General features: G+C 66.0%; 95 protein-coding genes and 1 tRNA gene (2 of these 96 only partly in view). 58 read left to right on the plus strand and 38 right to left on the minus strand.

The features are described 5' to 3' along the window. A protein-coding gene (locus GRI99_RS05085; RefSeq protein WP_160770970.1) for a nuclear transport factor 2 family protein crosses the window boundary here: on the minus strand, positions 1 to 108 show its beginning. Its footprint begins 513 nt before the window's first position; 108 of the gene's 621 nt are visible here — the first part of the coding sequence; it begins with the start codon at positions 106 to 108; its stop codon lies off the left edge, out of view. A 63-nt stretch (positions 109 to 171) separates the two neighbouring features. Beyond that, complete coding sequence (locus GRI99_RS05090; protein WP_160770971.1) at positions 172 to 2,466, minus strand: sulfatase-like hydrolase/transferase; 2,295 nt, start codon at positions 2,464 to 2,466, stop codon at positions 172 to 174. A gap of 101 nt (positions 2,467 to 2,567) precedes the next feature. Between GRI99_RS05090 and GRI99_RS05095 the strand changes: the two genes are divergently transcribed. Further along, positions 2,568 to 3,464 (plus strand): LysR family transcriptional regulator, encoded by an 897-nt coding sequence (locus tag GRI99_RS05095; RefSeq protein ID WP_160770972.1) that lies wholly within the window; start codon positions 2,568 to 2,570, stop codon positions 3,462 to 3,464. A gap of 38 nt (positions 3,465 to 3,502) precedes the next feature. Here the strand turns inward: GRI99_RS05095 and GRI99_RS05100 are convergent, their stop codons facing one another. Beyond that, positions 3,503 to 3,814: an ArsR/SmtB family transcription factor gene (locus tag GRI99_RS05100; protein ID WP_160770973.1), complete on the minus strand. Its 312-nt coding sequence runs from the start codon at positions 3,812 to 3,814 to the stop codon at positions 3,503 to 3,505. 136 nt (positions 3,815 to 3,950) lie between these two features. Here GRI99_RS05100 and GRI99_RS05105 point away from each other — a divergent pair, with 136 nt between their 5' ends. From GRI99_RS05105 to GRI99_RS05120, 4 genes are all read left to right on the plus strand, one after another. Next, positions 3,951 to 4,466 carry a CinA family protein gene (locus GRI99_RS05105; RefSeq protein WP_160770974.1) on the plus strand — a complete coding sequence of 172 codons (516 nt, stop codon included), beginning with the start codon at positions 3,951 to 3,953 and terminating at the stop codon, positions 4,464 to 4,466. A 119-nt stretch (positions 4,467 to 4,585) separates the two neighbouring features. Further along, on the plus strand, positions 4,586 to 6,946 hold the full coding sequence (locus GRI99_RS05110; protein WP_160770975.1) for a glycosyltransferase: 2,361 nt from the start codon (positions 4,586 to 4,588) through the stop codon (positions 6,944 to 6,946). Further along, positions 6,891 to 8,207: a glycoside hydrolase family 130 protein gene (locus GRI99_RS05115; protein WP_160770976.1), complete on the plus strand. Its 1,317-nt coding sequence runs from the start codon at positions 6,891 to 6,893 to the stop codon at positions 8,205 to 8,207. Before GRI99_RS05110 ends, GRI99_RS05115 begins: the two co-directional genes overlap by 56 nt. Before the next feature lie 60 nt (positions 8,208 to 8,267). After that, positions 8,268 to 9,557, plus strand: a complete 1,290-nt coding sequence (locus GRI99_RS05120; RefSeq protein ID WP_160770977.1) for an MFS transporter — start codon at positions 8,268 to 8,270, stop codon at positions 9,555 to 9,557. On the opposite strand, the gene GRI99_RS05125 is transcribed toward GRI99_RS05120, so the two are convergent. Further along, positions 9,554 to 11,194 carry a GMC family oxidoreductase gene (locus GRI99_RS05125; RefSeq protein ID WP_237438156.1) on the minus strand — a complete coding sequence of 547 codons (1,641 nt, stop codon included), beginning with the start codon at positions 11,192 to 11,194 and terminating at the stop codon, positions 9,554 to 9,556. The two genes, GRI99_RS05120 and GRI99_RS05125, sit on opposite strands and share 4 nt — an antisense overlap. Positions 11,195 to 11,213: 19 nt before the next feature. Between GRI99_RS05125 and GRI99_RS05130 the strand changes: the two genes are divergently transcribed. Together GRI99_RS05130 and GRI99_RS05135 are read left to right on the plus strand one after the other, a co-directional pair. Continuing rightward, positions 11,214 to 11,684, plus strand: a complete 471-nt coding sequence (locus GRI99_RS05130; protein ID WP_160770978.1) for a DUF3237 family protein — start codon at positions 11,214 to 11,216, stop codon at positions 11,682 to 11,684. Then, on the plus strand, positions 11,684 to 12,193 hold the full coding sequence (locus GRI99_RS05135) for a nuclear transport factor 2 family protein (RefSeq protein ID WP_160770979.1): 510 nt from the start codon (positions 11,684 to 11,686) through the stop codon (positions 12,191 to 12,193). Before GRI99_RS05130 ends, GRI99_RS05135 begins: the two co-directional genes overlap by 1 nt. Before the next feature lie 174 nt (positions 12,194 to 12,367). On the opposite strand, the gene GRI99_RS05140 is transcribed toward GRI99_RS05135, so the two are convergent. The 7 genes from GRI99_RS05140 to GRI99_RS05170 all read right to left on the minus strand — a co-directional run bounded on the left by GRI99_RS05140 (position 12,368) and on the right by GRI99_RS05170 (position 19,481). Next, a complete protein-coding gene (locus GRI99_RS05140; RefSeq protein WP_160770980.1) occupies positions 12,368 to 13,156 on the minus strand; it encodes an SDR family oxidoreductase in 789 nt (262 codons plus the stop codon). 60 nt (positions 13,157 to 13,216) lie between these two features. After that, complete coding sequence (locus tag GRI99_RS05145) at positions 13,217 to 14,407, minus strand: cytochrome P450 (RefSeq protein ID WP_160770981.1); 1,191 nt, start codon at positions 14,405 to 14,407, stop codon at positions 13,217 to 13,219. Positions 14,408 to 14,501: 94 nt separating this feature from the next. Continuing rightward, complete coding sequence (locus tag GRI99_RS05150; protein ID WP_160770982.1) at positions 14,502 to 14,819, minus strand: hypothetical protein; 318 nt, start codon at positions 14,817 to 14,819, stop codon at positions 14,502 to 14,504. A gap of 22 nt (positions 14,820 to 14,841) precedes the next feature. Further along, complete coding sequence (locus GRI99_RS05155; protein WP_160770983.1) at positions 14,842 to 16,161, minus strand: spinster family MFS transporter; 1,320 nt, start codon at positions 16,159 to 16,161, stop codon at positions 14,842 to 14,844. Next, on the minus strand, positions 16,158 to 17,210 hold the full coding sequence (locus GRI99_RS05160) for an amidohydrolase family protein (protein WP_160770984.1): 1,053 nt from the start codon (positions 17,208 to 17,210) through the stop codon (positions 16,158 to 16,160). The genes GRI99_RS05155 and GRI99_RS05160 overlap by 4 nt, the downstream gene beginning before the upstream one ends. Continuing rightward, on the minus strand, positions 17,207 to 18,514 hold the full coding sequence (locus tag GRI99_RS05165; RefSeq protein ID WP_160770985.1) for a fumarylacetoacetate hydrolase family protein: 1,308 nt from the start codon (positions 18,512 to 18,514) through the stop codon (positions 17,207 to 17,209). Before GRI99_RS05165 ends, GRI99_RS05160 begins: the two co-directional genes overlap by 4 nt. Continuing rightward, positions 18,504 to 19,481, minus strand: coding sequence for an MBL fold metallo-hydrolase (locus GRI99_RS05170; protein ID WP_160770986.1), 978 nt, complete (start codon positions 19,479 to 19,481; stop codon positions 18,504 to 18,506). Before GRI99_RS05170 ends, GRI99_RS05165 begins: the two co-directional genes overlap by 11 nt. 110 nt (positions 19,482 to 19,591) lie before the next feature. On the opposite strand from GRI99_RS05170, the gene GRI99_RS05175 reads away from it, so the two are divergent. Beyond that, positions 19,592 to 20,257 (plus strand): TetR/AcrR family transcriptional regulator, encoded by a 666-nt coding sequence (locus tag GRI99_RS05175; RefSeq protein ID WP_160770987.1) that lies wholly within the window; start codon positions 19,592 to 19,594, stop codon positions 20,255 to 20,257. 20 nt (positions 20,258 to 20,277) lie between these two features. Here GRI99_RS05175 and GRI99_RS05180 read toward each other — a convergent pair whose 3' ends face one another. The 8 genes from GRI99_RS05180 to GRI99_RS05215 all read right to left on the minus strand — a co-directional run bounded on the left by GRI99_RS05180 (position 20,278) and on the right by GRI99_RS05215 (position 33,591). Then, complete coding sequence (locus GRI99_RS05180) at positions 20,278 to 21,225, minus strand: fumarylacetoacetate hydrolase family protein (RefSeq protein ID WP_160770988.1); 948 nt, start codon at positions 21,223 to 21,225, stop codon at positions 20,278 to 20,280. Further along, entirely contained in the window at positions 21,225 to 22,343 is a 1,119-nt protein-coding gene (locus GRI99_RS05185; RefSeq protein ID WP_160770989.1) for an FAD-dependent oxidoreductase, read from the minus strand. The genes GRI99_RS05180 and GRI99_RS05185 overlap by 1 nt, the downstream gene beginning before the upstream one ends. Before the next feature lie 22 nt (positions 22,344 to 22,365). Next, on the minus strand, positions 22,366 to 23,274 hold the full coding sequence (locus GRI99_RS05190; protein WP_160770990.1) for a VOC family protein: 909 nt from the start codon (positions 23,272 to 23,274) through the stop codon (positions 22,366 to 22,368). A 26-nt stretch (positions 23,275 to 23,300) separates the two neighbouring features. Then, positions 23,301 to 25,757 (minus strand): TonB-dependent receptor, encoded by a 2,457-nt coding sequence (locus GRI99_RS05195; RefSeq protein WP_337192869.1) that lies wholly within the window; start codon positions 25,755 to 25,757, stop codon positions 23,301 to 23,303. A 95-nt stretch (positions 25,758 to 25,852) separates the two neighbouring features. Beyond that, positions 25,853 to 27,562 carry a bifunctional metallophosphatase/5'-nucleotidase gene (locus tag GRI99_RS05200; protein ID WP_160770991.1) on the minus strand — a complete coding sequence of 570 codons (1,710 nt, stop codon included), beginning with the start codon at positions 27,560 to 27,562 and terminating at the stop codon, positions 25,853 to 25,855. 97 nt (positions 27,563 to 27,659) lie between these two features. Beyond that, a complete protein-coding gene (locus GRI99_RS05205; protein WP_160770992.1) occupies positions 27,660 to 31,112 on the minus strand; it encodes a TonB-dependent receptor in 3,453 nt (1,150 codons plus the stop codon). A 222-nt stretch (positions 31,113 to 31,334) separates the two neighbouring features. After that, positions 31,335 to 32,258 carry an isopenicillin N synthase family dioxygenase gene (locus tag GRI99_RS05210; RefSeq protein ID WP_160770993.1) on the minus strand — a complete coding sequence of 308 codons (924 nt, stop codon included), beginning with the start codon at positions 32,256 to 32,258 and terminating at the stop codon, positions 31,335 to 31,337. Positions 32,259 to 32,277: 19 nt separating this feature from the next. Then, a complete protein-coding gene (locus GRI99_RS05215) occupies positions 32,278 to 33,591 on the minus strand; it encodes a NupC/NupG family nucleoside CNT transporter (protein ID WP_202392959.1) in 1,314 nt (437 codons plus the stop codon). 114 nt (positions 33,592 to 33,705) lie between these two features. Between GRI99_RS05215 and GRI99_RS05220 the strand changes: the two genes are divergently transcribed. After that, positions 33,706 to 34,365 carry a queuosine precursor transporter gene (locus tag GRI99_RS05220; protein ID WP_160770995.1) on the plus strand — a complete coding sequence of 220 codons (660 nt, stop codon included), beginning with the start codon at positions 33,706 to 33,708 and terminating at the stop codon, positions 34,363 to 34,365. Here the strand turns inward: GRI99_RS05220 and malQ are convergent, their stop codons facing one another. Then, on the minus strand, positions 34,366 to 36,273 hold the full coding sequence (gene malQ / locus GRI99_RS05225; protein ID WP_337192870.1) for a 4-alpha-glucanotransferase: 1,908 nt from the start codon (positions 36,271 to 36,273) through the stop codon (positions 34,366 to 34,368). A gap of 213 nt (positions 36,274 to 36,486) precedes the next feature. On the opposite strand from malQ, the gene GRI99_RS05230 reads away from it, so the two are divergent. The 7 genes from GRI99_RS05230 (at position 36,487) to GRI99_RS05260 (ending at position 47,721) form a co-directional block, all read left to right on the plus strand. Then, positions 36,487 to 38,901 carry a glycogen/starch/alpha-glucan phosphorylase gene (locus GRI99_RS05230; RefSeq protein WP_337192871.1) on the plus strand — a complete coding sequence of 805 codons (2,415 nt, stop codon included), beginning with the start codon at positions 36,487 to 36,489 and terminating at the stop codon, positions 38,899 to 38,901. Further along, positions 38,898 to 41,063, plus strand: a complete 2,166-nt coding sequence (glgB, locus tag GRI99_RS05235; protein ID WP_160770997.1) for a 1,4-alpha-glucan branching protein GlgB — start codon at positions 38,898 to 38,900, stop codon at positions 41,061 to 41,063. The genes GRI99_RS05230 and glgB overlap by 4 nt, the downstream gene beginning before the upstream one ends. 24 nt (positions 41,064 to 41,087) lie before the next feature. Beyond that, positions 41,088 to 42,347, plus strand: coding sequence for a glucose-1-phosphate adenylyltransferase (gene glgC / locus GRI99_RS05240; RefSeq protein ID WP_160770998.1), 1,260 nt, complete (start codon positions 41,088 to 41,090; stop codon positions 42,345 to 42,347). After that, positions 42,344 to 43,795 (plus strand): glycogen synthase GlgA, encoded by a 1,452-nt coding sequence (gene glgA / locus GRI99_RS05245; protein WP_160770999.1) that lies wholly within the window; start codon positions 42,344 to 42,346, stop codon positions 43,793 to 43,795. Before glgC ends, glgA begins: the two co-directional genes overlap by 4 nt. 17 nt (positions 43,796 to 43,812) lie before the next feature. Next, positions 43,813 to 45,423, plus strand: a complete 1,611-nt coding sequence (locus GRI99_RS05250) for an alpha-D-glucose phosphate-specific phosphoglucomutase (RefSeq protein WP_237438209.1) — start codon at positions 43,813 to 43,815, stop codon at positions 45,421 to 45,423. Next, positions 45,420 to 47,246: a glycogen debranching protein GlgX gene (gene glgX, locus GRI99_RS05255; protein WP_160771001.1), complete on the plus strand. Its 1,827-nt coding sequence runs from the start codon at positions 45,420 to 45,422 to the stop codon at positions 47,244 to 47,246. The genes GRI99_RS05250 and glgX overlap by 4 nt, the downstream gene beginning before the upstream one ends. A 79-nt stretch (positions 47,247 to 47,325) precedes the next feature. Further along, complete coding sequence (locus GRI99_RS05260; protein ID WP_160771002.1) at positions 47,326 to 47,721, plus strand: response regulator; 396 nt, start codon at positions 47,326 to 47,328, stop codon at positions 47,719 to 47,721. 18 nt (positions 47,722 to 47,739) lie between these two features. Here the strand turns inward: GRI99_RS05260 and GRI99_RS05265 are convergent, their stop codons facing one another. The 5 genes from GRI99_RS05265 to GRI99_RS05285 all read right to left on the minus strand — a co-directional run bounded on the left by GRI99_RS05265 (position 47,740) and on the right by GRI99_RS05285 (position 51,612). Beyond that, the gene (locus GRI99_RS05265; RefSeq protein ID WP_237438157.1) at positions 47,740 to 48,786 is read right to left on the minus strand and encodes a sensor histidine kinase; all 1,047 of its coding nucleotides are present in this window, start codon (positions 48,784 to 48,786) and stop codon (positions 47,740 to 47,742) included. Between the two features lie 190 nt (positions 48,787 to 48,976). Further along, a complete protein-coding gene (gene arsH, locus GRI99_RS05270) occupies positions 48,977 to 49,741 on the minus strand; it encodes an arsenical resistance protein ArsH (RefSeq protein ID WP_160771003.1) in 765 nt (254 codons plus the stop codon). Further along, a complete protein-coding gene (arsB, locus tag GRI99_RS05275; RefSeq protein WP_160771004.1) occupies positions 49,738 to 50,805 on the minus strand; it encodes an ACR3 family arsenite efflux transporter in 1,068 nt (355 codons plus the stop codon). The genes arsH and arsB overlap by 4 nt, the downstream gene beginning before the upstream one ends. Positions 50,806 to 50,808: 3 nt before the next feature. After that, the gene (arsC, locus tag GRI99_RS05280) at positions 50,809 to 51,246 is read right to left on the minus strand and encodes an arsenate reductase (glutaredoxin) (protein WP_160771005.1); all 438 of its coding nucleotides are present in this window, start codon (positions 51,244 to 51,246) and stop codon (positions 50,809 to 50,811) included. Positions 51,247 to 51,267: 21 nt separating this feature from the next. Further along, positions 51,268 to 51,612: an ArsR/SmtB family transcription factor gene (locus tag GRI99_RS05285; RefSeq protein ID WP_160771642.1), complete on the minus strand. Its 345-nt coding sequence runs from the start codon at positions 51,610 to 51,612 to the stop codon at positions 51,268 to 51,270. 426 nt (positions 51,613 to 52,038) lie between these two features. Here GRI99_RS05285 and GRI99_RS05290 point away from each other — a divergent pair, with 426 nt between their 5' ends. Both GRI99_RS05290 and GRI99_RS05295 read left to right on the plus strand, forming a co-directional pair. Then, positions 52,039 to 54,627 (plus strand): TonB-dependent receptor plug domain-containing protein, encoded by a 2,589-nt coding sequence (locus tag GRI99_RS05290; protein ID WP_202392960.1) that lies wholly within the window; start codon positions 52,039 to 52,041, stop codon positions 54,625 to 54,627. 78 nt (positions 54,628 to 54,705) lie between these two features. After that, a complete protein-coding gene (locus GRI99_RS05295) occupies positions 54,706 to 55,881 on the plus strand; it encodes an Sb-PDE family phosphodiesterase (RefSeq protein ID WP_160771007.1) in 1,176 nt (391 codons plus the stop codon). 125 nt (positions 55,882 to 56,006) lie between these two features. Here the strand turns inward: GRI99_RS05295 and GRI99_RS05300 are convergent, their stop codons facing one another. After that, complete coding sequence (locus tag GRI99_RS05300; protein WP_160771008.1) at positions 56,007 to 57,041, minus strand: ABC transporter substrate-binding protein; 1,035 nt, start codon at positions 57,039 to 57,041, stop codon at positions 56,007 to 56,009. 72 nt (positions 57,042 to 57,113) lie between these two features. Here GRI99_RS05300 and GRI99_RS05305 point away from each other — a divergent pair, with 72 nt between their 5' ends. The 6 genes from GRI99_RS05305 to GRI99_RS05330 all read left to right on the plus strand — a co-directional run bounded on the left by GRI99_RS05305 (position 57,114) and on the right by GRI99_RS05330 (position 66,526). Then, entirely contained in the window at positions 57,114 to 57,782 is a 669-nt protein-coding gene (locus tag GRI99_RS05305) for a response regulator transcription factor (protein ID WP_160771009.1), read from the plus strand. After that, positions 57,779 to 59,164, plus strand: a complete 1,386-nt coding sequence (locus tag GRI99_RS05310; protein ID WP_160771010.1) for a sensor histidine kinase — start codon at positions 57,779 to 57,781, stop codon at positions 59,162 to 59,164. Before GRI99_RS05305 ends, GRI99_RS05310 begins: the two co-directional genes overlap by 4 nt. Positions 59,165 to 59,238: 74 nt before the next feature. Next, positions 59,239 to 62,073, plus strand: coding sequence for a TonB-dependent receptor plug domain-containing protein (locus GRI99_RS05315; RefSeq protein ID WP_160771011.1), 2,835 nt, complete (start codon positions 59,239 to 59,241; stop codon positions 62,071 to 62,073). A 43-nt stretch (positions 62,074 to 62,116) separates the two neighbouring features. Further along, positions 62,117 to 63,619: a CapA family protein gene (locus tag GRI99_RS05320; protein WP_160771012.1), complete on the plus strand. Its 1,503-nt coding sequence runs from the start codon at positions 62,117 to 62,119 to the stop codon at positions 63,617 to 63,619. A gap of 41 nt (positions 63,620 to 63,660) precedes the next feature. Continuing rightward, complete coding sequence (locus tag GRI99_RS05325) at positions 63,661 to 64,992, plus strand: tripartite tricarboxylate transporter substrate-binding protein (RefSeq protein WP_160771013.1); 1,332 nt, start codon at positions 63,661 to 63,663, stop codon at positions 64,990 to 64,992. 40 nt (positions 64,993 to 65,032) lie between these two features. Further along, complete coding sequence (locus tag GRI99_RS05330; RefSeq protein WP_160771014.1) at positions 65,033 to 66,526, plus strand: tripartite tricarboxylate transporter permease; 1,494 nt, start codon at positions 65,033 to 65,035, stop codon at positions 66,524 to 66,526. A 20-nt stretch (positions 66,527 to 66,546) separates the two neighbouring features. Here the strand turns inward: GRI99_RS05330 and GRI99_RS05335 are convergent, their stop codons facing one another. Continuing rightward, positions 66,547 to 66,846: a hypothetical protein gene (locus GRI99_RS05335; RefSeq protein WP_160771015.1), complete on the minus strand. Its 300-nt coding sequence runs from the start codon at positions 66,844 to 66,846 to the stop codon at positions 66,547 to 66,549. 89 nt (positions 66,847 to 66,935) lie between these two features. On the opposite strand from GRI99_RS05335, the gene otsB reads away from it, so the two are divergent. Genes otsB through GRI99_RS05355 form a run of 4 tightly spaced genes read left to right on the plus strand, consistent with a single transcriptional unit; the run spans position 66,936 to position 71,326 of the window. After that, positions 66,936 to 67,658 carry a trehalose-phosphatase gene (gene otsB, locus GRI99_RS05340; RefSeq protein WP_237438158.1) on the plus strand — a complete coding sequence of 241 codons (723 nt, stop codon included), beginning with the start codon at positions 66,936 to 66,938 and terminating at the stop codon, positions 67,656 to 67,658. Beyond that, the gene (locus tag GRI99_RS05345; protein ID WP_160771016.1) at positions 67,655 to 69,451 is read left to right on the plus strand and encodes a glycoside hydrolase family 15 protein; all 1,797 of its coding nucleotides are present in this window, start codon (positions 67,655 to 67,657) and stop codon (positions 69,449 to 69,451) included. Before otsB ends, GRI99_RS05345 begins: the two co-directional genes overlap by 4 nt. Next, positions 69,448 to 70,854, plus strand: a complete 1,407-nt coding sequence (locus GRI99_RS05350; protein ID WP_160771017.1) for an alpha,alpha-trehalose-phosphate synthase (UDP-forming) — start codon at positions 69,448 to 69,450, stop codon at positions 70,852 to 70,854. The genes GRI99_RS05345 and GRI99_RS05350 overlap by 4 nt, the downstream gene beginning before the upstream one ends. A gap of 10 nt (positions 70,855 to 70,864) precedes the next feature. Next, the gene (locus tag GRI99_RS05355; RefSeq protein WP_160771018.1) at positions 70,865 to 71,326 is read left to right on the plus strand and encodes an MgtC/SapB family protein; all 462 of its coding nucleotides are present in this window, start codon (positions 70,865 to 70,867) and stop codon (positions 71,324 to 71,326) included. Between the two features lie 18 nt (positions 71,327 to 71,344). On the opposite strand, the gene GRI99_RS05360 is transcribed toward GRI99_RS05355, so the two are convergent. Further along, entirely contained in the window at positions 71,345 to 72,205 is an 861-nt protein-coding gene (locus GRI99_RS05360) for a hypothetical protein (protein WP_160771019.1), read from the minus strand. Between the two features lie 86 nt (positions 72,206 to 72,291). Between GRI99_RS05360 and GRI99_RS05365 the strand changes: the two genes are divergently transcribed. From GRI99_RS05365 to GRI99_RS05385, 5 genes are all read left to right on the plus strand, one after another. Further along, the gene (locus tag GRI99_RS05365; RefSeq protein ID WP_160771020.1) at positions 72,292 to 73,587 is read left to right on the plus strand and encodes an SLC13 family permease; all 1,296 of its coding nucleotides are present in this window, start codon (positions 72,292 to 72,294) and stop codon (positions 73,585 to 73,587) included. 993 nt (positions 73,588 to 74,580) lie between these two features. Continuing rightward, the gene (locus tag GRI99_RS05370; protein ID WP_160771021.1) at positions 74,581 to 75,315 is read left to right on the plus strand and encodes a topoisomerase DNA-binding C4 zinc finger domain-containing protein; all 735 of its coding nucleotides are present in this window, start codon (positions 74,581 to 74,583) and stop codon (positions 75,313 to 75,315) included. A 201-nt stretch (positions 75,316 to 75,516) separates the two neighbouring features. Further along, complete coding sequence (locus GRI99_RS05375; RefSeq protein ID WP_160771022.1) at positions 75,517 to 75,780, plus strand: hypothetical protein; 264 nt, start codon at positions 75,517 to 75,519, stop codon at positions 75,778 to 75,780. Between the two features lie 52 nt (positions 75,781 to 75,832). Next, complete coding sequence (locus tag GRI99_RS05380; protein ID WP_237438159.1) at positions 75,833 to 76,465, plus strand: nucleotidyl transferase AbiEii/AbiGii toxin family protein; 633 nt, start codon at positions 75,833 to 75,835, stop codon at positions 76,463 to 76,465. Positions 76,466 to 76,536: 71 nt separating this feature from the next. Continuing rightward, positions 76,537 to 77,583: a hypothetical protein gene (locus tag GRI99_RS05385; protein ID WP_202392961.1), complete on the plus strand. Its 1,047-nt coding sequence runs from the start codon at positions 76,537 to 76,539 to the stop codon at positions 77,581 to 77,583. Between the two features lie 351 nt (positions 77,584 to 77,934). Here the strand turns inward: GRI99_RS05385 and GRI99_RS05390 are convergent, their stop codons facing one another. After that, positions 77,935 to 78,420 (minus strand): Arm DNA-binding domain-containing protein, encoded by a 486-nt coding sequence (locus GRI99_RS05390; protein ID WP_237438160.1) that lies wholly within the window; start codon positions 78,418 to 78,420, stop codon positions 77,935 to 77,937. A gap of 177 nt (positions 78,421 to 78,597) precedes the next feature. Then, a tRNA-Leu gene (locus GRI99_RS05395) sits at positions 78,598 to 78,684 on the minus strand. Positions 78,685 to 78,880: 196 nt separating this feature from the next. Between GRI99_RS05395 and GRI99_RS05400 the strand changes: the two genes are divergently transcribed. Continuing rightward, complete coding sequence (locus tag GRI99_RS05400; RefSeq protein WP_160771024.1) at positions 78,881 to 79,810, plus strand: complex I NDUFA9 subunit family protein; 930 nt, start codon at positions 78,881 to 78,883, stop codon at positions 79,808 to 79,810. 412 nt (positions 79,811 to 80,222) lie between these two features. On the opposite strand, the gene GRI99_RS05405 is transcribed toward GRI99_RS05400, so the two are convergent. The 5 genes from GRI99_RS05405 to aptA all read right to left on the minus strand — a co-directional run bounded on the left by GRI99_RS05405 (position 80,223) and on the right by aptA (position 83,772). Beyond that, the gene (locus GRI99_RS05405; RefSeq protein WP_160771025.1) at positions 80,223 to 80,669 is read right to left on the minus strand and encodes an NfeD family protein; all 447 of its coding nucleotides are present in this window, start codon (positions 80,667 to 80,669) and stop codon (positions 80,223 to 80,225) included. Further along, positions 80,669 to 81,685 carry an SPFH domain-containing protein gene (locus tag GRI99_RS05410; RefSeq protein ID WP_160771026.1) on the minus strand — a complete coding sequence of 339 codons (1,017 nt, stop codon included), beginning with the start codon at positions 81,683 to 81,685 and terminating at the stop codon, positions 80,669 to 80,671. Before GRI99_RS05410 ends, GRI99_RS05405 begins: the two co-directional genes overlap by 1 nt. A 112-nt stretch (positions 81,686 to 81,797) precedes the next feature. Then, positions 81,798 to 82,085 (minus strand): antitoxin Xre/MbcA/ParS toxin-binding domain-containing protein, encoded by a 288-nt coding sequence (locus GRI99_RS05415; protein WP_160771027.1) that lies wholly within the window; start codon positions 82,083 to 82,085, stop codon positions 81,798 to 81,800. Further along, on the minus strand, positions 82,082 to 82,315 hold the full coding sequence (locus tag GRI99_RS05420) for a hypothetical protein (protein ID WP_160771028.1): 234 nt from the start codon (positions 82,313 to 82,315) through the stop codon (positions 82,082 to 82,084). Before GRI99_RS05420 ends, GRI99_RS05415 begins: the two co-directional genes overlap by 4 nt. 131 nt (positions 82,316 to 82,446) lie before the next feature. Then, positions 82,447 to 83,772, minus strand: coding sequence for an omega-aminotransferase AptA (aptA, locus tag GRI99_RS05425; protein ID WP_337192873.1), 1,326 nt, complete (start codon positions 83,770 to 83,772; stop codon positions 82,447 to 82,449). 176 nt (positions 83,773 to 83,948) lie between these two features. Between aptA and GRI99_RS05430 the strand changes: the two genes are divergently transcribed. From GRI99_RS05430 to GRI99_RS05460, 7 genes are all read left to right on the plus strand, one after another. After that, positions 83,949 to 84,269 carry a DUF485 domain-containing protein gene (locus GRI99_RS05430; protein ID WP_160771029.1) on the plus strand — a complete coding sequence of 107 codons (321 nt, stop codon included), beginning with the start codon at positions 83,949 to 83,951 and terminating at the stop codon, positions 84,267 to 84,269. Next, entirely contained in the window at positions 84,266 to 85,969 is a 1,704-nt protein-coding gene (locus tag GRI99_RS05435) for a cation/acetate symporter ActP (RefSeq protein WP_160771030.1), read from the plus strand. Before GRI99_RS05430 ends, GRI99_RS05435 begins: the two co-directional genes overlap by 4 nt. A 146-nt stretch (positions 85,970 to 86,115) precedes the next feature. Next, complete coding sequence (locus GRI99_RS05440; protein WP_160771031.1) at positions 86,116 to 86,817, plus strand: TorF family putative porin; 702 nt, start codon at positions 86,116 to 86,118, stop codon at positions 86,815 to 86,817. A gap of 30 nt (positions 86,818 to 86,847) precedes the next feature. After that, entirely contained in the window at positions 86,848 to 88,197 is a 1,350-nt protein-coding gene (locus GRI99_RS05445; RefSeq protein WP_160771032.1) for a glutamine synthetase family protein, read from the plus strand. An 8-nt stretch (positions 88,198 to 88,205) separates the two neighbouring features. Next, positions 88,206 to 89,480: an NAD(P)/FAD-dependent oxidoreductase gene (locus GRI99_RS05450; protein ID WP_160771033.1), complete on the plus strand. Its 1,275-nt coding sequence runs from the start codon at positions 88,206 to 88,208 to the stop codon at positions 89,478 to 89,480. After that, positions 89,477 to 90,829, plus strand: coding sequence for an aspartate aminotransferase family protein (locus GRI99_RS05455; RefSeq protein ID WP_160771034.1), 1,353 nt, complete (start codon positions 89,477 to 89,479; stop codon positions 90,827 to 90,829). The genes GRI99_RS05450 and GRI99_RS05455 overlap by 4 nt, the downstream gene beginning before the upstream one ends. Further along, positions 90,829 to 92,208 carry a glutamine synthetase family protein gene (locus GRI99_RS05460; protein ID WP_160771035.1) on the plus strand — a complete coding sequence of 460 codons (1,380 nt, stop codon included), beginning with the start codon at positions 90,829 to 90,831 and terminating at the stop codon, positions 92,206 to 92,208. The genes GRI99_RS05455 and GRI99_RS05460 overlap by 1 nt, the downstream gene beginning before the upstream one ends. A 39-nt stretch (positions 92,209 to 92,247) precedes the next feature. Here GRI99_RS05460 and GRI99_RS05465 read toward each other — a convergent pair whose 3' ends face one another. Next, the gene (locus GRI99_RS05465; protein WP_160771036.1) at positions 92,248 to 93,150 is read right to left on the minus strand and encodes a LysR family transcriptional regulator; all 903 of its coding nucleotides are present in this window, start codon (positions 93,148 to 93,150) and stop codon (positions 92,248 to 92,250) included. A 177-nt stretch (positions 93,151 to 93,327) separates the two neighbouring features. Here GRI99_RS05465 and GRI99_RS05470 point away from each other — a divergent pair, with 177 nt between their 5' ends. The 10 genes from GRI99_RS05470 (at position 93,328) to GRI99_RS05515 (ending at position 106,559) form a co-directional block, all read left to right on the plus strand. Next, positions 93,328 to 94,452, plus strand: coding sequence for an ABC transporter substrate-binding protein (locus GRI99_RS05470; RefSeq protein ID WP_160771037.1), 1,125 nt, complete (start codon positions 93,328 to 93,330; stop codon positions 94,450 to 94,452). Between the two features lie 22 nt (positions 94,453 to 94,474). Then, positions 94,475 to 95,377 carry an ABC transporter permease gene (locus GRI99_RS05475; protein WP_160771038.1) on the plus strand — a complete coding sequence of 301 codons (903 nt, stop codon included), beginning with the start codon at positions 94,475 to 94,477 and terminating at the stop codon, positions 95,375 to 95,377. After that, positions 95,374 to 96,237 carry an ABC transporter permease gene (locus GRI99_RS05480; protein ID WP_337192875.1) on the plus strand — a complete coding sequence of 288 codons (864 nt, stop codon included), beginning with the start codon at positions 95,374 to 95,376 and terminating at the stop codon, positions 96,235 to 96,237. Before GRI99_RS05475 ends, GRI99_RS05480 begins: the two co-directional genes overlap by 4 nt. 6 nt (positions 96,238 to 96,243) lie before the next feature. Continuing rightward, positions 96,244 to 97,368 carry an ABC transporter ATP-binding protein gene (locus tag GRI99_RS05485; RefSeq protein WP_160771039.1) on the plus strand — a complete coding sequence of 375 codons (1,125 nt, stop codon included), beginning with the start codon at positions 96,244 to 96,246 and terminating at the stop codon, positions 97,366 to 97,368. Positions 97,369 to 97,478: 110 nt separating this feature from the next. Continuing rightward, positions 97,479 to 98,909: a gamma-aminobutyraldehyde dehydrogenase gene (locus GRI99_RS05490; protein ID WP_160771040.1), complete on the plus strand. Its 1,431-nt coding sequence runs from the start codon at positions 97,479 to 97,481 to the stop codon at positions 98,907 to 98,909. A gap of 1 nt (position 98,910) precedes the next feature. Further along, positions 98,911 to 99,654 (plus strand): gamma-glutamyl-gamma-aminobutyrate hydrolase family protein, encoded by a 744-nt coding sequence (locus GRI99_RS05495; protein WP_160771041.1) that lies wholly within the window; start codon positions 98,911 to 98,913, stop codon positions 99,652 to 99,654. 107 nt (positions 99,655 to 99,761) lie between these two features. Beyond that, entirely contained in the window at positions 99,762 to 101,135 is a 1,374-nt protein-coding gene (locus GRI99_RS05500; RefSeq protein ID WP_160771042.1) for an aspartate aminotransferase family protein, read from the plus strand. 1 nt (position 101,136) lies between these two features. After that, entirely contained in the window at positions 101,137 to 102,624 is a 1,488-nt protein-coding gene (locus tag GRI99_RS05505) for a CoA-acylating methylmalonate-semialdehyde dehydrogenase (protein WP_160771043.1), read from the plus strand. A 120-nt stretch (positions 102,625 to 102,744) separates the two neighbouring features. Continuing rightward, entirely contained in the window at positions 102,745 to 104,556 is a 1,812-nt protein-coding gene (locus tag GRI99_RS05510; RefSeq protein ID WP_160771044.1) for a DEAD/DEAH box helicase, read from the plus strand. Positions 104,557 to 104,588: 32 nt separating this feature from the next. Continuing rightward, entirely contained in the window at positions 104,589 to 106,559 is a 1,971-nt protein-coding gene (locus GRI99_RS05515) for a glycoside hydrolase family 3 protein (protein ID WP_160771045.1), read from the plus strand. Between the two features lie 100 nt (positions 106,560 to 106,659). Here GRI99_RS05515 and GRI99_RS05520 read toward each other — a convergent pair whose 3' ends face one another. Next, positions 106,660 to 108,096 carry an aldehyde dehydrogenase family protein gene (locus GRI99_RS05520; RefSeq protein ID WP_160771046.1) on the minus strand — a complete coding sequence of 479 codons (1,437 nt, stop codon included), beginning with the start codon at positions 108,094 to 108,096 and terminating at the stop codon, positions 106,660 to 106,662. 148 nt (positions 108,097 to 108,244) lie between these two features. Between GRI99_RS05520 and GRI99_RS05525 the strand changes: the two genes are divergently transcribed. The 6 genes from GRI99_RS05525 (at position 108,245) to GRI99_RS05550 (ending at position 114,579) form a co-directional block, all read left to right on the plus strand. After that, complete coding sequence (locus GRI99_RS05525) at positions 108,245 to 108,742, plus strand: cupin domain-containing protein (protein WP_160771047.1); 498 nt, start codon at positions 108,245 to 108,247, stop codon at positions 108,740 to 108,742. Positions 108,743 to 108,745: 3 nt separating this feature from the next. Beyond that, on the plus strand, positions 108,746 to 109,735 hold the full coding sequence (locus GRI99_RS05530) for a hydroxyquinol 1,2-dioxygenase (RefSeq protein WP_160771048.1): 990 nt from the start codon (positions 108,746 to 108,748) through the stop codon (positions 109,733 to 109,735). 32 nt (positions 109,736 to 109,767) lie between these two features. Continuing rightward, positions 109,768 to 110,400 (plus strand): TetR family transcriptional regulator C-terminal domain-containing protein, encoded by a 633-nt coding sequence (locus tag GRI99_RS05535; protein ID WP_160771049.1) that lies wholly within the window; start codon positions 109,768 to 109,770, stop codon positions 110,398 to 110,400. A 200-nt stretch (positions 110,401 to 110,600) separates the two neighbouring features. Next, positions 110,601 to 112,067, plus strand: a complete 1,467-nt coding sequence (locus tag GRI99_RS05540; RefSeq protein WP_237438161.1) for a thymidine phosphorylase family protein — start codon at positions 110,601 to 110,603, stop codon at positions 112,065 to 112,067. Then, entirely contained in the window at positions 112,064 to 112,972 is a 909-nt protein-coding gene (locus GRI99_RS05545; RefSeq protein WP_160771051.1) for a ribose-phosphate diphosphokinase, read from the plus strand. Before GRI99_RS05540 ends, GRI99_RS05545 begins: the two co-directional genes overlap by 4 nt. Beyond that, a complete protein-coding gene (locus tag GRI99_RS05550) occupies positions 112,969 to 114,579 on the plus strand; it encodes an MBL fold metallo-hydrolase (protein WP_160771052.1) in 1,611 nt (536 codons plus the stop codon). Before GRI99_RS05545 ends, GRI99_RS05550 begins: the two co-directional genes overlap by 4 nt. Positions 114,580 to 114,589: 10 nt before the next feature. Here the strand turns inward: GRI99_RS05550 and GRI99_RS05555 are convergent, their stop codons facing one another. Beyond that, a complete protein-coding gene (locus GRI99_RS05555; protein ID WP_160771053.1) occupies positions 114,590 to 115,036 on the minus strand; it encodes a helix-turn-helix domain-containing protein in 447 nt (148 codons plus the stop codon). 41 nt (positions 115,037 to 115,077) lie between these two features. On the opposite strand from GRI99_RS05555, the gene GRI99_RS05560 reads away from it, so the two are divergent. Beyond that, positions 115,078 to 115,343, plus strand: the 5' end (the start) of a protein-coding gene (locus tag GRI99_RS05560) for a murein L,D-transpeptidase catalytic domain family protein (RefSeq protein WP_237438162.1). Its footprint extends 454 nt past the window's final position; the window shows 266 of its 720 coding nt (coding positions 1-266); the start codon lies at positions 115,078 to 115,080; its stop codon lies off the right edge, out of view.

The following is a 115,343-nucleotide window of genomic DNA, read 5'->3' on the forward strand; positions in this document are numbered from 1 at the left end:
CTGCACGGCCTGGAAATCGCGCGCCTGGCGCACTTCGGCCTCCAGCGCCGCCTGGCGCTCCTTCATGGCAGCCAGTTCGGCCTGCAGGGCGGCAAGGGTATCGGTCATGGTGTTCCTCTCGTAGGCATCGTCCGTGGGGGGCAGACAATAGCTGCCGGATGGTCGGCCCTGCTAGTTGATAGTGATGGTAACGTTGGTGATGTCGCAGTCGCAGCGCATGGGGCCGGTGCGATCGTCGATCATCGGGCGGCCGATCAGGGCATTGCCGGCGAACACGCGGTAGAACCGGTCGTCGCTCGCAGCGGCAACTTCGGTCCCGTCGACCGACAGGGCCAGGCGCACGCCGCGCCCTTCCGGGCGGAATGCCACGGTGACAGTGTGCTCACCCGCAGCCAGCGGGGCCGGCGCGCGCACGGTCATCCGCTCCTGCGGGCGGCCGGTTGGGTTGTAGGTGAACACCGGCACGCCCTGTTCCAGCGCCAGACCATAGCCGGTAAAGCGCATGCCCATCACGAATACCGGCCCGCTGTCGGCAGCTGTGCTGGCGGTCAGCCGCGCTTCGGCGGTCCAGTTGGGAGTGACGTTGGGCCACGACGCAATCGGATAGCGCATCTCGCCCGGGTAATAGACATACGACCCTTGCGGGCTGAGCGCATGGGGCCGCCGGTTGGGGTTGAGCCGGGCCAGGTAGTCCGCCTGCAGCGGCAGCACGTTGTAACGCGCACCGGCGACATCGAATGCCGCCTGCAGTTCGGCCAGCTTTTCCGGGTTGCTGGCTGCCAGGTTGCGCGTCTGGCTGAAGTCCTCGTCGAGGTTGTAAAGTTCCCACGGCAGGGTCAGCGGGTTGTAGTCGTTGAGGCTCCAGGGCTGCCAGGTCACCGCCGTATTCGCCAGCCAGCCATCGCGGTAGAAAGCGCGGCTGCCCAGCATTTCATAATACTGCTCGGTCCGCACTTCGGGCGCGGCGGCGCTGGTGAAGGTGGCAGCCAGCGAGACTCCGTCAATCGGCTGCTGCTCCACGCCATCCACCACGGCGGGCGGAGTGATCCCCACGGCTTCATAGATCGTGGGCGCGATATCGATCACGTGGCTGTATTGCGGGCGGATCGCCCCGCGCTCGGTAATCCGCTGCGGCCAGAAGGCCACCAGCGCGTTGCGCGTGCCGCCCAGGTGGCTGGCAATGGCCTTGCCCCAGGGGAACGGCGTGTTCATGGCATAGGCCCAGCCGGCGGGATAGTTGCCGAAGGCGTCCTCGCTGCCCGCGCGGTTCAGGCCGACGGCCAGCTCTTCGTCGCTTTCCTCGATCTGGGCGAAGCTCTCGTAGGTGTTCAGCGTGCCGCCCAGTTCGTGCATGGCCGCGCCGTTATCGCCCTGGACATAGAGGATCAGGGTGTTGTCCAGCTCGCCGCTCTGCCGCAGCGCCTCGATCACGCGGCCGAACTGGAAATCCATGTAGGCCATGTGCGCAGCGGCCACTTCCATCAGGCGGGCGGAATTGCGCTGTTGCAGCGGGGTCAGGCTGTCCCACGCGGGAATGCCTGAAGGGCGCGGAGCGAGGGCGGCATCCTGCGGGATCAGTCCTTGCGCCTTCTGCCGGGCGAAGATTTCCTGCCGCATCACGTCATACCCGCGGTCGAACTGTCCGGCGAAGCGGTCGATCCATTCGCGCGGGACCTGTTGCGGCCCGTGCATGGCGCTGGGGGCGTAGTACATCAGGAAGGGCTGGTCGGGCTGCAGGCTGTTCTGCGCGTGCAGCCAGTCGACCATGCGGTCGGCCAGGTCGCGGTCCAGGTGATAGGTCTCGTCGGTGCGGTCACGCCGGATCGGATTGCGGTTTTCCACCAGTTCGGGGTTGAAGTGGTCGGTCGCCGGGCCGTTATAGCCGTAGAAATAGTCAAACCCCATGCCATTGGGCCAGTGATCGAACGGCCCCGTCGGCCCCAGTTCCCAGTCCGGCGTGTTGTGGTTCTTGCCGAAGAAGGCCGTGGCATAACCGTTCATCCGCAGCACGTCGGCAATGGTGGCGGCGCTTTCCGGAATGATCGAGGTATAGCCTGCCTCGTCCACCGCCACGTTGGCGATGGCGCCATAGCCCACGGCATGGTGATTGCGCCCGGTCAGCAGCGCGGCGCGCGTCGGGCTGCACATGGCGGTGACGTGGAAGCGGTTATAGGTGAGGCCGTTTTGGGCCAGATAGTCGAAGGTGGGCGTGGGGATCGGCCCGCCCAGGCTGGTCACGGCGGAAAAGCCCACATCATCGGTCAGCACCACCAACACGTTGGGTGCGCCTCGGGGAGCGCGGGCGGGGGTGGGGAAGTGGTTCCACTCGGCCGGCGCCTCCTGCGCCACGACCGGGCCCGCCAGGCACAGCCCGGCGGCCAGTGCCAGGCCGCCTGCTGCCCGCACCAGTGACCCGGCTGATGCCAGTGCGCGTGCACGGGCGCGGTTTGCGCGAAGGTTTGACACGGTTTCCTCTCCCCCGGAAATTTTTGCCCTCTTGGCCCCGGAGGCCATTGCAGAGCAACGCGTCGGGGGGTTATCGGTTATGTTGGAGAGGTTATCACTTCATGGCGTTCACCCTGCGGCAGATCGAGGTTTTCGTCGAAGCCGCACAAGACGAGAACTTTCGCAAGACGGCGGACCGGCTGAACATCAGCCAGCCGGCGATCAGCCGCCATATCCGCCTGCTGGAACAGCACGCCGGCGGCCGCCTGTTCGTTCGCGATCGCGGCTCGCACGCGCAGCTTTCCCCGTTGGGCGAGGCGATGCTGGTGGAAGCCCGCGCCGTGCTGCGGGCGGCGCAAAAGGTCAGCTTCGCTGCGGAAACGGACGGGATGGAAGTGACCGTGCGGATTGCGGCAGGCAACTATCTGCTCGATCGCTGGATCAGGCCCAACGTGCGCCGCTTGTTCGCGACCGAGGATGGCCTCAACCTTGAATTCGTCCAGGCCGCCCAGCACGAGGAACTGCTGCGTCTGGTTCGCGCCGGCGAGGCGGACTGCGCCTTCTACACCGGCGACCTGCTGGACCTGCCCGGACTGGAATTTACCGCCCTGCGCGAGACGTCGGTGGGCATTTATGCCGCGCCTGCGCTGGCCGCCAGGGTGCGGCAGGTGCCGGCGGACCTGGCGGGGCTGCCCTATGTCCTGTCCAACCGGGGGACGCCGTCAGAAGCCTGGCAACTGGCCACGCTGCGGGGCGCGGGGGTGGCTCCGGCGCGGATCGCGGCCCGATCGCAGTTCATGGAGGTGATCATCGATCATGTGGTCGAAGGGCAGGGCGCGAGCCTGATCTTCGATGAAGACGCGCGCCCCTATGTGGAAAAGGGGCAGATGGTGCGGCTGCCGGTGGATATTCCCACCGGCCAGCGCGTGCTGGTGACGCGCCGCGATCGCCAGCCGCACCCGCGCAAGGAACTGGTGATCCGGCGCATCGGCCGGATGCTGCAGGAAGGCCTGGCCTGACCCTGCTTCTCGCGGGGTCAGCGTTTGCGCCTGGGGTCCTATTGCGACTGGGCAGCGCAAAGCTCGCACAGCGTGTGGATCACGCCACGAACGATGGGATCCTTCAGGCTGTAGAAGCGCAGCTGGGCCTCACCCCGCACTCTGACCACGTCTTCCTCGCGCAGCAGGGCCAGATGCTGTGATACCGAGCTCTGCGACAGGCCGGAAAGTTCGACCAGCTCGTTCACGGAAACCTCGCCTTCGTCCATGCGGCACAGCATCAGCAGGCGCTCGGGGTGGCTCATCAGCTTGAGTCGCCCTGACATGATCGTGGCGTTCGTCTTCAGTTCGGAGCGGTCGGTCGGCTTCATGCGGCACTCTGGGTAAGCAGCACCCCGGCAGCTCGCAAGACCTGGTCGATCGCGTGGCCTGCCAACCTGGCCATGGGAACCTTGCGGGCAGGGCCGGCATTGCAAGCAGGATGAGACACCACGGAGCCTTCCTGCGATGACCGGCGATCTTGCCGCTCTGGAACGCGAACTGCTCGATCTGGGCGCACGCAGTCGGGCCTTGCTGGAAGCGGCCGCAACGCGCAACCTGGCCCTGGCGGCGGCGGAAAGCTGCACCGGCGGGCTGATTGCGGCAACGCTGACCGGCATCGAGGGGGTCAGCTCGTGTTTCCGGGGCGGCTTCGTCACCTATTGCAACGAGGCGAAGACGGCGATGCTGGGCATTCCCGCAGCCGATATCGAACGCTTCGGCGTGGTCAGCCCGCAAATCGCGGTGGCCATGGCCCGCCAGGCCCGTATCCTTGCGGGAGCCGACCTGGCAGTGGGTGTGACCGGCTTCACCGGAGATGCAGGCGAGGATAACGAGAACGGCCTGGTGCACATTGCCGTGGCCCATGGCGACGGCGATCTGGCCCGCGAATTGCATTTTGGCGATGTCGAAAGAAACGAAGGCCGCGCCCACGGCGCAGCCGCCGCGCTAGATCTGCTGCGCGAGGCAGTTGCGCGTTTCTGAGCAACCCCTGCTTCCGTTCGTCCCGTTTCGCCAACCATGCTGCACCTGCGCAGGAACCGTGCCGTGACCTGCGGCGTTGGGGTTTGTGAAGCAGGCTCCAGCTCTCAGGGAATCCGCACGTGAATTATCGCTCAGACCTGATCCTGTACGCAGACAACACCGATTTCGAATTCTCAGCCTTTCCGGGCCTTGCGGCCGACCTGGGCAATTCCCCGCGGGTCGCGCTGATCGGCACCTATCTGCCGCGTCGCTGCGGAATTGCGACCTTCACCGATGAGGTGGCTCGCAGCCTTGGTGCGCTGCCTTCACCGCCGCAGGTGGACATTTACGCCCTGACCGAGCCGGATTGCGCGCTGGAGTATGGGGCGATAGCCGGTCGCGTATCTCCGCATGACCGGGCCGCCGTGCGGAACTTGGCGGACCAGATCAACGCCAGCGGGGCGGATGCTGTCTGGATCCAGCACGAATTCGGCATCTTCGGCGGCCCCGATGGCGAAACGGTGGTCGATCTGGCCCAGGCTCTGGCTGCGCCGCTGCTCGTCACCTTCCACACGGTGCTACGCCAGCCGTCGGACAATCAGCGGCGCATCGTCAGGCAGCTCCTCGCCCGGGCCAGCCGGGTGATGGTGATGACGCGTTCGGGCCGCGAACTGCTGATTGCCGAATACGGCGCACGCCCGCAACAGGTGGTGGTGATCCCGCATGGCGCGCCGGACCGTCCTTTCATTCCCAGTCCCGCCAGCTTCGCTGACGGTAGCGCGGCCCCGCAATTGATGACCTTTGGGCTAATCGGCCCCGGCAAAGGGCTGGAAACCGCGATTGCCGCGCTGCCGGCAATCCGCGCCCGGTATCCCGATGTGCGCTACCGCATTGTCGGCATGACCCATCCCACCCTGCTCGCCCGCGAGGGCGAGACCTATCGCGAAAGCCTGATAGCCCAGGCGCGCGAGCTGGGAGTGGAAGATAACATCAATTGGGATAACCGCTTTCTGGAAACCGATGACCTGCTGGACCAGTTGCAGCAGTGTGACGTGTACCTGACGCCCTATCCCAACTTGCAGCAGTCCACGTCGGGCACATTGAGTTTTGCCGTGGCCCTGGGCAAGGCGGTAGTATCCACGCCTTACGAGCATGCGCGCGAGTTGCTGGGTGATGGCGCCGGCGTACTGGTGCCGCCGGGCGATGCCGCGGCGATGGCCAATGGCGTGCTGGCCCTCCTCGATGATCCCGAGTTCCGCCAGGGCGTGCGTCAGCTTGCCTACCAGCGCGGGCGCGAGACGCTGTGGTCGGTGTTTGGCCGCCGCTCGCTGGCGATGGTCAAAGAGGCCGTCTCACCCGCGCCATACCTGCCTGCCCGCCTGGAAGCCCCTGGCTCCCGCGCGCTGTGGACCTTGTGCGATGGTACGGGCATGTTGCAGCACGGTGTGCTGTCGGTTCCCGACCGCACCCACGGCTATTGCATCGATGACAATGCCCGCGCGCTGATTGCCATGCACGATGGAAAGCACCTGCCGATGGCCGAGCGCCGCCGGTGGAGCGTTACTTTTGCCAGTTTCATCCAGCACGCCTGGAACGATGGCGAGCAGGCTTTCCGCAACTTCATGTCCTATGACCGCAGCTGGTGCGAGGAGCGCGGGTCTGAGGACAGCTATGGCCGGACGCTATGGGCGCTTGGTGCCACGGCGGAACGGGCGCTGGACGATGACCTGCGGCTGTGGGGCCGCATGTGGTTCGATCGCGCTCTGCGCGGTTTTGCCGCCATCGATTCGCCGCGCGCGCTGGCGCTGGCGGCGCAGGGTGCGGCGAGCATTTTGCGGACCGATCCCCAGCATCGCGGCGCGCAGGGCCTGTTGGAGCGAACCGGCGACATGCTCACCAGCCTGCTTGCCGAATACCGGCGGCCTAGCTGGCCGTGGTTTGAGGCGGTGCTGGCCTATGACAACCCGCGCCTGCCGCTGGCGATGATCCTGGCTGGCGAATGCCTCGAACGGTCGGAGTGGACGCGGGCGGGCCTGGATACGCTTGGCTGGATCAGCCAGCGCCAGACTGGCGCCCAGGGGCAGTTCCGCCCGGTCGGCTCGGAAGGATTCGGTCAGCCGGGTGTGCAGCTTCCGTTCGACCAGCAGCCGCTGGAAGCCCAGGCGATGATCGAGGCGGCGGGTGCTGCCTGGAAGGTTACTCGCGATTGCGCCTGGCGCACCGTGGCTAACCGGGCCTGGCAGTGGTTCTTCGGCGTGAACGATCGCGGGGTGATGATCGCTGACCTGGCCAGCGGGCGCTGCCGCGATGGCGTGACCCCGCGCGGGGCAAATCTCAACTGCGGGGCGGAATCGGTGCTGGCCCTTCATGCGTCGTACAGCGCCATGGCCGCATTCGCCGGCAGCATTACGGATGGGGTCCGTGGACATAACCCGGGAGGACTTGATGACAGTGCAGCAAGCGGAATTGTCCACGGCGGAACAGGGCTTGCGGCTGCTTGATCTCCGGCTTCACGCCGATCCGTCAAAGGTAGTCCTGCGGCCGTTCCACCTTGGGTGGACATCCACCAATGCGCCTCACGAACGCTCGCACCGGCTGGTGGAGGCAATCATTGCCCTGCCCGAGAAGGGTGCGGCTTCCGAGTATCGCCGCGTGCTGCACGACTTCAAGGACCGGCACTGGCTGCTGGAAACGATGTTCGACCGCCGCTTTGCCGAAGTGGAGGAGATGCTGGATCTGGACGGGCAGAGCCTGTCGCGCTCGCGCCGACGGCTGATCGGGGCCTATTTCTGCCACGAATACACCTATGCCGCAGCCGCGATCATGAACCCCAGCATCGTGCCGCATCCCCACCAGAAGGACATTCCCAAGGGCGGCTGCCGCTTTGTCTTGAGCCTGCGCACGGTTGGCGAGGGGCACATCAGCACGATCGACTTTCGCGAGGGGATTGCTTTCGACGACGGGCGGCTGGAGCTGCTCCCCGACCCGCCGCTGACCATTGCGGCGGAAGTTCACGGCAACGTCGGCAATGGCGAGGAAGGCGTGATCGTGCGTCGCCACCCGCACGTTGGCCTGGCCAGCACGGTGATTTTCCCCGTGACAGAAGCCCAGCGCGGCGGCCTTGAAGACCTGCGGCTGACGCGACTGGAGGAGGAGGACGGGACCGAGGAATACGTCGGCACCTACACCGCCTACTCTGGCAGCTCGATCCGTTCCGAACTGTTGCGCACGCGCGATTTTCGCAAGTTCCGCATGCAGCCGGTGATCGGCAGCGCCGGACGCAACAAGGGCATGGCCCTGTTCCCCCGCCGCATTGGCGGCGAATACGTGATGGTGGGCCGGCAGGACGGCAAGAACCTCTACCTGATGTATTCGCGCGACCTTTGCCAGTGGCACGGCGATGGCGAACTGCTGATGGAGCCGAAGTATCCGTGGGAGCTGATCCAGATCGGCAACTGCGGCTCCCCCATCGAGACCGAGCACGGCTGGCTGATGCTGACCCACGGTGTGGGAGCTATGCGCAAGTACGCGCTGGGCTGTGTCTTGCTGGACAAGGACAATCCGGCGAAGATCATCGGCCGCACGTCCGAACCGATCCTGACCGCCGAGCATTCGGACCGGTCGGGCTATGTGCCGAACGTCGTCTATACCTGCGGCATGATGCGCGTGGGCGACCAGTTGCACATTCCCTATGGCATTTCCGACAGTTCGGTAGGTTTCGCCACGGCCAGCCTGACCGACCTTATCGCCACGATGGAATGACCGGTTGACCGCAGGCCCGGCGCCGCCCAATCGTTTGCCAAACGAGCGATAGGGAGCGGGATGGGACAGGATACGGACGGCGACCTGCCGCAGCGGGTTTGGGGCAAGCTGGTGCTGTGGCTGGTGGTGCCGATTGCGGTGATCACCTTCGTCAACTCGATCGACCGGGTGAACGTATCCTATGCCGGGGCGGCGATGTCGGCCGATCTGGGCCTGACCCCGCAGCAGTTCGGGCAGGGGGTCAGCATGTTCTTCCTGGCGTACCTGCTGTTCCAGTATCCGCACGTGAAGCTGCTGAAGGTGCTGGGCATCCGCGTATGGTTGCCCGCGTCGATGGCGGTGTGGGCGCTGTCCGGCTTCTGGATGGCCCATGTGCAAAGCGCTGCCGAGTTCTATGCTGCGCGTTTCCTGCTGGGCATGGCCGAGGCGGGCTTTGCGCCGGGCATGACCTGGCTGCTGACCCGCTGGGCTCCGCCGCAGTTGCGCGCGAGGGCGCTGTCGGGCGCGCTGGTGGCGGTGCCGCTGTCGATGGTGCTGGGCGGCCCGCTGTGCGGCTGGCTGCTGGGCATTCCCAACACGCTGGGGATGGAAGCCTGGCGCTACATGTTCCTGGTGATCGCCGTACCCAACGTGGTGCTGGCGGTGGTGGCGGCCTTCTATTTTGTCGATACTCCGGACAAGGCCCGCTGGCTGGCCCCGGACGAACGGGCGTGGCTGGCGGAGCAGTCGCGCGTGCCGGTTGGGGATGAGCGGCCCGCCGCCACCTTCCGCCAGATCGCTTCCGATCCATGGCTGTGGCGCTGCTGCCTGGGCTGGCTGCTGGTGATGACGGGCTCCTATGCCCTGGCCTTCTGGCTGCCGCAGGTGGTCCGTCAGCTCGATATCGGCGGCAGCGAATTCATGATCGGCACCTTGAGCGCCGTGCCCATGCTGGGGCTGGCGCTGGGGCTGGTGCTGAACGGCCGCCATTCCGACTGCAGTGGCGAACGCCTGCTGCATACCGGCGTCCCGGCTGCGCTGGCGGGTGTGGCCATGATGGCCGCCGCGCTGCTGCCGCCGGGTTGGGCCGTGCTGGGCCTGCTGACGCTGGCCGGCTTCTTCATCGGGGCAACGCAGGGCGTGTTCTGGTCGATCCCCAGTGCCATGCGCGTGGGCGGGCCCACGGTGCCGGTGGGGGCGATTGCCTTGATCAGCATGTTCGGCACGGCCGGCGGCATCGTCGGCCCGTTCCTGACCGGTGCGCTGGCCAACGATGGCGGCGGCTTTTCGCTCGCCATTGCCCTGCTGGCGGGCCTGCTGCTGCTGGCCTTCCCGGTGATCGCGCTGGGGGCGAAGCGCCGGGCGGCCTAGGCGCGGATCAGCTCTGCCGCCTTCTCCGCGATTACCACGGTGGGTGCATGGGTGTTGCCACGGATCAGCGCCGGCATGATCGAGGCATCGGCCACGCGCAGGCCCGCGACGCCGTGAACGCGCAGTTCGCTATCCACCACCTTGCCCATGGCGCAGGTGCCTGCCGGGTGACCCGCACTTATCAGGCTGGCGCGCAGCCAGGCATCTATCGCCGCATCGTCCTCGGCATCCGGCCCCGGGGCCAGCTCGAAGGCCGCCACCTTCTGCGCGGCCTGCGTGGCCAGGAAACGGCGGATGAAACGGAAGCCCGCGCGCAGCCGCTCACGGTCGCCCTCGGCGATCATGAAGTTGAACTGCACCCGCGCCAGGTCGCGCGGATCGGCGCTGGCCAGCGTTACCGTGCCCCGGCTTTCCGGGTTGAGCAGGATGGCCCCGCAGCTCAGCATGTCGGTCGGCCGCGGCCGCCATCCGGGGAACCAGGGCCTGGCATCGTAGCCGCTGTGGACGATCTGAAACTGGATATCGGGCCGGTCCTGCCCATCACCGGAGCGGACGAAGCCCTGCACCGACATCGGGCTCTGGCTGAGCTGGCCCTTGCCGGCCAGTTCCCACCGCAGGTAGTTGAGGACAAGCTGGTCCAGCCTGATCTGGCGGTTGAAATCCACCGCTACCGCCGCCTTCCAGATAGCCATGGCAATCGGGTGGTCCTGCAGGTTGCGGCCCACATCGGGCAGGTCCGCCGCCACGGCAATGCCCTGCGCCTGCAGGTCCGCCGCCGGGCCGATGCCGCTGAGCATCAGCAGTTGCGGACTGCCGAAGGCCCCGGCGGAGAGGATCACCTCGCGCCGCGCGCCGATCCGCAGCACTTCGCCGCCGCGTTCCACCTCCACGCCGGTGGCGCGGCCATCGGCCAGCAAGACCCGGCGCACGAGGCAACCGGACAGTACCGACAGGTTGCGCCGCCCCGCCACGGGATCGATGAAGGCGCGCACCGTGCTGGCGCGGCGGCCCTGGCGGATCGTGCAGTCGGGCATCCCGAAGCCTTCGGGCCGGGGCACGTTGAAATCCGGGCATTCGGGCAGGCCCAGTTCGCGCGCGGCGGCCAGGAAGGCCGGGGTCAGCGTTTCATCGGGCAGCATCGGGCTGACGGCCATCTCGCCATCCGCGCCGTGGATTCCGCTGGCCCCGCGCCAGTTCGCCTCGGTGCGGCGGAACAGGGGCAGCAGGTCGGCATAGGACCAGCCGGCATGGCCCATCGCCGCCCACGCGTCGTAATCCGCCGCCGCGCCACGGATGTACATGGTGCCGTTGACCGAGGAGCAGCCGCCCATCAGCCGCCCGCGCGGGATCGGCTGCTGGCGGCCGTCCAGGCCCGGATCGGGCTCGGCCATGAAGCCCCAGTCGAAGCGGGGGTCGCTCGATGCCTGCATCCAGGTCAGCGGGCTTTCCACCAGCAGGTGGCGGGTATCGCTGCCGGCTTCCACCAGCGCCACGCGGCATCCAGGATCGGCGCTCAGCCGGTTGGCCAGCACGCACCCGGCACTGCCCGCACCCACTACGATATAGTCGAACTCTTCCACTTCGCCCGCCGCTCCGTTACCGCTGGTGCAACGGCCTAGCGCATCGCGGGGCGACAACGGAAGAGGATTGCTGGCCTTGCAGATACCCGCGCTGGAACTGGCGTTCCACGTCAGGCTGGACTTCACCGAAGGGCCGCGCACCCGCTTCGTGCCCGCGCACAAGGGCTTTACCCGCGGCTTCGTGGGGCTTGCGGGCGGCGAGGTCAGCGGGCCGCGCCTGTCGGGGCGCGTCGTGCCCGGATCGGGCGGCGACTGGCCGCGCTTCTGGGACAGCGGACTGGTGGAGTTTGATGCGCACTACATGCTGGAAGCCGATGACGGCACGCCGATCTATATCCATAACCACGGCATTGCCTATTCAGCGCCCGACGTGTTCCAGCGCATCGAGGCGGGAGAGACCGTGCCGCCGGAAGACAACTACCTGCGCATCACGCCCCGCTTCGAAGCACCGGCAGGGCCGCATGAATGGCTGACGCGGACGATGTTCGTCGGCGTGGCGGAGCGGCGCGGTAACTCCACCTTCTTCGACTATTACCGGGTGATCTGATGCACGAATTGACTACGGCGGACCGGCTGGCGATCCACGAGCGGCTGGCCATGTGCGCCTGGGCGCTGGATACCGGGGAGCCGGAGGCTTTCGCAGGCTGCTTCTGCGTGGAAGGCGTGCTGGAATGGGATGCCTTCGAGGAGCCGCTGCGCTGGCAGGGCCGCGCCGCGCTGCACCACTTCGCCGCCTTCCTGCGCGACCTGCCGACCAGCGCCGGCCGCCAGCATCACATCACCAACACCGTGATCACCCCGGGCGAGGAGAAGGGGCAGGCCTTCGCCCGCTCCTATGTCAACGTGGCGCTGCGCCAGGGGGACGGGCCGCACCAGCTTTACGTGATGGGCTGGTACGAGGACACTTTTCAATACGAGGCGGGCAAGTGGCTGCTGGCCCGGCGGATCATCATGGACTGGTCCGGCCCGATCCTGAAGAACTTTGCCGGGCAAAGCGGCGAGCGGGTGGCCCGTCCAATGCCGCCGCCGCTGTGGCCGATCCGCTACGACAAGTAGGGCTGTCCTACAGGCGCGGCGGTCTGCCAGGCGGTTGGCATGACGCGCACCGCCAACCTGATACGCCCTGCTTGCCAAAGGTCACACCCAGGGGACGGTTTCCCGGTCATTAGGCGTGAAGTTCCAGGTACTTGCGCCAAAGGTCACAGCCGACAAAAACCGCGTTCCGTGTTCCTAGAACACCGAGTTGGTGGCCCCGCCGTCGATCACCAGGCTCTGCCCGGTGATGTAGTTGGCCTGGGCGGAGCAGAACATTGCCACCCAGTCGCCCACGTCGTCGCAGTCGCCGAACTTCTCGCTGGCGATGCGCCAGTCACGGCAGAACTGAGCCACTTCCTCATCATAGGTGATGCCCTTGGCGGCGGCCCGTTCGTTGAACTGCTTCTCCACGAAAGCGCTGTGGTGCATTCCGGGCAGCAGGGTGTTGATGATGACGCCGTGCCGGGCCTCCACCTTGCTGACCGCCACCGCATAGTTGGCCAGCGCCGCGCGGGTGGAACCGGAGAGGGCGCGGATCTCGCCCGGGTACTTGGCGGCCACGGTGGCGATGTTGACCACCCGGCCCCAGCCGCGTGCGGCCATGCCCGGCACCACGGCGCGCATGAAGGCGACGGGCGAGAGCAGCGAAATGTCGATCGCGCTGCGCCAGTCAGCCTCCTCGATCGCCTTGTAGTCGGGCGTCATCGGCGGGGGCGAGCAGGTGCCCACCAGGATGTCGGGCGCGGGGCAGGCGGCCAGGATCAGCTCGCGCCCGGCATCGGTGCTGTGGTCGGTGGCGATGGGGTGAACCGGAACGCCGGTCTCCTGCTCGATAGCGCGGCAGGCTTCGACCAGTCGCTCCTCGCCACGGGCGGAAACCCAGCATTCCACGCCCTCGCGCGCCAGCGACAACACGGCGCTGCGGCCCATGCCCGCGCTGCCACCGTTGACGATCGCCTTGCGCCCGCGAATTCCCAGATCCATGCCTTGCCTCTCCCGCCTGTGGTTGTGCAATCAACCCTAGGCGCGGGAGGGCGGGCTTGGCTAGCCGATAGCGAGCACCAGCCCCTGCGGGCTGCGGAAATTGGACGAAGGGATCCACTCGAAGCCCCTCTCCGCCACGCTGAACTCGGGCACTGCGGCCAGCAGCTCCTCGGTCGCCACCTTGCAGGCGAGCCGTGCCAGCGCCGAACCCAGGCAGGCATGGACCCCGCCGCCAAAGCCCAGGTGGCCCTTGGGCTTGCGGGCAATGTCATAGGTGTCGGGATCGGCAAACTTGCGGTGATCGCGGTTGGCCGAGCCATAGCACAGCATCACAAAGTCCCCCTCGCGCATGGTTTGCCCGTGCAGCGTATGGTCCTTCGCGAGGCAGCGGCGGAAGCGCTGGGCCGAGGTGTTGAAGCGCAAGGACTCCTCGATGGCATCGGGAATGCGCGTTGGATCAGCCACCAGCGCGCGGCGGGCATCAGGGTGCTGCGCCAGGTTGAGGCCCAGCATGGAGAGGAAGCCCGACAAGCTCTCGATCCCGGCCATGATCAGCGTGGTCACGGTCAACCGCACTTCCTCGTCGCGCAGTTTCTCGCCATCGATCTCGGCAGTGATGAAGTTTGAGAGCAGGTCCTCGCCCGGTGCCTTCTTGCGCTCCTGCACCAGGGCTTCCGCATAGTCCGCCATCCAGCGATAGGCGGCCAGCTGGGCATCGTTCTTGGTCCGCAGCACGGGATCGGTCTGGGTCATCAGCACCGCCTTGTCGCGCACTTCGTCGCGCCCTTCGGGCGGCAGGTTGAACAGGGTAAAGATCAGGTCCAGCGTCACCCTGCCGGAGAAGTCGGCCACATAGTCGAAGCTGTCGCGCCCCTGCAGCGCCGCCAGGTGCCCGCGCGCGGCCAGCCGCAGCGGCTCGATGGTGTGTTCCAGCGCGCTCTTCAGCATGGCCTTCTGGATCAGGCCGCGGAGGCGATCATGCCGGGGCGGATCGGTGGAGCCCAGCGTAGCCCCGGCACGGCCAGGCAGTTCGTCCACCAGGTTGCCCTTGGCGGAGGAATAGGTCCGCCAGTCCTGCAGTGCGGCCAGGATGTCGTCATAGCGCGACAGCACCCACATGCCCGCTTCCTCGCACCAGAACAGCGGATAGTCTTCGCGCAGGGTGCGGTAGGCGGGGAACGGGTCGGCATCGGTGGCCGGGGAATAGGGATCGAAGCGGAAGGCTTCGCGCACCAGGGTATCGGCGGTCATCAGGTCGTCCCCCTCGGGATTGGTCGATCCTGCCTAGGGGCGGGGCGGCAGTCGATCCTTGATCTGGAGCAAGCGCGGCTGGCACCAACCAGGATCAGGGGTGGGCCAGCTTGTCGAATTCGGCCTGGATCGCGGCCAGCACGGCATCGCTCAGCGCCACCGGCTCGTATTGCTGGATGCCCTTCAGCGTCTGGCTGCGGCCCATCGTCTGAAACATCTCGTTGGCATAGACGGTGGGGATCATCCGCTCGAGGATCGCCTTGGCAGCCGGATCATCCAGCAGGGTGCCGACCTGCGTGGTTTCGACCGAATTGTGCTGTGCCGGGGCGGGTGCCTCCTGCGCAGCGGCGGGCGCGGCCATCAGGCAAAGCGAAGTGGTGGCCAGTGCCACGGCAGCAAACAGGGTACGCATGTGAGAATTCCCCTCTCAGGTTTCAGTGCAAGGTAATGGGTGACGCGGGCATGCCGGCAGGCGCGGTCTTTGCGCGGCGCCACGCGTGAAGCAGGAAGCCTGTGGCCAGAAGCGGCATGACCAGCATCACCGCCATCGCCTGGCGCAGGCTTTCGGTGCCGGCGCGGTCGACCCACATGTCGCTCAAGGAGCTGACGATGAATGGCCCCAGCGAACCGCCGATCAGTCCGGCAGCGGCCAGAAGCATGGTGGACAGCATCGCCCTGTCACGCGGATCGGCGCGGCTGACGGCATAGCTGACGGTGGACGGCATCGAGGCGCTGATCGCCACGTTCATCAGGGCGGCGCAGGCCATCGCCACCAGCAGGGTAGGGGCGAAGATGAAAGCCGCCATGAACGGCAACGACAGCGGCGCGCTGACCAGCGGCACCAGCAGCGCAGCGGACGGCGTGCCGCGCCGGCGGACCAGCACATCGGCGATGATGCCGCCGGCAATGGTGCCCACGATCCCGCCGATGCCCACCGAAGGGCCGATCACCAGCCCCACCTGCGCCAACGGCACCCCGTGCGACCGCAGCAGGAAGGCCGGGCCCCAGGCAGCGAGCACCGAAGTCATCATGCTGGTGAGGCCAAATCCCACCATCAGCGCGGGCATGCCCGGCAGGCCAAGGACGCGGCGGCAGGCGGCCAGCATCCCGGCCAGGTAGCTCTCGCCTTTGGGAGCAGCGGTCTGCGCGTGGGTGCGCGCCGGTTCGCGGACGGTGAACAGCAGCGCCACCGCGACCATGCCGGCAAGACCGCAGGCGACGAACATCATCCGCCAGCCCAACATGGCTCCCAACACGCCCGCCACCACGGTGCCACCGACGATGCCGACAAAGGTGCTGGACTGGAATGCCGCCACGGCCCGCCCGCGCGCCTGCACGCGGAACAGGTCCGGTATCAGGGACATGGCGGCGGGGAAGGCGGTTGCCTCGCCAATGCCCACGGCAATGCGCGCGGCGGCCAGCGACCAGAACCCTTCGGCATAGCCTTGCGCCGCCGTTGCCAGCGACCAGGCGAAGACGCCAATTGCCAGGATCCGCACGCGGTTGCCCCGGTCGATTGCGCGGGCCAGCAGCAGGCCGGCCACCAGGTTGAACAGCACGAAGAACAGGCCGCTCAGCAGTGACATCTGCGTGTCGCTGAGCAGCAGGTCCTCACGGATCGGGTCGACCACCACGCCGAACAGCATCCGGTCGGCCTGGTTGAACACGTTGGCTACAAACAGGACGAACAGCGCCCAGGCCGAAGCGGGCGGAGTCCGTTCGCCTGCCTCGGCTGCGGGCGCTGGCTGGGTCATACTCGCGTCAGGCCCAGCAGCGCGGCGGCGTTCCCGCCCAGGATCTTGGCCTTGGTTTGCTCGTCCAGTCGTTCGTGGAAGCCCACGGGATCGGGTTCGGACATGTCGAACGGATAGTCGGTGCCCAGGCACAGCTTGTCCGCCCCGTGGGTGCGCACCAGGCTGTCGAGCTGGTCCTTGTCGAACACCAGCGTATCAAGCCACAACTTGCGCAGATAGCTGCTGGGTTCGTGCCGGCAATGCTCCGAACAGTCGGCCCGCGCGCGCCAGCCGTGGTCCATGCGGCCCCAGTAGCCGGGGATGTAGCCGCCGCCGTGGGCGACGCACAACTTGAGGCCGGGATAGGCATCCAGCACCCCGCCGAAGATCAGGTGGCCCACGGCCAGCGTGGATTCCAGCGGATTGCCGATCAGGTTGTTGAAGTAATACTCGCTCATGCGGTTGGCATGGGTGAAGCCCAGCGGGTGCAGGAAGATCAGCACGCCCAGTTCCTCCGCCGCTGCCCAGAAGGGGCGGAATTCGGGGGCGTGCAGGTCCTTGCCGTTCACATTGCTGCTGATCTCGATGCCCCGCAGGTCAAGCTCCTGCACGCAACGGGTCATTTCCTCGATGGCCAGGCGCGGATCCTGCAGGGGCACCGTGCCCATGCCCACGAAGCGGTCCGGGTGCTGGGCCACGGCGGCGGCCATGCCATCGTTCACCGCCTGCGCGGCGGCGCGGCCGGTCTCCGGGTCGGTGAAGTAGAAGTACTGGCCGGGGCTGGGCGAGAGGGCCTGCACGTCGATCCCCAGCCGGTCCATATCTTCAAGCCGGGTGTCGATGGTGTTCAGCGTGCGGCCGATCTGGGCAAACTGCGCGCGGTTCACTTCGGCCGTCTTGGCGCTGGTGAAATCGTTGATCCCCGGCGGCGGCCCGGGATAGGCGGCCTGCACGATGGCATCGGCGGCAGGGATGCCCAGGTGGCAGTGGATGTCCACCACCAGGTGCTGGCCGCGCGCGGAGACCGGGATGGGCTGGCGGGCGCTGCAGGTAAAGACTTGTCCGGTCATGCGTAAACCTTTGCTGGATGGATTGTGCCGCTGCATTCGCCAAAGCCGATGGAAACGAAGCCATCGGCCAGGGCGCGGCCCTTGATAGCCAGGGTGTCGCCGTCTTCCAGCATTACCCGCGTGGTGCCGTCTGGCAGGGTGATGGGCGATTTGCCAAGTTCGGTCAGTTCCACCAGGCAGGCCCGCGCCTCGTCCGCTGCGCCCGATACGGTGCCGGTGGCGATCAGGTCGGCGTTTTCCAGCGGCGCGCCGCCACTGGCCTGGTGGGTGACCATTTGGGCAAGGGTCCAGAACAGTTCGGCCACATTGGTGCGGACGATCTGGTGGGGGCCGGATCCGATATCGAGGTGCGCCGTTAGCTCGATGTTGAGGCCGCCGTGGGCGCGATCGAACGGGGTATTGAAATAGGGCAGCAGCGCGGGCTCGTCCCCCGTCCGGCCACGGCCGGGCACGCGGAACGGGGCCAGCGCCTCCATCGTCACGATCCACGGGCTGATTGTGGTCAGGAAGCTCTTGCCTAGGTGCGGACCCAGGATCATCTCGTAGAACTGGATGCCGCGCGCCGACCAGTCGTTGACCAGGCAGCAGCCGAACAGCAGGTCTTCCGCCTGCTCCAGCGTGATATGGTCGCCCAGCGCATTGCCCAGGCCGCGGTTGGGCCCGCGTAGCCAGGCGCCGAATTCCACCTCGAAATCGAGCATCGGTTCGGGCGCGAGCACAGCGGCGCTCTCCCCGCGCGGCACCACCTGGCCCATCGGGCGCACCACCGGCGTGCCGCTGACGGCGACCGAACTGGCGCGACCGTTGTAGGCTACCGGCAGGGTGGCCCAGGCCGGATTGGGCGCGCGGCCCCCATTGCGAGCCATGCGCAAAATATGATCGGCGCTAGTGCAGAAATCGGTGAAGGCAGCGGGCTTGGTCGGCATGACCATGGCTGCCGAGTCGGCAGGAAGCAGCGCCGCCCCGGCAGCCGCCTGCGCGCCGGAATCCTGCCGATAGAGATCGGACAGGGCAGCGCGCAGCTGCGACACCTTGGCCGGATCGGCCATGAACAGGTCGGCGAGGGTAGGCTGGCTGGCAATTGCCGCCACTTCAGCCGCAGCCCCGTTCAGCAGGCCTGCCGCCAGCAGCGCCTTGAGATCGATGATCTGGTCCCCCAGTGCCACGCCGCCACGCGCACCCTTGCCGTCATCGAACACGCCGAAGGGCAGGTTCTGGATCGGGAAATCGGTATCGGCCACATTGGCGCTGGCCACGAAGCTGCGGCGCGTCGGATCGTGCGTGGCATTCAGCTCAATGGACATGGTTGCAGCCTCCCGCGCATTCCTTGCGGTAGTGCAGCATCTCGCCGAACAGGACAGGCGGGCTGGCGTTTTCCAGTTCCGGGTCCCATTCCTTGTACAGCGAATAGACGTTGACCACCACGCGCTCCGGATCGGTCCAGTGGGCATATTCGGTGAGGGGAATATCCCGCGCCGCCTCGCGCCACGGCATCCCGGCGTCGAAGCGGCCGCGCGCCTGCGCAGTCAGGTGCTCGAAATAGCCGCGCAGGTTGCGCACACCCGCCACGTCGCAGATCGGGCCGTGGCCGGGGACGACCACATCGGGCTGCAGGTCCTCGATATAGCGGCAGGCGGCGATCCAGCGGCTCATCGGGCCGGCCCACACCACCGGGTGGCCTTCGTTGAACAGCAGGTCACCGGTAAAGACCACCTTGTCTTCCGGCACCCAGGCGATGGTATCCGACAGGGTATGCGCCGGGCCCAGGTCGATCAGTTCCACCGTCTTGTCGCCCACGGCCAGGGTCAGCTTGTCGTCAAATGTGCGGGTAGGCAGGGCCAGCTCGTCCACGCCGCTGAAATCGAACTGGCGGCCCATCGTCTCGAACAGAAATTCGCCGGCATCGCCGCGCGTCTGCCAGGTGGAGGACAGCTCGGCCAGGGCGCGCGGGTTGAAGTGGCTCATCTCCTCGGTCATCGTGCGGGTGCCGATGATTTCGGCCCCTTCCACCACGCCGTTGCCGAAAAAGTGATCGGGATTGGCGTGGGTGTTGACCAGCAGATCCACCTTGTCGCCCCCCGGCACTTTCGCAAACTCTGCCAGCATGTCGTGGGTCAGCGGCACGCTCATCAGCGTGTCGATCAGCAGGGTCTGCCCGCGGCTGGTGACGAGGCCGGCGTTGGACCAGCCCCAGGTGCCGTCCGGCTGGACATAGCCATACAGGCCATTGCCAATATCATGCACCCCGTGGCGAAACGGCCAGTTGCTCAACGATCCTCTCCTTTGAAGGGGGAGCCTATCCCCGAAATTCCGGTGCGCAAGAATATATTTGTGGCAGGGCCCGCTTGTGCTTGGCGCGGGGTTGCGCCAGCAATGTGCGCATGGGGAAGCCGGGGAAAACCGAGAAGCGCAGCAAGGGGCGGCCCGTCGCGGCCAGCGCGGGCGTGGGGCGCGACGCGCTGATCAAGGCCGCGCGCGAACTGCTGCAGGAACTGCCTCCAGAACAGGTCACGGCCACGGCCATTGCCCGGCGCGCGGGCGGCGATCCGGCATTGGTGCGCTATTACTTTGGCAATCGCACCAACTTGCTGCTGGAGGTTGCGCAGGCAATCGGCAGCGAGACGCATACCGAGCCGCCGGCAAGCGGCCACCCGCCCGATCTGCTGGCCGACTTCATCCATGCCACCTTCCGCTTCACCCGTTCGGCCCGCAACATGCAGCGGCTGATGCTGAACGAGCTGGATAGCGCCAGTTCGGGCGAGGTGCGCGAAAGCGTGCGCCAATGGAACCGGGTGCCGGTGGATCACTATGCGGCGATCAAGGCGCTGGACGATGGCGGCGAGGGGGCAGGAGACCTGATCGACTTCGATCCGCTGTTCTTGCACCTGGCAGTGGTGGGCATCAGCGACTTCTTCATCACCGGCGGCCCACTGGTGAAGCTGCTGACGCCCGAAGGCACCGACATGGACGACCTGGCCCAGCGCTACGAGGAATTCGTCAAAAGGCTGCTGCTGGACGGTCTCCGCAAGCGCCCCTCCGGCGACTGACCGGCACGCGCGCACGCGGATCAGCCCTCGGCGACGCAGGTATTGCGCTGGGTTCCAAGACCCGTGATCGACCCTTCCATCACATCGCCATCCTGCAGGAACACGCCGAAAGCGGCCCCGTTGCCATAAGGCGATCCGGTGCAGATCACGTCCCCTGGCAGGAGGACAACGATGCTGGACAGGAACTCGATCTGCCGCTCGATGCTGGTCATCATGTCGGCAGTGCTCTCGTCCTGGTAGACCTTGCCGTTGACCGACAGGCGGATGGTCAGGTCATAGGGGTCGGCCACCTGGCTGCGAGGCACGATCAGCGGGCCAAAAGGCAGAAAGGTCGGGAAGCTCTTGCCCGCCAGCCAGTCCGCCCCGATGGCCGATCCGTCACGCCGGAAGATCAGCTCGCGCGCGGTCACGTCGTTGACCACGGCAAAGCCGGCCACGTGGTCCATCGCCTCGGCGGCAGACACGCGGTGGGTGCGCTTGCCGATCACCACGCCCAGTTCCAGTTCCCAGTCGGGCTTCTGCACATTCTTCGGCAGCACCACGTCATCCTGCGGGCCCACCGCGCTGCTGGGCAGCTTGATGAAGCAGAACGGCGGCAGGGCGGCGCGCTGGTCCATCATCGCCTCGGCCTTGGCGCGGCGTTCCTCCTCGGTCTGCTCCTCGTGTTCGGCCGTGCGCATCGAGCCATCGCCCATGATCAGGCCGACCACGTGCTTCTTGTAATTGGCCCCGGTGCAGAACACCTGGCCGGGGCGATAGGGCATGTCCACGCGGGCGCTGGCAAAGTCCTGCGCGGCGGCAAAGGCAGCCTCGTCGGCAGCCCAGGCGGCCAGTTGCGGCTCGACTGCCGCCCAATCCTCCAGCAGGGCGAGGACGGAGCGCCCCTCTCCCCAGTGGCTTAGCGGCACGAAGCGATCATCGCGCACCAGCACGGCAGCGCCACCGACGGTGGCCAGGGCATGGGTCATCAATAGGGTTCCTTCAGCTTGGCCATCGTCCCGCCCAGCATGGCATTGGCATCGCGCTGGTCGCCGCCGCTCATCTCGATCTCGCCGATGCGGACTGAATTCTCGACGATCAGGCGCACCCGGTCATACCGGCGGTCGGCGAAGGCGGTGAGGGCGGCATCGAGGTTATCGGTCTTCGCCAGTTCTTCGGCCAGCACCAGCCCGTCCTCAACTGCGGCTCCTGCGCCGCTGGCCATGTGCGGGGTGGTGGCATGGGCGGCATCGCCGATCACCACCACGCGCCCCTGATGCCAGGGCTTGGGCAGCAACTGCCATTCCAGCGGGCGATAGTTGACCAGCGAATCCGGCCCCAGGTTGGCGCGGATCGTCGCCACGTCACCGCCGAAGGGAGCCAGCAGCTCTGCCACGTGGGGAAGCATCTCCTCCTCGGGAAACCACGGGTTGCCCGGCACGTGTTCCAGGATGAAGGCGTAGAGCTTGTCCTGCGAAATGGGATTGAGGCCCAGCTTTACCGGACCGCCCACCCAGATTTCCGCCCGGTCAACCGTGGCAGGACGATCCGCCACGATGCGCCAGCAGCCCTGGCCGGTGAATTTCGGCGCGGCGGCTTCGGGGAACAGCAGCTTGCGGGTTTCCGAGAAGATCCCGTCTGCCGCCACCACCAGGTCAACGGTGCGGCGGGTGCCGTCGGACAGGGTAACGGTCACGCCGTCAGGCGCCTCGGCATAGCCGGTGGGGGACACGCCCAGAGTGATCGTGGCATCGGTGGAGCGCACCAGCCGCTGCATGATCGCGTGCAGGGCCGGGCGCATGATGCCGCCGCTGCTGTCGATCGGGGCCGGCTCGCCCGGCGGAGGCGGGGTTTCCATCACGATGCTGCCATCGGGGGCGCGCAGCCGCATCCCGCTCGCGACGAAGCCTTCGCGCTTCACCTCGTCCAGGATGCCCAGAGCGTCGAACGCCCGCAATGACATGCCGGTTACGCTGATACCCGCGCCATAGGCCCGCCATTGCGGATCGACGTCGATCAGTTCCACCGCCACGCCGAGCCGGGCGAGCGAGGCCGCCGCGCTCATCCCGCCCACGCCGCCGCCGACGACCAGTGCCTTGCCAATCATGTTACGTCCCCCCTCAGCCGGCTCAGGCCGGAACCTGCCACAGGCCCTTGTCGGGCTGCATTTCTGCGTGCGGCACGGTGCCGGTGATGATCCGCCCGGTGCCCCACTGGTCGATGGTCTGCGGACCCGGCTCGTAATGTGTCACCTGCCAGGTGTCCTCGTCCACCTCTTCCAGGTCACTGGTGTATTCCACCGCGTTGCCGTTGGGGGTGATGAAATAGCTGAAGGTGTTGTTTCCCGCCGTGTGGCGGCCGGGCCCCCAGCTCAGCTTGATGCCGCTCTCGTGCATGCGGGCGAGGCCGCGCATCAGCTCGTCCACCGAGGTCACGTCGAAAGCGATGTGGTTCAGTGCCGGCGGCCCGGGCAGGATCGCCACCCGGTGGTGCGCCGGGTTGCAGCGCAGGAACACCATGAACTTGCCGATCCAGTCGGACAGGCGGAAGCCCAGCGCGTCTTGGTAGAAGGCAGTCAGCGCCTCGTGATTGGGCGAGTGGAATACCACGTGGCTGATGCCTTCGGGGATCGCCTCGCCCTTGGCCAGCTTGCGCGCGGTACGCCGCGCGGTGCTGTAGGCCACTTCCATCGCCCGCCCGTCGGGATTGAAGAAGCGGAAGCCGAAGCCGCCGGCGGGGCCCGGCACTGGCCCGGGCTCGCTGATGATCTTGCCTCCGGCAGCCTGCACCTGCGCGAAGATGGCCCGCACGTCATCCTCCGAGGCTGCCGAGAAGCCGACCAGGTCGGTCTTCCGCTCGGCATCCTCGCGCAGGACGATCACGTAGGGGTGTTCCCGGCCCTCTGCCGCAAAGTAGACCTTGCCGTCCTCCTCGGCCACCTCGGTCAGGCCCCAGGTCTGGCCAAAGAAGGTCCGCTCGGCCGCAAGATCGGGCACGGCAAGGGCAACGTATTGCAGGTCGGTAACACTAACCATCATTCACTCCGGTTTGGAAAAGCGGGTCGTCAGAAGCTGCCACCCAGCCGCACGCCGATCGTCTGCGGCTGTTCGGCGTTGGCCACGATCAGCCCGGTCGAGGTTGCGGTGCCCCCGATCAGGCGGCGGCTGTTCTCGATGTTGTTGACGTAGAAGGTGAGGAACATCGTCTCGTCGTGGTCGGCAAAGGTGATCGAGGCATAGCTGACGAAGTTGGGCCGCGCCTGCAGGTAGGGCAGGTAATCGGCCGACGAATAGCTCGCCCCGCGATAGCGCGTGCCGGCGTTCAGATGCATGTCGAACGGCCCCACGTTCACCACCTGGCGCGCATCGAGGTTCAAGGACCACTTGGGCGAGTTGAACGCCTGGTTGCCCGAACAGTCGATGGCAAACACGTTCAGCGTGGCGCCGCCGGGCGTGGTCTGCGTGGTGGGGGTGTAGGGGCAGCTGGTGTTGGGCGGCAGGCCCTGGTTGGGCGCGAAGTAGACGAAGCTGTCATAGCTGGTGTCGAGATACTGCACGTTGGCCGAAAGCGTGGTGGTTTCCGTCGGCAGCACCTGCACGTCCAGGTCCAGGCCCTTGATCGTGCTGTCACCGATGTTGCGGGTGAGGAACACGGTGGAGGGCGGGTTGCCCAGGTCAAACCCGAACTGGCTGAACTGCTGGTCGCGGTAATCCCACCAGAAGGCTTCCAGGTTCACCTGCAGGCGGTTGTCGAGGAACCGGTTCTTGGTGCCCAGCGTCCAGGCGCGGATCTGTTCCGGCAGATAGGATTCCACGCCGCGCGCAAACGAGAAGCCGCCCGCGTGGTAGCCGGTTTCCATGCTGGCATAGATCATGTTGCGCGGGGTGAAATCGTACTGCGCGGCCAGGCGATAGGTCACCTTGTCGTTCGACAGGGTGGCATTGATCGGGATGCGCGAGTTGAGCACGAAGGGTGCGGTCTGCGATCCGCCGGCAATCGGCGGCAGGGCAAACAGCGGCACGTTGACCACCGGCACACCGGCATTGGCGTAGAAGGTGCGCAGCGCCGCCGCGCTCGACACCAGCGGGGTAAAGGGCAGGGTGGGGCAGAAATCCTGCTGCGGGGCCGGGTTGCCGCAGAACAGGATGTATACGTCCGACAGGCCGTCGAACCGCTTCTTGTCATCGGTGTAGCGGGCGGCGGCGGTCAGGCTGAGGTTCTCCACCGGGCGCACGGTGACCATGCCGAAGCCGGCCCAACTGGTGGTGCCGGTCTCGAAGTTCTGGAACGGGGTCAGCGTGTTCTGGTTATACCGCGCGGTGGCGCTGATATCCTCGTCGAAGTAGATGCCGCCCAGCAGGTAGCTGACGTTATCCCCCAGGTCGCCATTCCAGCGCGCTTCCACGCTGAACTGCTGGTCTTCCTCGGTGCTGGCGCCTTCGCGGAACACGGCGTTGAACACGTAGTCTAGGCTCGCCTCGCGATAGGCCGGCTGCACGGTCAGCGTGCCGGCATCGGTGGAATAGACGATCTCTGCCGTGACGCCCCAGAACTCGTTGTCGTTATAAGGCTGGCCATCGATCACCACGCCGGTGCGGCCCGCGTTGGTCACGAAGCGCTGCGCCACGTAGGCGGCGGAGCGGGGATCGAGCAGCCCCTGGTCGGGCGAGAAGCCCGAAGGGGTGAAGTCATAGCGCTGGAAGCCGGTCTGGCCGAACACCGGATCGACCTTCCCCAGATAGAAGCCCGAGGGGCTGGAGCCGCCCTGGCTGGAATAGTCCGCCGCCACGCGCACGGTCAGGTCGGTGCCCGGATCGTACAGGAACTGTACGCGCCCCGCATATTCGCGCTGCTCGCCGGTGCCATCTGTCATGAAGCCGTCGCGGCGCGAAACCGAGCCGGAGGCGCGCATGGCCAGCGTCTCACCCAGCGGCACGTTGACCGCGGCCTGGCCGGTCAGCCAGTCGTAATTGCCATAGCCGAGCATGAAGTCGACCGACTGCTCGCCGATCTCGGGGCGGTTGGGGATCACGTTGATCGCGCCGGCCGTGGCGTTGCGGCCGTAGAGGGTGCCCTGCGGGCCCTTCAGCACTTCCACCCGCTGCAGATCGTAGAACACGCCTGAGGTGGACGAGGGGCGGCCCACATAGACCCCGTCATAGTTGAACGAGATGGCGGGGTCGGAATAGGCGTTGGACGAGTTGTTGCCCACGCCGCGCACGAAGAAGCTGGTGGTGCCGCCCGCGCCGCCAACTGCCGCCAGCGAGGGGGCGATGCGCGACAGGTCTTCCGCACGGATCACCTGCTGGGTGGTCAGCTCCTCCGGCTGGATCACGTCGATCGCCAGCGGGGTGCGCTGGCTGACCGTGGCGGTGCGCTGGGCGGTGACGATGATATCGCCGATGCCTTCCTGCTCCGCAGCCGCTTCATCGTTGGCAGTGTCTTGTGCCAGGGCCGGAGTGGCCGCCAGGGCCAGAGCCAGGGCCGCGCAGGACGCAGCAGTATTCAGGTGTGCACGCACGTTCCATCTCCCATCGGTTCTGTTATATTCCGATGGTTAGGAATTTTTATTCCGGCACTCAAGAATAATTTGCGGGGCTGGTCGCGATTGCGTGCTCAGAGCGCGGTCAGGTCGCGCAGGCGGCCGCAGGAGGGGATGGTGACGCCGCCGGCAAGATAGGCTTCCAGCGCATCGAGATCGACTCCCGCCTCGCCCACGGTGCGACGCTGCACCAGGCTGGCGAACCCGTCGCCCCCGTTGGCCAGGAAATTGTTGAACACCACTTGGTAGCGTTCCTCCGGGTTAATCGGCACGCCATCCAGCCGGATGGCGGTAACGCGATCCCCCTGCGGCCGGTTGCGATCATAGCTGTAGGTCAGCGTGCTAGACGGGGCTAGCAGGGTGGAACAGGGCGTTGCCGGTCCCTCGTTGCAGAACTGCTCCTCCAGCGCCTGGCGCAACTCAAGTCCGGTCAGCTCAAGCACCTGCAACGTGTTGCCGAACGGCTGCATGGCGAAGATCTCGCCATAGGTGAGCTGCCCATCGGCCGCGCTGTCCAGGTTGGTTCGCACGCCGCTGGTGTTGATGAAAGCGGCGTCGATGCCTTCACCCAGCGCGGAGCGGGCGGCGGAAAGCTGGGCATCGGCCACCAGGTTGGCGGCGGGGGTTTCGGCGCAGTTCTCGTCCGCAGCGCCGGAAGGGGTCACGGTGCCCACCACGCGCGCGGCCAGTGGCTCGGCAGCGGTAACATAGCGGTCGACCAGCGCGGCGACATCGGCCCGCGTGCCCAAGGTGCCGTTGACCGGCACGTTCACGGCGCTGATATCCGCCACCCGGCGCGCCGCCGGGTCCCAGGTGAGGCGGATGTCGGTCACGAATCCGCCATAGCGGCCCGCGCTGGAAAGCAGGCGCGGCGGGCCCCCGGCCCCGTCAATCCGGCAGATGTACGACATGTGTGTGTGGCCCGAGACGACCAGGCTGATCGCCGGGTCCAGACGTTCCACGATCGGCACGATCGGCCCGCTGAGGTTCGGGCAGCCGGAAAGGTTCTGCGTCGGGTCCACCCGGCCGCCTTCGTGGATCAGCAGCACCACCGTGTCGGCCCCCTGCGCGGTCAGATCGCGCGCCAGCCGATTGGCGGCATCGGCCTCGTCAGTGAAGCGATAGCCGCGGGTCATCGCGGGGGAGACCAGGGTGGCCGTGCCGGTCAGCGTCAGGCCGATGAAGCCCACCTTCACCGGCCCCACCTGCCGCAATGTGGCGCCGGGGAACAGGCTTCGCCCGCCGGTGTCGACAACGTTGCCCGCCAGATAGGTGAAGTCCGCACCGGCGAACGGCTCCAGCGCGCACGGTGTCCGCAGGGTATGTTGCTCGCATCCGCCATCCTGGATGCGGCGCAGTTCGGCCGTGCCGCGATCGAATTCATGGTTGCCGACCGAGGCCACATCCAGCCCGGCCATGCCCAGCGCCATCACGGAGGGTTCGTCCAGGAAGTTGGCCGAGGCGAAAGGCGAGGCGCCGATCAGGTCGCCGGCTGCCACGGTAACGGTGGCCGCCTGCCCCTGGCGCAGGGCATCCAGCCTGGCCGCCAGCCGCGCAGCCCCGCCCAGCGTCTGGCGCACCACCTGGCCATCCTGGCTGAAAGCGGTGGTGGAGGGCGGCACTTCCAGATTGCCGTGAAAGTCGTTCAGCGCCAGCACCTGCACCTCCACCGGGCCCTGTGCAACGGGGGCGGGCGCAGGCACGGTGACGCAGCCGGCCAGCAGGCAGGCGATGGCGGCGGCGATGGCAGAACGGCGGGCGGGCATGGCGGTGTGCGTCCTCATAAACTGGCAGGCTAGGGCATCGGGCGCCGCCGGAAAAGAGAAGGCCGCGGATGTCTTGCAACGCCCGCGGCCCTCGTAACGTTCACGTCAGATGCAATCAGAACTCGTAGCGGGCACCGATCTGAATTCGCCATGCCGAAGCGGAGGTGTTGATCCGCTCCTGATCATCCGGGTTGAAGTCGGTGATCACATAGCGGCCCAGGGCATCGAAGTTGCCGTCAACCAGATCGACGATCTGGCCGTCGCCAAACACGCCGCGCGACCGCTGGGTGTTCCAGCTGCTGTCGATGATGTTCAGCACGTTGTCGATATCGGCGAACAGCTCGATGCGGTCTTCGAGGCCGAAGAAGCGACCGGGCCCCGGCACTTCCTGGCTGATCCGCATGTCGAGATCGTACACCCAGTCTTCCGTGCAGGTATTGCGACCGATGGTGCGGCCTTCCCAGCCATCGGCGCAGCCCAGATCGTCGAGATAGGAGATCAGGCTGGCCACCGCCGCAGCGTTGCTGCTGGGCGACAGGTTGGGATCGTTCGGACCCGTGGGGATGTAGAGCCGCGCATTGTCGCTGCCCGACGCGGTGTCCATGAAGATCGCCGTGCTGCTGCCGCCGTCGAATGTCAGCGTGTACGGGCGGCCCGACTGGGCGCTGAAGAACAGCCCGAGCTGGGTGGAGTACTCTTCGAAGAACTCGTCACGGAAGTTGAACGCCGCAGTGAAGCGGTGGCGGGTCTCGTAGTTCGAGGTGCCGACATCGGGATTGTTGCGGTCGAACTCGCCCGATTCGTCAAAGCTGGACGTGGCGGTCGAGCTGTTCGCGTTGCGGAAGTTGTTCGAATCGGTGAACGCATAACCGAAGCTGACAGCCGTGCTGCCGTTCTCGGTGAACACGCCGCCGCCGAAGGTCTTCGACAGTATCGCCGAGACGATGTGGCTGTCATAGCTGGGGCCGTTGGTCAGCTGGATTTCGTCATCGCGGCTGGTGCCGAAACAGGCCGTGTTGACGTTGGTATAGCGCGGCGGGGTGCCGCCAGTGCCGATCAGCCGGGCGGTGCAGCCGGCGCGCGTCGGATCAATGGCGCGGTAGATCGGCCGGCCGTCGACGGTGTAGCCGCCGGCACCCAGGCGCGTATCGACCACCTGTGACAGGTCGACGAAGTTCAGCGGATCGACAAAGTGGCTGTAAACGTAGTCCACGTTTGCCCGCCAGTTGTCGAAGAAGCCGCCGCCCGCACCGAATTCGGTCTCGAAGCCAAGGTTGGCGCGCCACACGGTGGGCACCTTGAAGTTGGGATCGGTCGACTGGGTATCGGCCAGGCCTGCCGCCGACTGGGCCTGGGCCGCGGCGATCACGCAGGCCGGCATGCCGGTGAAGCTGCCGCCGGTCACCACGTCGAACTGGCCGTTCGCATCGCGCAGGCCGGCGCACTGGGTGGCCAGACTGGTGCCCGTGCCAGTGGAATAGCCATTGTTGGAGAAGGCGTTGGAGAAATACACAACCGGGTCACCGCCCGAGAAGGCACCAATGCCACCCTTGAGTACGGTGTTGCGCATGAAGCCTTCATCGTTGACTTCGTAGGTCAGGCCCAGGCGCGGCAGGAAGATCGGGTCCAGATCGCTGAACGAGACTGCGTTGGAGAAGCCGTAGCGGGCGATGAAGTTGGGGTTCTCGCGCGGGGCGCTGCCTTCATACCATTGCAGGCGGGCACCGGCGATCACGCTGAGCTGGTCGGTTGCCTGCCACTCGTCCTGGGCATAGAGCGACCAGATACGGCGGTTGAATAGGGCGCCGGCATCGGTGATGTCGCCGCTTCCGGTGGCCGAGATAAGCGCGCCGCCGTTGATGCCGCTGGCCAGGTCGTCCGCCGAGCCGAAGGCGTTGGGGGTGCCGCTGGAAGCAGCCACCAGACCCTGCTGGAAATCGGCCAGATTGCGGAAGAACAAGGTGCCGGTCGCATTCTGGGCGAACAGGTTGAACACCTCCAGGTCGTTCAGTTCGGCACCGATCTTCAGCACGTGATCGCCAGCCACGTAGTTGGCCTGGAACTTGTACTGGTAGAGCTCGGTATCGAGCTGGTTGGCCGAGCGCGACAGGCCGGGGCCGGTCGACAGCAACCCGTTCACGTCATCCGCGTTGCCGGAAATACCATCGGCGCCCGCGCCGCGCACGCCAACCACCAGGCGGACCGTGGGGGCATCCGACTGGGCTTCGCCGAAGCCGACCGGATCCTGCCGGTCATGCACCACCGAGCGGCTGACGCGCAGTTCGGTCGAGAACCGGTCGGTCCAGTCCGAGAACAGGCGGCCGGAGTAGTAGTTCGACAGCGTGCCTTCCAGCCCATAGCTGTTGAAGCCCGTCAGTTCGTTGCTGCCGGTGTCGGAATAGACGTTTTCTTCCTCCAGCCGCTGATAGCTCAACTCCAAGCGGTGGTTTTCGGCGATATAGGCATCAACGCGGGCGAAATAGCGCACACTGGATTCAGGCAGCGAGCGGGGATAGCCGCCGATGTCCTGGCCATAGACGCTGTTGGCGATCTGGGCGAACTGGTCGAACGTGGCCTGGTTGACGAAGCGCGCCTCGCTGGCGAAGCCGCCACCCGCAGGGCCGAAGTCGTTGCTGTCACCCAGGTCGGTCTGCTCGTAACCCACGAAGAAGAACAGGCGGTCCTCGATGATCGGGCCTGACAGCGTGGCACCCCAGCGCTTTTCCGAGAATGGCGCGGGCGTAAAGTCCTGCCCGTCCACGGTGGACCCGCGCAGGTTCTCGTCGCGGAAGGTGAAGAAAGCCGATCCGTGGAAATCGTTGGCACCGGACTTGGTCACCACGTTCACCAGACAGCCGGTGAAGTCGGAATATTCCACGTCGAACGGCGCAAACTCCACCGAAGTTTCGCGGATCACGTCAAACGGCAGCGGCAGGGCGTTGCGCGAGGCGAACGGGGTACCGTTCAGGCCGAAGCTGTCGGCCTGGGTCACGCCATCCACGGTGAAGGTGTTGGTGCGGTCGTTGCCGCCCAGGCACGAGATACGGTCCACGTCGCCCTCGCGGTCAAGGCTGACGCGCGGATCGATGCGGATGATGTCACGCACGTCGCGGTTGATGGACGGGAAGGCTTCCATCGTTTCGGTGTTGAAAGCCAGGCCCGGGCCGGTGGCGACCTGCACGGCCTGCACGCGGTTTGCGGTAACGGTGATGACCCCGCCGCCGCTCGATAGGGTGAACGTAAGACTGGTCGCGCCTTGCAGCGAGGTCTGGATGGCCGACACGGTCTGGCCTTCGAAGCCATCGGCTGCCGCCGTGACCGAATAGGGGCCGCCGGCAACCAGGCCGCTGGCGTTGAACGATCCGGTGGCACCGGTCACGAAGGTGCGGCTGACGCCGGTCCGCTCGTCGGTGATGGTGATGGTGGCATTGGCCACCGGGTTGCCCAGATCGTCGATCACGGTGCCTTCGATCGCGGTGGTGGTCTGCTGCGCCATGACCGGCGGGGCAATCACCGTGGCGGTGGCGATGCTGGCCAGGCTGGCTGCCAGGAAATACTTGATCTTCATTGGAAGGAGGCTCCCGTCATCTGGAACGTGCGTCTGGAGGACGGGAAAGGCCGCTATGGGGGCCTTGTGACATTGGCAAGACAGGCCGGCGGCGGCGCCGTTCCCAGTCGCCTTCGAAACGGCCCATAAAATTTCATTTGTAATGAAACTGATTAAAATTCAATCACTTCATCATGTTGCCGCATTGCAACACGAGTCAGAATTCGCAAACAAGTCCACTGTTTAGGCCAGTTTGATCTCCCGCAGGCGCTGCTGGAGGTAGTCCTCGGCAGTGATCGGCGGCAGCGGCGAATGGGCCGAGTCGACGAACTTTTCCATCGGCTCGATCAGGAAATCGGGCCGGAAATGCAGGAAGAACGGCATCGAGAAACGCGGCCGGCGGGCGGCCTCGCCAACAGGGTTTACGACACGGTGGCTGGTGGATTTCAGGTGCCCGTTAGTCTGCCGTTGCAGCATGTCGCCGATGTTAACCACCAGCGCACCTTCGGGCGGGGCCACGCTGATCCATTCGCCGTCCGCCGTCTTCAGTTGCAGGCCCGATTCCTCGGCTCCCAGCAGCAGGGTAATGGTGTTGATGTCCTCGTGCGCGGCAGCGCGGATGGCCCCTTCGGGCGCGCCGGGGGCGAGCGGGGGATAGTGCAGCAGGCGCATGACCGAATTGCCCTGGCGCACCGAGTCCGCAAAGAAATCCGGTGCCTCGCCCAGGCTGATGGCAATGGCCTGGAGGATACGCGCGCCGCTGGCTTCGAAGGCGCCGTAGATGTCCTCCATCGTCTCGCGGAAGCCGGGCACCTCGGCAGGCCACACGTTGGGGGCCATGAACCGTTCCAGCGGGTCGCCCGCCGGCAGGGTGCGGCCCACGTGCCAGAATTCCTTGAGGTCGACGTCCTGTGCGTCCTTCGCCTGCTCGGTGCCGAAGGGGGTATAGCCGCGCGCGCCCCCCGTCCCCTTCAGGTGGTAGCGGCGCTTTACCTCTTCCGGCAGGGCGAAGAATTCACGGCACAGCGCCCAGGCGCGGTCGATCAGATCGGCCGGGATGCCGTGATCGCGCACCACGCCGAAGCCGGTCTCGGCGAACGACCGGCCCAGTTCCTCGGCCACCTGGTCCAGCGGCCGGACGAGCGAGACGGAGGCGATGGTGGGCATTGCAGATAGTCCTTGAAACTCAGGCGGGAAGGAACAGGCCGGCCAGCGCCGCGCTCATCAGGTTGGCCAGGGTGCCGGCGGCCAGGGCCTTCAGGCCCAAGCGGGCAATCACCTGCCGCTGGTTGGGTGCCAGGCCCCCGGTTACCGCCATCTGGATGGCGATGGAACTGAGGTTGGCAAAGCCGCACAGGCTGAAGATCACGATCGTCCGGCTGCGCTCGCTCAGTGCCTCGGCGGGCAGGGCCTGCAGGTCGATGAAGGCGACGAATTCGTTGAGCACCATCTTGGTGCCGAACAGCCCCCCGGCAGTCTGCGCTTCGTGCCACGGGATGCCCAGCAGCAGCATGACTGGCGCAAGCAGATGGCCCAGCAGGCCCTGGAAGGTCATGTCCGGATAGCCGACGAGGCCGCCCAGCCAGCCCAGCAGGCCATTCGCCAGCGCCACCAGTGCCACGAAGGCCAGCACCATCGCGCCCACGGAAACCGCCAGCTTCAGGCCGGTCTGCGCGCCCTGGGCGGCCGCCTCGATGATGTTAGCGGCGCCTTCCTCGTGCTCCTCCAGCGTTTCGGCCACGGCCACTTCGTGCGGCTTGGCTCCGGCTTCGGTGATGGCGGCGGGCCCTTCGGAACTGATGCGCGCGTGCGGCAGCTCCAGATCTGCCGAATGGGTGTGGGCCGGCGGGGCATCATCGGGCATCATGATCTTGGCCATCAGGATGCCGCCGGGTGCCGACATGAAGGCGGCGGCCAGCAGGTAGGGGAGGTAATCGTTGCCCAGCAGGCCGGCATAGGCCGCCAGGATGGTTCCCGCCACGCCCGCCATGCCCACCGTCATCAGGGTGAAGATGCCCGATGGCCGCATTGCCGCCAGGTAGGGCCGCACCACCAGCGGGCTTTCCGATTGGCCGACGAAGATGTTGGCCGCCGCGCCCAGCGCCTCCACCCGGTCAATCCCGGTGATCCAGCCGATCGCCCCGCCCAGCCAGCGCACGATGCGCTGCATGATGCCCAGGTGATAGAGAATCGAGACCAGCGCGGCGAAGAAGATGATCACCGGCAGCGCGCCCACGGCAAAGGTGCCTGCCAGCGGGTTGTCCGCCGGCTGGCCCAGCAGGAAGGCGGTGCCTTCCCCGGCATAGGACAGCAGCGCCGCCACCCCGTCCGCCAGCGTCTGGATCACCGCCGCGCCGCCGGTGGTGCGCATGATCAGCAGGGCCAGCCCGGCCTGCAGGGCAAAAGCGGCCGCCACCACGCGCAGGCGGATCCGCCGCCGCCCGCTGGACAGGAGCACGGCGATGGCCAGGATCACCACGATCCCGAAAAGGCTGATCAATTGCGGATGCACGCCGGGATCCCTTGCGCGTTGGAAAGGCGCTTCATCGCGCTGCCTGCCGTAAAGGTCAACGGCGGGCTTGCCGGTTTCGCCGGGCAATCCTAGCAAGGCGCGATGAACGACAGCCTGGCCGCGCCTGCGAATCTTCCCGCCATTCCCCGCCCGCTGCTGATGCTGGCCCTGCTCTATGGCGGGATGACTTGCATCGCCGGGGTGCTGGGATCGAAGCAGGTGGCGCTGGGGCCGCTGGCGGTGGAGGCGGGGATTTTCCCTTTCCTGCTGCTTGTTTCGATCTCCAGCACGGTGGCGCAGCTCTATGGCCGCGCACTGGCCAACAGCGTGGTGCGGTTCGGCTTCGTGCCGCTGGTGACCGCCATTTTCCTGACCTGGGCCGTGCTGCAACTGCCGACCGACGAGGGGATGTACGAACCGGCCAAGGAAGCCTTCCCCATCATCCTGGGGCAGAGCGGGCGGCTGATGGTGGCCGGCATCATCGCTTATGGCGTGTCCATGTGGCTGAACGTGCTGCTGTTTTCCAAGCTGGCCGGCGTGGTGGGCCAGTTGGCACAGGTGCGCGGCGCGATTGCCTCGATGCTCAGCCAGGTGGTCGATACGCTGATCTTCATCACCGTGGCCTTCTATGGCGTGCGCCCGATCGGCGAGCTGTTGGCGGGCCAGGCGCTGGCCAAGGTGGTGCTGTCCGTGGTGTTCGTGCCGCTGGTGATCACCGTTCTGCTGGCGATTGCCAAGCGGATGGACGCCAAGGCCGCCTGATCAGCGCCGGGCCAGCGTATCGATCCGCATGCTGACAGCGGGATCGGCCAACAGGGCCTCAGTCGGCCCGGCCATGCGCCGCCGCCAGTTGGGGTGCTCCACCGTGGTGCCGGGCAAGTTGGGCTGCTCGTCCAGCCCCAGCAGGTCTTCCAGCGGAACGATCGCAAGGCCCGATGGCGCGCGGGCCACGTGGGCCACGGCGGCATCCACCACGGGATCGCTGTCCTGCGGGGCGGGGCGGTGATGCTGCCCGGTGAGTGAGGCCCACAGCAGGCCCCGGTCCCAGTCGCGCACGCTTTCCGCTTCCTGCCGCGAGGTGCCTTCGGGCAGGCGGCCCAGCGCGGCGGCCCAGTCCAGGTCGCGCCCGCGCCACCAGCCGGCCACGGTGGGGGTATCGTGGGTGCCGGTCATCGCCACCGACAACTCCGGATAGTCACCTGCGCCGATGAACCCGTCATCCGCCGCGCGTTCGAACCACAGCACGCGCATTCCCAGCATCCGCCTGGCGGTGATCGCATCCACGAAGCCTTTGGGCGCGGTGCCCAGGTCCTCGGCGATCACCAGCGCGCGGGCGCGGTGCGCTTCCAGCGCGGCCAGGCGCAGCAGGTCGGCGAAGGGATAGGTGATGTAGGCCCCGTCCGCCGCCGTGCCGCCCGCCGGGATCACCCACAGGCGGGCGAGGCCGAAGGCGTGATCGATGCGAATGCCGCCGGCATGGGCCAGCGCGTTGCGCAGCAGCGCGATCCACGGGGCATAGCCCTGCGCCTTCAAGCCCTGCGGGGAGAAGCTAGTCAGCCCCCAGTTCTGCCCGTGCGGACCCAGTGGATCGGGCGGCGCACCGATGCTGAGGCCGTGCAGCATGGCCCCCCGCATGGTCCAGGTGTCGCTGCCGCCGGGGCGCACGCCCACGGCCAGGTCAGCCAGCAGACCCACCGCCATGCCCGCCTCGCGCGCGCGCTGCTGCACCGCGTCCAGGCTGGTGCGGGCGAGCCACTGGCAGAAGCGGTGGAAGGCCACTTCCTGCGGATTATCGCGGGCGAATTGCGCCGCCGCAGCCCCGCGCGGATCGTGAAAGGCTTCCGGCCACTGCTCCCATCCGTGCAGCCCCTGCGGGCGGAAATAGCAATCCAGCGCATCGAACAGCGCGTGGAGCGACAGGGCTTCGCCGTGCGATCCACCTTCCTGGCCGATCGTAGCCTGGACCACCGGGTCAAGCGCGGCATAGAGCGTGCGCAGGTCGGCCAGCCGATGGGGCAGGGCTTCGCCCCATTCGATGAAATCGGCCCCTTCGTGCGCGGGCAGGGGCGAAAGGCCGGCCAGCTCCGGATCGGCCAGCGCGGTGTTCAGGAACAGGCGGCTGGAAGGGGAATAGGGGCTGAAGTCCTCGCCGGTTCCGGCAAACAGGGCATGCACCGGGCTGATCGCCACGGCCTGCGCGCCGCGGGCGGCAAAGGCCTGCACGGCGGCGTCGAGCTCGGCAAAGGTGCCGTAGGCCCCCGGCCGGTGCCCCCGCAGCGAGGGGATCTGCACGGCCGGCCCCCACATGCGGGCAGCGCCAAGATCGGCCGGCAGCGGGCAGGCAGTAGGGGCCACGGCCAGGGTCAGCGTGGTGGCCCCGGTGTGCAGCACGTAATAGCCTGGCTGGTCGATCGGCGGAAGCTGGCCGCCCGCTACCCGTGCGGTCACCGTGTTGCCGTCCTCGGCGCTGACTTCTACCGGGCCATCGGCCAGCGGCAGCGGCGTGGGCAGGCCAACCTCGCCCACCACCATGCGCGGCAGGGCGCTCTCCTGTTCCGCAATCACGGCCAGGCTGGCGGCAATCTGTGCGGGCGTGGCGCAGGCGTGCCCCAGCGCGGTCAGGACGGCGGCCAGCCGGTCATCGGCCACCACCATGTCCGCGCCATCCACGCTGCGCCATTCGCGCTGGACGCCGGCGGCACGGGCAAGATGGTGCAGGGGTTCGATAATGGCCTCCTTGCCGGATGAATCACCGGAAAATTCGTATGTGCCGCCAGATTGTGCATTGCAGCAAGGGCTTTGATCGGCGTAATCCCTCGTGCGGGAGAGCGACAGACTGTGCAACCCGGGCCTTGCACCCGGATCCGATGGAGAATGCCGTTAGTGCCCGCACCGCTTGACCCCCAGGCCCGCCTGATCGACCAGCACATCGTCGATGTCCTCAACCACCGGGTAGGCAAGGACGAACGCGCCGCCAAGCCGCATGACTGGTTCACCGCCACCGTGCTGGCCCTGCGTGACAAGGTGATCGACCGGTGGATGGAAAGCACACGGCGCACGTATGAGGCGCGCGGCAAGCGGGTTTATTACCTCAGCCTGGAATTCCTGATCGGCCGCCTGCTGCGCGATGCCCTGTCGAACATGGGGCTGACGCGCGAGATGGAAGCGGCGCTGCGCAGTCACGGGTTTGACCTGGCCGAGCTGGAAAAGCTGGAGCCCGACGCCGCGCTGGGCAACGGCGGGCTGGGGCGGCTGGCAGCGTGCTTCATGGAAAGCCTGGCCAGCCTGGATATCCCCGCCTACGGCTATGGCATCCGCTACAAGAACGGCATGTTCCGCCAGGCGATTGACGATGGCTGGCAGCGCGAACTGCCCGAAACCTGGCTGGCCCACGGCAACCCGTGGGAGTTCGAGCGGCGCGAAAGCTCCTACCTGATCGGCTTTGGCGGCGAAGTGCGCCCTTCGGGCGACGGGGTGGAATGGCAACCGGCCGAGCGGGTGGAGGCGATTGCCGTGGATACCCCGGTGGTCGGCTGGCGCGGCAAGCGGGTGAACACGCTGCGGCTGTGGACCGCACAGGCGCTGGATCCCATTCGCCTCGATGCCTTCAACGCCGGCGATCACTTGGGCGCGCTGAAGGAAGAGGTGCGCGCCGATACGCTGGTCCGTGTGCTCTATCCGGCCGATTCCAGCCCCGCCGGGCAGGAATTGCGCCTGCGGCAGGAATATTTCTTCACCAGCGCCAGCATCCAGGACATCGTGCGCCGCCACGTGCAATACGAAGGCGACGTGCGCACTCTGCCCGACCATGCGGCGATCCAGTTGAACGATACCCACCCCGCCGTTGCCGTGGCGGAGTTGATGCGGCTACTGGTGGACGTTCACGGGCTGGAGTTCGACGAGGCCTGGGGCGTTACCAAGCGGACCCTGGGTTACACCAACCACACCCTGCTGCCCGAGGCGCTGGAAAGCTGGCCGCTGCCGCTGTTCGAGCGGCTGCTGCCGCGCCACATGCAGATCGTCTATGCCATCAACAGCCGCGTGCTGCGCGAGGCGCACAAGGCGGGGCTGGACGGCGGGGCGATTGCCGCGATCAGCCTGATCGACGAGAACGGCGAGCGGCGCGTGCGCATGGCCAACCTGGCGTTTAGCGGCTCGCACAGCGTCAACGGTGTGGCGGCGCTGCATACCGATCTGATGAAGCAGACCGTGTTTGCCGATCTGCACCGGCTTTATCCTGACAGGATCAACAACAAGACCAACGGCGTCACCCCGCGCCGCTGGTTGCAGCAGTGTAACCCCGGACTGGTGGCCACGCTGAAGGACGCCATCGGCGATGCCTTCCTGGATGATGCCGGGAAGCTGGCCGATCTCAACGCAATGGCCGATGATCCCGTACTGGGCGAGCGGATTGCCGAGGTGAAGCGGGCCAACAAGGTGGCGCTGGCCGCGCACCTGAAAGACCTGACCGGCGTGCGCCTGAACCCGGATGCGCTGTTCGACGTGCAGATCAAACGCATCCACGAATACAAGCGGCAACTGCTCAACCTGATCGAGACGGTGGCCCTGTACGACCAGATCCGCAGCCATCCGGAACGCGACTGGGTGCCGCGCGTGAAGATCTTCGGCGGCAAGGCAGCATCGAGCTATCACAACGCCAAGCTGATCATCAAACTGGCCAACGACATTGCCCGGCGGGTCAATTCCGATCCATCTGTCGGCGGGCTGCTGAAGGTGGTCTTCGTGCCCAACTACAACGTCAGCCTGGCCGAACGGATCATTCCGGCGGCGGACCTCAGCGAACAGATCAGCACCGCCGGGCTGGAGGCCAGCGGCACCGGCAACATGAAATTTGCCCTCAACGGCGCGCTGACCATCGGCACGCTCGATGGCGCGAACATCGAGATCAAGGACCATGTGGGTGACGAGAACATCGTGATCTTCGGCCTGACGGCGGAGGAAGTGGCCGCCACGCGGACCGCAGGCTACAACCCGCGTGCGATCATCGAAGGCAACCGCGAATTGCACCAGGCGGTGCAGGCGATTGCCAGCGGCGTGTTCTCGCCCGACGATCCGCAGCGGTATGCCGGGCTGATGGGCGGGCTGTACGATAGTGACTGGTTCATGCTGGCGGCGGACTTCGAAAGCTATGCCAATGCCCAGCGTGAAGTGGACCGCCGGTGGGAAAATCCTGCCGGATGGCGCACCGCGGCCATCAAAAACATTGCCAACGTCGGCTGGTTCTCGTCTGATCGCACAATCGGCGAATATGCGCGCGAGATCTGGGGAGTGTTGTGACGCCTGACAGGGCCGCGATCGAGGCATTGCTGGCAGGAAAGCACGGCGATCCGTTCGCCCTGCTTGGCCCCCATGCCGGGCCGGACGGCACCTTCACCCGCGCCATCCTGCCGGGTGCGGAAGAGGTGGCCGCCTTCTCGATTCGCAGGGCCAGCCTGGGCAAGCTGGCGCGCGTGGATGATCGCGGGGTGTTCGAGGGGCACATCAGGGGCAAGCCCGGCCCTGTGAAATACCGCTGCCGGGGTGGCGGGGCGGAATGGTGGGTGACCGATCCCTACAGCTTCGGCCCAGTTCTTGGCCCGCTGGACGACCTGCTGTTTGCCGAAGGCAACCACTTCCGCCTGTTCGACAAGCTGGGCGCGCACCTGATCGAGCACCAGGGCGTGGCCGGGTGCCACTTTGCGGTGTGGGCACCCAACGCGCGGATCGTCAGCCTGGTGGGCGATTTCAACGACTGGGACCGGCGCCGCCACGTGATGCGCCTGCGCGCGGATATCGGTGTGTGGGAGATTTTCCTGCCCGATATCGACGCGGGCCGCGCCTACAAGTTCTGCATCACCGGCCCGGATGGCACGGTGCAGCCGCTGAAGGCCGATCCGTTCGCCTTCGCCGCCGAACTGCGCCCCTCCACCGCCTCGCTCACCGCGCGCCCTGCCAAGCCGGACTGGGGGGACGATGCCCACCGCGCGCACTGGGCCAGCGTCGATCCCCGGCGCGAGCCGATCAGCATTTACGAAGTCCACCCCGGTTCCTGGCAGCGGGACGAGAACGGCTGGTTCCTGAGCTGGGACACGATGGCCGAAAAGCTCATCCCCTATGTGGCAGACATGGGCTTTACCCATATCGAGTTCATGCCGGTGTCCGAACACCCGTATGACCCGAGCTGGGGCTACCAGACCACCGGACTATATGCGCCCAGTTCGCGCTTTGGCGGGCCGGACGGGTTCGCCCGCTTCATCGACGGGGCGCACCGGGCGGGCATTTGCGTGCTGATCGACTGGGTGCCGGCGCATTTCCCGGTGGACGAACACGGCCTGGCCCGGTTCGACGGCACGGCCCTGTACGAACACGAAGACCAGCGGCTGGGCTTTCACCCGGACTGGAATACCGCGATCTACAACTTCGGCCGGCGCGAGGTGGCCAGCTTCCTGATCAACAACGCGCTGTTCTGGGCCGAGCATTACCACGTGGACGGCCTGCGCGTGGATGCCGTCGCCTCGATGCTCTACCGCGATTACTCGCGCGAAGCGGGTGAATGGATTCCCAATGCCGAGGGCGGGCGCGAGTACTGGGAGGCGGCCGAGTTCCTGCGCGGCATGAACCGCGCGGTCTATGGCAGCCATGCCGGCTTCCTGACCGTGGCCGAGGAATCGACCAGTTGGCCGGGCGTCACCACGCCCGCGTTTGACGATGGATCCCGTTCCAACCTGGGCTTTGGCTTCAAATGGAACATGGGCTTCATGCACGACACGCTGCAATACATGGCGCGTGATCCGATCCACCGGCAGTTCCACCACGGCGAGATTACCTTCGGGCTGGTCTATGCTTTCAGCGAGAACTTCGTCCTGCCGCTGAGCCATGACGAGGTGGTTCACGGCAAGGGATCGCTGCTCACCAAGATGAGCGGGGATGACTGGCAGAAGTTCGCCACCCTGCGCGCCTATTACGCGATGATGTGGGGCTATCCGGGCAAGAAGCTGCTGTTCATGGGCCAGGAATTCGCCCAGCGCCGCGAATGGAGCGAGGAGCGCAGCCTCGACTGGGAGCTGCTGGATGCCTCCGCCCATGCCGGGGTGCGCGATCTGGTGCGTGACCTGAACCGCCTGTACCGCGAGAAGCCCGCGCTGCACGCGCGCGACTGCGAGGGCGAAGGGTTTGAATGGCTGGTGGTGGACGATGCCGCCAACTCGGTCTTCGCGTGGGCCCGCAAGTGCCCCGGCCAGCCGCCGGTCGCAATCGTATTCAACATGACACCGCAGGTGCATCACGATTACTGGTTGCGCCTGCCGCTGGATGGCGAATGGCGCGAGGTCCTGAACACCGACGCCGCGCACTATGGCGGCAGCGGGCAGGGGAACATGGGCAGCGTGCATGCCGGGCACGGCGGGGCAAAGGTGACCCTGCCACCGCTGGCCACGCTGTACCTGGAATATAACGGATAAGCTGGGGAGCAGGACACGATGCCGATGAGTGACAAGTATTCGCAGCCGCTGGCGCGCGATGCGATGGCCTATGTTCTGGCGGGCGGGCGCGGCAGCCGGCTGATGGAACTGACCGACAACCGCGCCAAGCCGGCGGTCTATTTCGGCGGCGTGTCGCGCATCGTGGACTTTGCCCTGTCCAACGCGATCAATTCCGGCATCCGGCGCATCGGCGTTGCCACCCAGTACAAGGCCCACAGCCTGATCCGCCACATGCAGCGCGCGTGGAACTTCATGCGCCCGGAACGCAACGAAAGCTTCGACATCCTGCCCGCCAGCCAGCGGGTGAGCGAAAACCAGTGGTACGAAGGTACCGCCGATGCCGTGTTCCAGAACATCGACATCATCGCCAGCCATGCGCCCAAGTACATGGTGATCCTGGCGGGCGACCATGTCTACAAGATGGACTACGAGCTGATGCTGCGCCAGCACGTCAACAGCGGAGCCGATGTCACCGTGGGCTGCCTGGTGGTGCCGCGCGCGGACGCGACCGGCTTTGGCGTAATGCACGTGGACGAGACCGACGCGATCACCGCCTTCGTGGAAAAGCCCAAGGATCCCCCCGGCATTCCCGGCCAGCCGGACATGGCGCTGGCCAGCATGGGCATCTACGTATTCGAGACGCAGTTCCTGTTCGACCAGTTGCGGCGCGATGCGGTGGACCCTGCCTCCAGCCACGATTTCGGGGGCGACATCATACCCTACATCGTCAAGCACGGGAAGGCCCAGGCCCACCGCTTCACGCAAAGCTGCGTACGTGCGGCGGAGGAGATCGGCGAATACTGGCGCGACGTGGGCACCCTCGATTCCTATTTCGAGGCCAACCTCGACCTCACCGACGTGGTCCCCAAGCTGAACCTGTATGATCGCGACTGGCCGATCTGGACCGACCAGATCGTGGCGGCCCCCGCCAAGTTCGTGCATGACGAGGACGGGCGGCGCGGGCAGGCGATCTCCTCGCTGATCAGCCAGGATTGCATCGTTTCGGGTGCGCTGGCGCGCAACAGCCTGCTGTTCACCGGCGTGAAGATGGGCAGCTTCTCCAGCGTGGAGCGCGGGGTGATACTGCCCTATTGCAACATCGGGCGCGGCGCGCGGCTGAAGAACGTGATCCTCGATTCCGGTGTACGCATCCCCGAAGGCCTGGTTGTGGGCGAGGACCCGGTGCTGGACGCGCAGCGCTTCCGGCGGTCCGAAAAGGGCGTGTGCCTGATCACCAAGGCGATGATCGCGAAGCTGGGATGATCAAGGTCCTCTCCGTCGCTTCGGAAGCCGTGCCGCTGGTGAAGACCGGCGGGCTGGCCGATGTGGCGGGCGCGCTGCCGGCCGCGCTGGCGGGCGAGGGGGTGGAGGTGACCACCATGCTGCCGGGCTACCCGGCGGTGAAGGCCACGCTGGCCAAGGGCACGCGCGCTGTGGCGAAGTGGGATGACCTGCTGGGCCATCCCGCGCGCCTGTTGGCCGGCAAGATCGACGGGAACAAGCTGCTGGTGCTGGATTGCCCGGCACTGTTCGACCGGCCCGGCGGCCCCTACCAGGCGCCCGATGGCGTAGACTGGCCCGACAACTGGCACCGCTTTGCCGCCTTTGCCCTCGCGGCGGCGGAGGTTGCCATGGGCTATGCCAAGGGTCGCCGGTTCGACCTGGTCCACGCGCATGACTGGCAGGCGGCAATGGTGCCCGCCTATATGAGCTATGCCGATCCGGCGCTGGCCTTGCCGAGCGTGCTGACGATCCACAACATGGCCTTCCAGGGCTGGTATCCGGCGCAGGTTTTCCCCCAGCTTGGCCTGCCCGCCGGGGCTTTCACCGTGGACGGGGTGGAGAGCTATGGCGGGGTCGGCTTCCTTAAGGCGGGGATGCAGGCGGCCAGTGCAATCACCACGGTCAGCCCGACCTATGCGGCCGAAATCCGCAGCGCTGAGTTCGGCATGGGGCTGGAGGGGCTGGTGCAGGCGCGCGGGGGCGATGTCAGCGGCATCCTCAACGGAATTGATCCGGCGGTGTGGCATCCGGCGCACGATGCCGCGCTGGCCACGCCCTACGATGCCGCCAGCCTTGACCGCCGCACCACCAACAAGCGCGCGGTGGAAGCGGCCTTCGGCCTCGACGAGGATGACGGCCCGCTGTTCACCGTGATCAGCCGCCTGACCTGGCAGAAAGGCATGGACGTGCTGCCTGCCGTGCTTGACCACCTGGTGGGCAACGGCGGGCGGCTGGCGTTGCTGGGATCGGGCGATGCGGCAATCGAGCAGTCCTTCCTGGCTGCCGCCACCCGCCACTCGGGGCGGATCGGCGTGCGCATCGGCTATGACGAGGCGCTGTCGCATCTGTTGCAGGGCGGGGCGGATGCCATCCTGGTGCCCAGCCGGTTCGAACCCTGCGGCCTCACCCAGCTCTATGGCCTGGCCTATGGTTGCCTGCCCGTGGTGGCGCGCACCGGGGGGCTGGCCGATACGGTGATCGACGCCAACCCCGCAGCGCTGGCGGCGGGCGTGGCAACGGGGGTGCAGTTCGATGGCATCAGCGAGCATTCGCTGCGCGCCGCGATCGATCGCACGCTGGCGCTCTATCGCCAGCCCGACACCTGGCGCCGCCTGCAGACCAACGGCATGGCCGCCGATTTCTCGTGGGCCGCCAGCGCGCGCGCCTATGCCGCCCTCTATCGCAGCCTGACAGGAGCCAAAGCTTGATCCGCACCCATGCGACCATGCCGTTCGATGGCCAGAAGCCCGGGACTTCGGGCCTGCGCAAGAAGGTGCGGGTGTTCCAGCAGGAAAACTACGCCGAAAACTTCATCCAGAGCGTGTTTGACGTGGCCGAGCGGCCGGCAGGGTCCACGCTGGTGATCGGCGGTGACGGGCGGTTCCACAACCGCACGGTGATCCAGGCGGCGATCCGCATGGCGGCGGCCAACGGCTATGCCAGGGTGCTGGTGGGTCAGGGCGGCATCCTGTCCACGCCCGCCGCCAGCCACGTGATCCGCAAGTATGGGGCCAGCGGCGGACTGATCCTGTCGGCCAGCCACAACCCCGGCGGGCCGGACGAGGATTTCGGCATCAAGTACAACGTGGCCAATGGCGGTCCCGCGCCCGAGGGCGTGACCGAGGCGATCTATCAGCGCACCACCACCATCGACCGCTGGCTGGATGTGGATGCGCCCGATGTGGACCTGGATACCATCGGCCCAACGCAGGTGGGCGGGCTGGCGGTGGAAGTGATCGACAGCGTGGCCGACTATGCCGCGCTGATGGAGGAGCTGTTCGATTTTCCCTTGATCCGCCGTGCGGTGGAGCAGGGCCTTTCCATGGCCTTCGATGCCATGCACGCTGTCACCGGGCCCTATGCCCACGAGATCCTGGAACGGCGGCTGGGCTTTGCCCCCGGCACGGTGCGCAACGGCGTGCCGCTGGAGGATTTCGGCCACCACCACCCCGATCCCAACCTGGTCCACGCCAAGGTTCTCTATGACCTGATGATGGACCCGGAAATGGCCCCAGCGCTCGGCGCGGCGAGCGACGGCGACGGGGACCGCAACCTGATCATCGGCAAGGGCCGCTTCATCACCCCGTCCGACAGCCTGGCCATGCTGGCCGCCAATGCCCACCTGGCCCCGGCCTATGCCGGCGGGCTGAAGGGCATTGCCCGGTCCATGCCCACCAGCGCTGCGGCAGACCGGGTGGCCGAGGCGCTGGGCATCCCCGCGTTCGAGACGCCCACCGGCTGGAAGTTCTTCGGCAACCTGCTGGATGCCGGCATGGCGACCATCTGCGGCGAAGAAAGCGCCGGGACGGGCAGCGACCATGTGCGCGAGAAGGACGGGCTGTGGGCGGTGCTGCTGTGGCTCAACGTGCTGGCAGCCACGGGCAAGAGCGTTGACCAGATTGCCCGCGAACACTGGGCGCGCTTCGGGCGCAACTATTACGCGCGGCATGATTACGAGGGCGTGGACAGCGCCGCCGCGCAAGGCGTGATGGCCGGGCTGGAGGCGGAACTCGCCACCCTTCCCGGCACGGCGGTGGGGCCGCTGGTGGTCGAACGGGCGGAGAACTTCGCCTATGCCGATCCCGTCGATGGGTCGACCAGCCGGAACCAGGGCCTGATCGTGGCGTTCAGCGGCGGATCGCGCCTTGTCCTGCGCCTGTCCGGCACGGGCACCCAAGGGGCGACCATCCGCCTGTACCTGGAACGGTTCGAACCGGCGGGGGGCAACCTTGATGGAGATACCGCCACCATGCTGGACGACCTTGTGCAGGCCGCCGAACACCTTGCGCGCATTGCCGCGCTCACCGGTCGCACGGCCCCGGACGTGATCACATGAGCGCAGAAATGGGCGCCATCGTGGCAGATGGCACCACCCGCTTCCGCGTCCGCTCTCCCCGGGCAGACGCGCTGTGGCTGTGCCTGTTTGCCGACGATGGCAGCGAGACGCGCCTGCCGATGACGCGCGACGAGGACGGCCAGCACTGGCTTGTGCAACTGGACGAGGACCTGACCGGCCAGAGCTATGGCTATCGCGCCGATGGCGAGTGGAATCCCGATGCCGGGCTGTGGTTCGATCCCGCCAAGCTGCTGGTCGATCCCCACGCCACCCAGCTTGATCGCCGCTTCACGCCCGACCAGGCGCTGACCGAGTTCGGCGCGGACACCGCCCACTTGGTCCCCCGCGCGGTGATCATGCGCGAATACGAAGGCTATCCCAAGGCTGCGCCGCTGTTCGAGCGCGGCGGGCTGGTTTACGAGGTGAACGTCCGCGCCTTTACCATCCAGCACCCCGATGTGCCGGAGGAACTGCGTGGCACAGTGGCCGCCATGGCCCATCCGGCGGTGATTGCGCACCTCCAGAAGCTGGGCGTAACAGCGGTGGAGTTCATGCCGGTAATCGCCTGGATGGACGAGCCGCACCTGCGCCCGCTGGGGCTGGTCAATGCCTGGGGCTATAACCCCATTGCCCCGATGGCGCTCGATCCCGGCCTGTGCCCCGGCGGCGTTCGTGAACTGCGCCGCACGGTGCAGGCGCTGCACGATGCAGGCATCGGCGTGCTGCTGGACCTGGTGTTCAACCACACGGGCGAGGGCGATGGCACCGGCAACGTCATCTGCCTGCGCGGGCTGGACGATACGGCCTATGCCCGCAGCGAGGACGGCGTGCTGCTGAACGATAGCGGCTGCGGCAACACGGTGGATTTCGGGCAGGACTGGATCCAGGAGCTGGCGCTGGACACCATGCGCCATTTCGTGGCCCGCTGCGGGATCGACGGTTTCCGCTTCGACCTGGCACCGATCATGGCCCGCAGCCCGGCGTTCGATCCGCAGGCGCCGATCTTTGCCGCCATGGCGCAGGACGAATGGCTGCATGACCGGGTGCTGATTGCCGAGCCGTGGGACATCGGCCCGGGCGGCTACCAGCTTGGCCAGTTCCCGGCCACCTGGCTGGAATGGAACGACCGTTTCCGCGATGACGTGCGCAAGTTCTGGAAGGGCGATGCGCCCATTTCGGTGCTGGCCACGCGGCTTGCCGGGTCGGAAGACGTCTTTTTTGACCTGCACGATGCGGGCCCGCGCACGGTCAACTTCCTGGCGGCGCACGATGGCTTCACCTTGGCCGATACCCTGGCCTATGCGGAGCGGCACAACGAGGCCAACGGCGAGGACAACCGTGATGGCCATGCCGACAACAATTCGTGGAACTGCGGGGTGGAAGGCCCCACTGATGATCCGGGCGTGCTGGCCGAGCGCGCCCGCACCGCGCGCGCCATGCTGGCCACCCTGTTTGCCTCTACCGGCACGATCATGCTGACGGCGGGCGACGAATTCGGCCGCACCCAGCAGGGCAACAACAATGCCTATTGCCAAGACAACGCCATCGGCTGGGTCGACTGGCAGGGCCGGGATGTGGCGCTGGAAGACTTCGTGGCCGATCTGTCCGCCATGCGCCGCGCCCACCTGGCCCATTTCGCCGCCCCGCCGGGCGAACACCGCTGGCAGCACGCTGACGGCAGCGACCTGTCGCCCGAGGAATGGAACGATATCGCCACGGATGTGTTATGCGTGGCTGTAGCCGCCGGTGAAGGACCCACATTCACCTTCGGCCGCCACGACCGCCGCGCGGAAATCGCCTGGGCGGATCGTGGTGCGGACTAACGATTCTTGCACGCTGGTGGGAACGCTTGCATGACCTGCACCGTTGAGGAAGCAACGGGGCATATTCTGGTAAGGTAAAATGGCTGACATTCTGATCGTCGAAGATGAAGTACTGGTTGCTTACGACATGGAAGCGACGCTGGAAGAATCCGGCCACCGCTGCGTGGGCATCGCACCCGATCTGAAGACGGCGGAGAGCTTTTTCGAAACCGCGATCGACCTCGCCCTGGTGGACCTCAACCTGCGCGACGGGCTGACCGGGCCGCAGATCGGCCTGAAGCTGAGCGCCGTGGGCGTCCCGGTGATCTTCATCACTGCCAACCCTGCGCAGATCGGTGATGGTGTGGCCGGTACCATCGGCGTGATCACCAAGCCGACCGACGACAAGACGCTGCTGGAGGCGGTGAACTATGCGCTCAGCCGCAAGCACGGCTTCGAGGCACAGCCACCCGCCAGCCTCAAGCTGTTTGGCTGACGCGCATTCTGCGATGGCTTAGCGTGCCAGCGCCCGCATGTTCACGCGGGCCAGCGCTTCCAGCCCCTCGCGCGACCACTGGCGGCTCAGCGTGCCGCCAAGCTGGTGCACCACGCTCATTTCCGCCAGGCGTGTGCCGAACCCGGCATGGGTTGGCACGCCTTCGATATGCGGCCCACCGCGTTCCACCCAGGTCAGCTCGCAGTCCTCACGGGCGCGGGTGATGGCAATGTCCACCGTGCCCTCGTCGACCGAGAGCGAGCCGTACTTGATGGCATTGGTGGCCAGTTCGTGGACCAGCAGGGCAATCGGCGTGGCCCCGCGGTCGTCGATCCGCACATCATCCCCGACGATGCGAATGCGCCCTTCGGACATGGCGACATAGGGGGACAACACGTCCTCGATCAGCGCGCGCAGGCTTTCGGTCTTGATCTGCGGCTGCGACTTCTCGGAATGCGGGCGCACCAGTTCATGCGCGCGGCCAAGGGCGGAAACGCGCGATTGCAGTTCGCCCGCAAATTCGCGGTGCTCGGGCTGGCGGCGGGCGGAAAGGCCGATCAGCCCGCCGATCACCGAGAAGATGTTCTTGATCCGGTGGCTCAGTTCGCGGCTCAGGATCTCGTTCTGCTCGGCCACTTCCTTCTGCTCGTGGATATCGGTGCAGGTCCCCATCCAGCGGATGATCTGCCCGTCACCCGCGCGCATCGGCATGGCCCGGCCCAGAACCCAGCGGTAGCGGCCCGAGCGATGGCGCAGGCGATATTCGATCTCGTAGGGATCGCCCGTTTCCAGGCAATGCCGCCAGCGGGCCCAGGCGCGCTCCTGGTCATCGGGGTGGAACATGTCGTTCCATCCCTCGCCGTCGGTCGAGCCTTCGGGCACGCCGGTGAATTCGTACCAGCGGGCGTTGTAATAGTCGTGGAATCCGTCCGGCAGGGTGGACCACACCATGTGCGGAAAGGCATCCGCCAGGGTCTGGAACCGAAGATCGGATTCGCGCAGGGCGTTGCGGGCCGAGGTCAGCTCCTCCTCGTCCTGGGCGGCGCCATTGGTGTGTGTCGTCAAGAAAGAAGCCTCCAGGTGGCCAACGCGCCGCCCGCCGGGTGGTTCCGGCAAGGCGGCGGGTACCTCGGAAGAGATGGGCGTGGTGCTGGCTTAGCAGTTTTGCGCCCTGTTTGCGATCTGGCCGTCGGCACGCCGGATTGTGGAACCCAGCAGCACGCCTGCGAAGCCGAAATGCGGCTTGCAGGGCCCGTTATGGCTCGCCAGTCGAACCAGAAGTTGCCAGGCCAGCCGCCTCAACCGGCGTTGCAACCGGCTGGTCCCGTTCCTTGCGCTCGGAGTAGCGGTCCACCAGCTGTTCGGCATGCGGCCGCAGCAGCGCCGTGAACCGCACCAGTTCCTCCATCACGTCAACGATGCGGTCGTAATAGCTGGACGGCTTCATCCGCCCCGCCTCGTCGAACTCCTCGTATGCCTTGGCGATCGACGACTGGTTGGGGATGGTGAACATCCGCATCCAGCGGCCAAGGATGCGCAGGGTGTTCACGCTGTTGAAGCTTTGCGACCCCGCGCAGACCTGCATCACGGCCAGGGCCCGCCCCTGGGTGGGCCGCAGACCCTTGTAGGCCAGTGGCAGGTGATCGATCTGCGCCTTCATCACGCCGGTAATCTGCCCATGGCGTTCGGGGCTGCACCATACCTGCGCTTCGGACCACAGCGCATGCTCGCGCAGTTCATGGACCGCGGGATGATCGTCCCCTGCCACCTGATCGGGCAGCGGCAGGTCGCCGGGATCGAAGATCCGCGCCTCGCAGCCGAATAACTGGAGCAGGCGGGCCGCTTCCTCCACCGCGAGGCGGGAATAGGACCGCTCGCGCAACGACCCGTAGAGCAGCAGGACGCGGGGCGGCGGGTCGAGCGCGCCCAGGCCCAGCGCCGGTTGCCGGTGCAGGTATTCGGGTCGCAGGGCCGGCAGGTGTGCGGGATCAGAAAGGGCTCGCAAGCGCTGGAAGGTCATGCGCCGTCCCCCGCAAAGCGGTTGCGCGTGCGGTTGGCGATGGCCACCAGCGAGAGCATCACCGGCACTTCCACCAGCACGCCCACCACGGTTGCCAGGGCCGCCCCGCTGGACAGGCCGAACAGGCCGATGGCGACCGCCACCGCCAGCTCGAAGAAGTTCGACGTGCCGATCATTGCACAGGGCGCGGCGATGTTGTGCGGCACCTTCCAGGCAAAGGCCCAGGCATAGGCGATGGCGAAGATGCCATAGGACTGGATGATGATCGGGATGGCGATCAGGGCAATCAGCAGCGGGTTGTCAATGATCACGCCGGCCTGGAAGGCAAACAGCAGGACCACGGTGACCAGCAGGCCGATGACCGACCATGGCTTCAGCCGGGCGGTGAAGGCATCTACCGCTGCGGCATTGCCGGCGTGCGCAGCGATCACCTTTCTGCGGGTCAGGGCACCCGCCACCAGCGGGATCACGATGTAAAGCACGACCGAGAGCAGCAATGTCTCCCACGGCACCACGATGTCGGTCACGCCCAGCAGCAGCGCCACGATCGGGGCGAAGGCAACGATCATCACCAGGTCGTTCACCGATACCTGCACCAGCGTGTAGGCGGGATCACCCCTGGTCATCTGCGACCAGACGAACACCATGGCCGTGCAAGGCGCGGCCCCCAGCAGGATCAGCCCGGCGATGTATTGTTGGGCGTCATTGTCCGCGATGATGCCGGAATAGAGGTAATCAAAGAACAGCACCGCCAGCGCGGCCATTGTGAACGGCTTGACCAGCCAGTTGATGACCAGCGTGATGACCAGCCCCTTGGGCTTGCGGCCAATGTCCCTGATGCTGGCGAAATCGACCCCGACCATCATCGGAAAGATCATCGCCCAGATAAGTGCGGCGACGACGAGGTTGACCGACGCCACCTCCAGGCCCGCCAGGAGGCCGACAGTGTCGGGTGACAGATTGCCGAGTACGATCCCGCCGACGATCGCCAGGGCCACCCAGAGTGACAGCCAGCGCTCGAACAGGCCAAGCGGTGAGGCGGATAGCGGCGAGTCCTGTGCCATCGGTCAGCCCAGTGGCTGCACGCGGTTGCCGGATGCATCCACCACCTGCTCGCCGTCTTCCTTCGCAAAGGCCCCGCGCTGTCCGGCAGGGATCAGGTCGAGCACCTCTTCGGATGGCCGGCACAGCTTCACGCCAAGCGGGGACACCACCAGCGGGCGGTTGATCAGGATCGGATGCGCCATCATCGCGTCCACCAGTTGCTCATCGGTCAGCGCCGGATCGCCCAGACCCAGTTCGGCGTAAGGGGTGCCCTTCTCGCGCAACAGCGCGCGCGGCGTGATCCCGGCGCGCGCTATCAGGCTTTCCAGCAGCGCGCGCGACGGCGGCGTCTTGAGGTATTCGACGACGTGCGGTTCGATCCCGGCATTGCGGATCATCGCCAGTGCATTGCGCGACGTGCCGCACTCGGGATTATGGTAGATGACGATGTCGGTGGTCATACGCTTGCTCTCCTGAATGCCTCATTCGTTGCAGGTGATCTCGCCGAGCAGGTCGGCGCACATTTCGGGCGCCCCCTGGCAGCAGTCCTGCATCAGGAAAGCCAGCAGGCGGCGCATGGCGGCGTAGTCGGCCCGGTAGTGGATCAGGCGGCTTTCGCGCTGCGATTGCACGAGACCTGCACGCTCCAGCGTGGCCAGATGATGCGACATGGTGGACGGCGGAACGCCCTGCTGGTCCGCGATGGCGCCCGCGATCATGCCGTCCGGTCCGGCCTGCACCAGCATGCGGAACACCGAAAGCCGCGTTTCATGGGCGAGCGCGCCAAGGGCATCGATTGCCCAGACCTGGGGATTGAGTTCGTCCATCCGGTCCCACCTTTCGAGAAGGATCGAAATATCACGTTCGCTGGTCTTGGCAACAATCATTTCGATAAAGTTCGAAATAGAAGGGCGGCTATCGGCGGCGGGTGCAGATCCCGCCCTGTGGTTGTGTCCGGAACATAGGTTTGAAAAGCCCCGCACATGTCCCGGACGGGACAACGGAAGGACCAACCAATGGCCCCCAGATGCCCTTTGCATGTCCCGCAAATTGCAAGAAAGTCATATAAAAATCATAGTCTTGCAGTTTCCTTTCAAAAGCTCGCGAGCTATCATCGAACTTACGCTGCACTGCACAATTGCTGCAACGAATTCCGCCCATTGCCCTGCCAGCAGCAAGCGCCGCGTGAGTCGCCGGCGCACCTGCACTTCGGGGACTAGACCATGCAAACAATGCACACATTGCGCCGCCTTTTGGCGTGCACGACCTGCCTATGCTCAATTCTGCCGACAGCCGCGCTGGCGCAGCAGGCCAACGCGCGGGCCGACGAGGACTTCATCATCGTCGAAGGCGTGCGGGTTACCGAGGAAGTGACCGAGACTGCCGCCGAGCTGGCCGAGTTCGGCACCCAGGTCCAGGTGATCAGCAGCGACGAAATCCTCACCGGCGGCTTCACCAACTTTGGCGAACTGGCAGCCGGCCTGATCCGTGGCGCCAACGTGGGCTATTCGCCGGACGAAGGCGAATTCACCATCCGCATCGACGGCGGCACCGACCGCGACACGCTGCTGCTGGTCGATGGCGTGCCCTATTTCGACCGCTCCAGCCCGTCGGAAGACCTGTGGCCGGCAACGGCGATCGACCCGCGCATGATCTCCAGCGTCGAAATCTTCCGCGGCGGCCAGAGCCTCTATTTCGGCTCCAACGGCGGCCTGGGCGTGGTCAGCGTGCGCTCGAAGGATCCCGAGGCCGAGCTGGCCGGCCAGATCGGCATCTATGGCGGTTCGTTCCGCACCCGCGAGATCTATGGCAACGTCTCGGTGCCCCTGCCCATCGGCGAGGAAGGCGAGCACGCGCTGCTGGTGTTCGGCCGGTCTTACGAGACCGATTCCAACATCCTGTTCAACCGCGAAGCCTTTGCCGATACGCTGCTGGAATTGGGCGGCTTCCGCAAGTATCCCTACAGCTTCAACAATATCGGCCTGCGTTACATGTGGCGCGCTGCGCCCGATGTGACCTTCCGCGCGGGCTTCCAACTGGCGACCATCGACTTCGAGGATACCTTTCCCGACCAGTCGCCCTATGCCCCCAACCGCACCGAATTCCCCATCTTCAACGCCTCGCTGGATGCGCGGCTGAATGACCGGATGCGGCTGGAAGTGGAAGGGCACTACCAGGCGCCCTCGCTGCTCAACACCGAACTAGACCCGCTGGTCTGTTCGATCCCGCGCGTGGCGGACCTGCCGGCCAACGTACGCAGCCTGGCCCCCAGCGGCGGCTTTACCACGGCAACGGCCTTCGAGAACTTTGCCCGCGCCAACGGCCTGCCCACCGGCTGCGTCACCAACCCGCAGTTCAACTTCGGCCGCGCCAACGTGCAGGCGCGCGAGGGCATCTATATCAACCCGGCCAACGGCCTGCCCTATGGCACCATCGCCAACCCGTTCCCCATCGGCCACCCGATGGGCTTCGTAATCCAGTCGGTCGCCAGCTTCGGAACCGGCGTGCCGATCAAGGGCATCGGCGATGTCGACCGGTTCAAGTCCGGCTATATCGATCACGGTGCCAACGCCCGCATCTATTACGACTGGACCGACTGGTTACAGACCGTGATCGGCGTGCAGAACACCAGCTATACCGACAATTCGGACGAAGTGTTCGGCGTGCGGGATGTGACCCTGCGGTCCAACGGCATCTATGGTGACCTGCGCCTTGACCTGCCGGTGCTGGAGGGCCTGAACATCTCGCTGGCGGGCCGTCAGGACTTCAACAGCAACTTTGCCGACGAGTTCATCTGGAAGGCCAGCGGCCGCCTGGAACTGCCCGCCGGCTTCTATGTCCGCGGCGGTGGCGGCACGTCCTACAGCGCCCCCAAGATTGACGAGATCGGTGCCTATGGCCCGCTGGCCAACGTCAATCCCGGCCTGGAATCGCAAAGTGTCGAAACCTACAACTTCGGCACCGGCATCAATGGCGAGATCGCCATGGGCACCTTCAACATCGAACTGGGCTATTTCGACACTGCAATCACCAACCAGTTCGGTGATCGCAGCGTGGGCGCGGTGTGCCTGGAATATGCCCGCGAGACCAACCCTCTGGGCACCGTGGCGCGCGACGAGATTGTCCGCAACCGGGCGCTGATCATCCCGCCCGATGCCTTCTGCGCCACGGCGGCAGCGGCCAACCTGGGGTCCAACCAGTCGGTGGCGGTCAACACGTTGGCCCGCCAGGACATCAAGGGCTACACCATCGACCTGGCCTTCGATACCGAGATGGTCCAGTTCGACCTGTCGTTCACCAAGAATGACTCGCTGGAACTCAACCCGGTGTTCGGCCTGCTGGCCCGCCGCGATGGCACCACCGCCAACCTGTCGTTCGTCACTCCCGGGCCGGCCGGGGCCAATGAGACCCGCCAGTCGGCCGAACGGCCCGAATGGTCGGCTTCGGGCCTGATCACCTTCACCCCCACCGACCGGCTGACCGTGGCCTTCAACCCCCGCTACCAGGGGCCGGAATGGGCCTATGCACCGGCAGGCCTGGCGCGGCTGGTGGATGCCGACGGCAACCGCGTGGTCGAGGACGTCAACTTCGGCAACTACTTCGTGATGAACGCTTCGATCCAGTACCTGCTGGGCGAGAACCTGGAGCACCGCTTCATGGTGCGGCTGGTGAACCTGTTCGACGAGGAATACTTCGAACGGTATTCCGGCGGGTCAACCCTGCAGATTTCGCGCGCTGCGGTGCGCGGGGAACTGGGGCCGCAGAACTCGGGCTACTACCGCCAGTATGGCTGGAACGGCAAGCCGCGCTCGGCCTGGGTGCAATACGAATACCGCTTCTGAGCTGACCAAACGACCCGTGGGCAGGCTGGCGCTGCGGCGCGGCCTGCCCGCCCTTTCCCGATAAATGAGGAGTGTATCATGCGCTATCTGCTGCTTGCTTCGGCCGCCCTGGCCACCCTGTCCGGCACCGTTGCCGCCCACGAAGATCACCAGCCCGATGATCGCGAAGCCCACTTTCCCGCCGCACAGGACGGCCGCCAGCTGCTGCTGGTGGACCTGCATACCCACTCCGTGTTCTCGGACGGCATGGTGTGGCCGACCATCCGCGTGGAGGAGGCCGAGCGCGACGGGCTGGACGCGATTGCCCAGACCGAACACCTGGAACACCAGCCGAAGCGGGCCGATATTCCGCACCCCGACCGCAACCGATCGCACCAGATCGCCGCGGCGGAAGTGGCGCGGACCGGCAGCGACCTCATCGCAATCAACGGCGCAGAGATCACCCGCGGGATGCCGCCGGGCCACGTCAACGCTGTCTTCGTCACCGATGCCAATGCCCTATTGGTGGACGATGCCGAAGCCGCCATCCGCACGGCCAATGCGCAAGGGGCCTTCGTGTTCTGGAACCATCCCAACTGGCTGCCGCAGGCGCCCGATGGCGTGGCCCGGATCTTCCCGTTCCACCAGGCCCTGATTGCCGATCGCCAATTGCACGGTGTGGAAGTGGCCAACGGCACGCTGGATGCCTATTCCGAACACGCCTTCCAGATCGCCCTCGACTATAACCTGGCGGTGCTGGGCACGTCCGACATCCATGGCCTGGTGGACTGGAGGCACAACGCCGGCCACGGCGGGCATCGGCCGCAGACCATCGTGCTGGCCGGCCAGCGCAGCCAGCAGGGCCTGCGCGAGGCGCTGTTCGCGGGCAACACCGTGGCCTGGATCAACGACGACATCATCGGCCTGCAACGCAACGTGGAGCCGGTGGTGCAAGCCTGCCTGAAGCTGGAGCCGCAGAGCTACCTGCCGAACTCCAGCGTGCTCGACGTGCAACTGGTCAACTCCTGCCCGCTGGCCTTCACCCTCAACAATGACGGCGACCGCACCCTGCACAACATCAGCGACCTGATCCGGGTAGAGCGCTACAGCTCGACGCGGCTGCAGGTGCGGATGAATGACGAGCGTAGCGTGCTGGCGCTGGATGTGCGGGTGCTCAACGCCCACATCCGCCCGCGTGAGGCGCTGCGCACCACGCTGTCGATTGATCTGCCGGCGTCCATGGTGCCAGCCTTGCCTTCGGCCGAGGCAGAGTAGCCGGCAAGCCTGGCAGGTCCAGGCGGGGAACTTCGAGAACCAGGAATCCGGTGGCCATACCGGGTTCCTGGTTGAGCCGGTGGATGGGACCAGACCGGCCAAGAAATGTCCTGCCGCTGTCCTTTCTACTGCTCCTCGGGCGTCATCGTTGTCCGCCATCGGCGGATAAAGTTGGCGGTGTTCATGCGGTCGCGGTTGCCAAGCAGGGCCGGGCCGACCTTGATGGCGCGCGTTCGTATGCCTGCCAGTTCGGGGTAAGGGTTGGAGAGATCGAGGCGGACCGGGATCATCCCTTGCTGCGCGATAAGCTGCTGGCCTTCCCGCGAAAGCAGATAGCCCAGCAGCCGCTGGCCAAGTTTCGGATTTGGGGCAGATGTCGGGATGAGCGCGACGCGCGATGCCAGCAATATGTAGTCGCCCGGCATGACGATGCCGAAGCGATCGTCATCGGCAGCCTGTTGAAACGCATAGGAACCCAGGATGCCATAGGCCAGCAGCAGCTTGCCAGCAGTCACGTCGGCGATCATTTCGCTGGACGACTGGTAAAGCTGTGGGCGCAGGGTGCCAATGGTGCGCACCAGTTCCCAGTTGGCAGGATCCGCCTCCAGGTCCTGGTTGAACAGCAACATCCCGGTGGAGCTGCGCTCCGGGTCGTAAATGCCGATCCGGCCCAGGTAGCGGGTGCGGTTTTGCTGAAGGTGCTCTGTCAACTGGGCACGGCTTGTGTCCGGGGCGATGCCAAGATCGGCGGGTGTGTTGATGCCGATGACGATCGGCTCGACCCCGACCGCGAAGGCCCTGTCACGCCAGTGTGCCCAATCGGGCAGTTGTTCGATTTCTGGCACCGCGAAAGGCATCGCCTGGCCGTCATTGGCAAGCTGTACCTGCAGATCCATCGCCGAGTTGATCAGCAAGTCTGGTCCCGTCCGGCCGCTGCGGCGATCCTCCAGGTAGCGTTCGCTCACCTCAGCTGCAGTAAGCGAATGATACTCGACCGCAATCCCGGGGTTGCCCTGTTCGAAAGCGGTCAGAAGCGGCTCGATCGTGGGGGTGTCGATGGTGCCATAGACAACCACGGTGCCCGTCTCGCCGGTGCCGTCCAGCCGCTCGCACGCGCCAGACAGCAGCAACAAGACCATGATTAGCAGGCGACGCAGCATCCTCGATCTCCCCGCTGTTTGTCGCATGCCCAATCGCTTGATACAATCACTGCGGAGAGGGACGCTTGTGCCATGGCACGGATCTTGGTTGTAGAGGATGACATAGCCCTGGCGCGGGGCATCCTGGCGCTGCTGCGGGCAGATGGGCACGCTGTCGATCACGTCGAGTCGGCCGAGGAGGCGGTCGATCTGGTCGGCCAGGAGCCCTATGACCTGTTTGCCGTAGATCTTGGCCTGCCCGGGATGAGCGGGATCGACTTCGTCAGCGCGGCGAGGGCGAAAGGCAACAGCGCCTCCATCCTGATCCTGACGGCGCGGGACACGATCGAGGACAAGGTCCGCGGGCTGGACGCAGGCTCCGATGACTATCTGCCCAAGCCATTCGATCCTGCCGAACTGCGGGCGCGGGTGCGGGCCCTGCTGCGGCGCCACACCAGCGATGCCAGCCCGCTAATCAGTGTGGGCCAACTGGTGTGCGATCCGGCTACCAACAGGGCCACAGTTGCCGGCGAAGCCCTTGATCTGCGCCGCCGGGAATGGGCCGTGCTTGTCGCGCTGGCGCGCAAGGCGGGCACCGTGGTCGCCAAGGAACGCCTTGCCGCCGAGGTATTCGACTATGACGATCCGGTCGGGCCCAACGCGCTGGAGGTTTATGTCGCCCGTTTGCGCAAGAAATTGCAGCCGTCCGGCCCGCATATCCGCACCCTTCGCGGGCTTGGCTACATCATGGAAACCTCATGACGGGCATCCTGCCAAATTCGCTTTCGCAACGGCAGTTGGTGATCATGGTTTCGGCCCTTATCGGCATTGCCGGAATCCTGGCTGCTGGCGGCACCCTGCTCGCGGCCAGCTTTGCCCAGAGGGCATCGGACCGCGTTTTGCGCAGCGCTGTCACCGCGATAAGCGACACGCTGACCGTCGAAGGGGACAGCGTTCAGGGACGGGTCCCGGTCGGCGCTTTCAGCTTCCTGGAAGACACCGGACAGGACAGTGTTTTCTACAACATCTCTCAGGGTGGACGGATAATCACTGGCTACGACGAACTGGCGGTGGCCCCGCCGGACGAGGGAGAGGACTTCGGCTTTCGCGATGACGAGGTCTTCGGGCAGGAGGTGCGGGTCGCGGTCCAGCAGGTTGAGCTGCCCCGCCAGGACCAGCCGGTGATCATTCAGGTGGCCGAAACCCTGAACCAGCGTGAAAGCCAGACAATCGAGATGCTGCTGGCCGTTCTGGTACTGGAGCTTGTCCTGGTGCTGGCGGCTGCGGCGATGATCAAACCCGCAGTGCGCTGGGGGCTGCGACCAGTTGCGCGGTTACAGGCCCAGTTGAGTGGGGAAAAATTCAATGCGCTGGCCCAGAGCAAGCTGGAGACGCGCGATGTGCCGCGCGAGTTGCAGGGCCTGGTCGAAGCCTACAATCACCTTATCGCGCAGCTTGGCGACGCCCTCGCAGCCCACCGCCGGTTCACGGGCGATGCCTCGCACCAGTTGCGCACGCCGCTTACCATCCTGAAAAGCCACATCGCCGTGCTGGAGCATTCGGAACCAGCTTCGGAAGAGTTCGACCAGTCGGTCAGGGACATTGCCGAAGCCAGTGCGCGGCTGGAACGGTTGCTGTCTCAGCTACTCAAGCTCGCGCGGGCCGAAGGGGGCGGTGCAAGCGACAGTGCCGTGGTTGAAACAGACCTGGCAGACCTGATCGCGGACCTGTGCCGTCGCCTGGCGCCCGAAGCCCTGGGGCGAGGTATGGACATGGAATTCCACGCCGACGGGCCAGTGATCGTCCGCTCGCATCCCATTGTTGTCGAGGAGATAGTCTCAAACCTGATCGAAAACGCCATTCGATACGGCCGGATGGGTGGGCTGATCGAGGTTTCCGTTCACCGGCAGGGGGAGGGCCCGGTAATCGAAGTTCGTGATAACGGTCCGGGCATCGCGATGGGGGACCGTGAGAGGATTTTCCGGCGTTTTTCGCGCCTTGCCCGGGACTCGGGAAGGCCGGGCAGTGGCCTGGGCCTGGCGATCTCGCGCACGCTGGCAGAGGCCGTCGGGGCAAGCGTCGAACTTGTCTGGAGCGAGGTCGGGAAGGGTTCTTTGTTTCGCGTCAGTTTCATGAAAGGCTGATGACAGCTTGGTGATCTAGCACACCCTACACAACAACGTCGGGCGTGAACCGGCGTGCTGCCAAGGGGGATAAGATGCGCCGTTTTCAGCTCAAGCTGTCTGCTTCACTGCTTGCCATCGCCATGCCGTTTGCGCCTGCGTTTGCCCAGCAGGCCGACCAGCCGGATTCCGCCGCTGCGGACGCCGAAGGCAATGAGGGCAATGCCATCATCGTCACAGGTTCGCGAATCCGGTCAGGCACGTTCAATGCGCCCACGCCGGTGACCGCCGTTTCGGCCGACCAACTCTCGATGGCCGCACCGGGCAACATGGCCGATGCCCTCAAGCAGATCCCCTCGGTTGTCCCGGGTGGCGGCACCACGGCCGGTGGCGGCACCCGCGCCGGCGGCCAGAACTTCCTCAACCTGCGCGGCCTGGGCAACAGCCGCACGCTGGTGCTGCTCGACAACCGCCGCTTCGTGCCGACCGGGCCGGACCTGCTGGCCGACATCAACCTGATCCCGCAAGGGCTGGTCGAGCGGGTCGACGTGGTGACCGGCGGCGCTTCTGCCGCCTACGGTTCGGACGCGGTGGCAGGCGTGGCGAACTTCATCCTCAACCGCCGGCTCACCGGGCTGCGCGTGAACGCCACGACCGGCATCTCGCAGCGCGGCGACAACGAGGAAATCCGTCTTTCCGTCAATGGCGGCTTCAGCGGCCTGGATGGACGCCTGCACGTGATTGCTGGCGGCGAATACTTCGAGAATGCCGGTGTCCGTGGCGATGAGCGGCAGTTCCGCCGCACTGCCGGGAATCAGGTTCTCGACCCCGCCCGGCCTGGCTTCCTGACCCGCATCGACGATTATCGCACGGCCTACACGACTGGCGGACTTGTGGTTGTCGGCACGGGCGGCACGACCGCCAATCGCAACCTGGTTTTTGGCACTCAGTTCGGTGATGGCGGCAACCCGCTTCCCTATGACTACGGCACGGTCTCGACCACGCTGCGCAACGCCACCGGCACGCAGAACGGCGGCGATGGCTTCCGCACTTCGACGGGGCAGGAAATTGTCCGCCCGCTGAACCGGACGTCTGCCTTCACGCATATCGATCTGGAAGTGGCCGCTGGCCTGACGCTCTATACCGAGGGCCTTTACGCGCGGACCAATTCCGAGTTCGCCAACAGTCCGACCACGCGCACCTTCAATATCTCGCGCAACAACCCCTACCTGGCGCAGGTCGCCCCGGCGCTGGTCACACAGCTTAACGCGCTGGGACTGACCGGTATCTCCATGAACCGCCTGACGCTGGAGCGCGGGCCAACGCTGACGACCAACGAAAACGAGACAATCCGAGGTGTTGTCGGTGCCGAGGGCGAGATCGGAAACTGGTCGTGGGACCTGTCCTACCAGTATGGCCGCAATGACACGCACAGCCCCACCGCCACCAACCTGATCACCACCAACTTTACCCGCGCGCTCAATGCCGTGGTCGCCACGGCAGGCAATCCAGGCGGCATTGCGGCGGGTACGATCACCTGCGCTGACCTCGTCAACGCCGATGCTACGGTTCGCGCAAATGCCGCTGGTTGTTCGCCCTTCAATCCGTTCGGTGCGGGATCGCCCTCCAGTGCCTCGCTCGATTACGTATTCGGCACCTCGGTGTTTGATACCCGCACCACACAGCAGGTGGTGGATGCCAGTGTTTCGGGCTCGCTATTCGACCTGCCAGCGGGCCCCGTCGAGGTCGCGGTTGGCGGCGAGTGGCGCAAGGTCAGCGCAGTCACCACGGCCGATGCCACGTCGATTGCGGGCGGCTATCGCCTGATCAACCAGCAACCCTTTGCCGGCAGTGTCACGGTCAAGGAAGCATTCGGGGAAGTGCAGATTCCGGTGTTCGACGGCTCTGCAATCGGGTCATTCGACGTCAACCTGGCTGCCCGCGTCACCGACTATTCGACCAGCGGCGAGGTGACCACCTGGAAGGCCGGTGCCGTATGGCAGCCGGTTGACGAACTGCGCATCCGCGGCACCTATTCGCGCGACATCCGCGCGCCCAACCTGGAAGAGCTGTTTGCCACCGGCCGCCAGAACAACATTACGATCCAGGATGCCTTCACCAACTCGACTTACCTGTCGGTCCCCAACCGTACGCTGGGCAATGCCGCGCTGACGCCGGAGAAGGCCAAGACCTTTGTGGTCGGTTTCGTCTACCAGCCGAACTGGCTCGATAATTTCAGTCTGGCAGTAGACTATTTCGACATTCGCATTACCGATGCGATCGCCAACGTCGGCGGGCAGAACGCGGTCGAACAGTGCAACCTGAGCAACCAGACCTCGCCCATCTGTGCTTTCGTCGAGCGCAACGCGGCCAATGCCGTGATCGGCACCCGCACTTCGCCGTTCAACCTGACCTCGCAGGAAACCAACGGCATCGACATCGAGACGCAGTATCGCACCCAACTGGGCGAAAGCACCGACCTGACGCTGCGCGGCTTTGCCACTTATACCGGCAAGAACCTGACCGATAACCCTTTCAACGCGGTCAACAATGACGCAGTGGGCGACCTTGCCCAGTCGGTCCAGCCGCGCTGGCGGGGCACTCTGTCCGCCAACCTGGACAACGACGGCTGGGGTGCCTTCATCCAGGCGCGCTACATCCATTCGTTCACCTGGGACCGCCTGCGGACCCTTGGGGTGGATACCGATTTCAACCACGTTCCGGCGCAGGTCTACCTGGATGGCCAGGTGAGCGTGAAGATCGAGGATTGGGGCGGCGAGCAGGAGGTGTTCCTCAACGTCTCGAACCTGCTCGACAAGGGCTGGGTCTATGCCCCCATTCGCGGCGGCGCCACGCCGCTGCCGACCAATCCCAACCTGTATGACCAGGTCGGCCGCATGTTCAGGATCGGGCTGCGCGCCCGGTTCTGATAAGGTGAACGAGGTGAACGATCCAGGACAGGGGAATATCAAGATGCGCCGTCGCCTGATGCTTCATGGGCTACTTCTCTCCCCGCTGCTCGTTGGCGCGGCGGCGGCGCAACCCTTCCGGTCCCCTCCCGATGCGACCACCCACGAGTGGCGCGATCTGGAGCGCGAGCTGCGCAACAAGATGACCGGCACCTATACGGTCGCCATTACCGGGGACCTGCTGTTCCAGGAGCCGGCGGGCCAGCGCATCAGCCCGCAGATCCGGGAAGTTCTGCAGTCTGCCGATACCACGATGGGCAATCTTGAGGGGTATCTGGTTGACCGCCAGACCTGGGCGGGCACCCACGGCTATCGGAATAACTGGGCACCCAAGGAGCTGGCGCAGGACCTGGCGGACCTGGGCTTTGACCTGGTGGCGCCGGGCGAGGCTGACGGCGGCCCGGCCGAGCAGATCGAGACGATGCGCTATCTCGATGAAGCCGGCATCAAGCGTCCCGGCTATGGCCCCAACCTGTCCATTGCGCGCCAGCCGGCGTTCCAGGAACTGCCGCAGGGGCGCGTGGCACTGGTGGCAGCGTTCCCCATCGGCCCGGTGGCTGACGGGCCGATTGCGCGGAACAAGGACGGAAACGACGGTGGCGAACAGGCGGGCATGAACCCGCTGCGGTTGACCCAGTGGGTAACCGTCACGCAGGAGCAGTTCGACCAGCTGGTCGCAATGCGCGACTCTATTCTGGCGCGGCGCAACGAGCCCGATCTGGCCCGGCCCACCGACCTGCCGCGCGACCGGCCGGGCCGATTGTCGTTCCTGGGCCGCAACTACATCGTGGCGGAACGTCCCGGCGAATTCCGCTATGAAATGAACGCTGAAGACCTGCAATCGCAGCTTCTCGCGATCCGCAACGCGAAGGAATACGCCGATTTCGCGGCCTTCACGATGCACATCCACGAGAACAGGTATGCCTTCCAGGCCTATTCACAGGACCATTATCCGCCCGACTATGTGATGGAGATCGCCCGCGCTGCGATCGACAACGGGGCCGACATGTTCTTCGGCCACGGCAACCATACTATGCAGGGGATCGAGATCTACAAGGGCCGGCCGATCTTCTACAATCCGGGCAACCTGGCAGTGCAGCGGTTCGGTTCGGACGACAGCGCGCCGAACCCTGGCAACGTGACGAACATCGAGGCCGGCGAACTGGGCAACATGTGGCTCCAGCAATACGAGAACCTCGTCGCCTATGTCGCGCAGTCGCACTATCGCGATGGCCGCTTGGAAGAAATCCGCATCTACCCGGTCGATCTGGGCGTCGACGCCACGCGGGTGCCGTGGTCGCGATCAAGCATTCCGCAGACACCATCGCCCGAATTGGCCAGGCGAATCCTGGCCGACCTCCAGCGCTATTCCGAGCCTTTCGGCACGCAGATCGAAATCAGGGACAACATCGGCATCATTCGCATACCGCCGGAAGCTATTGTTCCGGTTGGCGGTGATCTGGATATTCCCGGCCGCGGTCCTGCATCCGGACGTTCGGGCAACTGACAGTGGCCGGCCAGACGCCACATCTTTCGCGCCGGACCGTGATGGCCGGCGGCGCAGCGCTGGTGTCGCTTCTCGCGACCCGCGCCAGCGCGGCAGCGGACTTTCCCAACCGGCCCTTGTCGATCCTGGTGCCGGCCAATCCGGGCGGGGGATGGGACCAGCTTGCCCGCCTGATGCAGCAGGTGATTGCGCGCAACCACCTGGCACCTACGCCGATCGACGTGTTCAACAAGGGCGGCGCGGGCGGTGCCATCGGCCTGGCCGACCTGGTCACCCGCAAGCACGACGATCCCTACACCATCATGGCGGCCGGTTCCGTGCTGCTGGGATCGACCATTTCGCAGAACAGCCCGTTCCGCGCGAGCGACTCCAGGCCGCTGGCCCGGCTGATCGTCGAGAATCTGGTGGTTGCGGTCCCCAGCAACTCGCCGCTGCGCACGATCAACGACCTGCTGGACGCCTACCGCGCCGACCCCGGCAGTTTCACCTGGTGCGGCGGATCGGCAGGGGGTGTTGACCATATCCTGATCGGCCTCATCACCGAAGCCTGCGGCGTCGCCGCGGAACGGATGCGTTATGTCGCCTATTCGGGCGGCGGGGAGGCATCCGCGGCCATCATGGGCGGCCAGGTAACCGCTGCCGTGGCCGGTTACGGCGAATGGCGCGGACTGGCCGAATCCGGCCATATCCGCATCTTGGCATCGAGTGCGCCCCAGCGTTTCGGGGATGGCACCATCCCGACCCTGCGGGACGCCGGGTTGGATATCGTGCTGCAGAACTGGCGCGGGGTCTTTGCCGCGCCGGGTGCCAGCGCCGAGGGCATTGCCTGGTGGGCCAACCTGATCCGCACCATGCGGAACACCCGCGATTGGCAGGAAATGCTGGCCAACAAGGGCTGGGAGGATGGCTACCTGGAGGCTGATGCGTTTGCCGCCTTCATCCGCGCCGAGGAGATGACCACCGAGACAACCCTTGCACGGGTGGGAATTGGCGGCACTGCCGGCGGCAACTCGCCCCTGGGTCCCTGGGGAATGCCCAAGGTCATTGCCGGCCTCGCAGTCGTGGCTGCCGTCGGCGTGGCCATGGAATACCGCAGCGGCATCTCCGTTGGTCCAGCAGGGCTGGAAGACGACGACGAAGGTGGCGGTGACCTGCCGGTCTGGTCGCGCTTCCTGGCGGGAGCGGCAATCATCCCGCTCTATCTGCTGGCCCTGTCGCTGGTGGGCTTCCTGATCGCGACGCCGGTCTTCGTCGTGTCCATCTGTCTGCTGATGAAGTCACGGACGCTGAAATGGGACGTTCTGGCAGCACTGGTCCTGACTGGCCTGGTGTGGCTGCTGTTCACCCGCGTGCTCAACATTTTCCTTCCGTGACGAGGTAGCTGCCGTGGATTTTGCGACACTCGCCAGCAACATGAGCACCGGCTTCGCGGTGGCGCTTAGCCCCGACAAACTGGCGTTCGGCCTTCTGGGAGTTCTCATCGGCACGGCCGTGGGCGTGCTGCCGGGCCTGGGGCCGTCGGTTGCCATCGCGCTGTTGCTGCCGCTCACATTCGGTCTCGATCCAACGACCGCGTTTATCCTGTTCGGCGGCATCTACTACGGCACGATGTATGGCGGATCGACGACATCCATCCTTATTAACACGCCGGGTGACGCGGCTGCCTCGGTTTCCACCTTCGAGGGCTACCCGATGGCCAAAAGCGGCCGCGGCGGGGTTGCCCTGGCAACGTCGGCGATCGGTTCGTTCATCGGCGGCACTTTTGCGACTTTCATGCTGATGATCGCCGCGACCAGCCTGGCGGGTATCAGCCTGGTTTTCGGGCCACCGGAATATGCCCTGCTGATGCTCCTGGCCCTGACCATGGTCACCGGCATGGCCGGCAAGTCGCTGTTCCGCGCGCTGTTTGCGCTGGCTTTCGGCCTGGGCCTGGCGATGATCGGCATCGACATGCAGACGGGCGAGAACCGCCTGACCTTCGGCGTGCAGGAGCTTTACGGCGGGATCGATGTCGCACTGGGGGCTGTCGGGCTGTTCGCCGTGGGCGAAGCCCTCTGGCTGATTGCGGCCCCGGCTTCCGCGGCGACCGAGCGGATGCCCACCAACCGGCTGTGGCTGACCATCGAAGAGTGGCGCCGCTCGCTGGTGCCGTGGTTGCGGGGAACGGTTGTTGGGTTCTGCAGCGGCCTGCTGCCCGGCACCGGGGCGACCTTTGCGACATTCCTCAGCTATGGGGTCGAACGGCGCTTCGCGAAGAACCCGCAGGAATTCGGCAAGGGTGCGATCGAGGGGCTGGCAGGCCCGGAGGCGGCCAACAATGCAGCGGCCGGTGCCAGCATGGTCCCGCTTCTTGCGCTGGGCATTCCCGGCTCGGCCACGACCGCGATCATGCTGGTTGCGTTCCAGTTGTATGGCTTGCAGCCGGGGCCGACGCTGCTGGAGACGAACAAGGACCTTGTCTGGGGCCTTATCGCCAGTCTCTATGTGGCCAACGTCCTGCTGGTGATCCTCAACCTCCCCCTGGTGGGGCTGTGGGTGCAATTGCTCAAGATTCCCAAGGGAATGATGACGGCGCTGATCCTCGTGTTCTCTACTGTTGGCGCATACAGCCTGCAGGGAAGCCTGGGCGATGTGACGATTGTCTGGCTTCTGGGGGTCGCCGGCTTCCTGTTGCGCCGCTTCGGATTTCCGATCGCGCCGGTTCTGCTTGGCCTTGTGCTCGGCCCCTTGCTTGAACAGGACCTGCGCCGGTCCCTCGCCATGTCGAACGGCGACTATTCGATCTTCATCACGCGGCCCATCTCGGCGTGCATCCTCGCTGTCATCGTCATCGGGCTTGCCGTGTTCGTCAGGAAGACGCTGCGCGAGCGTAAGGTTGCGCTGCGCGCTGTGGTGGAAGCAAACTGATTTGCTTTGGGAGGAGAAGTTCAGAGGTTCGTTCCTGTCTCCCCGACCATTGGCGTGAAACCGCAGAATTCCGCGGCTTTTTGAAAGTTCACCGTGACGCCGATTGTGGCACCTTCGTGTGACATCAGCAACGAAAGTGCTTGCTCGGTCGGGTAGCGATTGCGCCACCTTGACCCGTCAGGTTCTGCCGATTTGCTAGATCTGAAACGGCGACGCTGTCGCTGTTCAACTCGCCAATCGAGTCCGCCGCAATGGTCGATCCGATTGGGAACTTGCAGCTCCAGGTAATGCCGCTTCGCAAGGGCAGAAGGCGCGCTCATGCCGTTTCAAGTCGGAACCGTCGGCCTCTTCCTCCATTTGCATGATGGTACATGCTTTAAGAGACCCAGACGTTTTGCCACGAAACCCATTGATTGAACCTCCAGCGCTGACGTCTGACAATTCAATTCTGCTCGATTTCGATGGCACCATGGTCGATCTAGTCGATCGACCGGACGCCGTCGTCATGGACGCGGAATTGGGCCGGCTGATCGACCACCTGATTGAAGTCTTCGACCGCCGGGTTGCGATTGTCAGCGGACGATCAGTGACGCAGCTGAAGTTCCTCTTGGGCCGGCTGGCGACCGACATCGCCCTGGTCGGCAGTCACGGTGCAGAAGTTCATGCTCACACTTCTGCGGCCACACCCCTCCGGCCACCGGAATTGGATGGTGTGGAACAAGCGATACACTTCCAGCTGGCAGGAATGCCGGGAGTCCTGATTGAATCGAAAACACTAGGGGTGGCCGTTCATTACCGTCTGGATCCCTGTTCCGAGCCGCGTGTTCGCGCTGTTGTCAAAGACCTTGCGGCAAGTAGCGGGCTGGTCATGCAGGAAGGAAAAATGATGCTGGAACTACGCACCGCCGGCGCAGACAAGGGCACGGGCATTGCCGCTTTGATGAACCAGCCACCCTTCGCTGGAACCAGACCCGTCTTCGCTGGCGACGACGTGACCGACGAGGCCGGCTTTGCCGCCGTCGCCCGGATGGGCGGCCACGGCGTGCTGGTGGGTCCTGAGCGGCCAACCGCGGCGCGCTATCGCCTGGCCGACGTGGGGGCGGTGCGCCAGTGGCTGGGCCGCCGGCCATGACCGCCACGCTGGACCTGTGGCCGATCGGCAATTGCCAGATATCTGCGCTGGTTGACCGCGCGGGCCGCTTTGTCTGGGGCTGCCTGCCGCGGGTGGATGGCGATCCGGCCTTCTGCTCGCTGCTGGACAATGCCCCGCCTGCCGCCGACGGCGCTTTCGGGTTCTGGGAGATCGACCTCGACGGCGTGGTCGAAACAACGCAGCGCTACCTGCGCAGTACCCCGGTGCTGGTCACCCGCCATACCGATGGTGCGGGCAACGCGGTGGACGTGATCGACTTCTGCCCCCGGTTCAAGCGCATGGGCCGGATGTATCGCCCCGTGGCCTATGTGCGGATCGTGCGGCCCGTGGCGGGCAGCCCGCGCATCCGCGTGCGGCTGCGCCCGGCCATCCAATGGGGCAGCGCGCAGGCGGAAACCGCGCGCGGGTCGAACCACATCCGCTACCTGCTGCCCGACTGTGCCCTGCGCCTGTCGACCAATGCCCCGGTGGGCTGGGTCCTGGATGAACGCATGTTCCGCGTGGAAGGCCCGCTGCACTTCTTCCTGGGGCCGGACGAGAGCTTCGCTCAGGAAATCCCCCGCGCGCTTGATGCCATGCTGGACGACACGGTTGACGAGTGGCGCCACTGGGTGCGGGGCTTGGCCACGCCTTACGAATGGCAGGAGGCGGTGATCCGCTCGGCCATCACCCTGAAGCTGTGCCAGCACGAGGAAACCGGCGCGATCGTGGCGGCGCTGACCACCTCGATCCCCGAACACGCCGATTCCGGCCGCAATTGGGACTATCGCTACTGCTGGGTGCGCGATGCCTATTACACGGTGCAGGCGCTGAACCGGCTGGGCGCGCTGGACGTGCTGGAGGGTTACCTCGCCTACCTGCGCAACATCGTCGACAATGCCGCCAGCGGCCACATCCAGCCGCTTTATGGCGTGGGGGGCGAGGCCCGGCTGGTGGAAGGCGAGGCGGCAGCGCTCAGCGGCTATCGCGGGATGGGGCCGGTGCGCGTGGGCAACCAGGCCTATGAACAGGTGCAGCACGATGCCTATGGCCAGATCGTGCTCTCGAACGCGCAGGCCTTTTTCGACCATCGCCTGCTGCGGATGGGGGGGATCGAGGATTTCCACGCGCTGGAGCCGGTGGGCGAGCGGGCCTGGCAATTGTTCGACCAGCCCGATGCCGGCCTGTGGGAACTGCGCACGCGCAGCCACGTCCACACTTATTCGGCGGCCATGTGCTGGGCGGCCTGCGACCGGCTGGGCAACGTGGCGCAAGTGCTGGGCCTGCCGGACCGGGCCGTCTTCTGGAACGAACGGGCGCGGCAGATGCGGACGCGGATCGAGCAGGAAGCCTGGCGCGAGGAGGCCGGCACCCTGTCAGCAACCTTTGCCGGCAGCGAGCTGGATGCCAGCCTGCTGCAACTGCTGGACCTGCGCTTCCTGGCCCCGGACGACCCGCGCTTCACGGGCACGCTGGCGGCGGTGGAGCAGGGCCTGCGCCGCGGCTCGCACATGCTGCGTTATGCCACGCAGGACGATTTCGGCCTGCCGCACACCGCCTTCAACGTGTGCACCTACTGGCTGATCGAGGCGCTGCATTTCACCGGCCGCCACGCCGATGCCCGCGCCCTGTTCGAGGAGATGCTGCCGCGCTGCACCCCTGCGGGCCTGCTGTCGGAGGATATCGATCCGGTGACCGGCGAGCTGTGGGGCAACTATCCGCAAACCTATTCGCTGGTGGGGCTGATCAATTGCGCTGTCCTGCTGTCCAAACCCTGGAGTGCCGTGCGATGAGCCGCCTGATCGTCATCTCGAACCGCGTCACCGCCGCCAGCGCCAAGGGCGGCGCGCAAGGCGGGCTGGCCGTGGCCCTGACCGCCGCCCTGCGCGAAAGCGGCGGCATCTGGTTCGGCTGGTCGGGCGAGCAGACCGACCAGTTCACCGGCCACATCAACTTCACCCGCAGCCACGGCGTGACCACCGCCACGATTGACCTGGAAGAGCAGGATATCGAGGAATACTACAACGGCTATGCCAACCGCACGCTGTGGCCGCTGTTTCACTATCGCATCGACCTGGCCGAATACGAGCGTGACTTTGCCCACGGCTACCAGCGCACCAACGAGTGGTTTGCCGAGACCGTCTATCCGCTGATCGAGCCGGACGACATGGTGTGGGTGCAGGACTACCACATGTTCCCGCTGGGCCAGGAGTTGCGCAGGCGCGGCCTGAAGAACCGGATCGGGTTCTTTCTCCACATCCCCTGGCCACCCCGCCGCCTGCTGACCACGCTGCCCGAAGCGCGGACGCTGGTGGAATCGCTGCTGGCCTACGATGTGGTCGGCTTCCACACCCGCGAATGGCTGCTGTCGTTCTGCGACTATGCTCGCGAGGACCTGGGCGGCGTGATCGACGAAAACGACGTGCTGACGGTGGGGACGCGCAAGGTCCGCCTGCTCGCCTGCCCCATCGGCATCGATGCCGAGGAGTTTGCTGCGCTGGCCGCCAGCCCGGTGGCGCAGGCCACGCACGATCGGGTCCACCGCAGCGCCGTGGGGCGCGCGCTGATCGTGGGGGTGGACCGGCTGGACTATTCCAAGGGGCTGGAGGAGCGCTTCCTCGGCTACGAGCGGTTCCTGCTGGAGAACCCGGCCGAGCGCAAGGAAGTGGTGCTCCTCCAGATCGCCCCGCCGTCGCGGGCGGACGTGGAAAGCTACCAGCGCATCCGCAACACGCTGGAAGGGCTGGCGGGCCGGATCAACGGTGCCCATGCCGGGCTGGACTGGGTGCCCATCCGCTATGTCAACCAGGGCTACCCGCGCGATGCGCTGGCGGGCGTCTACCGGGCCAGCCGGATCGGGCTGGTCACCCCCTTGCGCGACGGGATGAACCTGGTGGCCAAGGAATATGTCGCCGCGCAGGATCCCGCCGACCCGGGCGTACTGATCCTCTCGCGCTTCGCCGGTGCGGCCGACCAGATGCCCGAGGCCCTGCTGGTCAACCCGCACAGCGCCGAGGAAATCGCCGATGCCATCGGCCGTGCCCTGGCCATGCCGCTGGACGAGCGGCAACGCCGCTGGCAAGCCCTGATGGAAGGCGTGACGCGCGAGGACGTGATCTGGTGGCGCAAGCGCTTCACCGACGCCCTGGCCGCAGTTGCAGCGGACCCGCCAGCGACCGCCAGCGCCGAGCCATGAGGGCTCGGTGATGGAAGCCGGCACACTCTCGCCGATCCACATCAGCTGGGCCGAAGCCCTGCTGCGGATCGCTGCCAGCATGGTGCTGCCGCTGCTGATCGGCCTCGACCGCTTCCTGCGCCGCAAGCCGATCGACTTCCGGCCTTTCGTGGTGGTCTCGCTGGCGGCCTGCTCGCTGTCGCTGACGGTCCTCGAACTGGCCGCCCGCGCCGGTGGGCCGGAGCTGGACCCCAGCCCCAGCCGGGTGTTCGCCGGGGTCATCACCGGCATCGGTTTCCTGGGCGCAGGCGCGATGTATCGCGAGGACAGCTATGTCAAAGGAGCCGGCTCGGCAGCGGCGATCTGGGCTTCCGGGGCCATCGGCCTGATCTGCGGCGCGGGGATGCTGTGGCTGGCGGGTCTGCTGGGCGGCGGTGTGCTGTTGGTGCTGATCGCCAGCGCCCCCTTCACCAGCCGCTACGACGCCAACTGATACCGGCGGGCATGCCGGTCAGCTCGACCGCCATTCACTCAGCAGCTTGCCGTCGGCCGTCTCGAACGCCACCCGGTCCAGCCGGCTGGCGACCACGCACACTGGCCGGACATCGGCCGAAGCTGACTGGCAGCGCACGGCACGCCCATCAGGGAAGGCCACGGTCCGGCCTTCGAGCACCAGGCGATAGCCCTGTGGCGGGGCGACGAGCTGTTCGTCCCGCTCGCCGCGGACGGTGAAAGCATAGGGCCGCCCGTTGCGCCGGCCGATGCGCGACCCGCCTTCCTCGAAGATGGCAGCGATGCCCAGGGTCTGCGGTGATGCCGGCACAGAGTCCGCGCCCGCCTCGCCCCCGCGCGGGGCCGGGCAGCCATTCCCGGTCAGCCAGGGCCGGGGCAGCCAGAAGCCTTCCACTGCCTCCCAGCCGGATTCCTCACCCTCGCGCGCGATCACGGGGGATTCAGCCCAGCTTGCCGGGGTCAGCCGCAGGGCGATCGCCTCGCGCTCCCCGTCCCACAGGGCCACGGGCAGGCCCGGCTGCTCGGCGGCGTCTGCGCTTTCCGCCACCGGGCCGCCGCAGCCGAAGGCCATGGTAACCGCAAAGGTGCGCCCAACCAGCGGATCGCTGTCGGCGCGCACGGTGCCGGCGGCATAATCGGATGCGGCGCGGTTGACTGCCGCGATCAGGTCGGCCCGGGAAAGGCCCGGCAGCACGGCGGGCAGGCTGGGTGCTGCGGAAGGGAGCGGCTCGGGCTCCGCCACCGGGTCCGCTTCGTCCGCCGGTTGCTCGCAGGCCGCCAGTCCGGCCAGCAGCACGCTTGCCAGGACCGTGCAGATCATCCGGGGCGGGCGGGCGGACAAGGGCTGGTTCTGGCGCATTGCCCGACCATAGCAGACAATGGCCGAATCGCGAAAAAGCCCTTGAATTGCTTGACGCAAGGCGCATCGCGGGGCCACCAGCAGGCATGGCATTCAATCAGATCGCGGCGCTGGTCGTCCTGGTCACCGTGGTCGGCGTGCTGATCCACGGCAAGGTGCGGTCCGATGTCGCGGCCCTGTCCGCTGCCGCCGCCCTGCTGCTGCTGGGCGTGATCCGCCCTGTGGAGGTGCAGGGTGCCTTTGCCAGCCCGGCGGTGATCGCGCTCGCCTGCCTGTTCGTGATTGCCTATGCCATCGAGCTGTCCGGCCTGCTGGGCCTGCTGATCCACCAGGCGCAGAAGCTGTGCGCGCGGATCGGCTCGGCGGGGCTGTGGATCCTCCTGGTGGCCTGCGGCGGTGCTTCGGCCTTCCTCAACAACACCCCTATCGTGGTGCTGGCCGCCCCGGTGGTGAAGGACGTGGCAAAGTCCATGGGCCTGTCGCCCAAGCGGTTCCTGATCCCGCTCAGCTACATCACCATCATGGGCGGGGCATGCACCCTGATCGGCACCTCCACCAACCTGCTGGTGAACGACATGGCCCGCAATGCCGGCGAGCCGGTATTCCGCATCTTCGAGATTACCCCGGTCGCGCTGGTCATCGCCGCAGTCGGGGGCCTGTACCTGTTCCTGTTCAGCGGCCGGCTGAAACAGGACGACAGCGAATTCGGCGCCCGGCGCGAGCCGCACGACCAGACGGGCGACGGGACCATGGGCGACCTAGAGCTGTTTGCGGTCGACCGCCCGTTCCAGCCGCGCCGGGCGGCCATCTCGATGCTGGTGTTCATCGCGGTGATTGCCGCTGCGGCCACCGGCATCACGCCGATCGCGGCGGCGGCCTTTGCCGGGGCCGTGATCCTGATCCTGCTGCGGGTGATCACGCCGGAAGAAGCCTATGCCGGCCTGCGCCCCGAAGTGCTGCTGCTGATTGCCGGCATGGTGGTGGTGGGCCTGTCGATCGAGGTGACGGGTCTGGCCGAAGCGGGCACCGACCGGCTGATCGCCTTCATCGAACCCTTCGGCCCGCTGTTCGCGCTGGCCATCCTCTACGGCGTCACGCTGTTTGCCACCGAGTTCCTGTCGAATGCCGCCGTGGCCGTACTGATCACCCCGGTGGCCGTGGCCCTGGCCAACAGCCTGGGGGTGGACCCGCGCCCTTTCCTGGTTGCGGTGATGATGGCCGCCAGCGCCGCCTTTGCCACCCCGTTCGGCTACCAGACCAACGTGCTCGTCTTCCAGCTTGGCGAATACAAGTACATGGACTTCGTGCGCATCGGCGTGCCGCTGAACCTGCTGACATGGGCCGCAGGGGTGATCGCCATCCCGGTGTTCTTTCCTTTTTGAGATCAGCAATGGCGAAGGCAAATCCCGGCGGCTTGGGCTGAATTTCTTCAGCCGCAAATCTAACCGGCTGTGTTCAGCAGATTGGAGACACCTGTCATGATCTGTGCGGCGACGAACGGTCTGCCAATCATCACACTGCCAGGCACTCCTTGAGAAGCCCACTCATGTTCGCCCGCCGCACTCACGTATATCACGGGCATATCCTTGTGCAGTTCAGGCGCCTTCGCTCGTTTGCCGGTCGCATCCTCAACTACGCGATCGCCACGGCCCGTGCGGAGAACAATCCCGCACCGGCGCTGGGAGGCGCTCTCTCTGCACCCATGGTTCGCCATCATCCGGCAGTCATTGGTCCGATCGAGCTTTGAAAACTACTTCGAGCAATCGATGGATACGGAGGGCATGCCTCCACCAAGGCGGCGCTGGCCCTCTCGGTGCGCGGTGCGCAAGGCTTACAACCGCACACAGTATTGGGACCAGCGCGTGCGCATGATGCAGTGGTGGTCCGACAAGGTCGATTCCTTGAAGCAACTGAACGCACAGTCGTGACGCCATCGGGGGGCGAAAAATGACCCCAAAAAAGACCCCCGCAGGGTGTGAATATCAGCAATCAGCCCCGATCACCGGCGGAAGCAGGCTAGAGGTTTTTCGTGATTATTCAGTGATTTCTGTTCAATCGCGCAACGCGGCGATGAAGCTACTGGTGCCCAGAAGAGGACTCGAACCGCTCTCAGAATGTCGCAAAACTGCGAGAATCTTGACCTTGGTTACTTAAGTGAGGCCCCCGTTGGTGCCCCCAGAATGCATTTTTACCAGAGGATTTGGGTCCCATCCTCGAAAAAGTCTAATGATTTCAATAGGCGTCTTTTAACGCAGGACGCGTCTGATTTCCAGCAAATTTGCATGGCCGACCAGCTCCGAAAATGGGGTGCTAAGTGAAACGATAATCAACTCTGCTACAATGCTGCTCGCCGCATTGAGGAGGAGAATTGGCGTTTGCTTATCGCACCTGAAGATCCCGGTTCCGAAACCATTCGGGTGCCTGTCCTCAAGGTCTTTGACGGCGATGGCTTCCTAACCCGTATCGACAACCCCCGACGAGGAGCAAGCCTTGAAGTGACAATCAGGCTGGGGTTCATCGATGCTCCGGAGATAGAGCAGCCTGGCGGCATCGAAGCGCGTGACTTCCTTCAATCGCTCATTGGCGGAAAGCATGTCGATCTGGCCATTCTGATAAAGATGGACACTGGCGGCATTATCGATCGACACAAGCGGATCGTAGCCGTGCCCTACTTGCAGATGGATCAGAGCAATGAGGCCAACGACCCGGCTTCCCGGCTCGGACAATTCTTTCGGGGAGTGACTGCTCCATCTCACCGCAACATCGAGTTGGAGATGATCCTCAATGGATGGGCATGGGTGTTTGATCGCTATGGCCCCGATGAAAGCTACTTCGATGCGCTGGAAGATGCTCAGCGAAATCGGCGCGGCATCTGGAGAAATGACGACAACGTTCATCCGTGGGAATTCAAGAAGCAGCGCTACAGGGCTCGTCGGACGAAACCAAAGCCTGCTCCACAAACGCCGCTCTTCGACGTATCAGAGTCAGCAATCTCGTGTCCGATGGAAGGCTGCGATGGTCAGTTGGTTGAGAAGAGCGGACGTTTCGGGAGTTTCCTTGGATGCTCGAATTTTCCGAGGTGCCGTCACTCGCGCAATTTGAATGGATGACTGGAGTGAGCTCTAAGGGATCGCAGCGATGTCCGAGCGCGTCTGCAATCGAGGGGCTTTTATCCCGCAAAACGCGATTTTTGAAAAATGCGAGATAAATCGCGGATTGGCCCTCTGCGTTCTTCCTATGTTCGAACATTCTTGTTTTGCTAACGCATGAAGCGTATATTCTCACCCTGAGATCGATTCCGCAGGTTTAAGATGAGCAACCTAACTGCACAGGTTCTGGCAACGGTGAACGCCCCCTATGGGGCGAACCATTCCGCTCATCAACTCGCTGCGCTCATCGCTGACCCATCGAGTGTGGAAACGTGTGACGCCAGCGTCTTCGCTTTCTTCTCGGAAGTGGCACCAGCGATCCAGAAAGCCTTCATGGCTGAAATGAAGGTCAATGAGGATATGGCGAAAGCTGTCGCTAGCCAGTTTTCCAAGATGGCTGGGTACTCGCTGCCTCTGGCAGCCTGAGAAAGTGATCTCGCCTCGACAGCAGCCGAGCCAATGGCCGCTTCTATTTGATTTGGCATCCGACATCATCGCGCGAACCACCGAAGCCGTTGGCCGCGAGCCAGATTGGTCGTTCGGAGGTGGGACTGCATTGATGCTCCAGATCGATCATCGCGAGAGCCATGACATCGACCTCTTCCTTTCCGATCCCCAATTCCTCCCTTATCTCAATCCCGAGACGCAGGGGTTTGAGCTTGAACGAATGCCAGACACCTACAAAACAGACGGCGCAGGTTCCCTCAAACTGATCTTCGAGGACATTGGTGAAATCGACTTCATTTGCTGTGCCGACATTACGCCAGAGCCATCACGGGTCAGTGAGCTACGGGGGCGAACAATCCGGCAGGAAACTCCGGCAGAGATAGTTGCTAAGAAGGTCTACTATCGCGGTGCATCGATGCAGCCACGCGATATGTTCGATATCGCGGCCACCAACGAAAAGCTGGGCAAAGACTACGTGATCAATGCCCTCCGGGAATGTGGAGTTGATCGATGTACGAATGCCCTTCGAGCTGCGGAAAATATGAAGCCTGAGTTCGCTAGCTCAATCATCAAGCAACTCATGTACCGCGATCATAACGGTCACTTGGTTGACGAAGCGCAGGCGATTACAGTGCAGCTGTTGCGTGCAACGCTAGGCGCCTAGGGCTCCCCTCGCTCAGCCCCAATAAGCGGCGTATATTGGCACACTTCGCCGTGGATACCGATGCAGTCTTCATGACGACGCGACTGGCTGGACCTGCAACCTACTTCCTGCCTTTCAACCAAGGGCATAATGGTGGGGCAGGCAATCCACCTGACACCAAGGGTCGAAGCTATCGCACTGCCTACCTATGGGAAGAAGTGCTTCAGCGCGACAGCCTGCTCGATCTGCTCGCCCGGTTCATCCATTTGCAAGTGGAAGAAAAGCGCGACGACGCGGGGCGAAAGGTCAAGAAAGAAACTCTTATCTTTCCGCGCTACCATCAGCTTGAAGCGGTCCGGGATTTAGTCGCGCGGGCTAAGACTGAAGGCCCCGGCCAAAACTATCTGATCGAGCACTCGGCGGGCAAGCCAAAGCTGAAACAGAGTCCTGCCGACCACCAAAAAATGAATGCCATTATCGATCGACCAGTGTCGAACTTCGGCGATCTTGCGAAAGCCGATCCGGCAGAGGCCGAGGTGTTGCGCGGAAAGATCCTGGCATTCAGCAGTCTCTACGGCTTTCTAAGTCAGATCATCCCCTATCAGGACTCTGACCTCGAAACCCTATACGTCTTCCTACGCCATCTGGCTTCCAAGCTGCCGAAGAAGGGCGGAAGCCCCTCCTATCAGTTCGATGACGAGGTGAGACTTGATTACTATCGCCTCCAAAAGGTCAGTGAGGGTTCGATCAGTCTTTCCGAAGGGACGGCAAACAAACTCGACGGGCCTTCCTCTGTGGGATCGAAAGTCGCGCGTGAAGAAGAGGTGCCACTTTCCCGGCTGATTGACGTCGTGAACGAGCGGTTCGGCACTGACTTCAACAATGCTGACCAACTGTTCTTCGATCAGATCGTTGAGGCCGCGATGGCCGACGCCAATCTGCGCCAAGCCGCGATCGCGAACCCAGGCGAAAAATTCGAGTTATTGTTCAAGAACCTGCTTGAAGCTCTGTTTGTTGAGCGCATGGATCAGAATGAAGAAATCTTTGCCCGATTCATGAATGACAAAGCCTTTCAAGGTCTTGTCACGAACTGGCTGGCAACCGAAGCATACTCCAAATTGCGGAACTCAAATGACTAGTTCGGAAATAGTTGAAGAACGCTCGCCAATGCGCTCCGCGATCCAGCTGTTGATGTACCGTAGTACGCGGTCTGGCCAAAGATTTGCTGATCGAGGAAAAAACATCCTGCAGAGAGTCGGCGATGAGCGAAGCTGAATTCAAGGAATGGCTTGGAAGGCGGCTTTATCAAGGGAAGCCACTCAAGACGGTGGGCAACCGTGTCGGTTGGGTCAAGGCTGCCGAGCGGGCGCTGGCCGAATTGGGCTTCGCACAAAAAACCCTCGACGAAGTGCACGCAGCCGGACAGTGGGATGCCCTATTACAGGCGCTTTCGCAGCTGCGTTCAGATTGGCGTACCAACGAGGCTGCCGCTAGGGCAATTGCTCCTCAATCGGCTGATCCACATTTGCAGGTTGCGAACACACGGCAAGCAGTTGGGATGTATTCCCGATTGCGGGCTTGAGCAGTTCGAGGAACCAACGCGCCTTGCGTAGCGTGGCCTCCGCCCGGCCTTCGGGCACCATCTTCTCATCGATGTACTTCTTAGCGATGACCTCGAAAGTGTTCTCCGCGCCCAGCTTGATCCTGGCCTTCTTGCGCTTCCGTTCCAGCATCGGATCGATGCCATCGGAAACCTTGAGCCGTGCTCGGTCTCGAAGCTGACGCGCTTGCGACAAACTGATCTCAGGGAACGCGCCGATGGGCAGCTTCTTTTCCTTCCCGCCGAAGCGGTACTTGAAATACCAGAGCTTGGAGCCGTTCGGCTTCACCAGCAGCAGCAGCCCCCGCGAGTCGTATTTCTTGTACGACTTGTCGGCAGCCCGGAAGCCTTTGATTTCCTGCACATTGAGGCTCATCTGGGGGCCTCACTTTCGTGCGATTTGGGGCCTTTTGGGCCGGAGCCCCCAGACGAGGCCCCCACAGACGTTGGAACAAAGCGGAACAAAACAAGACCTCGCTTTCTGCGCTGGAGGTCAAGAATGGCAGAATTCCGCCATTTCTGCAATGTTTTGGAACGTTCTGATGAGAACAAATGGTGCCCAGAAGAGGACTCGAACCTCCACGCCCTTGCGAGCGCCGCCACCTGAAGACGGTGCGTCTACCAATTCCGCCATCTGGGCACCGGATCGCGGCAAGTCATCGAAGCCTGCCGCTGGTAGGAGCGCGCCACTAGCGGGGGGTGGGGCGGCTTGTCAACGCGCGAATTGGGCCAATGTGCAGAAACTCTGCCCGCCCCCGCACATTGCCCCATTGCGGGCGGCCCCGCGCTTGTGCCAAGGGCCTCTCCACACGCAAGGCAATTGATGGGCACGGGCTATGGGCAAGCAACTGGATGGCAAGCTGGTGGTGCTGGTGGGCGGCAGCGGATTCGTGGGCCGGCACCTGGCGCAGGACCTGCTGGCCCGCGGCGCGCGCCTGCGGATTGCCGCGCGCCATCCGGAAAAGGCATTTGCGGTCAAGCCGCTGGCGAACCTGGGCCAGATGCAGGCGGTGCGCTGCGACGTGACCAGGCCAGACTCCCTGCGCGCCGCGATCGCCGGGGCCGATGCCGTGGTCTACCTGGCGGGCACCTTCGGTGCTGGGCAAAAGCAGGTGCAGGGCGATGGCCCGCGCATCGCGGCAGAGGCGGCGGCGGCAGCGGGGGCGGAGGCCTTCGTGCTGGTTTCCAGCCTGTCGGCCGATGCCGGGTCCGAAGGCGGCTATGCCTCCAGCAAGGCGGCAGGCGAGGAGGGCGCGCGCCAGGCCTTCCCCCAGGCCACGATCATGCGCCCGTCGGTGATCTTCGGGCAGGACGACCAGTTCGTGACCATGTTTGCGGGCCTGGTCAGCTCCATGCCGGCGCTGCCGGTGTTCGGCCCGCAGGCGAAGCTGCAACCCGTCTTTGTCGACGACGTGGCCGCCGCGATCACCGCCGCGCTGGAGTATCCCGCGCTGCACGGAGGCAAGACCTACGAGCTGGCCGGCCCGCAGGTGCTGACGATGCTGGAGCTGCACGAGATGATCGCGCAGGCGCAGGGGCGCGAGCGGATGTTCGTGCCCGTGCCCGATGCCCTCAGCGCCCTGTTCGCCGCGCTGCCCGGCACGCCGATGAGCAGCGACCAGTGGACCATGCTGAAGGCCGGCAACGTCGCCACGGGCACCCTGCCGGGCCTCGCCAAGCTGGGCGTGGAGGCGCGGCCGCTGTCGCTGTTCCTCGACAAGTGGATGGTGCGCTTCCGCAAGCACGGGCGCTTCAGCGTGGCGTGATTTTCACTCCCCCAACCCTCTCCCAAGGGGGAGGGCTTTTGCAGAAAACACTTTCCTACAGCACCCGATCTAGTGCAGCCCGATTCGCGTCCGATGCGTCTGGCCAGAGCAGCGGATGGGCCATCCTCCGGCGTTTAGGCGTGCGGAGGAAATGACCGGCGCGGGCGTCCCGGCATTATGTCGAACGTTCGCACCAGGCATGGCCGCCACGCGAGTGCTGCCCTCCGTCGCGTCAATAGCTGGAGGATGGCCGCGGGCCGGCGGCAACAAATCTCGACGCGATTACCGTACCTCAAATACAAGAAGCGTCGTCGAGTCCGGGCACAGAATGCGGCAACCCCGCGCCGGTCATTTGCTCTTCCCGTCCACCCCGGCAGCCCAAAGGCTGGCCGGGCCAGCGGCGCGTCCGCCCTCAGTCAGCCGCTTCCACCAGCAGCACCGCGCCGTCGCTGCCGACGATCTTCATGCGTGCGCCCACCGTGGCATCGGGTCCGCGCACCAGCCATTCGCTGTCGCCCAGATGGACCTTGCCGTGGCCGTCCACGATCGGCTGGCTGACACGGACAACCTCGCCGATCATCCGCGCACCGCGCCGGTTCATCAGCGGGTCGGCCTCCTCAACCGGGTTGCGGCGGATATAGCTGCGCCCGGCAAAGACCGCGGCGATGGCGAGCACGGCGAAGATCACGATCTGCAGCGGCACGCCCAGCGGCAGGGCGAAGGCGAGAATGCCGGTGACGATCGCCGCGCCGGCAAGCCAGATCAGGAACACGCCGGGGATGACCATTTCGGCCACGGCCAGCAGCAGGCCGAAGGCCAGCCACAGCCAGTGCGGCTCCCACGATCCTAGCCAGTCCATCACTCACCACCCCGGACTGGCGGCACGCTGGGCTGGCCCTGCGATCCGCCCAGGCCGGCGGTGCTGGGCGCGCGGCGCGGCGCGGGCGGGGTGGGGGGCGAGGTGCGGCCATCGGGGTTCAGCGCCTCGCGTGCCAGTTCGCCGATCCCGCCCAGCGTGCCCATCAACTGGGTGGCTTCCACCGGGAACAGGATGGTCTTGGCATTGGGGCTGGTGGCAAACTTGCCGACCGCCTCGGTATACTTCTGGGCGATGAAGTAGTTGATCGCCTGCACGCCCGAAGCGCTGATGGCATCGCTGACCATCTGCGTGGCCTTGGCTTCGGCCTCGGCCTCGCGCTCGCGCGCCTCGGCATCGCGATAGGCGGCTTCGCGGCGGCCCTCGGCCTCCAGGATGGCAGACTGCTTCTCGCCCTCGGCACGCAGGATGGCGCTGGCGCGCTTGCCTTCGGCCTCGAGGATCTCGGCGCGCTTCTCGCGCTCGGCCTTCATCTGGCGGGCCATCGAATCCGAGATATCCTTGGGCGGGCGGATGTCCTTGATCTCGACGCGGGTGATCTTGACCCCCCACGGTGAGGTGGCGTGATCGACCACGTTCAAGAGGCGGGCGTTGATCTCGTCCCGCTTGGACAAGGTCTCGTCGAGGTCCATCGAACCCATGACCGTGCGCAGGTTGGTGGTGGTGAGCGCCATGATGGCCACGTAGAGGTTCGACACCTCGTAGGCCGCCTTGCCCGCTTCCAGCACCTGGAAGAACACCACCGCGTCCACGCCCACCATGGCGTTGTCCTTGGTGATGATTTCCTGGCCCGGAATATCCAGCACCTGCTCCATCATGTTGACCTTCTGGCCGACCTTGTCGACGAAGGGGATGAGCAGGTGGAAGCCGGGCTCTGCCGCAAGGTGGAACTTGCCCAGCCGCTCGATGGTGTAGACGAAGCCCTGGCGCACGATCCTGACGCCCATCATCAGGAACACGAACACCAGCGCCAGCAATGCCAGCAGGAAACTACCCATGGTCCCTGAAACCTCCCCTTCACCCCCAAGAATGGCGGGCATGGTAGCGCAGGGGCAGGTGGGGGCAAGTGAAACCGGCTGTCAGGTTTTCGACAGTTCCCGCGGGCGCAGGCTAGTCCTGCTTGTCGCCGGCGCGCAGCAGGCGTTCCACCGATTGCAGGCCTGCCACGCTGTCAGTCGCCAGCGCCAGGGGGCGGCCGCCGAGTGCGGCATGATCGGTGTTGAGAAAGGCAATCGCCTGCTCGCGGCCCAGCAACTGGAAGGCCAGCGTGGTGATCGCCCCTTGCCGACGCACGGCATCGCGCGGCAGCAGCGGAGCATTGGAGCGGCGCCGGAAGTGCATGGCGCGGGCCGGGGCGGCCGCGGGAACGGCAAGGTCTGCCGGGGGCAGGTCGCTCATGCCGCCAGCCCGCGCGCGGTCAGGGCCGCGCTAAGGGCCGTACCGAGGCGCACAGATTGCGCTTTCCATGCACTGGCAGCGGCAGCACCCATGCCTTCCTGATACGATGCGATCCGGCCCGCCAGGGTCTGGGCATCGCCCCGCAGTGAACGACCTGCCAGGCCGGGCCCGGCATGGTCGGCCTGCATCAGCAGGACCTGGTGATCGGAATAGAGGCGGTTGAGGTCCACAGGCTTTCTCCCTTGGTAAGCGGGAGCGCGATGGTCTCTCAGCCGCGGGCGCTTACAAGAGGCGGAACGCGCGGTGTTGCCGATATAGGATGCCGGGGCGGCAATTGTAAGGGGCGGCGCAGGCCGCCGCCTCAATCAACCGCAGCCAGGATTTCCGCCAGCTTGCCGAAAATCCGGTCGATGTGGCTCTTTTCCAGGATCAGCGGCGGGGACAGGGCGATGATGTCACCCGTGGTGCGGATCAGCAGCCCTTCGTCGAAAGCGCGGCGGAACACGTCCATCGCCCGCATGGTGGGGGCACCGGGGCGCGGTTCCAGTTCGATGCCGCCGATCAGGCCGATGTTGCGGCAGTCGATCACATGGCGCGCGCCCTTCAGCGAATGGACCGCATCGGCCCAGTAGTCCTCCAGTTCGATCGCTTTTTCGAACAGACCTTCGGTCACGTAGAGGTCCAGCGTGGCGATGGCGGCGGCGCTGGCCAGCGGGTGGCCGGAATAGGTATAGCCGTGGAACAGGTGGATCCCGTCAGGCCCGCTGCCCTCGATGGTATCGTGGACGTGGCGGCTGACGGCCACCGCGCCCATCGGCACGGCGGCGTTGGTCAGGCCCTTGGCCATGGTGATGAGGTCCGGCGTGACGCCGAACCGCTCAGCTGCAGTAGCCTTGCCCACGCGGCCGAAGGCGGTGATCACCTCGTCGAAGATCAGCAGGATATCGTGCTTCGTGCAGATCTCGCGCAGCCGTTGCAGGTAGCCGACCGGCGGGATCAGCACGCCGGTTGAACCCGCCACCGGCTCCACGATCACCGCCGCGATGGTTTCCGCCCCGTGCAGCGCCACCAGCCGTTCCAGGTCATCCGCCAGCTCGGCCCCGTGCTGCGGCAGGCCCCGGCTGAAGGCATTGCGCGCCGGATCGTGGGTGTGGCGCAGGTGGTCCACCCCGGGCAACAGCGTGGCATAGGGCCGCCGGTTGCCCACAATGCCGCCCACCGAGATGCCGCCGAAGTTGACCCCGTGATAGGCCCGCTCGCGCCCGATCAGCCGGGTGCGGCCCGCCTGCCCACGCGCCTTCTGGTAGGCGAGCGCGATCTTCAGCGCGGTGTCCACGCTCTCGCTGCCGCTGTTGGTGAAGAAGATTTTGTCCAGCCCCTGCGGCATCAGCATGGCCAGGCGGCTGGCGGCCTCGAAAGCGAGGGGGTGGCCCAGCTGGAAGGTGGGGGCAAAGTCCACACGGCCCGCCGTCTGGCGGATAGCCTCCACGATCTGCGGCCGGCAGTGCCCGGCGTTGACGCACCACAGCCCGCCCGTGGCATCCAGCACCGAGTGCCCGTCCGCCGCCGTGTAGTGCATCCCCTCTGCCGCCACCAGCATGCGCGGGTGGGCCTTGAAATAGGCGTTGTCGGTAAAAGGCATCCAGAAGGCGGCCAGATCGTTGGGGGTGTCGTTGGCTTGGGTCACGCGACGGTCCTTGTTGCGGGCTGTACGCCTCTTTTGCCGCCTTGCCCTGTCCGCGACAAGCGGGGGCGGTTGTGCAATCCTTTGCACAAAATTGCGGGGCAGGCGCTTGTGCCCCTGTTGTTCCCTGCAAAAATGTAGCATCACGGCCCAAACACAAGGGAATCCAGGGGATGGGAATGGCAAGCGGACAGGATGCGGCGTTGCTTGATGCCGTGGCGGCAGACCCGCGTTACCACGCGCTGGTGGCGGCCCGCGCGCGGCTGGGCTGGTGGTTGTCGGCCGTGGTGTTCTTCTGCTTCGTGGGCTACCTGCTGCTGATCGCGTTCGACAAGGCGCTGCTGGCCATGCCTATCGGCGGGGGCATTACCTCGCTGGGCATTCCGGTGGGGCTGGGGCTGATCGTGCTGGCGATCGCGCTGACCGGCGTTTACGTCGCCGTCGCCAACCGCCGGTTCGACAGCCAGATGGCCGAAATCCTGCGGAGCCACGGCGCGTGAGGGCGCTGAGCGGGGCCATTGCGGTCACCCTTCTCGTCGCTGCCGTCCCGGCCCTGGGGGCCGCGCTGGAGGGCGAGGCGCAGCAGCAGGCGACCAACTGGGTGGCCATCGCCATGTTCCTGGCTTTCGTGGGCCTGACGCTGTGGATCACCAAGGTGGCCGCAGCGCGCACCCGCACGGCATCGGATTTCTATACCGGCGGCGGGGGCATCACCGGCTTCCAGAACGGGCTGGCGATGGCGGGCGACTATATGTCGGCAGCCTCGTTCCTGGGCATTTCCGCACAGATTTTTGCCGATGGCTATGACGGGCTGATTTATTCCACCGGCTTCCTGGTGGGCTGGCCGATCATGCTGTTCCTGATGGCCGAGCGGCTGCGCAACCTGGGCCGCTATACCTTTGCCGACGTGGTCTCCTATCGCTTTGCCCAGCCACCGGTGCGCAGCTTTGCCGCGCTCAGCACGCTGCTGGTGGTGACCTTCTACCTGATCGCGCAGATGGTGGGGGCGGGGCAGCTGATCAAGCTGCTGTTCGGCCTGCCCTATGCCGTGGCGGTGCTGATCGTGGGCGTGCTGATGATGCTCTACGTGCTGTTCGGCGGCATGCGGGCGACCACCTGGGTGCAAATCGTAAAGGCGGTGATGCTGCTTTGCGGGGCCAGCTTCATGGCGCTGATGGTGATGGCGCAGGCGGGCTTCTCGCTGGAAACGCTGTTCGCCCGCGCGGTGGAGGTGAAGACGCAAGGTGCCCTCGCCGCCGGGGCCACGGCGGGCGAGGCGGCCGAGCGCGGCGGATCGATCATGGGGCCGGGCAACTTCATCAAGGACCCGGTTTCGGCCATTTCCTTCGGCCTGGCGCTGATGCTTGGCACGGCGGGCCTGCCGCACATCCTGATGCGCTTCTTCACCGTGCCGGACGCCAGGGAGGCCCGCAAGTCGGTGCTGTGGGCCACCGGGTGGATCGGCTATTTCTATGTCCTCACCTTCATCATCGGCTTCGGTGCGATCGTGCTGGTGGGTACAAGCGACTTCTACCAGGATGGAACCGGCGCCCTGCGCGGCGGGGGCAACATGGCGGCGGTCCACCTGGCCCACGCCATCGGCGGGGACGTGTTCCTGGGCTTCATCTCGGCGGTGGCCTTTGCCACCATCCTGGCGGTGGTGGCGGGCCTGACCCTGTCGGCGGCCTCGGCGGTCAGCCATGACCTCTATGCCACGGTGTTCCGCCACGGCACCGCCACATCGCAGGACGAGCTGCGCATGTCGCGCCTGACCACGCTGGGCATGGGCGCGCTGGCGGTGCTGCTGGGGCTGGTGTTCGAGCACCAGAACGTGGCCTTCATGGTCAGCCTGGCCTTTGCCCTGGCGGCATCGGGCAACTTCCCGGCGCTGATCCTGTCCCTGCTGTGGGGCGGCTGCACCACGCGCGGCGCGGCCATCGGCGGCACCATCGGGCTGCTGACGGCCTTCGTGCTGACCGTGCTCTCGCCCGCGGTGTGGACCGATACGCTGGGCATGGGCACCGCGCCGTTCCCCTACAGCTCGCCGGCGATCTTCTCGATCCCCGCCGGTTTCCTGGCGATCTGGCTAATCTCGCTGTTCGACAACTCGCCCCGCGCGGCGCTGGACAAGGATGGCTATGCCGCCCAGCGCCTGCGGGCCGAAACCGGCATCGGCGCCTCCTCCGCCAGCGACCACTGACGCGGGCAAGCACAAGCGAAGGACCGCTATCGGAAAAGGCGATATCCCCCCTCTGCATAAATACCATTGGCCTTGCGCCCGTGCCTTACGCATAATGCGCTGCACAATGACCCGGCGCACCGGGCGGCAATCACGAGGGCAAGGCGATGAAAACGATCCGAATGGCGGCGCTGGCCGCATGTCTGGTGGCGGGGCTTCCGGTAGCGGCGCAGGCGCAGAGCGCCGAGGATGAAGCTGCCGAGTGGGAAGTGGACGGCGAGATCGGCCTGTTTTCGGACTATCGCTTCCGCGGTGTCTCGCTCAGCGGCAAGGACGCCGAAGTAACCGGCGAACTCTCGGTGGCCCACGAAAGCGGGTTCTACGCCGGCACCTGGCTCAGCAACGTGGACCTGGGCAGCGGCGCCGACGACCTTGAGGTTGACCTTTACGCCGGCTGGGCGACCGAGGTTGGCCTCGTCTCTCTGGATGTCGGGGCGATCTACTATCTTTACCCCAGCGACGGTTCGCTCGATTACATCGAACTGACCGGGTCGGTCGGAACCTCGATCGGACCGGCCTCGGTCAGCCTGGGCGCGGCCTATGCCCCCAGCCAGGGGGCCCTGGGCAATACCGACAACACTTATGTCTACGTGGCGGGCGAAGTGGCGCTGACCGACATGGCAACGCTGCACGGCAGCTTCGGTATCGAGGACGGGGCTTTCGGCAACTCCAAGCGCGACTGGACCGTGGGCGTGAACCTCGACGTGGGCCACGGCTTCACCGCCGGCGTGGCCTATGTCGACACCGCGCGGGCGGGCACCGCGCTGGCCGATCCCACCGCCGTGTTCAGCGTTACCAAGTCTTTCTAACAAGGGGAGCAGGGCAGGGCAGCCCGCCTTATGGCCACCGATATTGCCGCCTGGATCAAGGACCGCGGGATCGCGGAAGTTGAATGCATCATCCCGGACATGAACGGGATCCAGCGCGGCAAGGTGCTGCCCGCCAACAAGTTCCTGGCCAGCCTGACCAACCGCAGCCTGCGCATTCCGGGCAGCGTGTTCACCGTGACGGTGACGGGCGGCTATCCCGAAGACATCGACCACGTGGTGCCGGCGATCGATCCGGACGTGGTTCTGGTGCCCGATGCCAGCACCCTGCGCGAGGCGCCGGGTTTTTCCACCCCCACCGCCTATGTGATTGCGGACGCGTTCAATTCCAACGGCCAGCCGGTGGCCATCGCTCCGCGTCGCATCCTCAAGATGGTGCTGGAGCTTTACGCCAAGCGCGGCTGGCGGCCGGTGATCGCGCCGGAACTGGAATTCTACCTCGTCTCCAAGAACCTCGACGCCGATTTCCCACTGGTGCCTCCGGCGGGCCGGTCCGGCCGGTCGGAAAGCGGCAGCCAGCCCTATGGCCTGGAAGCGCTGAGCGAGTTCGAGGACATCATCGAGCAGACCTATGACTGGTGCGAGAAGGCCGCGTTGAACATCGATACGATGATCCACGAAAGCGGCGCGGCACAGCTTGAGGTGAATTTCGTCCACGGCGATCCGCTGGCGCTGGCGGACGAGGCGATGCTGTTCAAGCGGATCGTGCGGCAGGTGGCGCTGCAACACGGGGTCTATGCCACCTTCATGGCCAAGCCCATGGCCGACCAGCCGGGAAGCGCCATGCACATCCACCAGAGCGTGCTGGATATCGAGACGGGCCGCAACGTCTTCTCCACCGGCAACGGGCGGGATTCGGCGCTGTTCCGCAGCTATATCGCCGGGCTTGCCCGCTTGCTGCCGCAGGTGTGCCCGCTGTTTGCGCCCAACGTGAATTCCTTCCGCCGGATGCGGCCCGATACCGATGCACCGATCAACGTGCAGTGGGGTAGCGATAACCGCAGCTGCGGCCTGCGCATTCCCATTGCTGACAGCAAGAACCGGCGCATCGAGAACCGCCTGCCCGGGGCTGATGCCAACCCTTACCTGGCGATCGCCGCCTCGCTGGTGTGCGGCTATATCGGCATGGTCGAGCGGATGCAGCCGCCCAAGCCGATCACCGGCAACGCCTATAACCGCGCCCGCACCCTGCCGCGCACGCTGGAAGGGGCGCTGGACCGGTTCAGCCACTGCAAGGCGGTGCGCGAATACCTGGGCAGCGATTTCTTCGACGTGTTCTACGCGATCAAGGATGCCGAGCTTTACGCCTACCAGTCGGTCATCAGCTCGTGGGAGCGCGAGCACCTGCTGCTGAAGGTCTAGGGCCCCAAATGGCCGCCGCCTATCCGCCGTCGTACTACGCGGCGAGCGCCAAGCCCTTTCCCCGCCAGCCGGTGCTGGAAGGCGACCTGGCGGCTGACCTGGTGGTGGTGGGCGGCGGCTATACGGGCCTGTCTACGGCGCTCCATGCGGCGGAACGGGGCCTGTCCGTCATCCTCCTGGAAGCACGACGGATCGGCTGGGGTGCTTCGGGGCGAAACGGCGGGCAGATGATCCCCGGCCTGCGCTGGGGGGCGAAGGAGCTGGTGGCCGCACTGGGGGAAGGCCGCGCGCGCGAACTGCTGTTGCTGGCCAACTCCGCCGCTGGCAAGGTGCGGGGGCGAATTGCGCGTCACGCCATCGCCTGCGACCTGCGGCACGGCCATTTCACCGCTGCCGTAAAGCCCGCGCATCTCGACGCTATGAAGCGCGAGCTTGAGGAGCTTGACCGGCTGGTGGGCTATCCCGATGGGCGTATCGTGGAGCCGGGCGGAGTGGGCGAATTCGTGGCCAGCCCGCTCTATCACGGCGGCTTCTTCGACGCTGGCGGCGGGCACCTGCATCCGCTGAACTATGCGCTGGGGCTGGCCGAGGCGGCGCTGGCAGCGGGGGTGCGGGTGTTCGAGGACAGCCCCGTCACCGCGCTGGAGCGGGGCAGCAAAGTGGTAGCGCGCACGGCCGGCAGCACCGTGACTGCCGCCTATGCGGTGCTGGCGACCGATACCGAGATTGGCGAGCTGGACGCGGCGCAGGGCCGCATGACCATGCCGGTGGCCAACTACAACGTCGCCACCGCGCCGTTGGGGGCAGAACAGGCGGCGGCCCTGTTGCCCGCCAATGCGGCGGTGGCCGACAGCAAGTTCGTGCTCAACTACTACCGCCTCAGCGCCGACAACCGGCTGATCTTTGGCGGGGGCGAGAAGTATACGCCTGCCCCGCCGCCCGATGTGGCGGGCTTCGTGCGGCCCTACCTCGAACGGGTTTTCCCGCAGCTAGCCGGGGTGGCAATCACCCACGCCTGGGGCGGCATGGTGGGGGTCAGCCTGAACCGCCTGCCGCGCCTGGGGCGGGATGGGAACATGCTTTATGCCCACGGCTGGTCGGGCCACGGCGTGCTGCTGACCACGCTGGCGGGCGAACTGCTGGCCGATGCGCTGGCGGGCGAGGGGCGCGGGTTCGACCTGCTGGCCAGCCTGCCCGGACGGCCGTTCCCCGGCGGCCCACTGCTGCGCCACCCGCTGTATGTGCTGGGCATGGCGTGGTTTGCCCTGAAGGACCGGCTATGATCACCGATGGCGCCATTGCCCGCATGATCACCGACGAGCGGCAGCGCTATGCCGCGGCCAACCCGCGCTCTGCCGCGCTGGCGCAGGCGGCCGCGCGCCACTGGCATCGCGGGGTGCCGTTCCACTGGATGCTCGACTGGGGCACGCCGTTCCCGCTGTTCGTGGAGCACGCGCAGGGGGCCGAGCTGTGGGACGTGGACGGCCACCGCTATGACGATTTCTGCCTAGGCGATACCGGATCGATGTTCGGCCATTCGCCCGCCCCGGTGGCGCAGGCGATTGCCCGGCAGGCGAGCCGCGGCCTCACCACCATGCTGCCGGGCGAGGATGCCGTGGCCGTGGCCGATGCGCTGGCGGCCCGCTTTGGCCTGCCATTCTGGCAGGTGACATCCAGCGCCAGCGAAGCCAACCGCGCGGTGATCCGCTGGTGCCGTGGGATCACGGGCCGCTCCAAGATCCTGGTGTTCAACGGCTGCTATCACGGCGCGGTGGACGATGTGTTCGTGGACCTGCGCGATGGGGTGCCGGAGCTGCGCAAAAGCCTCGTCGGCCAGGTCTATGACGTGCGCGAGCATACCGTGGTGGTGGAATTCAACGACCTGCCGGCGCTGGAGGCCGCGCTGGCCGGCGGCGATATTGCCTGCGTGCTGACCGAACCGGCGCTGACCAACGTGGGCATGGTGCTGCCCGATCCGGGCTATCTGCAAGCGATGCGTGACCTGTGCACCCGCCACGGCACGCTGCTGGTGTTTGACGAGACGCACACAATCTCCTCCGGCTTTGGCGGCCACACCATGACCCACGGGACGCTGCCCGACCTGTTCGTGCTGGGCAAGCCCGTGGCGGGGGGCGTTCCTTGCGCTGTGTTCGGCTTTACCGCCGAGGTGGCGCAGCGGATGGAGCGGGCGCGGGCGGAAGGGGAAACCGGCCATTCGGGCATCGGCACCACCCTTTCCGCCAATGCCCTGGCGCTGGCCGCCATGCGCGCCTGCCTGACGCAGGTGATGACGCCGCAGGCCTATGCCCACATGCTGCCGCTGGCGGCCGAACTGGCCGATGCCCTGCGCGCGGTGATCGCCCGCAATGGCCTGGCCTGGCACGTCACCCACATCGGCGCGCGGGGGGAATTCATCTGCGGTGACACCGCGCCGCGCAACGGCACCCAGGCCCGCGCCGCCATGCAGGGGCCCCTGGAGCATGCCCTCCACCTGTACCTGATCAATCGCGGGGTGCTGATCGCCCCGTTCCACAACATGACGCTGATCAGCCCGGCAACCACCCGCGCGCAGGTGGACAGGCTGGCGCAAGTGCTCGATGATTGCCTCAAGACCCTGATCGGAAACGCCTGATGCCTGACAGTTCCAACCAGATCGCCACAGTTGAAGAGGCCCGCGCCTTCTTTGCCGCCAACCCCGATGTGGACGCGGTGGACATCATCTTCACCAACATGTGCGGCGTGCCGCGCGGCAAGCGGCTGCGCCAGCACGAGGTGATCGCGGTGTACGAAAGCGGGCGCTTCCTGCCCGGATCGGTGCTGGTGGTGGACATCACCGGCCGCGATACCGAGGAGACGGGGCTGGTGTGGGAGGACGGCGATGCCGACCGCTATGTGCGCCCCGTGCCCGGCACGCTGGTCCGCGCCCCCTGGCTGGGCGAGCACGCGGCGCAGTTCCTGACCAGTTTCTACGAGCTGGACGGCACGCCCAATGACCTTGATCCGCGACATGTTCTGGGCCGGGTGGTCGACGAGCTGGCCGCCGAGGGGCTGACCCCGGTGGCAGCAGTGGAGCTGGAATTCTACCTGGTGGACATCAGCCAGGGCCGCCCGCGCCCGGCGGCAGGGCAGGTGACCGGTCACCGGGGGGATGACATCCAGGTCTATGGCCTGCGCGAAATGCAGGAATTCAAGCCCTTCTTCGATGACCTTTATGCCGCCTGCGATGCCCAGGGCATCCCGCTGGAATCGGGCATCTCCGAATATGCCGCCGGGCAGTTCGAATTTACCCTGCGCCACAAGGCCGACGTGCTGCGCGCGACGGACGAGGCGGTGATGTACAAGCGGCTGGTGAAGGGCGTGGCCATGCAACACGGCTTCGAGGCCACCTTCATGGCCAAGCCGTTCGCGGAAAGCGCGGGCAACGGCATGCACCTGCACGTTTCCATGAACGATGCCCAGGGGCGCAACGCCTTTGCCAGCGAAGACCCGGCGGGCACCGAATTGCTGCGCCACGCGATCGGCGGGATGAAGGCGCTGCTGGCTGACAGCATGGCGATTTTTGCCCCCAATGCGAACTCCTATCGCCGGTTCAAGGCCAATTCCTATGCCCCGGTGGCGCCCACCTGGGGGGTGAACAACCGCACGGTTTCGCTGCGCGTGCCCGCCGGCCCGCCTGCCTCGCGCCACGTGGAGCACCGCGTGTGCGGAGCCGACGCGCATCCCACGCTGGCGCTGGCGACGGTGCTGGCGGCGATGCTGCACGGCATCCGCCACAAGATCGATCCCGGCCCGGCGGTGGTGGGCAACGGCTATGAAAGCCCGGAAGCGGCAGTGAAGCTGCCCAACAACTGGGCCGCCGCCATCGATGCGTTCGAGGCATCCCCGCATATGAACGCTCTGCTGGGCGAGCGGTTCGTGACCAACTACGCCTGCGTCAAGCGGGTGGAGATGGCCAACTTCCTGGGCACCGTGACCGAGCTGGATTACGCCTGGTATCTGCGGAGTGCCTAGCACTTAGCCACTTCGTGATGGCAATTCGCTGCCCCGGCATCACCGCCGGTGGTTCTGTGCCGTCTCCAGGAACAGCGCCACCGCTTCGGAATGCCGCGTCAGCCGTCGCCAGCCGATGCCGATGTCCACCGTGGGCAGGCTCTCGCGGGTGCGTTTGGAAAGCAGGCGGTCGCCCTCCAGCGACCAGGGGCGATAGACCAGGTCGGGCATCAGGGTGATCCCCGCGCCGGTGCCCACCAAGCTGCGCACACCTTCCACCGAACTGGTGCGGAAGGCCACGCGCGGCGGGTGGTCGAACATGGCCCAGATGCCCTCGATCAGGCCGTCGAGCTCGTCGAGGCTGAGCATCACCACCGGATCGTTTTCCAGTTGCGCCAGCGACAGGCCGTCCACGTTTGCCAGCGGGTGGCTGGGGGCCAGCCAGGCGCGGCATTCACTGCGCAGCAGCACCTCGTAGTCGATGGCGCTGCGCTGCTCCAGGTTGCCCACGATCATCAGCGCCAGGTCCAGCTCGCCGCCCACCAGCATGTGTTCGATATAGCTGCGCTTGTCCTCCACCAGGCTTACCTCGATACGGGGATAGGCACGGCGGAAATGGCTGAGCAGGTCGGCAAAGAAATAGCCGGTGACCAGCGGCGTGGCACCGATGCGGATGCGCCCTTCGGTCTGGTCTTCCCCCGGGGCGACGCCGCTGGACAGGTTGGCCACGGCATCCACGATCTGGCGGGCATTGCGCAGGAACTGGGCGCCCTCGCGGGTCAGCGTCACGCCCTTGGCATGGCGCTGGAACAGGGTGCAGTTGGTCTCCAGCTCCAGCGTGCGGATGGCATCGGTCACCGCGCTCTGGCTGATGCCCACCGCGCTCGACCCGCCCGATACGCTGCGCGCCTCGGCCACGGCGATGAAATAGCGGATCTGCCGCAGGGTGATGTTGGGCGTCATATCTGGAATTCCGATAGCTCTCGCTTCGCATAATCGACTGGCTTGGAGGCGCAAAGCGTTCATTCTCCCGGCCAACAATTGTGCGCTTGCAGCATTTTGTGGCTGCGGTAGCATCACGGGGTCACAACGCTGCCTGTCCGGCCGCTCCGGACCGGCCTTCATCGGGGGTCTGTTGCCATGAACGCCGTCACCACCCAAACCACTCTTGCCGCGCTCCGCCAGTCGATCGGTCGCCGCTCGCTCCTCCAGGGTCTGGGTGTTGCCGCCGTGGGCATCAGCTTCGGCGGCCTTGCTGCCTGCAGCGGCGGCAGCGGGGGCACCGCCAGCACGGGCGAGGAAGCCACGCTCAACTTCTACAACTGGGACACCTACATCGGTGAGACCACGCTGGATGACTTCGCGGAAAGCAGCGGCATCACGGTGAACATGAGCCTGTTCGCCACCAATGACGAGCTGTTCGCCAAGCTGCGCGCGGGCAATGCCGGGTATGACGTGATCGTGCCCAGCAACGATTTCGTGGAACGCATGATCCAGGCCAATCTGATCCAGGAACTGGACCAGTCGAAGATCCCCAACATGGCCAATGTCGATCCCACCTTCATCGACGTGGCCTATGATCCGGGCCGTAAGTATTCGATGCCCTATACCTGGCTGGCGCTGGGCATCGGCTATCGCAAGTCCGCCGTCAGCGCCCGGCCCGATAGCTGGAAGGTGCTGTTCGACAGTCCCGAATATGCCGGCAAGATCGCGCTGCTGTCGGAAGCGGGTGACGTGATCCGGCTGGGGGCCAAGTACCTGGGCCATTCGGTCAACGAAATCACGCCGGAGATCATTGCCGAGGTGGAAGCGATGATGATCCGCCAGAAGCCCAATATCCGCACCTTCCACGAGGACAACGGGCAGGACCTGCTGCTGTCGGGCGAAGTGGATCTGGTGCTGGAATACAATGGCGACATCGCCCAGATCATGACCGAGGACGATGACATCGACTTCGTCATTCCGGGCGAGGGCAGCCAGCTCAATTCCGATAACCTGTGCATCCCCGTGGGCGCCCCGCACCCGCTGAACGCGCACATGTTCATCAACAACCTGCTGGATGCCGAAGTGGGCAAGAAGATCACCGAAACGATCCTCTATCCCACCCCCAACGCCGCGGCCAAGGCGCTGATGCCGGATGATTACAAGAACAACCCGGTGATCTTCCCGCCGGCCGACCTGCTGGCGAAGTGCGAATACGCCAGCTACAACGCGGAACTCCAGCCGCTGTACGAGGAAGCCTTTACCCGCATCCGCGCGGCCTGACCAAAAGGCTACGGGGGCACAGATGGAGAGCTGGCGCAATGCCAAGGCGCTGTTCGCCGGGGTGGGCTTCCCCCCGGCGGCTTGGCTGTTGGTGTTCTTCGTCGTGCCCCTGGGTGTGGTCTGGCTGTACAGCTTCGGCACCAACACCAGCCTGACCGAGATCGAGATTTCGGGCACGTTCTCAAACTATGCCCGCGCGCTCGACCCGCTGTACCTGGGAATCCTGTGGAAGAGCGTGCTGGTGGCGGCGGCCACCACGGTCATCTGCATCGTGGTGGGCTTTCCCGTGGCGCTGGCCATCGTCTTTGCGCCGGACCGGTGGAAGCCGTGGATGCTGCTGGCGATCATGCTGCCGTTCTGGACCAACCTGTTGATCCGCACCTATGCCCTGATCGCCGTGCTGCGGCGCGAAGGCTATGCCAACCAGGCGATCGGCTGGCTGCATGACAGCCTGGGCGCGCTGGCCCCTCTGGTTGGCCTGCCGCAGCCGGGCGCCTATGAGCCGATGGAGCTGCTGTACAACAACTTCGCGGTGATCTTCGGGCTGGTCTACGTCCACCTGCCCTTCATGGTGCTGCCGCTCTATGCCGCGCTCGACAAGCTGGACAAGAGCCTGATCGAAGCCAGCCTTGACCTTGGTGCAGGCCACCTGCGCACCCTGCTGCTGATCGTGGCCCCGCTGGCCGCGCCGGGGATCGTTTCCGGGGTGATCATCACTTTCGTGCCCGCGCTGGGCGCCTACCTGACGCCCGACCTGCTGGGCGGGCCGGACAGCCAGATGATCGCCAACGTGATCGAACGCCAGTTCAAGCGTGCGAATGACTGGCCCTTCGGCGCGGCCCTGTCCTTCATCCTGATGTATGCCACCTTCATCGCCATTGCCTTCCAGGCGATGAAGAACCGCCAGGCGGAGGCGCGGCAGTGATCGCGCTGTTCGCTCGCTTCGGGAGGGGGCGCACCCCCGTCGCCCCGCTGGAATACACCCGCCGCTGGTGGATGCGCGGCTGGGTGGGGCTGGTGCTGCTGTTCCTCTACCTGCCGCTGATCACCCTTATCGCGTTCAGCTTCAATGACAGCCGCCGCAACATCGTGTGGCGCGGCTTCACGCTGGATTATTACGACAAGGCGCTGAACAACACATCGCTGATGGAGGCGTTGCTCAATTCGCTGACCATCGCCGCCCTGGCAACGGCGGTCAGCGTGGTGCTGGGATCGCTGGCGGCGCTGTGGCTGTGGCGCTTCCGCTTTCCGTTCAAGGCGGGCGCCGAAGGGGTGATGGCGCTGCCCATCGTAGTGCCGGAAATCTGCATGGGCGTGGCCATGCTGGTGTTCTTCGCCAGGATCGGTTTCCCGACCGACCTGGTCTGGCCGTTCAACCTGGGGGCGATCACCATTGCCCACATCACCTTCTGCTTCCCCTTCGTGACCATGGTGGTGCGCAGCCGCCTGACCAGCTTCAACCGCGAGGAGGAGGAGGCGGCGAAGGACCTTGGCGCCAGCGAATGGCAGGCCCTGCGCGATGTGCTGATCCCGCACATGATGCCCGGCATCGTGGCCGGGGCGCTGCTGGCCTTCACCCTCAGCCTCGACGATTTCGTGATCACCTTCTTCACCAGCGGTCCCAACACCATCACCTTCCCGGTGAAGATCTATTCGATGGTCCGCTTCTCGGTCACGCCGGAGGTGAACGCGGCATCGGCCATGGTCATCGCCATCACCGTCATCCTCACCACCGTGGCTTTGAAACTGCAGAGCCGCTCCGGCATTTCCGCGCAAGGGCACTGATCGCACATGGCCGAAAACCCGATCATCGAGATCCGCAACGTCTGCAAGCGCTTCGGCCAGGTGACGGCGGTGGACAACGTGTCGCTCAACATCATGCCGGGTGAATTCTTCGTGCTGCTGGGGCCGTCAGGCTGCGGCAAGACCACCTTGCTGCGGATGATCGCGGGCTTCGAACTGCCGACCGAAGGGCAGATCCTGATCGACGGGCAGGACATGGCCCGCGTGCCGCCCAACAAGCGGCCGGTGAACATGGTGTTCCAGTCCTATGCCGTGTTCCCGCACATGAGCGTGGCAGACAACGTGGGCTATGGCCTGAAGATCGCCGGCGTGGGCGGCGCCGAGCGCGAGAGCCGGGTGCGCGAGGCGCTGGAACTGGTGAAGCTGGACGGCTTCGGGGCGCGCAAGCCCAACCAGCTATCGGGCGGCCAGCGGCAGCGCGTGGCGCTGGCCCGTTCGCTGGTCATGCGGCCCAAGGTGCTGCTGCTGGACGAGCCGCTGAGCGCGCTGGATGCCAAGCTGCGGGCGCAAATGCAGTTCGAGCTGGCGGATTTGCAGGACCAGGTGGGCATCACCTTCATCACCGTGACCCATGACCAGGACGAGGCGCTGTCCATGGCCGGCCGCATCGCCGTGATGAACAAGGGCGAGGTGGCACAACTGGCCAGCCCGTCGGATCTCTACGAGTTTCCCGCCAACCGCTTCGTGGCCGATTTCGTGGGCTCGGTGAACCTCTTCGAAGGCAAGCTGACGCTGGACGAGCCGGACCGGGCGGCGGTCGATTGCCCGGGGCTGGGCAAGGTCTACCTGAACCACGGCGTCACCGGCCCGCACGGGGCCGATGTGTGGGTGGCGATCCGGCCGGAGAAGATCCAGCTCCACGTGCCGGGGGAAGGCAAGGCCATCCGCGGCGCGGCGGAAGATGCGCCGGAGGGCCACAACTTCGCGCGCGGCACGATCAAGGGCATGAGCTACCTGGGCGATATCACCCTGTTCGAGATCAGGTTGGAAAGCGGGGCCATGCTGCGCGTCAGCCGCCCCAACATGTCACGCCGCGACCAGGAGGATTTCACCTGGGACGACAAGGTGTCCATGCACTGGCGGGCGGATAGTCCGGTGGTGCTGCTTTCCTGACAAAACCGGGGCATCGCCCAAACCGATAGCTCCCGCTTTCCATTTCCTGTTTCCCCCAAGTCCCCGCAAAGCCTAGCTTTCCGCCATCACCAGCCGGAGCGGATTTCGCCATGTTTTCCACGCACAGCCAGTTCATCGCCGGCCAGTTCAGCAATGGCGATGACGCGCCGGAGCCGGTGTTCAACCCCGCCACCGGGGCCCAGCTTGCCTCGCTCAATGCGGCCAGCCGCGCGCAGGTGAACGCGGCGGTGGCTGCGGCAGAAGAGGCCTTTGCCGTGTGGGCGGCGATGACGCCCGCCGAGCGCAGCCGCCTGATGCTGAAGATCGCCGACCGGATCGAGCAACTGGCCGACGATTTCGCCCAGCTCGAGATGGTCAATTGCGGCAAGCCGCTGGGCACGGCCAAGGCCGTTGACGTGGGCAACACGGTGGACGTGTTCCGCTTCTATGCCGGGGCCGCGCGCACCGCGCCGGGCATTCCGGCGGGCGAATACCGCAAGGGCCACACCTCCATGCTGCGGCGCGATCCACTGGGCGTGTGCGTGGGCATCGCCCCGTGGAACTATCCGCTGATGATGGCCAGCTGGAAGATCGCCCCGGTGATCGCGGCGGGCAACACCGTGGTGCTTAAGCCCAGCGAGCATACCCCGCTGACCGCGCTGAAGCTGGCCGAGGTCTGTGCCGAGTTCCTGCCGCCCGGCGTGGTCAACGTGGTCACCGGCCCCGGTGCCAGCGTGGGCGCGCAGCTTGTCGCCCACCCGCGCGTTCGCATGGTCAGCCTGACCGGCGACGTGGCCACGGGCCGCAAGATCCTGGAAGCCGTGGCCCCCACCATCAAGCGCACGCACTTCGAACTGGGCGGCAAGGCCCCGGTGATCGTGCTGGAGGATGCCGACATTGCCGCCGCGGTGGAGGCGATTGCGGAAGGCGGATACTACAACGCCGGGCAGGATTGCACCGCCGCCTGCCGCGTCTATGCCCATGCTAAGGTGCACGACCGGCTGGTGGCCGACCTGGCCAGCGCGGTTTCCGCCATCCCGATGGGCGATCCTGCCGCGCCCGGCACCCAGCTTGGCCCCCTGATCACCCAGCGCCAGCGTGACCGGGTGGATGGCTTCGTGGCCCGCGCCATTGCCGATACAAAGGCGGAGCTGGTCACCGGCGGGCAGGCGGGCGAGGGCCCGGGCTATTTCTACCAGCCCACCCTCATCGCCGGGGCGCAGCATCATGACGAGATCGTGCAGAAGGAAGTGTTCGGCCCGGTGGTTTCGGTCACCCGGTTCGAGGAAGACGAGCAGGCGCTGAACTGGGCCAACGATTCCGACTATGGCCTGGCCTCCAGCGTGTGGACGCGCGACGTGGGCCGCGCCACCCGCTTCGCCGCGCAGCTCCAGTATGGCGTGACGTGGATCAACACCCATTCGGTGAACGCCACCGAGATGCCGCATGGCGGGGTGAAGAGTTCCGGCTATGGCTCGGACCTGTCGATCTACAGCCTGGAGCATTACATGGTTACCCGCCACGTGATGATAAAGCATTGAGATGAGTGACAAGCGCCGCCCTGTCCTTGGCATTATCGCCTGCCAGCGGCGGGTGGGGATTGAGCCTGCGCAGACGGTGATCGAGCGCTATATCCGCCCCACCATGCGCTATGCCGATGTGGCCGCGCTGATCGTGCCCAGCCTGCCGGACCTGATGGGCGTTGCCGAAGTGGCCCCGCTGCTGGATGGCGTGCTGCTGACGGGCAGCCCCAGCAATGTCGCGCCCGAGCGGTATGGCGAGGAGGCGGGTGAAGGCCCCTTCGATCCGGGCCGCGACGACATCGCCATGGGGCTGGTCGATGCCATGACCCGTGCGGGCAAGCCGGTGTTCGGCATCTGCCGGGGGTTCCAGGAAATCAACGTGGCGCTGGGCGGCACCCTGCGGCGCGATACTTCGGCCAGCGATGACCTGCTGCGCCACCACGCGCCCGATGACGTTGAATTCAACGCCATGTTCGATCACCTGCACCCCGTGGAACTGATCCCCGGCGGGGTGCTGGCGCAGGCCTTCGGCAAGGACCGCATCACCGTCAATTCGGTCCATTTCCAGGGCGTGGGGCGGCTGGCCGATGGGCTGGCCGTGGAAGCCACCGCTCCCGATGGCCTGGTGGAAGCCTATTCCACCCATATCGGCAAGGCCCCGGTGATCGCCGTCCAGTGGCACCCCGAATGGGGCACCGAGGACAACGAGGACAGCCAGGCCTTCTTCCGCCTGCTGGGCCGCACCTTGCGGGGGGAAGGGTGATGCCGATAACCCGCAACAACCGCTTCCTCGCGCGGATCGGATTCTCCCCCTGACCATTGGGGACTTTCCGCCGCCTGCCCCGATACTCTTGCCCGAAAGACCCAACCATGCCCCGCAACTACGAGATCGCCGAACTCAAGCGCCTGGACGTGGCGCACCACCTGCCCGCGCAGCAGGACTACAAGCTGATCGAGGACATGGGCGGCAGCCGCATCGTCACCCATGCCGAAGGCTGCTACATCCACGATGGCGACGGCAACCGCATCCTTGATGGCATGGCCGGCCTGTGGTGCGTCAACGTGGGCTATGGCCGCGACGAGCTGGTGGAAGTGGCCGCCGAGCAGATGCGCGAACTGCCGTTCTACAACACCTTCTTCAAGACGGTGACACCGCCCACCGTGCTGCTGGCGCAGAAGATCGCCCAGCACACCGGCGGCAAGCTGCAGCACGTGTTCTTCAACGCCAGCGGATCGGAAGCGAACGACACCGTTTTCCGCATGGTGCGCCACTACTGGAAGCTGAAGGGCGAGCCGAAGCGGACCGTCTTCATCAGCCGCTGGAACGCCTATCACGGCAGCACCGTGGCGGGCGTATCGCTGGGCGGTATGAAGGCGATGCATGCGCAGGGTGACCTGCCCGTGCCCGGTGTGGAGCACGTGCGCCAGCCCTACTGGTTCGGCGAGGGCTTCGGGCAGGATCCGGTGCAGTTCGGCAAGGATTGCGCCGCCGCCATCGAGGAACGGATCCTGGCCGTGGGGCCGGAAAACGTCGCCGCCTTCATCGGCGAGCCGGTGCAGGGTGCAGGCGGGGTCATCATCCCGCCGCCGGGATACTGGCAGGAAGTGGAGGCGATCTGCCGCAAGTACGGCATCCTGCTGGTAGCGGACGAGGTGATCTGCGGGTTCGGCCGCACGGGCCAGTGGTTCGGCCACCAGACCTATGGCTTCACGCCGGACCTGGTGCCAATGGCCAAGGGCCTGTCCAGCGGCTACCTGCCGATCAGCGCCACCGCCGTTTCCAGTGACATTGTGGAGGTGCTGAAGACCGGCGGCGATTTCGTTCACGGCTTTACCTATTCCGGCCATCCGGTGGCCGCCGCCGTGGCCCTGGCCAACATCGGCATCATCGAGCGCGAAGGGCTGGTGGAGCGGACCCGCGAGGATACCGGGCCGTACCTGGCCCGCGCGCTCACCCGCCTGCTGGCGCACGAACTGGTGGGCGAGGTGCGATCCATCGGCCTGCTGGGGGCGGTCGAAATCGTGAGCAAGAAGGGCACCAACCAGCGCTGGCTGGGGGCGGAAGGCAATGCCGGCCCCGTGGTGCGCGACCTGTGCATCAAGAACGGCCTGATGGTGCGCGGCATCCGCGATACCATCGTGATGTGCCCGCCGCTGATCATCAGCCACCAGCAGATCGACGACATGGTGGACATCATCGGCAAGTCCCTGGACGAAGCGCTGCCCGTGCTGCGGGCGCTGTGAGATGATCGGGCACTGGATCGACGGCGCGGCTGCGGCGGGCATCGGCCGTTTCACCCCGGTGTTCAACCCGGCCACCGGGGAACAGAGCGGCACGGTGGCGCTGGCCTCCGCCGCCGAGGTGGCAGGGGCCGTGCGCGCCGCCGCCGCCGCCTTTCCCGCCTGGGCGGCCACCCCGCCGCTGGCGCGGGCGCGCATCCTGAACCGCTTCCTGCGGCTGGTGGAGGAGCGGGCGGACCAGTTGGCCGCCGTGATCACGGCAGAACACGGCAAGGTCCTGTCCGACGCGAAGGGCGAGGTGCAGCGCGGGCTGGAGGTGATAGAATTCGCCACCGGCATCCCGCATCTCCTCAAGGGCGAGATGAGCCCCCAGGTTGGCCGCGGGGTGGACAGCCATGACCTGCGCCAGCCGCTGGGCGTGGTGGCCGGGATCACCCCGTTCAATTTCCCCGCCATGGTGCCGCTGTGGATGTTCCCGGTGGCGCTGGCCTGCGGCAACTGCTTCGTCCTCAAGCCCAGCGAGCGCGATCCATCCGCCAGCCTGCTGCTGGCCGCATGGCTGGCCGAGGCCGGCTTGCCCGCCGGCGTGTTCAGCGTGGTGCAGGGGGACAAGGAAGCAGTGGATGCGCTGCTCACCGATCCGCACGTGCAGGCGGTCAGCTTCGTCGGATCCACCCCGATTGCCCGCTACATCTACGAAACAGCAGCCAGGAACGGCAAGCGCTGCCAGGCGCTGGGCGGGGCCAAGAACCACATGGTCATCATGCCCGATGCCGACCTGGACCAGGCGGCCGATGCGCTGATGGGCGCGGCCTATGGCTCTGCCGGAGAACGCTGCATGGCCATCTCCGTAGCCGTGCCGGTGGGCGAGGCGACGGCCGATGCCCTGATCGCCCGGCTGGCCCCGCGCGTGCGGGCGCTGAAGGTGGGGCCGGGCACCGACCCCGAGGCCGAGATGGGCCCGCTGGTCACCGCCGCCCATCGTGACAAGGTGCGCGGCTATATCGACCAGGGCGTGGCCCAAGGGGCCGAACTGGTGGTGGACGGGCGCGGGCTGGAACTGCAAGGTTACGAAGGCGGCTATTTCATCGGCGGCACCCTGTTCGACCGGGTCACGCCGGAGATGGCAATCTACCGCGAGGAGATTTTCGGCCCGGTCCTGTCGGTGGTTCGCAGCGCCGATTTCGACAGCGCGCTGCAACTGGTGAACGACCACGAATTCGGCAACGGCACATCGCTGTTCACCCGCGACGGCGATGCCGCGCGCGAATTCGCCGCCCGGGTGCAGGCCGGTATGGTGGGGATCAACGTGCCGATCCCGGTGCCGATGGCCTTCCACAGCTTCGGCGGCTGGAAGGCCAGCCTGTTTGGTGACCATCACATGCATGGCATGGAAGGGGTGCGGTTCTATACCCGCCTCAAGACCGTCACCAGCCGCTGGCCCACCGGGATCAGGGCGGGGGCGGAATTCACCATGCCCACGATGGGATAGCGGCTCACCCGAGCAGAACCCTTGTGCTGCAAGTGCGAAAGGCGTAAGGGGCCGCCAATCCGCGCGCCTGCCGCCGCTTTGCCGCTGCCCTTCGCGCCCCCTCCTGTTCAGGCGTTTTCCATGTCGTTCCCCACCCCGTTCCCCATGCTGGCCGAAGCGCTGGCCACCCGCGGCTATGCTGCCCCCACTCCCGTGCAGGCCGAAGTCCTCACCCCCGAGGCAGAGGGGCGCGACCTGATCGTTTCGGCGCAGACCGGCAGTGGCAAGACGGTGGCCTTCGGCCTGGCGCTGGCGCCGCAGGTGCTGGATGCCAATGGCATCGCCCGCCCCGCGATGGCCCCGCTGGCGCTGGTAATCGCCCCTACGCGCGAACTGGCCTTGCAGGTCAGCCTCGAACTGGCCTGGCTGTTTGCCGCCACCGGCCTGAAGGTGGCCACCTGCGTGGGCGGGATGGACGCCAGCAAGGAACGGCGTGCGCTGTCGCACGGCCCGCAGATCGTGGTCGGCACCCCCGGCCGCCTGCGCGACCATCTGGAGCGCGGCGCACTGGTGCTGTCGGACATTGCCGTGGCGGTGCTGGATGAGGCGGACGAGATGCTCGACATGGGCTTCCGCGAGGACCTGGAGGAACTGCTCGACGCCACGCCGCAGGACCGCCGCACGCTGCTGTTCTCGGCCACGCTGCCGCACTCGATCGTTGCCCTGGCCCGGCGCTACCAGCGCGATGCCCTGCGCATCTCCACGGTTGAGAGCGGGCGCGGGCATGGCGATATCGAATACCAGGCGATCGCCGTGGCCCCGGCCGATATCGAGCATGCGGTGATCAACCTGCTGCGCTTTCACGAGGCGGAAACGGCCATGCTGTTTTGCGCGACCCGTGACAACGTGCGCCACCTCCACGCCAGCCTGACCGAGCGCGGCTTTGCCGCCGTGGCCCTGTCTGGCGAGCACAGCCAGAACGAGCGCAACCACGCCCTTCAGGCCCTGCGTGACCGGCGCGCCCGCGTGTGCGTGGCGACCGACGTGGCCGCACGCGGGATCGACCTGCCCAGCCTGTCGCTGGTGGTCCACGTGGAAGTGCCGCGCGATCCCGAAGTGCTCCAACACCGTTCGGGCCGCACGGGCCGGGCGGGCAAGAAGGGCACGGCGATCCTGCTGGTGCCCTATCCGCGCCGCAAGCGGGTGGAATACCTGCTGCGCGATGCCAAGGTGAATGCCGAGTGGGTCAAGGCCCCCAGCGCCGCCGATATCCGCGCGGCCGACAACACGCGGATGCTGGCAGACCTGCTGGCCCCGGTGGAAGCCGACGAGGCCGACCGCGAACTGGCGGCCCGCCTGCTGGCCGAGAAGAGCGCCGAGGATATCGCCATCGCGCTGGTGCGCGCCCACCGCAGCCGCCTGCCCGAGCCGGAAGAACTGCTGGCCACCGATGCGCCCCCGCCCAAGGGGCCGCGCGCCGGGTTTGAGGGCAGCCAGTGGTTCCGCCTGAACCTGGGCCGCCGGCAGAACGCCGATCCGCGCTGGATCCTGCCGCTGCTGTGCCGCAAGGGCCATGTCAGCCGCACCGATATCGGCGCGATCCGCCTGGCCGGGAACGAAACGCTGTTCGAGATCGCCGCCCATGCCGCGCCGGGCTTCCTCGATGCGGTGAACCGCACGGCGGGCGAGGATGACGACGGGGTGGAGATCACCCGCGTCGATGGCCCGCCCCGCGCCGAGGCCCGCCAGAACCGCAAGGAATATCGCGGCAACGACCAGCAGCAGCGCCCCGGCGGCTTCGTCAAGCCGCACGGTGCCAAGCCGCCGTTCAAGGGCAAGCCGGGCTTCAAGGGCAAGCCCCATGGCGATGGCCCGCGTGGTGATGGCCCGCGGGGCGATGGCGGCAAGCCGTTCCACAAGAAGGCACCGTGGAAGGCCAAACCCAAGGGTTGACCCGGGCGGCTCGACGAAGGCACAGCGGGGGGATGATTAGAACCCCGCTTCGCATCGCCCTGCTGTCCTCCCTGGCCACCCTGGCCGCTTGCGCCACGGTGCCTTCGGCTCCCGTCGCGCAACTGCCGCTGGCCAGCCGCGCGGTGCCGCTGGTCAACGCTGACGGCCTGCAATTCCGCGACCTTGACCGCAATGGCGCGCTGACGCCCTATGAGGACTGGCGCCTTTCGCCCGAAGCGCGCGCGGCGGACCTGCTGGCCCGCATGACCCTGGCCGAAAAGGCGGGGCAGATGGTGGTCGGCAACCTGCCCGGCAACACCCCGCCGTGGCAACCGGCGACCGGCTATGGCGAAGACGGGGTGCGGACGATGATCCGCGACAACCACGTCACCTCTGCCGTCTCGCGCCTGTCGGTACCCGCGCGGCCCCTGCTGGCGGCCAACAACCACCTGCAGGAAATTGCCGAGGAGGGTCGGCTGGGTATCCCCTTCCTGGTCACCACCGATCCGCGCCACGGCTTTACCGAACTGGTCGGTGCCAGCACCACCGGCGGGCAGTTCAGCCAGTGGCCCAACGGGGTGGGGCTTGCAGCACTGGCCGATCCCGTGGTTACCCGCCGCTATGCCGAACTGGTAGCGGAAGACTTGCGCGCCACCGGCTTTGCCATGCTGCTCGGCCCGCAAATCGACCTGGCGAGCGAGCCGCGCTGGCCGCGCAATTTCGATACCCTGGGTGAAGATGCGGAAGTGTCCGCCAGCCTGGCCGAAGCCTTCGTTACCGGCCTGCAGGGCGGGGCGGACGGGATCGCTCCGGGCGGGGTGGCCGCCGTGGTCAAGCACTTTGCCGGCTATGGCGCATCTAGCAACGGGTTTGACGCGCACAATTACTATGGCCGCCATGCCCGCGTGACAGCTGCCGAATGGCCCGCGCAGGTGCGCCCGTTCGAGGGGGCCTTCCGCGCCCGTCCCAGCAGCGTGATGCCTGCCTATCCGATCATCCAGGAACTCACCATCAACGGCGCGGCGGTGGAGCAGGTGGGCGCTGGCTACAGCCGCCACGTGATGGTGGACGAGCTGCGCGAACGGCTGGGCTTTACCGGCGTCACCCTGTCGGACTGGGCGATCACCAACGATTGCAGCCAGGTGTGCCGCGATGGCGTGCCGGCGGGGCAGATGCCAGACTGGTCCTCGATCTCCACCGCCTGGGGCGTGGAGGAGCTGACCCGGCCGCAACGTTTCGCCAAGGCGATCGCGGTGGGCATGGACCAGTTCGGCGGGGTGGACGACCCCGCACCGCTGGTTGCAGCGGTGGAGCAGGGCCTGGTGAGCGAGGCGCAGGTGGATGCGGCAGTCACCCGCATCCTGGTCCGTTCGTTCGAACTGGGCCTGTTCGATGCCCCCTTCGTGGACGAGGCGCTGGCCGATACGGTGGGCACGCCGGAGGAAGTGGCATGGGGCCTGCGCGTGCAGGCCCAATCCAGCGTGCTGCTGGAGGCGGATCGCCCCCTGAACCTGGCCCCCGGCACCCGTATCCTGCTGTCCGGCGTCAGCGAGGAAGCGGCGCGCGCCGCAGGGCTGGTGCCGGTGAGCGATCCGGCCGAGGCACAGGCGGCGATCCTGCGGACCCGGTCACCGTCCGAGATGCTCCACCCGGGCTATCCCTTCGGAGCCATGCACCAGGAAGGCAGCCTGGCTTTTCCCGCCGATCACCCGGCGCGCCAGTTCATCGATGGCCTGCCTGCCGGCCTGCCGCTTTACGCCGCCGTGCAGCTTGACCGGCCGGCGATCCTGACGCCCGTAAAGGCGCGGGCCAACGTGCTGCTGGCCACCTTCGGCACCGGCGATGCCGCACTGTTGCAGGTGCTGACCGGCACCGAGGAGCCCAAGGGGCGCCTGCCGTTCGAACTGCCCAGCAGCATGGCGGCGGTGGAAGCGCAGAGCCCCGGCACGGCCGCAGACAGCGCAGACCCGCTTTACCGGCTGGGCTACCGGCTGGAGCGGTAACCTCTCATTTCGTCATTGCGAGGCCAAAGGCCGAAGCAATCCAGGGCAGTTTACGCGATCCTGGATTGCTTCGCTGCGCTTGCAATGACGAAACAGGAACTCAATACCCCAGCATCGCCTTGGTCTCGAGGTATTCCTCCACCCCATAAACCCCGTATTCACGCCCGTTGCCGCTCTGGCGATAGCCGCCGAATGGGGCATAGCCGGACCAGGCCGGGAAGTTGATGTGCACCTGCCCAGCGCGGATGCGGTGGGCGAAGGCGCGGGCATTGTCGATGCTGGCGGACTGCACGTGGCTGCTGAGGCCATAGACCGTGGCATTGGCGATCCGCTCGGCATCGTCGAGGTCGGTATAGGGCATGATTACCACCACCGGGCCGAAGATTTCTTCCTGCGCCACCCGCATGTCCGTGGTCACGGCGGAGAAGATGGTGGGCTTCGCATAATAGCCCCTGGTGAGGCCCTCGGGCCGGCCCGGGCCGCCGCAGATCAACTTCGCGCCCTCGGCAATCCCGGCCTCGATCAGGCCCTGCACCTTGGTGAACTGCGGGCCGTTGGCCAGCGGCCCCAGCACCGATGCTTCATCCAGCGGATCGCCCACCACGATGGCGTTGGCGGCATCGGCGGCCAGTTGCTCAACTTCTGCCAGCCGGTCCGCGGGCACCAGGATGCGGGTTGGCGCGGCGCACGACTGGCCGCAGTTGCGCATGGCGCCCATCACCGCCTTGGGGATGGAGCCGGCAAAGTCGGCATCGGGCAGGAACACGTTGGGGCTCTTGCCCCCCAGCTCCTGCACCACGCGCTTGATCGTGCCCGCCGCACCTTGCGCCACCAGCACGCCCGCGCGGGTGGAGCCGGTGAAGGACACCATGTCCACGTCCGGGTGGCCGCTCATCGCATTGCCCACAACGTCACCCGTGCCATTGACCAGGTTGAACACGCCCGCCGGGCAACCGGCTTCGTGCATCACTTCGGCAAACAGCATGGCGGAGAAGGGGGACAGCTCGCTGGGCTTCAGCACCACGGTGCAGCCCGCCGCGATGGCCGGTGCGACCTTCGCGGTAATCTGGTACAGCGGCCAGTTCCACGGCGTGATCGCGGCGACCACGCCAATCGGCTCGCGCCGGATGGTGATCGGTGCGCCGGGGTTCGGCTCCAGCAGGTGCTGGAACCGGAAGGTCTTGAGCACCTCGATCGCCACGCGCACATGCTCCACGCCGAAATAGACCTGGCCCGCGCGGGCAAAGCCGATCTGCGCGCCCATCTCGGTCACGATCGCCTGGGCGAATTCCTCGGTGCGGGCTTCCAGCCCTTCACGCACCCGCTCCAGCAGGGCCATCCGCTCCTCGGGTGAGGTCTTGCTGAAGCTGGCAAAGGCCCGCTTCGCCGCCGCCACGGCAAGGTCCACATCATCCGCGCTGCCCGCCGCCACCTGGCCGAATACCTCTTCGGTCGCCGGGTTCACCACCGGCAGCAGCGGGGCATTGGGGCGGTCGGTAAACTGGCCGTCGATGTAGAAGCGGGTATCGGTCTGCACGGGGTATCTCTCCTCTTGGTTGGGCTTTCCTGCGCGCCGCCCGTCATGCGGTCAAGGGCCCAGCCAAAGCCATTGCGGAATGTGACGACGCAGTGTTAGCTTGCCTGTCACGAGGCCGCCGAAGCGGCCCGCCGGGAGAGAGATACGCATGGCCTACAAGACCCGCACCGGTTCGCTGGCGTCCTATGAAAAGGGCGTGATCGAGCTGGATGACGACCTTCGCAAATACGCCTTTTCCAACGTGTTCGAGGTGGCCGGCAAGTCCGCCCCCTATGAACGCGTGGCCGTGGTGCAGAACCTGGAATACGTGGCCGAGGTTGTCCGCGCCGAGGGAGACAGCCCCTGGTATGCCGCCCCGCATGACGAATTCGCCATCGTGATGGATGGGGAAGTCACCTTCCGCTTCGTGCAGTTGCAGGATGACCAGGTGCCTGGCCACGAGGGCGGTGCGATCCGCCTGGGGGCGGAGCCCAACGGCCCGCGCATGGGCCGCGTCACGGCGCGCAAGGGCCACCAGGTGCTGCTGCCCAAGGGGGCGGCCTACCAGCTTTCCAGCGCCAGGCCCTCGGTCGCCATTATCCAGACGGTGGACGGGCCGGAGACGGTGAAGAAGTGGAACGACATCTGCGTGCTGAAGGAGGCCTGAGACATGACCGTGCTTGATGCAAAAGTGGAGCGTCTGGAAACCGACGAGGCCACCGGCTACACCGCTTTCCGCCTGGGCAGCTTCACCTTCCGGCGGGACGAGTATTTCGCCCATATCTCATGGCCCAAGGGCAACCACATCATCGAGATCGACCGCTTCCTGCGCGCCACCGTGCGCGATATCGGCTGGGGGTTCTTCTACGGCTGGATCTTCTTCGATGACGTGTTCGGCACCACCAACCACTATGGCACGGTGGACGTCTTCGCCGGCAGCTATGACAAGGGCTGCAAGGACGCCGGGATCGACCATCTGGAGACCTTCACAGCCGAAGCGGTGAGCGAGGCCTTCACCGCGATCAGCCAGGACTGGATCAGCCAGGGGTATGACCCGCTCAACGCCCCGCTGGAAACCGGCACGCCGATCGGCCCCAAGGGTCCGGAGCGGACCGACCCGCTGCTGCGCGCCTTCATCGCGGCCGACCGGATGCTGGGCCTGCCGGGTGACAAGCCGGTGCGGTCCGATGCCAGCGGCTTCCCGGTCAACCGCGCCTTCGCCGACCTGGATTTCGACCTGCCCGACGTGGAGTGCGAACCCGGCTTCGAAGGCCAGTTGCACGCGATCAACCTGTTCGACCATATCGCCCGCAGCGACGTGACGTGGAACCCGTCGATCAGCGCCGTCACCCGGGCCAACATCTGCTGCGTCACATCCGAGGAGCACATGCTGCCGGTGATCCACGGCAACGACCGGAACGAGTGGTTCATCCAGCTGTCCGACGAGATCCACTGGAACATCGCCGACAAGAACAGCGGCGCACCGCGCGGGCGGATCGTGATGAAGGCGGGCGACGTGTGCGCCATGCCGGCCGACATCCGCCACCAGGGCTTTGCGCCCAAGCGCTCGATGCTGATGGTGATGGAAAACGGCACGCCGGGGCTGGAACAGCGCTATGCCAGCGGCGAGCTGAAGCCCTATCCGGTGGATTTCGGCTGACACGGCGGTCTCCCGCCGCCAGAAGGGCGTGCATGGGACGAGCGAACTTCGTGCGCGAGGATGCCGATACCAGGCGGCAGAGCCTGATCGCGGCATGTGCGGCCTGCCTGGCTGAGGAAGGGGCGCGGGGCGTTTCGGTGCGCTCGATCTGTCGCCGGGCGGGAGTCTCTGCCGGGCTGCTGACGCACTACTTCGCCGGGATCGACGAGCTGATCCTGGCAACCTATCGCGACACCACCCGCAAGGTGACCGAGGCCACCGATGCCGCCGTCGCCGCCGCGGGCAGCGATCCGCGCGCGCGGTTAAAGGCCTATGTCACCGCCAGCCTGCGCCCGCCGCTACTTGATCCGCAACTGCTCGCCACCTGGCTGGCCTTCTGGAGCATGATGACTTCCAACGTGGCCGTGGCCCAGGTCCACGGCGAAACCTACGGCGAGTTCCGCCGCGGGCTGGAGGATCTGCTGCGCGAATGCTGCGGGGGCAGGCAAGGTGTCGATGACCTGCGTCTGGCCGCCATCGGCATCACCGCCCTGGTGGACGGGCTGTGGCTGGAACTGTGCCTGGACCAGCGTGGCCCTTTCACGTCGGAAGAAGCGGAGAAGCTGGCACAGGTCCAGCTCGATGCCCTGCTGGCACGCGAAGGCTGGGCCGGGCAGACCGGATAAATGGACACTTTGGTAAGTTGGTCATTGCGCTGGCGGTTGTCGCAATACACAGATCACTGGACTAACACGCAAGCCCGGGTCGTGAATCCTGCCGGCTGGAATGACCGGTTGCGGACTGTCTGCCAGGCAGGGTAATCTCGCTGGGCCGGCGCGGTCCGTCCCGGCAACATGGGGGAACGCCATTGCCAGTCATCAGGCGATTGCCGATCGACACCCATCCCGAAAACACCGCTTTCCTGCTGCGGCGCGGAAATGGCTATTCGGCCGAGCAGTTCCAGGCGCTGCGCAAGATCCGGGTCACCGGCACGGGATGCGAGATCCTGGCCACGCTGGCGCTGGTCGATGACGAAGCGATCATCGGCGCGGGCGAGATCGGCCTGGGCGAACAGGCCTTCAGGCGGCTGGGCCTGCCGGAAGGGGCGGAAGTGGCAATCGCCCAGGCCCGCCCGCCGGCAAGCCTTGAATTAGTCCGCCGCAAGATCGAGGGCGAGACGCTGGGTGAGGCGGAGATTGCCGCCATTGTGGCAGACATTGCCGGGCACCTCTATTCGCCAATGGAAATCGCGGCCTTCCTGGTGGCCTGTGCCGGCTTCATGAGCACGCCGGAAACCCTGGCCCTGACGAAGGCCATGGTGGAGGTGGGTAATCACCTGCACTGGGATTCGCCGCTGGTGGTGGACAAGCACTGCATCGGCGGGATTCCCGGCAATCGGACTTCCATGATCGTGGTGCCGATCGTGGCGGCGCACGGCCTGATCTGCCCCAAGACTTCCTCGCGCGCGATCACCTCGCCCTGCGGCACGGCGGACGTGATGGAAGTGCTGGCAGAGGTGGACCTGGGCGAAGACAAGCTGGCCGACGTGGTGGCGCGGGAAAGCGCGGTGCTGGCCTGGGGCGGGCGGGTCAACCTGTCGCCTGCCGATGACGTGCTGATCTCGGTCGAGCGGCCCCTGCGGCTCGATACCTTCGAACAGATGGTCGCCTCGATCATCTCGAAGAAGGTTGCTGCCGGGTCCACCCACCTGGTGATCGATATCCCGGTTGGACCCACGGCCAAGGTGCGCAGCCAGGACGATGCGGTGCGGCTTCGCAAGCTGTTCGAATATGTCGCCCGCCACATGGGCCTGGTGACCACTATCGTGTTCTCCGACGGATCGCAACCGGTAGGGCGCGGGGTGGGGCCGGTGCTGGAGGCGCGTGACGTGATGGCCGTGCTGCGCAATGAACCCGATGCTCCGGCCGACCTGCGCGACCATGCGCTGATGCTGGCGGGGCATGTGCTGGACTTCGATCCCGCGATCGAAGGCGGAAGCGGCTATGCGCGGGCGGCGGAACTGCTCGCCTCTGGCGCGGCGCTGGCCAAGATGGAGGCGCTGATCAGCGCCCAGGGCCGCAACCCGGTCAAGCCGGTGCCGGGCAAACACCATTACGATGTGGTGGCCCCAGCTTCCGGGCGGATCGCGGCGATCGATTGCGAACGGATTGCGCGCATTGCCCGGTCTGCCGGGGCGCCGCTGGACAAGGGGGCGGGGATCGACCTGCTGCACAAGGTCGGCGCGCCGGTCCGCCAGGGCGAGGCGCTGTTTCGCATCCACGCCAACTCGCAGACCGGGCTTGGTTTTGCCTGCGAACTGGCGGCCGAGGCGAGCGGCTATACCATCGCATGACGCGCGCGGCGCTTCACGCCTTTGCAGATGGCGTCGGCCCGGCGGCGGATCTGGCACGGGCGCTGGGGGCCGCCTTCGCGCCCATCAGCCTGCACCGCTTCCCCGATGGCGAGAGCCTGGTGCAGGTTAACCCGGCCCAGGCGGGAGGCTGCGCGCTCCTTTACTGCTCGCTAAACGATCCCAATGCCAGGCTGGTCGAACTGCTGCTGGCTGCGTCCGCCTTGCGGGATAGCGGGGCCACGCGCGTGATGCTGGTGGCGCCCTATCTTGGCTACATGCGGCAGGACATGGCTTTTGCGCCGGGGCAGGCGGTCAGCCAGCGGGTGGTGGGCAGCCTGCTGGCGGCGCATTTCGACGGCTTGTTGACCGTTGATCCGCACCTGCACCGCATTGCCGCGCTGGATGAGGTGATGCCGGGGATCGACGCCATCAGCGTGTCTGTCGCCAGCGTGCTGGCCGCAGTCCTGGGCCTTCCCACGGATACGGTGCTGGCCGGACCGGATGCAGAATCGCGCCAGTGGGTCGAGAAGATTGCCCGCCCGTTCGGGCTGCCCTTTGTGATGGGCTCCAAGCAGCGCCACGGTGACCGCGCCGTCACCGTCACCTTCGATCAGCCTGGCATCGTGCGCGAGTGCCGCGTGGTGCTGGTGGATGATGTCATCTCCAGCGGCACCACGCTGGCGCGCGCAGCCGAAGCGCTGCTGGCGGCAGGGGCCAGCTCGGTCGAGGTTCTGGCGACGCATTGCCTGGCCAGCGAGGATGACCTTGCCCGCCTGGCGGCCGCCGGGATCACCCGGATCAGGGCCACCGATTCGGTCGCCGGCCCGGTGGCGACCATTCCGCTGGCGGCACTCCTGGCAGACGCCGTCCGCCAGGCCCGCTGGATTGAAGGAACCATGTCATGACCAGTAACCCCATAAGGCTGTCGTTCCACGGCGCGGCGAAGACCGTGACCGGATCGTGTATGGAATTCACCCACGGATCGCGCCGGGTACTGGTCGATTGCGGGATGTTCCAGGGATCGCGCACGCTGGAACGGCTGAACCTGGAACCGTTCGCCTTCGATCCGCGCAAGGTGGATGCGGTGATCGTGACCCACGCGCATATCGATCACAGCGGCCTGCTGCCCAAGCTGGCGGCGCAGGGCTATTCCGGGCCGGTCTGGTGCACGCCGCCCACCCGCGACCTGCTGGAACACATGCTGGCCGATGCCGGCCGCCTGCAGGAAGGCGAGGCCGAGCGGCACAACCGCCGCCGGGACCGGGCAGGCGAGGAACCGTTCGAGCCGCTCTATACTGCCGAAGACGCCAGGACCGCCTTCGAGCTGTGTCGCATCGTCGATCTGGGCGGGACCTTCGAACCGGCTCCCGGTTTCCGTGCCCGCCTGTGGAATGCCGGGCACATCCTTGGCTCCGCCTCGGTCGAGCTGGAGGCGGGCGGGGTCAGCGTGCTGTGTTCGGGTGATCTGGGGCCGGACAACAAGGCCTTCCAGCGCGATCCGGAGGGGCGATCGGGCTATGACCACGTCATCTGCGAGAGCACCTATGGCGACCGCCAGCGCGAGCAGGTGACCATCACCGAACGCCGCCTGCTGCTGCAAGCGGAAGTGGAAGCGGCCCTGCTGCGCGGGGGCAACCTGGTGATCCCGGTCTTTGCGCTGGAGCGGACGCAGGAACTGCTGCTGGACCTGGGGCACCTGCTTTCCAGCGGGGCGATCCCCGATGTGCCGGTGTTTATCGATTCCCCGCTGGCGATCCGCACCACGGGGGTCTTTGCCCGCTATGCCGTGGACCTGGAAGATACCGCGGCCAGCAATGTCTTCTCGCATCCGTCGTTTCACTATGTGACCGATGTGGCCGGATCGGTGGCGCTCAATGCCATGTCCGGCGCGATCATCATGGCGGCTTCGGGGATGTGCGAGGGCGGACGCATCCGCCACCACCTGTTGCACAACCTGCACCGGCGCGATTCCACGGTGCTGTTCGTGGGCTTCCAGGCGCAGGGCTCGCTGGGGCGGGTCATCATGGAGGGGGCGGAACGCGTGCGGATCAGCGGCGAGGACGTGCGCGTGCGGGCGCAGATCCGCGCGATCCAGAGCTATTCCGCCCATGCCGACCAGGGCGAACTGCTTGACTGGATTGCCGACCGGATGCCGATCGCGGGCAGCCTGTTCCTCGATCACGGCGAGGCCGACGCGCAGGAAACGATGCGCCGGGAGCTGCAACGCCGCCATCCGGATCTGGAGGTGCGCATTCCCGAGATCGGCGAGGAGTACATCCTGCCGCCGGGCGAACCAGCCATGCGCAGCGCCACGGGCCGCGTGGACCTGGATGCGGCGCTGGGGCGCGACTGGCAGAACGATTACGCGGCTTTTGCCACATCGTTGAAGCAGAACCTTGCCCGGCTGGAAAACGACCGCGAGCGCGAGAAGGCGCTGGCCCAGATGCAGCAGGTGCTCGATTCCTATGCGGCGCACAGGGAGCGGCGGGCGCGCCGGTCGCGCCAGCACTGAAAGCGGCCGATCAGGCGTCCCCGGCGCGGGCGATCAACTGGTCCAGCGCGGCGCGCCCCCGGCGCAGGTCACCCAGGATCGCCTGCAACTCGCGCCGCGTAATGCGCTCGCCGCCATCGCTGCCGGTCGCCTGCACGTCGATGATCCGGTGCAGCGCCGTGACAATGGCCAGCGCCGGATCGCCCAGCTTGCCGCCCTGCGGCAAGGGCACGGCGCGCGAGTTGGCGAGCGCCAGGAAGGGATCGATCGCACCGGGGCCGAATTCCTGCTCGATGCGCAGCAACAGCGCCGGATCAAGGCTGGTGTGGCCGCTGCGGGCATTGCGCACGGTGGACGCGGAACAGCCGATCCGGTCGGCCAGCCGGGCATCGGACAGGCCGGACGCGCGGCGGATCTGGCGCAGTATCTCCTCCACCGCCTCGCGATAGGCACTGGTGCTGATTGCCTTCCTGCTCATCACGCATCCTCCCGCCGGATAGCCCCGCTGCGCAACATCCTATGCGTCATGGCGCCAGCCTGGCCAAGACCTTGCGACGAAGGGTGCCTTATGCCGGGGCGATGCTGTTCGACCGTCGTGACATGATTGCCGGGCTGCTGGCCGTGCTGGGGGGATCGTCCATGCCCGGTTCTGCCAGCATGCTGCGGCCCGCCCCCGATAGCCGCCTCCCGTTGCCGCCCGCAGCTGTCGCCCCGCAGGCCGCAGGCCCGCCCGGCGTGCCCTTGTGGGATCAGGCGATGGCGGCACTGGAGCGCCATGCCGGCAC

The organism is Alteraurantiacibacter buctensis, from assembly GCF_009827655.1.
Classification (GTDB): Bacteria; Pseudomonadota; Alphaproteobacteria; order Sphingomonadales; family Sphingomonadaceae; genus Alteraurantiacibacter; species Alteraurantiacibacter buctensis.

Coding starts and splice junctions, on each gene's coding strand:
- GRI99_RS05095 (WP_160770972.1), top strand. CDS start 2,568: ATGGCGTTCACCCTGCGGCAGATCGAGGTTTTCGTCGAAGCCGCACAA.
- GRI99_RS05100 (WP_160770973.1), bottom strand. CDS start 3,814: ATGAAGCCGACCGACCGCTCCGAACTGAAGACGAACGCCACGATCATG.
- GRI99_RS05105 (WP_160770974.1), top strand. CDS start 3,951: ATGACCGGCGATCTTGCCGCTCTGGAACGCGAACTGCTCGATCTGGGC.
- GRI99_RS05115 (WP_160770976.1), top strand. CDS start 6,891: ATGACAGTGCAGCAAGCGGAATTGTCCACGGCGGAACAGGGCTTGCGG.
- GRI99_RS05120 (WP_160770977.1), top strand. CDS start 8,268: ATGGGACAGGATACGGACGGCGACCTGCCGCAGCGGGTTTGGGGCAAG.
- GRI99_RS05135 (WP_160770979.1), top strand. CDS start 11,684: ATGCACGAATTGACTACGGCGGACCGGCTGGCGATCCACGAGCGGCTG.
- GRI99_RS05140 (WP_160770980.1), bottom strand. CDS start 13,156: ATGGATCTGGGAATTCGCGGGCGCAAGGCGATCGTCAACGGTGGCAGC.
- GRI99_RS05145 (WP_160770981.1), bottom strand. CDS start 14,407: ATGACCGCCGATACCCTGGTGCGCGAAGCCTTCCGCTTCGATCCCTAT.
- GRI99_RS05150 (WP_160770982.1), bottom strand. CDS start 14,819: ATGCGTACCCTGTTTGCTGCCGTGGCACTGGCCACCACTTCGCTTTGC.
- GRI99_RS05155 (WP_160770983.1), bottom strand. CDS start 16,161: ATGACCCAGCCAGCGCCCGCAGCCGAGGCAGGCGAACGGACTCCGCCC.
- GRI99_RS05160 (WP_160770984.1), bottom strand. CDS start 17,210: ATGACCGGACAAGTCTTTACCTGCAGCGCCCGCCAGCCCATCCCGGTC.
- GRI99_RS05165 (WP_160770985.1), bottom strand. CDS start 18,514: ATGTCCATTGAGCTGAATGCCACGCACGATCCGACGCGCCGCAGCTTC.
- GRI99_RS05175 (WP_160770987.1), top strand. CDS start 19,592: ATGGGGAAGCCGGGGAAAACCGAGAAGCGCAGCAAGGGGCGGCCCGTC.
- GRI99_RS05180 (WP_160770988.1), bottom strand. CDS start 21,225: ATGACCCATGCCCTGGCCACCGTCGGTGGCGCTGCCGTGCTGGTGCGC.
- GRI99_RS05185 (WP_160770989.1), bottom strand. CDS start 22,343: ATGATTGGCAAGGCACTGGTCGTCGGCGGCGGCGTGGGCGGGATGAGC.
- GRI99_RS05190 (WP_160770990.1), bottom strand. CDS start 23,274: ATGATGGTTAGTGTTACCGACCTGCAATACGTTGCCCTTGCCGTGCCC.
- GRI99_RS05200 (WP_160770991.1), bottom strand. CDS start 27,562: ATGAGGACGCACACCGCCATGCCCGCCCGCCGTTCTGCCATCGCCGCC.
- GRI99_RS05205 (WP_160770992.1), bottom strand. CDS start 31,112: ATGAAGATCAAGTATTTCCTGGCAGCCAGCCTGGCCAGCATCGCCACC.
- GRI99_RS05210 (WP_160770993.1), bottom strand. CDS start 32,258: ATGCCCACCATCGCCTCCGTCTCGCTCGTCCGGCCGCTGGACCAGGTG.
- GRI99_RS05220 (WP_160770995.1), top strand. CDS start 33,706: ATGAACGACAGCCTGGCCGCGCCTGCGAATCTTCCCGCCATTCCCCGC.
- glgC (WP_160770998.1), top strand. CDS start 41,088: ATGAGTGACAAGTATTCGCAGCCGCTGGCGCGCGATGCGATGGCCTAT.
- glgA (WP_160770999.1), top strand. CDS start 42,344: ATGATCAAGGTCCTCTCCGTCGCTTCGGAAGCCGTGCCGCTGGTGAAG.
- GRI99_RS05250 (WP_237438209.1), top strand. CDS start 43,813: ATGCCGTTCGATGGCCAGAAGCCCGGGACTTCGGGCCTGCGCAAGAAG.
- glgX (WP_160771001.1), top strand. CDS start 45,420: ATGAGCGCAGAAATGGGCGCCATCGTGGCAGATGGCACCACCCGCTTC.
- GRI99_RS05260 (WP_160771002.1), top strand. CDS start 47,326: ATGGCTGACATTCTGATCGTCGAAGATGAAGTACTGGTTGCTTACGAC.
- arsH (WP_160771003.1), bottom strand. CDS start 49,741: ATGACCTTCCAGCGCTTGCGAGCCCTTTCTGATCCCGCACACCTGCCG.
- arsB (WP_160771004.1), bottom strand. CDS start 50,805: ATGGCACAGGACTCGCCGCTATCCGCCTCACCGCTTGGCCTGTTCGAG.
- arsC (WP_160771005.1), bottom strand. CDS start 51,246: ATGACCACCGACATCGTCATCTACCATAATCCCGAGTGCGGCACGTCG.
- GRI99_RS05285 (WP_160771642.1), bottom strand. CDS start 51,612: ATGGACGAACTCAATCCCCAGGTCTGGGCAATCGATGCCCTTGGCGCG.
- GRI99_RS05295 (WP_160771007.1), top strand. CDS start 54,706: ATGCGCTATCTGCTGCTTGCTTCGGCCGCCCTGGCCACCCTGTCCGGC.
- GRI99_RS05300 (WP_160771008.1), bottom strand. CDS start 57,041: ATGCTGCGTCGCCTGCTAATCATGGTCTTGTTGCTGCTGTCTGGCGCG.
- GRI99_RS05305 (WP_160771009.1), top strand. CDS start 57,114: ATGGCACGGATCTTGGTTGTAGAGGATGACATAGCCCTGGCGCGGGGC.
- GRI99_RS05310 (WP_160771010.1), top strand. CDS start 57,779: ATGACGGGCATCCTGCCAAATTCGCTTTCGCAACGGCAGTTGGTGATC.
- GRI99_RS05315 (WP_160771011.1), top strand. CDS start 59,239: ATGCGCCGTTTTCAGCTCAAGCTGTCTGCTTCACTGCTTGCCATCGCC.
- GRI99_RS05320 (WP_160771012.1), top strand. CDS start 62,117: ATGCGCCGTCGCCTGATGCTTCATGGGCTACTTCTCTCCCCGCTGCTC.
- GRI99_RS05325 (WP_160771013.1), top strand. CDS start 63,661: ATGGCCGGCGGCGCAGCGCTGGTGTCGCTTCTCGCGACCCGCGCCAGC.
- GRI99_RS05330 (WP_160771014.1), top strand. CDS start 65,033: ATGAGCACCGGCTTCGCGGTGGCGCTTAGCCCCGACAAACTGGCGTTC.
- GRI99_RS05335 (WP_160771015.1), bottom strand. CDS start 66,846: ATGAGCGCGCCTTCTGCCCTTGCGAAGCGGCATTACCTGGAGCTGCAA.
- GRI99_RS05345 (WP_160771016.1), top strand. CDS start 67,655: ATGACCGCCACGCTGGACCTGTGGCCGATCGGCAATTGCCAGATATCT.
- GRI99_RS05350 (WP_160771017.1), top strand. CDS start 69,448: ATGAGCCGCCTGATCGTCATCTCGAACCGCGTCACCGCCGCCAGCGCC.
- GRI99_RS05355 (WP_160771018.1), top strand. CDS start 70,865: ATGGAAGCCGGCACACTCTCGCCGATCCACATCAGCTGGGCCGAAGCC.
- GRI99_RS05360 (WP_160771019.1), bottom strand. CDS start 72,205: ATGCGCCAGAACCAGCCCTTGTCCGCCCGCCCGCCCCGGATGATCTGC.
- GRI99_RS05365 (WP_160771020.1), top strand. CDS start 72,292: ATGGCATTCAATCAGATCGCGGCGCTGGTCGTCCTGGTCACCGTGGTC.
- GRI99_RS05375 (WP_160771022.1), top strand. CDS start 75,517: ATGAGCAACCTAACTGCACAGGTTCTGGCAACGGTGAACGCCCCCTAT.
- GRI99_RS05385 (WP_202392961.1), top strand. CDS start 76,537: ATGACGACGCGACTGGCTGGACCTGCAACCTACTTCCTGCCTTTCAAC.
- GRI99_RS05390 (WP_237438160.1), bottom strand. CDS start 78,420: ATGAGCCTCAATGTGCAGGAAATCAAAGGCTTCCGGGCTGCCGACAAG.
- GRI99_RS05400 (WP_160771024.1), top strand. CDS start 78,881: ATGGGCAAGCAACTGGATGGCAAGCTGGTGGTGCTGGTGGGCGGCAGC.
- GRI99_RS05405 (WP_160771025.1), bottom strand. CDS start 80,669: ATGGACTGGCTAGGATCGTGGGAGCCGCACTGGCTGTGGCTGGCCTTC.
- GRI99_RS05410 (WP_160771026.1), bottom strand. CDS start 81,685: ATGGGTAGTTTCCTGCTGGCATTGCTGGCGCTGGTGTTCGTGTTCCTG.
- GRI99_RS05415 (WP_160771027.1), bottom strand. CDS start 82,085: ATGAGCGACCTGCCCCCGGCAGACCTTGCCGTTCCCGCGGCCGCCCCG.
- GRI99_RS05430 (WP_160771029.1), top strand. CDS start 83,949: ATGGCAAGCGGACAGGATGCGGCGTTGCTTGATGCCGTGGCGGCAGAC.
- GRI99_RS05440 (WP_160771031.1), top strand. CDS start 86,116: ATGAAAACGATCCGAATGGCGGCGCTGGCCGCATGTCTGGTGGCGGGG.
- GRI99_RS05445 (WP_160771032.1), top strand. CDS start 86,848: ATGGCCACCGATATTGCCGCCTGGATCAAGGACCGCGGGATCGCGGAA.
- GRI99_RS05450 (WP_160771033.1), top strand. CDS start 88,206: ATGGCCGCCGCCTATCCGCCGTCGTACTACGCGGCGAGCGCCAAGCCC.
- GRI99_RS05455 (WP_160771034.1), top strand. CDS start 89,477: ATGATCACCGATGGCGCCATTGCCCGCATGATCACCGACGAGCGGCAG.
- GRI99_RS05460 (WP_160771035.1), top strand. CDS start 90,829: ATGCCTGACAGTTCCAACCAGATCGCCACAGTTGAAGAGGCCCGCGCC.
- GRI99_RS05465 (WP_160771036.1), bottom strand. CDS start 93,150: ATGACGCCCAACATCACCCTGCGGCAGATCCGCTATTTCATCGCCGTG.
- GRI99_RS05470 (WP_160771037.1), top strand. CDS start 93,328: ATGAACGCCGTCACCACCCAAACCACTCTTGCCGCGCTCCGCCAGTCG.
- GRI99_RS05475 (WP_160771038.1), top strand. CDS start 94,475: ATGGAGAGCTGGCGCAATGCCAAGGCGCTGTTCGCCGGGGTGGGCTTC.
- GRI99_RS05485 (WP_160771039.1), top strand. CDS start 96,244: ATGGCCGAAAACCCGATCATCGAGATCCGCAACGTCTGCAAGCGCTTC.
- GRI99_RS05490 (WP_160771040.1), top strand. CDS start 97,479: ATGTTTTCCACGCACAGCCAGTTCATCGCCGGCCAGTTCAGCAATGGC.
- GRI99_RS05495 (WP_160771041.1), top strand. CDS start 98,911: ATGAGTGACAAGCGCCGCCCTGTCCTTGGCATTATCGCCTGCCAGCGG.
- GRI99_RS05500 (WP_160771042.1), top strand. CDS start 99,762: ATGCCCCGCAACTACGAGATCGCCGAACTCAAGCGCCTGGACGTGGCG.
- GRI99_RS05505 (WP_160771043.1), top strand. CDS start 101,137: ATGATCGGGCACTGGATCGACGGCGCGGCTGCGGCGGGCATCGGCCGT.
- GRI99_RS05510 (WP_160771044.1), top strand. CDS start 102,745: ATGTCGTTCCCCACCCCGTTCCCCATGCTGGCCGAAGCGCTGGCCACC.
- GRI99_RS05515 (WP_160771045.1), top strand. CDS start 104,589: ATGATTAGAACCCCGCTTCGCATCGCCCTGCTGTCCTCCCTGGCCACC.
- GRI99_RS05525 (WP_160771047.1), top strand. CDS start 108,245: ATGGCCTACAAGACCCGCACCGGTTCGCTGGCGTCCTATGAAAAGGGC.
- GRI99_RS05530 (WP_160771048.1), top strand. CDS start 108,746: ATGACCGTGCTTGATGCAAAAGTGGAGCGTCTGGAAACCGACGAGGCC.
- GRI99_RS05535 (WP_160771049.1), top strand. CDS start 109,768: ATGGGACGAGCGAACTTCGTGCGCGAGGATGCCGATACCAGGCGGCAG.
- GRI99_RS05545 (WP_160771051.1), top strand. CDS start 112,064: ATGACGCGCGCGGCGCTTCACGCCTTTGCAGATGGCGTCGGCCCGGCG.
- GRI99_RS05550 (WP_160771052.1), top strand. CDS start 112,969: ATGACCAGTAACCCCATAAGGCTGTCGTTCCACGGCGCGGCGAAGACC.
- GRI99_RS05555 (WP_160771053.1), bottom strand. CDS start 115,036: ATGAGCAGGAAGGCAATCAGCACCAGTGCCTATCGCGAGGCGGTGGAG.